Source organism: Asticcacaulis sp. DW145 (genome assembly GCF_037101385.1).
GTDB lineage: Bacteria > Pseudomonadota > Alphaproteobacteria > Caulobacterales > Caulobacteraceae > Asticcacaulis > Asticcacaulis currens.
The window spans coordinates 1-90180 of record NZ_AP029027.1; the positions used below are offsets into that span (position 1 = coordinate 1).

Genomic DNA, 90180 nt, shown 5'->3' on the forward strand with positions numbered 1-90180 from the left:
ATGTCCGAATTGCCGTTTCCAAGCCGTTCGCCCCTTTTGCCGGAGCGCCATCAGCCGGATTTTTTCGTGGCGGACATCTTCGATGCGACGCCCAAGGGCGACCAGGCTTCCATGGAGCACCCGCTTTTCACCCTATCGACTAAGCCTGACATGCAAATTCAGGATTACCGGCATGGCGATATTTTCGTGAAGGTGGGCCCCTCCCCTATTGGCCGCGCCACGGTACATGACCGCGACATTTTGATTTACTGCATCTCTCAGTGCATGGCGCGGCTGAACGAGGGCCGCGAGGTCAAAAAGACGATGCGCTTCAACCCGCATGATCTGATGGTGGTAACCAACCGCGATTCTTCGGGGCGTGGCTATCTCAATTTCCGTCAAGCCCTCAAGCGGCTGCAAGGAACCCAGATCGAAACCAATATCCAGATGGGTGGCAAGGAGCAGTGGAACGTTTTCTCGTTCATCGACAAGGCCGAAATCATCCGTGAGACCCGGGATGGTCGGATGCAGGAGGTTGAAATTACCCTGTCGGACTGGCTGTTCGACGCGATCGAGGCCAAGGGACGCGATTTGCTGACGTTGCATCGCGACTATTTCCGACTGCGAAAACCGCTTGAGCGCAGGCTTTACGAGATTGCTCGCAAGCACTGCGGGCAGCAGAAGTCCTTCAGGATCGGGCTTGAGCGTCTTCAGGAGAAGACCGGGAGCCAGAGCCAGGCGTGGGAGTTCAAGCGGCTGATTTCAAAGATCATTGAAGACAACGCCACGCACGGACATATCCCGCAGTACGACTTCGTCCTCGATGGCGAGTTTGTAGATATTTTCAAGCGGCCAGATGCTGTGCTCGACGCCCCTTCCCGCCCCTACGTAGTGAGTGACGACGCGCGCTTGAAGGCGAAGAAGTTTGCCAAGGGTTGGGACATCTATGCGCTGGAAGCGGAATGGCGCGATTGGGTGTCGTCCAAGGGAATAGATGTACATAGCGCGGATGCCCACTTCATCAACTTCGCTAAACAGAAGGGGCCGATTAAACGCTAGTGAAAAATGCGGATAATAGCGGAAATAATAAAAACTGTTTTAGGTGTTAAAAATGCAGGTGAAATAAAAACATTAATTGCATGTTAGCGAATTTAGGGCATTAAGTGCGTTACCAAGCCGCTTTTAATGTTTCTGCTGGTTTCCGAAGTTTTCACAGGTTTTCGCATTTCTTGCTTCGGAAACATTATCCGCAGAAGGTGCTGGTTAAGGCAGCATTAACCAGCGCAATCGGAAACTGGCGACAGTTCCTATAACCACAAGGAGTTCAGTATGACTGGCGCACCCGTAATCAGCTTTGCCACCTCTAAGGGTGGGTCGGGCAAGAGCACCGCCCTGATCATCCTTGCCTCGGTCTTCGCCAAAGAAGGCGGCAAGGTCGCGGTTATCGACACCGACCCCAACGAGACCGTTTGGCGCTGGGCGAACAAGGATGGCCGGCCGGCAAACATCACGCCCTATCAGGCGCGCAATGAAGACCTGCTGATGGATGCCATTGATGCGGCGCGTGCCAGTGGCCACCACCTGATCCTCATCGATGTTGAAGGCCGGGCATCCGCACTTGGAAATCTGGCGATGTCGTCGGCCACGCTGACGGTCATTCCGGTTCGACCTTCCGAGCCCGACGGCGTAGAAGCGTCAAAGACGGTCAAGGCGATCCGGGCCATTGAGCGGGCTATCGGTCAGGAGAGGCGGTATTGCATCGTTATTAATGGGCTGAACGGGGCCATCCGGTCGCGTACCTTCCACGATGTGGTGGCAACCTTCCAAGAATCGAACATTCCGATGGCGGCGCATCTTGTTGATCGCGAAATCTATCGCCGGGTGTTGATGGAGGGAGGAACGATCTACGGACTTGAGGGGGTCACGGAAAAGCAGATCAAGATGGCCGACGAGGAGGCCTACCTGTTTGCGGATAACATTGCGTCATTCGTAGGTTTACGCCGGCCGGAGGCGGGCAGGGCGACGCGCGAAGCGGAGAGCGCTATTGAGGACGTCATGGCGAAGGTTGCGCGTGCGGTTTCAGACACGACTGAAGAGAGCGCTGAGACGATTGATGGTGAAGCGAGCCGCGTCATCGAGAAATTGAAGGCCGAGGTTAAGGGGGAAGTCGCGTGAGTGTAGACAAGTCAAATGCGTATAAACCTAAAACCCGCGGCTGGTTCGATGAACCTGATGCTGCGCCCGTAGCGCCCACACTTGATCGGGAGACCCTGAAGCGTAAGACTCAGGAAGCCGCCGCGTCTGTCGGCTATCAGGCGCCGTCCGAAGTTGCTTTAGCCCCGGTCACAGCTGTAGCACCAGCCGTCATGGTCGAGAAGGCGGTGCGTGTCGCAAAAGCCAAGGTCGCCAAGGTCGAGCCAGAGCCGAAAGGGAAGGGGCGTCCCAGGGGTGACCGGACCGTCCAAATGTCGGTGCGCATCCGTGAGGACCATGATCTTCTGATCAAGTCGATTGCGGGCGATGACTTCACAGTGGCGAGCATTGTGGAGACTGCACTCGTGGCATTTGCCAAGACCCTGGTCGTGGAAAAGAAGTACAAGCGTATGCCCCTCGACGAAAAGACACTCGAAATTGCCAGGCAGGCCGCACAGTAAACGCATTATCCGCATGCGGAAAAAGCGGATAATGCGTTTGCTTTAAGTACAGGTTGGAAACCGACCAAAGGTAAAGGGCGGCCGCACCCGCGCGGTACGCCCTTATTGGCCTTGTCTCGCGGTAAACGTGTGGCAATTTTGCAAATAAACCAATTTTTACGAGAATTTCAACGCTACGGGAAATCGCGAATCAACCCACCGGTGCAACCGTTTGCTGACTCGCATGAATTGCGGCGCACTTCCTTTATACCGTAAGTAATCATGCGGTCACGACGACAGATTGATCGAAGTGTGTGTCGACAATCTGACTGGGGGTCCAGATGCCGTTATCTTTCTTAGCTTTGGCGCAGGCTTGCGCTCCTGGAGTACACCCGGCGACACTTGAGCGGGTTGTTCGGGTAGAGTCCAGCTACAATCCATACGCGATCGGGGTGGTAAACGGAAAACTCACCCGACAGCCGAATTCATTACCTGAAGCTGTGGCGACGGTCGCGCGGCTCGAAAAAGCCGGATACAACTATAGCTTGGGACTCGCCCAGGTGAATAAGAAGAATCTCAAGGCCCACGGCCTGACGATCGAGACCGCGTTTGATCCTTGCGAAAACCTCCGTGCGGGATCGCAAATCCTCATCGATTGCTATGAGACAGCGGGGAGCGTGAATCCGGACCCGCAAGGGGCCCTGCGCGACGCGCTCAGCTGCTATTACTCGGGCGACCTGAAACGCGGACATCGGCTGGGTTACGTCGCCAAAATCGAGCGCGCCATGGATGCGCCGCGACCCTCTAGTGGGAGGCGGCGACGAGATACGCCTCAGGTCATCCCAAGCGCCGATCCCAAATCACCGTTGCCTACTGGCAGCGAGCCGAACGCACCGAACAACAGCAGCTCGCTGTTGTTCTGATCCCCCCAATCCAGTTCCGGTCGTCCGACGGCTGTGAGGGCCTGTGCTTTCACCAGAGGATGGCGTGCGCCCGGACGGATACTTCCCAACCTTTAGCTCCCAACTGAAAGCGAGTGACACCATGCGTATGACTGCCTTTTCCAAAACGGCCTTAGCGAACCCGTATGTTCGTACCGGTCTGATCGTCGCGCTCACGGCGCTGTCGATGGCTGACCCGGCATTTGCCCAGATCGCCAAGCTCACCACGGTGATGGATAATGTTAAAGCCGCGCTTGTGGCCATTGGCGTGGTTGCCTTCACCATCGCTATCCTCTGGGCCGGGTACAAGATGGCCTTTCAACACGCCAAATGGTCGGAAGTGGCCAATATCGTCATCGGCGGGGTCTTCGTCGGCGGCGCCGCTGAAATCGCCGGCTGGATCATCAACTGATGGATAATTTTCGGGACCCCATCTTCAAGGGCTGTACGCGTCCGGCGATGTTCCTCGGCGTGCCTATGGTTCCGTTCCTGGTGGTCTCAGGAGGGTTCCTGCTGGCCGGGGTGTGGTTGATGTACCTGATCACACCTCTGGTCAGCGTCTTCCTCATCCTCACCTACGTGCCGCTGTTCCTGACCCTTCGACAAATCACCAAGAAGGACGACCAGCGGCTCGCCCAGCTTCTGATGAGAGCCCGAATGCGCCATCGTCACGGCGCCGGGCGCAAGTTCTGGAAGGCTGTGTCCTACGGCCCGATGACTTACACCAAACGGAAACCCTGATGCGCTCGAAAGCCATGCTCAAAGCCGCAGCCGCGGCACAGATTTCGTCGAGTGACTTTGTACCCATGGGTGCGCATGTCGCCGACAATGTGGTCAAGCTGCGTGGCTGTGGCGACTACGTGGCGACGTGGCGTCTTGAAGGCATCGCCTTCGAGACCGCCGACCCCGATGAGATCCATGTGCGCAAAGAGGGCCTGAACAATTTCCTGCGCTCACTGGGCGGGGGTCATTTCGCGCTGTGGACCCATAAGGTGCGGCGGGTCGTCACCGAGCGGCTCGATGGCGTCTTCGGCATTCCCTTCTGCGCTGAGTTGAACGCGGCCTATAATGCGAGCTTCGACACGCATCGTCAGATCCGTACGGAGCTTTATCTCACTCTGATCTACCGGCCGACCCCGTCCAAAGCGCTAAGGTTCTTCAAAGGCACGTCGCGGTCTTCGATTGAGGAGAAGAGGGCGCAGGAGGCGGATGCGCTGGCAGCGCTCGATGATGCTGCTCGCCAGTTTGAGGCCAGTATGGGCCGGTACGGTCCCAAGCGCCTGGCAACCCGGGTCAGAAACGACATCGTCTATTCGGAGATGCTGAGCTTCTATGGCTATCTTCTGAACGGTGTCTGGGAAGAGACTCCGCTGCGTCGGGGGTCGATCGACCAGTACCTGCCAAGCTCGCGCCTGCATTTCTCCGACCGCAACGGTATGTTGGAAATCTGGCATCCTTCGGTGCGCAAGTTCGCGGGGTTCCTCGATTTTCAGGACTATCCGAAGTGGTCGGAGCCGGGCATGGCCAACGGCATCCTTTATGGCGATTACGAGTATATCGAGACCCAGTCCTTCAGCATCCTCAACCGAAGAGATGCCCTGGCAGCGCTGGAGCGTCAAAAGGGCCAGCTCGTGGCCTCGGAGGATGTGGCCGAGCGCGAAATCGAAGAAATGGACCGCGCGATGGACGACCTGCAAAGCGGGGTCATCGATCTGGGCGACTATCACTATAGCCTGGCGGTGTTCGGACCCACGCTTGAAGCCGTGGCGACCTCGATGTCAGAGGCGAGGGCGGTGCTGCAGGACGGACCCGGCTTTAAGATGTCGGTGATCGATGCTGTACCGGAGTGTGCATGGTTTGCGCAACTTCCGGGCAACTGGTCGATGCGACCACGCGCGGCACGGCTCACCTCGCGCAATTTCGCGGCTTTGAGTCCGTTTCATAATTTCGCGCAAGGCAAGCGGTCAGGCAACCCGTGGGGAGAGGCGTTGGCGCTCCTGAAGACCCCTTCGGGACAGCCTTATTATTTCAACTTCCATGCTTCGCCGGAAGGGCGGGACTCTTCGGATGAAAAATACGCCGGTAACACCTTCATTTGCGGGTCGACCGGCGTGGGCAAGACCGCACTTGAGATGGCGCTGCTGGCGTTCGCCACCAAGTATCAGGGCCTGCGCTGCGTATTCTTCGATAAAGACCGGGGTGCCGAGATTGCGATCCGGGCCATGGGCGGACAGTACCATGTCTTAAAACGCGGGGAGCGCACGGGCTTTAACCCGTTTCAGATGGCGCCGACCGAGGCCAATATTCAGTTCTGCGAACGCCTGGTCAAACTACTCGTCCGGCCTGATGGCGATCGGACCAGTTTGACGGCCAGGGAAGACGGCGACATCAGCCATGCTGTTCGCACGGTGATGGGGGAGGGGGTAAGCCGCGAACTGCGATCGCTATCGGCGGTCGTACAGAACCTCCCCAAGACCGGCGACAACGGCCTTGGCTTGCGCCTCAAAAAATGGATGCGCCGGGAATCCCTTGGCTGGGCCTTCGATAACCCTGAGGACACGCAAGACTTCGGCAAGGCGCAGATATTCGCCTACGACTACACGGAGTTTCTCGACGATCCTGAGATCCGCACGCCGATAATGGCCTATCTGCTGCACGTCACCGAACAGCTGATCGACGGACGGCCCTTTGTTTACGTGATGGAGGAATTCTGGAAGCCGCTGATGGACGAGCACTTCGCGGACTTCGCCCTCAACAAGCAAAAGACGATCCGCAAGCAGGGCGGCATGGGCATTTTCACCACCCAGAGCCCATCGGATGTGCTGACGCACAAAATCGGCAAAACCATGGTCGAGCAGACCGTGACGCAAATCTTCATGCCGAACCCGAAGGCCGACCACGATGACTATGTGAACGGCTTCAAAGTGACCGAGGCTGAGTACCGCATAATCAAGAACCTCGGTGAAGCCAGCCGGATGTTCCTGGTCAAACAGGGCCACAGTTCGGCGGTCGTGAAGTTCGATCTGGGCGGGATGGCGGATATCCTGAACGTACTGTCAGGCACCACGGAAAATGTTGAGATGCTCGATGGCATCCGGGCAGAGGTCGGCGACGATCCGGCCGTGTGGCTGCCGATCTTCCGTGCTCGCGCCGCGCAGCGGCGGCAATCTATCAGCCGGGGGGAGCGCGTTCATGCCGTGGTCTAAACTTGTTCGAACGGCCTTCGCGGTTCTGGTCTCGGTGTCGGGTATCAGTGACCAGGCCTATGCTGAACCCAGGCCGAAACCTACAGCCCGGGCCACGGCGGAAACCTTCGTCTTCGTGCCGTCGGATGCGGTGCTGAAGCAATCAGGGCAGACTCGGGCGCAGTATAACGCGGCCCATCCGGAGGCCGAGCGCCGGTGGCGGGAAGCCTGGGCAGCGAAGGGAACCAAGACCGACACAGGCCTGTTTGCCAGCATTCGCTCGCAGTGTGCCGCGCCGAAAGACGCGAGCGGGGGGACGAACTGATGCCCGGCATTGCTTCTGAAATAGAAACCTCGGTAGACGCACTCCTCAACACGTATGTGACCGCAAAAAGTGCTGCCGTTTGCGGCATCCTGACGCCTGTGGCGCTGACGGGGGTCACGCTCTACATCGTCATCATCGGCTACGCGATCATGCGCGGTGAAGCCCACGACCCCTTGCACACGGCACTGTGGAAGTTTGTGAAAATGGCCTTCGTCGCCACGGCGGCCTTAAGTGCCGGGGTCTACCAGGGCGACATCCTCAATGCCTTCTACGGGATTCAGGAGGGATTGATCTCGGCTTTGAGCACCTCCACCACGGTAGGCGGGGTCATCGACCAGTTCATGGTGCCTTACGACGACCTGTCAGCGGCGATAGGGCAGGAAGCATCGACAAGCATGGTGCCGAACCTGACGCTCTATCTTGCCATGGGCATCGTCGTCATTGCTCAGGTCTGGTTGTTCGCGATCGGGATCGGTCTCTATCTGATGGCCAAGGTCGCCCTTGCGCTCGTTCTGGCGCTCGGTCCGGCGTTTATCCTTTGCGCCATGTTCCCGGCGACGCAGCGCTACTGCGAGAACTGGATCGGCCAGGTGATCAACTACGTGCTCTTGAGCGTGCTGGTGGTTGCGGCCTTCACCATGCTCACGGCCTTCGCGCAGCAATTCGCGCAGGCGGTCCTCGATAACTTCGGCAACGACAGCGCCATCATCAAGGACTGCGTGGCTTTGCTCATCGTCTCCATCGCGCTTGGCGTTGTGATGCTCAATCTCAACTTCATTGCCAGCTCGCTGGCTGGCGGCGCGGCGATTTCGACCCAGGGCATGGGTATGGCAGCCGCCATCGCGGGCGGTGCCATGCTGATGCGCATGATGGGGGGCGGAGGAAGCCAGAAGAAGGACTCTGCCGGCTCGCAGACCAACGCGATTTCGCAAGGGTCAGGCCGGACTGCGAGCGCTGGCGCCGCCCGGCAACCCGCTTCCTTGCCGCTGTATCAGCGTCATACCGACGACAACCTGAAATGAGGATGAGAAGGAGATGAGCATGCGTAATTGGACCGGATTAGTCTGTGGGGCGGCTTTTCTGACGATGGCCGGGAACGTTCACGCCCAGAGCATCGTCTATGACCCCTTGAACACCGCACAGGCGATCAAGCAGGTGGCGGCGTGGAAGCAGCAGTACGACCAGATGGTCGCACAGTACCAGAAGCTCCAGAGCCAGCTCGATCAGGCAAAGACGCACTACAATGCGCTCACCGGCAGCCGCAATCTCGGTGACATAGCGAGTAACCCGCTCCTGAAGGACATTGTGCCTGCGGGCACGGCCGACATCTTCAAAGCGATCAACACCGGCGGGTTCGAAGGCTTGACGGCGACGGCCAAGGCCCTTCGCAGTGCGGGCATGATCTATAACTGCGAGGACCAGGAGGGCACGCAGAAGACGGCTTGCGAGGCGGCGCTGAACACGATCTTTCAGGCGCAAGCCAATCAGCAGAGCACGCTTGCCCTGCTTGATCAGCGCCAGACCCAGATCAGCGCCCTGCAATCTCAGATCAACCAGACCCAGGACCCGAAAGCGATTGCCGAGCTTCAGGCGCGTATCGGTGTCGCCCAGGCCGAAATCAGCAATGACGCCAACCGCATCCTCGTCATGAACGCCATGGCGGAGTCACAGGAGGCGCAAGCCCAGCAGGCGTTGCGCGAACGCACCCTTAAGCGGCTGTCGCCGGACGCGCCGGCGACGGCCGAGACCTTTGTTTTCACCATGCCCCCAACGAACTAACCCACAGGACAAACCGATGTTGAAAAAGCCAGCGACGGTCTCCGCGACCGGCGAACAGGATTTCTATGACCAGTCGCAGGACTGGGAAGCCGACCGGCAGGACCGCCTTGAGCGTTCGGAGCGACGCGCCTGGCTTGTCGCGGGCGTGGCCTCGGTGATTGCGGCGATCTCCGTGATCAGCATGGCGACCCTTGTGCCGTTGAAGCGGACTGTTCCGTACGTCTTTGAGGTCGATCAGGCGACGGGCAATGCCGAACTGATCAGCGCTGCGGATGGCGGGCGAAAGGTTGGGTACCAGGACCTGCTCGATAAGCACTGGGCGAAAGCCTACGTGACCGCGCGGGAAACCTACATGTATCGGCTGTTGCAGGCCGATTACGACAAGACCCTGTCCTTAAGCGCCAATGATGTCGGTCAGGCCTATGCAAAGCAGTTCGATGGCCCCGAAGCGCTCGATAAGAAGCTCGGGACGGCCAATGAGGTGCGGGTGAAGATCCGCAGCATCACCCTATCGCCGGATGCGTCCGGAACGAAGGCGGTCGTGCGGTTCCAGAAGACACTGAACCATATCGAGTCTGGCGTGGTCGAAGCGCCGCAGTTTTATGTGGCGACCTTCGCCTACGAGTACCTGCCGTCCCAGCATGGTCGCGAGAAGGACCTGATCGAGAACCCATTGGGTTATCGGGTGACGAGTTATCGCGTCGATTCCGAACTGTCGTCGGAGGCCACGCCTCCGGCCGGTCAGTAGGGGAGGGGGATGATGAAACGGATATATCTTCTGGCGGTCACCGCCGCATCGCTGGCCAGCGGCGCATTTGCGGCCGATACGCCGGCTCCGAGCACCGGCGATAGCCGGGTGCGTTATGTGACCTATGATCGCGATCAGGTGACGCGTGTACAGGTGCGGGTCGGCACGGTCTCGCGGGTCATCCTGGGCGATGATGAGCGGATACTCGTCTCGGCGTCGGGCATGTCGGCGGATTGCCAGAACCCGGACAGTCTGTGGTGCATTCGCGCTGATGTCGACACCCATGAAATCTGGGTCAAGCCAAAGCCCGGCGCCCGGTGCAACAATCTCGAACTGCGCACTGACCGGCGTGACTATTCGATCGAGTTTGTGGTGGACCTGCCAGCCAAGGGCAAACAGGCCCCCGCAGCGATGTATCGGGTGATCTATCGCTATCCGGTCGAACTTCCGCCGATGTCGGCCTTGATGGCCCAGGCGGCGGCCGTGCCCCAGATCAATGAGGCGGCTGTGCTGAAGGGGCGGCTCGATAGCAAGCCTATTCCCAGGAACTGGAAATATACCCAGAAGGCCAAAAAGGGCTCAGACGACATCAAGCCGTCGCTCGTGTTCGACGATGGCCGCTTCACCTATTTCCGCTTCGCTGCCAATCGCGAGGTGCCGACGATCTTCTATATCGATCCGTCGGGGGCTGAAGCACGCGTCAATTACCACATGGAAGGCGATCTGGCGGTCGTCGAGCGCACGGGCAAACGCTTCGTTCTGCGGCTGGGTTCGTCCGTTGTCGGCATTTGGAACGACGGCTTCAGCGCCGATGGGGTCGCAAGTCCGGATGGCACGACGGTCTCCGGCGTTCAAAGAGAGGTGTTACCCTGATGGATACGCACGGCAATCCTGTAGGCGGGGCGGCGCCCCAGCCGGAGGCCAGCCCCCCGGAGCTTAACCGCATTGTGTCGGTCAATAATCGCGGCGGGGCCTCCTCTAACATCGTGGGCAAGGTCGTTTTCGCCATCGCGGTGATCGCGGTTCTGACCATTGGTGGACTTGTCACCTTCAAACGGTTCAACGCGGATGCGGCCACACGCAAGGCCGAAGCCGAGGCGGCGGCGAAATCGGAGAATAAGCCCGCAACCGTTGCCGGTCGACGGCAGTTCGGGGCCGATGGCGTACCAACCGTACCTGCGAGCGCGTCTGCAAACGGTCAGGACGTCGTCATTGGCGTGGCGCCGTCATGTGCCGATGGCACACCCGGCACAATTGCGCGTACGCCAGACGGTCAGCCCATGCTGAATGGTCAGGGCCAACCCATGCGGTTCTGCGGGGATGGGAAGATGATCGTTCCGGCGCTTGATACGACAGCGAACGCGCCACCTATACCGGTGTCGGGCACGCAAGGCCATGCGACGGCGGGCCAGACCCAAACCTCCCCAAAGCCCTATGTCGATCGCTACGGCGGTGACGTCATCCTGTCCGGTAATAGCCGTCCTGAGCGGGGTGCGGGCCAGACCGATGCGGGCGATCCTATGAACAACCCTTTTATCCGGGCAGCGCTTGAAGGCGGTCAGGCGCCGCAGCGGTCGCAAACCGCTGCGACCACGGGGCCTGCGGGTTCGGTTGGCAGCTTGCTTCAGCCTTCGGTGGCCCAGGCCGTGAGGGCGGCGAAGATCGGTGACCGCAATATGATCCTGCCAATGGGCCGGTCGATCGAATGCGGTCTGTCGGTGAAGATCATCAGCGACCTTGCCGGGCTCACCAGCTGTGTACTGACTCAGAACGTCTATAGTGACAATGGCCGGGTGGTGCTGCTTGAGCGCGGTTCGGAGGCGACGGGCGAATATCGCTCGGTGTCGGAGCGAGGGCAGCGGCGGCTGTTTGTGATCTGGACGCGGATCAAGACCCCGAACGGCGTTGTCATCAATCTCGATTCACCGGGGTCTGACAGTCTCGGCACCACGGGCTTGCCGGGCCTGGTCGATAACCACTGGTGGGAGAGGGTCGGCGGCGCGTTCCTGTTATCGACGATCAAGGATGCCATCGCCTACAAGACGGCGGAAGCGTCGTCCGGCACCGCGGGGGGTGTTGTCTATCAGAACACGGCCGCTGCCGGGGATCGCATGGCGGAGAAGGTGCTCGACTCGACCATCAATATCCGCCCGACCATCTACAAGAACCAGGGTGATCGCGGCTCGATCTATGTGGCGCGCGATCTGGATTTCGGGAGGGTTTATGGCTTACGAGCCCAATGACGCCCTGCCGCGCGACACTATGGTGCGTGAGTTGATGAAGCCTCTGGTGGATGTCCTTGCCATCAAGGGAGCGACGGAGGTGGTAATCAATGCCCCCGGCGACGTCTTCGTTGAGGTGGGGCCAGACTGGCAGAGGCACACGCTGCCGTCGCTGACCTATGAGCGGCTCCACGCGATCGCCCAGGCCATCGCAACCTTCACCGATCAGATCCTCTCGCCCGAGCGACCGATCCTTTCCGCAAAACTGCCTGGTGGCGAACGGATACAGATCGTCGTGCCACCGGTTGTCGAGCCTGACATGCTCTCTATGTCTATCCGCCTGCCGTCAGCGACGATCCGTACACTTGGCGAATATGAGGCCGAGGGTGCGTTTTCGGACTTCGTCTGGGCGCGGCCGGTCGACTATGCGCGCCGCTCAGGTGATCTCAATCCGATCGATACCTCGCTCATGGCCCGGCTTGAAGCCAACCAACTGGCGGCGTTTCTTGATGAGGCGGTGCAGGCCAAAAAGAACATCGCGATCGTGGGGGAGACCGGGTCCGGCAAGACCACCCTGATGAAATCAATCTGCCAGTCGATCCCGACCGAGGAACGAATCATCACCATTGAGGACGTTCGCGAACTGTTCCTGCCGAACCATCCGAACAAGGTCCATCTGCTTTACAGCAAAGGTGAGCAGGGCGTGGCCAGGGTGACGCCGGCCGAGCTGATCGCCGCCAATATGCGTATGAAGCCCGACCGTGTGCTGCTGGCCGAGTTGCGCGGCTCTGAGGCCTTCGATTTCCTGAAGCTCCTGACGACGGGACACAGTGGCTCGATCACGAGCTTTCATGCGGAATCCTGTGCGCTGGCTGCGGAGCGCTATGTGTTCATGAGCAAGGAACACGAGGACGCCGAAAGCTATGACGCGGCGTCGCTGAAGGCGCTGGTGACCCTGACCATCGACATCATCATCCATGTGGCAGCGAACAATTGCGGGGAAGGGGATCAGCGGCGAAAGGCCAGATCGGTCACGGAGGTGCATTTTGATCCTGTGGCCAAACTCAATGCGCGGTTTGGCGAGGCCCCTTTGCATCGGGCGGGTCAATGAAAAAGGGTTGGCTGATCCTGATCGGACTTCTGGTTTGGGCCGTTGCGGGCTACTTCGCGGTGAAAATGGCTGCCGGCGCGCTGTATTTCGTCTTCAACAAGGCCGAGCCGGTCAACATTACGCTCACGACCTGGGACACCTACTGGCACTTTTATCAGAGTGTTCCAGGCCAGAAGAAGCGGTTGCAGATGGCGATACTGGCGCCGGTCCTGATCGTCTTCGTCCTGCCCGGTATTCTGGTTATGAAGGCGTTGGGCGGGAAGGCACGGCCACTGCACGGCAAGGCACGGTTCGCTAATGCCGGAGAAGTCAGGAAGGCCGGATTATGCAATGAAGATGGAATAATCGTTGGCAAGGACCGCGGGAGTTATCTTATTTTCGGCGGGCAGCAGTTCGTCATGCTGTCGGCGCCGACGCGTTCGGGCAAAGGGGTATCGGTCGTCATCCCGAACCTGCTCAATTTCTCGGGCTCGGTCGTCGTGCTCGATATCAAGCTCGAAAACTTCCGTCTGACCTCCAAGTTTCGCAGCCGCCACGGGCAGCAGGTCTTCCTGTTCAATCCGTTCGCCGAAGATTTCCGGACCCATCGTTGGAACCCGCTCGACGGGATTAGCCGCGACCGCAATTACCGCGTCGGTGACATTCTTGCGGTAGGGCAGGGGCTTTATCCGGCCATCGACGGAAAAGACAACTTCTGGAACGATCAGGCCCGCAACCTGTTTTTGGGGCTTGTGCTCTATCTGATGGAGACGCCGTCCCTGCCAACGACCCTCGGCGAAGTGCTGCGCCAGTCTTCGGGCAAAGGGCGGGCGCTGAAGGACTACCTTCAGTCCATCGTCTCAGCGCGCAACGCGGGGCCGGAGCCTCTGTCTGAGGACTGCCTCGATGCCCTTGGCCGTTTCTGTGCGGCCAGTGAAAACACCCTGTCGAGCATCCTCGCTACCTTCAACGCGCCACTGACCATCTTCGCCAACCCCATCGTCGATGCGGCCACGTCAGCGTCCGATTTCGATATCGCGCGGGTGCGCAAGGATCTGATGTCGATCTATATCGGTATCCAGCCCAACCGGCTGGCGGATGCGTCGCTTCTGGTCAATGTCTTCTTCAGCCAGCTACTGAACCTCAATACGCTGGAGCTGCCTCAGGATAACCCTGAGCTAAAACATCCGTGCCTGCTGATCCTCGACGAGTTCACCGCACTCGGTCGCGTTGGCATCATCGCCAAGGCCAATGCCTTTATCTCGGGGTACAATCTGCGACTTCTGACCGTTATCCAGAGCATCAGCCAGCTGGAGTCGGTTTACGGCGAGAAAGATACCCGCACGCTTGTGACCAACCATGCGCTTCAGGTGATCTTCGCACCGAGGGAGCAGCGCGACGCAAATGCCTACAGCGAAATGCTCGGGACCTATACCGAGCGTGGGGTCTCCAAAGGTACCAGCAGTCCACGCGGCGGTGGGCATGGGTCCAGTTCAGAGACCGTGTCGGATCAGCGCCGGCCTTTGATGCTGCCGCAGGAATTGAAGGAGATGGGCGCGGGCCGACAGATCATCCTCCTTGAGGGCACCAAGCCGATCCAATGCGACCGCATCCGATATTTCGATGATCCGACCTTTATGAACCGGCTGAAGCCCCTGAGTGCCCGGTTGGCCGCTTTGAAGAACCGCCTTCCCACCCGTGCGCAACTCGATGCGGCGGCCTTTATTGCCGGGGAGCTTTCGGCGGCTGTGCCGACCGTCGATATGGATTTGCACCGCGCCAGAACCGAGGGGCGCAGCCGCCCGATCAGGCCGGGCGAGGCCATTGAGGTTGCCAGACTCGACATCGACGCGTCGAAACTGCCGCGGCTTGACGATCAGGTAAACCCGTCGCCGGCCTCGGTGGAAAAGTTCGTCGATGCGGCGCTGACGCAATTCGATGCGCTGGCCGGTGGCGTTCCGGCCCGGGTCCGCAAATCGTCATCGGCACAGACCCCGCGCTCACGACCGAGAACCACAGCCGTCATCGATATGACGGCCACATAGCCCCTTACGGCCCCATCCCAGAACAGGAGACTTGAAAGATGAAACTGATGAACCTTACGGGCCTGGCTACCGTCCTCGCCCTTTCGGCCTGCGCATCGCACAATGCCAGCGCGCCGCCTTCGGCCATGGGCCGGGCACCGGTCAATTCACCGGACCAGATCGCAGCCTTTCAGGCATCGACGCCTGCGGCTCCCTCACTCGCCGCCGATACCCGGCTTGAGCGGCAGGTCAATGACCTCTCGCGGCAGGTCGGCGAGCTTAAGGCGTATCTCGTGATGTTGCAGACCGCTCAGGAGCAGAAGCTGCTTCCGGCCCAGGCCGAGGTCACCCCAAAGACGGCCGCGCGAACAGTGGCGGCTGCGTCGTCTCCGGCGCTGACCATGACGATCGGCCATGGGGCCGGTGACAGCCGCTTCAGCCTCGGTGCGGAGGAGGCGCAGAGCTTCGTGGCGGCAGCCAAGGCCAGTGCGCACGTCACTATCCGGGGCCGGTCAGACGGCAATCAGTTTTCCCCTCAGGCCAAGGCGCTGGCTATCGACCGGGCTGTCCGGATCAAGGCCTTCCTTGTGGGGCAGGGGGTGGCGCCTGAGAAGATCAGGATCATGTACTGCACGCACGGCTGCCAGGTGGCGGATGGCTCCACGTCCGAGGGACAGGACCTCAATCGTCAGAGCCGCATCGAGTTTCGTGCGCCCACAGCGCTTGCCGGTTTTGCCATGGCCGCGAAGGGGTAGGTCATGAACGAAATCGAAGACGGGCGAGAACGGTCTCTGGCGGATGAAGTTAAGGCTACGAAGGCCGATCTGGAAAAGCGCATCAAGGCCGCTGACTGGCATTACGACTATTCCGACGATAGCCAGGTCCGTCAGCGCGGTGGGAAGGAGGTCAGCCAGATCTACGCTGACATGGAAACCCTTGCCGCGAAAGACCGGAAGGCCGCGATTGAGGTCTGGGAAGCGAACGCCCCTAAGGATGTCAATCGTCCGGCGGGGCTTGATCAGCGAAGTTCCGAGGCGGAGCGCACACCCGGCGAGCCAGCGGCCAAGCCGAAAACCGGTCCCGGCAGTGACCGCTTCGCCAATGCGCTTGACCGGGCAATGGCCAAGGCGCAATTGGGAGAGCGGGGTTGGCGCGACCGCTCCGATATAGCCAAGGTGATGGCCGATCTGGAAGCGCTGGCGAGGACCGATGCGCCGAAAGCCATCGCCCTATGGGACAAGCACCGTCCCGGTGATCCGGATAAGCCCCTGTTCATCGATAATGACGATAAACCGCCTGTTCGCCAGCCAGAGGCAAGGCGGGGCACGTCGCCCACACCTGAAGCTGAGAAGAAGCCGGATGACAGGCCTCCGCCGGTCGAAGATCCGCTCCTTGAAAGTCTTCGGCGGCGCTATCTGGTGGCTGACGACAAATATTACAAGCGCGATTCCGTGCGCACGCTGGCGTTCGAAGACCATGGCCGTCGTCTGACCACGAAGCACGACGATGCCGAGATCGCGGTTTCAATGGTCGAACTGGCTCAGATCAAAGGGTGGGAGACGATCAAGATAAAGGGCAGCGAGTCCTTTCGCCGCGAAGTGTGGCTGCAGGCGCAGCTACAGGGCCTTGAGGTACAGGGGTTCAAGCCGCAGGCCGTGGATCTTGCGCGTCTCAACGAGCGGCAGGCGGACAAGGACAAACCCTTGATTGGGTCGGTCAATACGATCGAGAAAAGCGAGCGGGTTCAAGCGAGACATGAGCCTGATCTTCGGGGGGTGCGCGACGAACCAAATGTGAGGCTGACCGACAGCCAGGTTGTGGCGCTCGATGCCTTGAAGGCGGTGATGAAGGACCGAGGTGACGGCGACAAGGCCATTGCCATGGCCGAAGCTGTAGCGCGTGAGCGGTTTCAGTCGTCGCGAGTCTATGTCGGCAAGGTCGTTGAACAGGGCTCATCGCCCTATGGCAATGACCAGAAGAACGAGGCCTCGCCCTATCTCAAGCTTAAGACCAAGCTGGGCGAGGAAGTGATCTGGGGCGCGGATCTGCCGCGGGCTCTTGAGGAAGCCAAGATCAGCGTAGGGGATGACATCACCCTGACTTCACCGGGCAAGCGTGCCGTCACTATCAAGGTCAAGGACTGGGACGAGGCGGGCCGTGTAACCGGCGAAAGGGAGGTGGTCGTGAACCGCAATACGTGGGAAGCCCGTAAACTCGAAACCCTTCGCGAAGAGGTTAAGGCCCGCGTTCTTCAGGCAGCGGAAGCACAGGTCACCCCTCTGCGGACGTTCGATGCCCAAGCGCCAAGGGTGCAGCCGCGTCGTGAGATCAGCAAGCCGCAGGTCAAGATCAACAAGGATCGGTCGCGCGGATAATTGGAATTCAATCTCGTAGTTTTTGGGCATCAAGGACCCAAATAGGTCGTCAAGGGGGGGGAACTGCAGAATATTTCGAAAGAGGTGACGGCAGGAGCGCGCGATCGGTTTTAGGCATCAAGCGGACAGTATGGAAACGTAACGCCTTCCACCAGGGTCTTATTAGGCAGCGCCATCGCAACGGACCGTTACCATCAAGGTCGATACGGATTGGATATCGATAAATTAGGCGCTCAGATCATATTCCTGAACCAGTCGATCGGCCGGAATATGCCAGGCCTTGTTGAGCTTACGGATCATAGCGAGTGTCAGGGGGCGTTTGCGGCGTAGTATTTCTGTCGCACGGCTCTTGCCGATCAGATTGGCCAGATCGGACTGGGTCCTGCCTTCCGCTTCCATGGCGGCCTCAATGGCTTGAACCGGATCGAGGTTCTTTGCGATGGGCCAGCGTCGCTCCTCGTAGTCATGAACGAGGGTGATCATGATGGCGAGTTGGTCATGTTCCGGCGTGCCTTCGGCTGCGTTCCAAAGGCCTTTCATTTCTTCCAGTGCGGAAGCGTGATCGTCATCGTTCTTGATAGGGCGAATGTCCATGATCAATACCTTCAGAATTGGTCGACGGTCGTTGCGTCGATCCGATCATATTCGGCATGAGTGCCGATAAACTTGATCCACCCGGCTTCCAACCCGTAGTGGAAGGAAACGATCAGGCGGTAGTTGCCACCCTGGATCTCGAAACGAACGCGCTCTGCGTTCAAAACCTTGGCCTTCGGAAAGGAGGCCATGACATCATTGCCACTCTTCCAAACCGCTACTGCGGCGATGGAATACCAGTGCTCCAGAGAGGCCTGGCTCGACGGATGCTTGGTCCAGTAGGCTACCAGTTTGTTCCGTGCGATGATCCTCATGGAGTTACTATGCCAGTTCCCGCGGCGGGAATCAAGGAAAAGTTCCCACCATGGGAATTGAACGGTTGGGTCAGGGGCCAAGTTACCAGGAACAGCACGGCATTCAAATGCCAGACGCTAAACCATCGGCCAATGAATTCCGAAATACAACTCTGAGAGCTTCCCACTCACGGAGTAGATTTATGACCTTCCTGCCGGGTAGTTTGTTTCAAGTCCATTTCGACCTCAGCCAGGGCAATCATTCGCTCAAGGACTAGGCAACCGCGTTTTGCGTTTAGTTGGCGGCATAGCAGAGGAGCAATGTCAGCCAAGTCATAGTCTCGCGGGAGTTGTCGGGCAGCGAAGCAGTCTGCCGGTTACGATGGTTGGAAAAGCAACGCGTCGAGCCCGTCCAATCAAAAATCATTTACCGTAGGAGATACGGTGTTATCTCTACTCATCCGAGCGAAATCGGTGGCAGGAGTATTGGGGTGTCTGAGCACGGGAAACGACTTGATGAATTGTCAGAGCGCCAGAAGGAGATACTGCGGCTTGTTGGACAGCACTGGCAGGCGAAAGAGGTTGCCCGGAAGCTGAACATCGGTGTGACGACAGTTCGCACACACATGACGGAAGCCAGGCGAAAGCTTGGCGTTGCTACAAGTCGCGAAGCTGCGCGCGCGCTTCTGGAATTTGAACGCGGTCCTGCCCTCATCAACGATGAACGACCCCAAGCGATGAGGATACCGGACACCCTCCACGATCAGCCACGGTCAGGGCATGAACAAGCCTTTCGAACCGAACCATCAATACTTCATGATCCGGTGGGACGAACTGGAGATGGCCTGGCGGATGTTAGCGACACCCGACAAGCTTCACCGGGTCGAAGACACACTGGAAACCGTGATGACGTTGGAGCGGATGTACGGCCCGGAAAAAGCGGTCTTCAATATGGTCGCCGCCACCGCCTGGCTGACAGACGATGGGCCTTGTTCGAGAGACGGTTGGAAGCCTTGAGCCTCTGGCAGTGGTTTGGACTGGCGTTGCTGGCATCGGCACTATTGGCGATGGCGGGAGGGGTCTTGGTCCAGGCTGCGCTGGTGATCTTCGAGGGTCTTAATAGATTTCAGCGCCAATCCGGGTAACCGCCCCCGGCCTGGCGACGCTGGGCCCGCGTAGCGGTCGCTTAGGAGACCTCAAAATGAAACGAGTTGATATGGTCCGCGAAGGCGCGGAGCAGCTGATTGTCGCCGAAAATGCCGTCGAGCAGGCCCTGATTGAAGTCACCGATCTCGCCAATCGCCTGAGCCGGATGCGCCTGAAATCGAACCTGGCCATGGGCGTCGGCCGTGACGCCATGACGTCAGTGCTGGCCTCGATCGAGGGACTATCGAAGGTCCGCAATGAGATGATCGACGCGCATGCCCATCTCAACGCGGTCAAGACGCAGATCGGGTGCCGAACAGTCGCCGTGGGCCACCTTGAAAAGCCGGAAGGCGATGGCAAATCATCTACAACCGGTCTACACGTTGTCGGGGAAAAGCGTTCCGCATAGGGATCGGATTCAGTCGCATCATGGGCACCATAGACATCTGGGTCCTTATCTGGGTTGTGGAGCTTGCCATCTGTTGCGGTCTGGTCTTGTGGCGCGGCGGCCCGGTTGAGCGAACCGGTGCCGCCATCATCTTCATTGCATGGCTCCTTTCCGTTGTGCTTCAGGTCCGCGGCAATGCTAGCCCCGGTATCGGGGTGGTCCTTGTCGATATTGGCACCCTGATAGCGCTTTCCATTCTGTCAGCCCGATCAAGGCGGCTCTGGACTATGTTCGCCGTTGCTTGTCAGCTGGATGGCGTGGCCGCGCACTTCGCCGATTTCTTCTCCACACTGGGGCCGTTCGGATATTTCACAGCCTTGGGAATCTGGAGCGGCGACGCCCTGATCGTTTGCGTGATTTCGGGTGTGATCGGGTACAATTTGCGCTTGCGTCGGGATGCCAGAATGGAGGCGGCCGGGGTGAGGTTGCCGACGAGGCTGCGCGTTTGGCGGTAAGGCATTTTCGCAATTAAACCACTGCGAGTTGAAGTTGAATATCAGCATCGCGAAATGTAGATTTCGATAGTTTCCTTAATACCCACTGATTTCTCATACGAATCCGTGATTTGGTTTTCCGCCAGTTTGAAACTACTCTCGGTTTAGGTCCGGGACAAAATATATCCTTGATTGAATATACCGGCCGATCGCAGTGCATTGGCGGCTGGCCTTTGGACGAGGTTTGCTAGAACGGAGACACACATACCGACGCGCTATTGGCGCCGAATTGAGGACATAGTGGAAATATCCAAAGTGGAGTTAAAGCGTCAAATTAGGGAAAGCCTTCTTGATAACAGCTATGTCCCCGGAGTGCATTTGATGATGGCCGATCTTGCGAGTCGATATGGCGTAAGTGAAGGTCCGATACGAGATATACTGGGAGACCTCGCCGCAGAATCGCTCGTCGAGCACAGGCCTAACCAGGGCTATTACACGCTGCGGATGGACGAGAGCCATTATCGTGACATCTATCGCGTTGTCAGGGTGCTATTGGAGACCGTGAGCGCCAACACCCATTCCGGCAACTATCGCATGCTGATGCCGGCCATTCAGGCGTTGGAAGAGGAGAACATTGTCGCTGCGAGCGAGCTTCTCTTTCTAGCCATAGGCGATCAGTTCGGAAGCCCGTGGCTCACCCAGATCCTTGAGCATGCCAATGATAAGCTCAGGGCGGCCCGCATGATCAAAGGCGAACTGATCCCGAACCGCGATGCTGAACTTCAGGTCATTTTCGACCTGTGGGCATCGGGGGGTGGGCAGCCTTTTCGGCGGGCCATGCAGAAATATCTGCACCGGCGCGAGCGCCTAATTCCCGAAATTGTCGGCATTTTGAACCGGCCACGCCGCGCACTGCCTCTATAGCGGTATCCGGCCGGATTATTCCACCAAACACGCGAATGCTTGCAGGCCCGCTGCCAAAAGCGGATGAATCCGCCACGCCAATTTCGCAGATTTAAACGAAATCAATCACTTATATCATCAGCGCGAGCCAAATCCAATTGGCGTTCGATAGGCCGTTGATCGATCGTCGCTATTTTGCCGATTTAACGAAAATAGATTCAAAATAGTCAACCAATTCAGCTTCTTGTGTGCAAATCTGCGGCCGCCACGAATGGTCGTGGCATTTAACTCTGACCTAAGGAGAAACACCTATGGAAAAGAAAATCGAAACTGAAGAACTGGTCGACCTGGGTGCCGTAACCGCCCAAACCAAGGGTGGCGGGCCCCAAAACCAGCCCGACGAGTCGAACCCCGACTTCAAGACCCCGGTTGCTTTGTCTGCGGACTAACCGACCTTTTGGCGGTGCGCTAGCGCAATGCGGCGCACCGCTTCTATCGGTATATGGCGGAGGTATCCAATGACCTTGATGTTAAGAGATGACCTTTCTTTCTGCAATTCGGGAAACAGGTTGGTGTTTCTTGATCTGGCTGCAGACAGATATTTTATGCTGCCTAACGATTTGGAGAGTGCGTTTCGTCGGCTATTGGTGAGCGCGAAGAACGCGGAGCGGGATATCGAGTTTGAATGCCGGCTGAAATCCGCAGGAATCCTGGTGGATGACGAAAGCGCTGGAAGCTCATTAAAAGCAATGACAGAGAGGGTTGCGCCAACTTCGGAGTTCAGTCTCCGCGGCAAGCCTACCAAATTGGTTCTTATATTGAGCTCGATTTGTATTCAGATTGAAACGGAGCTCATGATCAGATTTCGCGGATTGAAACCCACGATTCAGATGATGCGTGCGGAACGAGTGCGTTACGGCAAAAAGGAGCCGAAAGAGCTGCTGGATCGAGATGCCGTAGTGAGTAGTTTTCTTTCAACCAGGAGAATTGTGCCGACCCAAGATAGATGTCTGTCATGGGCGATCTCAATGGCAAGGTATTTGGCCAAAAACGGACAGCATTCCCAATTGATAATAGGCGTCAATACGAGCCCATTTTCAGCTCACGCTTGGACCCAGCAAAACGACGTGGTCATCAGTGACTATATCGACAGGGTCCGAGACTATAATCCTATTCTGGTTTCGTGAGCATGGCGTTGCAATTTGTGGCCGTTATCGGTCCGAACCAAACCTCTCGTTCCGAGACATCGACAAAAGTCTCATCAAAGTCAAAACTGCTAGAGGTATTTAGCGGGAATAATCTTACAGTCTATGCGAGTAATCGGGAAACTTTGATTGAGCTGCCAGATGGAAACGGGATAATTCTCGGGCACCTTTTCAAAGCGTCGTCTCCGTACGCGCGGGTTGATGACCTCGGGCAAAATGAAGCCAAAGAGATATGGCAATCGGATGGACAGCATCTGATATCGGAGTACTGGGGCGGATACGTAGCATTCGTTCGTGGGGGATATACCCCCCAGATTACGGTCTTGCGAGACCCATCTGGAGCGCTCCCCTGCTACTACTTTCGATCAAGCAATGAGGAAATTATACTGGCGTCAGACATTGAGGCGTTATCGGAGTGCGGCCTCTTCATTCCCCAAGTTTCGTGGTCTGGCATCGGTCAGCACCTATTTTCCGGGGGCTTACGTACCAGCGAGACTTGCTTTGACGGGTTGCGAGAGTTGTTGGCAGGATACTCGCTATGTTCATGTGGCGGGGCATTGACTATTAGGCAGCGTTGGGACCCGTGGGACTTCGTGCAAACGGGGCAAGTGTTGGAAGGCGATCAAGCCGCGGACGAGCTGAAACGTATCGTTACGCAATCTACAGGCGCATGGGCCGGCTGTTTCAAAAACATCCTGTTAGGGGTCTCCGGCGGTCTAGACTCCTCGATAGTCGCCTCGGTCCTGTCCGAGCGAGGCGCACAGATGACCTGCTTCACAATGATCACTGATGACCCGACCGGCGACGAGCGGCTTTACGCAAGAATGCTGACGAGGCATTTGCGACAGCCGCTTGTTGAGAAATTTCATAATGCCGGCGAAGTAAATTTGGCAGAATCTAACTCGCTCCATGTCCCAAGGCCAAATTTCTATGCCCTTGGGCAGAGCACAAAAGCAGCCAAGTTCGACCTCGCTAAGGCCATCCCTTATGACGGTTTCTTTAGCGGCGTCGGAGGCGACAATGTTTTCTGCTTTTTGTCGTCGGCGACACCTCTAGTGGACCGTGTTCGAAAAGAGGGGCTGGGTGCTGGCGCTTGGGCCACGGCCATAGATATCTGTGATATGACTGACTGTAGCTTGTTCGATGTCGTCATGATGGCGGCGAAGCGGATGATGGATGGTGACGTATCTTATAAGTGGCGGACAAACTCCGATTTCCTTCTTCCAGATGCGCCGGGCACTGCAGTTTTAGATCTTCATCCTTGGTTAGATGCGCCTACCGACGCCCTTCCGGGGAAAGCAGTTCATATCGCCATGTTGGCACGCATTCAGGGTACAATTGATGGCTATTCCCGGAGGCGAAGAGAGACCCAAATAACGCCACTCATTTGCCAACCCGTGATGGAGTTCTGCCTCGGTATTCCAACATGGTTATGGTGTGCAGGCGGGCAAAACCGGTCAGTAGCGAGACGGGCGTTTGCCGGTCAACTCCCGCCGGAGATCATTTCCCGCCGATCAAAAGGTGGGCCCAGCGGATTTGCGTTCGATCTAATAATGGAAAACCGGGCGGTTTTGAGAGAGCTCATCCTAGACGGTGAGTTGGTGCGCCACGGAATTATTGACAAAGTTGCAATGGATGCGGTCCTGGTGGAGGAAACCCTAAGGCATAGTGATAAGCATCTCCGAATAATGTCGATCGCGGATGCTGAAGCATGGGCGCGGCATTGGTCGTGACGCCTATCTACGATGCTCATTTTTTAATTTGTTGGTCCTTCATTTTTTGCCAGCGAGCGTACTGATCAATTTTTTTGGCATCGGGATCGACAACGCCTCTCAGCCAGAAATCGAACCAATCAATGTTCCGCTCATAGATCGAGAGCCGATGGATGGGTTGCCATTTCAAGTGATACTCGTCCTTGAAAATATACATCTCGACAGGTTTTGAGCTTTCTTCGAGTGCTGTATAGCCCTCAAGAGCGCCTAAGTACTCCCGGTCTGAGGCGTGGATAAGGAGTGGCGTGTGGATCTTGTCCGCGTTCAGGCTCAGTGCGACCTCTTGCCAAAAGCCATTATTGCTTTCCAGATAGCTCGGATAACCCATGTCATGGAACCACTTGGCGATCGTGGGCCCGAAGAGATAGGTCACTTTGTTTGGTGTCTGGCAGCAGGTACTTATGGCTGCTGCCTTAAACAGGTCGCTGTGTATTAAAGCGAACTGAGCGACTGCGGCACCTTCGCTCAGGCCTGTGATACCCATCCTATTTTCATCGACTACGCCCTTAGAAACCGCGAGCGCTACGCCTAGCTCAAGGGCTGATTGAGCGCTGAACCGGTCGGCCCAGTTTTTCAGGTTTGACCGATTGACTTCTTCCCAAGTTTTCGCGCCACGAGAGACGCCTACGCTCTCAGGAATGTCAAAACTTAGAACAGCAAATCCGCGTGCGGCGAACGCCTGGATCGGGTATTCGTCGCCAACACCTCCGCGAAGAAAGCCGCGGGTCCGATATTGGACTATGACGAGTGGGTGACGTTGGCCGGGAACGTGGTGCGGAGGCAAGACAAGATCTCCAAAGACCTCAATGCCGTCCCTAGTCTTCCAATTCAGCCTCTCGACTTTCCCTAATTCTAGCTGTTTAAAAATGGGGTTGGGATCGAAGATCTCGGTTACACGCCCGGAAGGCAAATCGAGCCTGATGATTTTGCGTGGTGTTGTCGAAGTTTCGTGAGCGCAGATTAGGCCTCTCGCTACGGGCTGGCAACCGACCAACACTTCAGTTGTTTGAAGGACCCTGCGCGGGGCCGCCTGGCCTACGCGCCAGACATAGATACCGGTTAAACTGTTTGCCCACCCTTCGCGGCGGCTATAGTAGAGTGTGGCTTTCCCACCGACCCACCACATGTCGGTAATCGCGCCGCAGACATCGCTTTTGCATGAGTGCTGTTGTCCATCCGCTAACTTAACTGTCAGCCAAGAGGGAGATGAAAGGGCGGCCCCTTCCTCTTTGGTCGTCCATGCCAATTGCCCGGCGGGTCCTCTTGCGGTGAGGGTGGACTCTCCAGAAAGCGGTTGCGTAGCTCGAATTGCTTCGTCGTTCTCAAGGTTTAATTCCGTTGCCGCGCCATCCGCCACCAAGATGCGGTAGTGTTTCGTCTCAATTGGTTCGCGGACCAGAGGAGCACTTGTTGTCAGCGGCTTAAATCTAGCGTTGTAGAGAAACCCCTGTCGAGATTCCGCCTCAATAGCGCGCTCGGCGGCAAGAAGCCCTGGGCGACCGGACGCGATTAGACTCGACCCGTCGGACGACCAGTCGAAAGACTCCACGTCGAAGCCTAACCTTGAGATTTGCGTTGAGCCGCTGCCATCGGCTGCCGCCTGCCAAATTTGGACACTACCCTCAGTCTTTTTCAGGAACGCTATGGATGTTCCGTCCGGAGACCATTTCGGAGAAATCACCTTAGGGGCGCCGGACGGAGTATGAGCCGCGAAGCCTAATGCGGAGTTGGAGGTTTGAATATACTCACCACCTGAATCGACAATCAGGGCATGACCCGGCGTCTTAAGATTGACTATGGCGATGCGAAAACAATAGCTGTTGGTGGACGCGTCCGCCTGGCGGAGCTGAAAAGCTATACTGCCGCCATCTGGCGAGACGGCTAGGATAGCCTCCTTCGGATCACCGCTCTGGACTTGGCCGATGTCGTTCAGGGACAACAGGTCTGCCGGTTCCAGCAGTCGGTGACTCTCCACAGCAGCCTTGTCCATTTGGACCGAGTTTGAGCATTCATCCGCCAGAGTTCCGCTCGCTGCAGTCAGGAGCACCCCGACTGCAGCGAACTTGAGTGCCAATAACGATACCATCGTGTTACCAGGCTTTTGTGATCGTTAAGCTTACGAATCGTCCCATCGCCGAGGCGTTCGTGCTGTCGAAATAGATGCCGGGATATGACTTAGCCGGACTCAACGCGCGCGGTGGCGCCCGGTTAAACAAATTGGACGCTGACAGAGTGACGCGCGTTCCCTTGAAGAAAAAATTCTGGCTATCCAACGAGTAGGAAATGCTCGTGTCAACAGTGGTAAAAGATGCGACTCGAACATTCGGAAGTACGCCAGTGTCCGTCTCGGAGGCTACATAGTTCACTATTGCTGTCGCAGAAAGACTGCGGGAATCCCAATTCAAACCGCCACGCGCCTTAAACTTCGGGACATAAAAAATTGTACCTGACAGTTCCTTAATTGGTGTGACAATCGTTGTTTGTTGTTTTAGGTCTATGGACGTCGCGTTTGCGAACGCACTTAGATCCCCGCCATCGATTTCGAACCTTTGTCGATAAGACAGGTCCAATCCTTTGGCCCTTTGTGATGCTGCGTTTGTGAATTCCTGGCGGACTATTGCGGCTACGTTGGTGGGATCGTAAAGGCCGCCGGAGAAGTTGGTGAATAGATAGCCCTTGGCTAACAGAGCTGCCTGCGATGCTGAGTCCGGCGCGAGTTGAACGAACGGCGAGAGCGGCACGGCGTTGATAGCCGTCGTTGTCGGACTAATTGGCCTGACGATGCGATCGATGTAGTCAATGTCAAAATAGGTCGCCGATACGCGTAGGTCTCTTATTGCCTCGGGCGTATAATCCAGGCCCATCGTCCACGAGGTCGACTTCTCAGGCTTTAAGTTTACATTGCCGCCCGCGGTATACAGCGCTGTTTTTCCAGTTGGGCCGCCGAACGTTGTGGCTCTATAAAGATAGAGCTTTGTTTCCGTGTACATTTGCTCGAAGGTGGGCGCCTTGAAGGACTTACCCCATGTCGCTCTCAGTATTACACCCTTGAAGGGGCTGTATCGCAATCCGATCTTTGGGGTCGATGTTTGACCGAAGCTGCTATAGTCCTCCATTCGTCCAGAGAGGCTGAGCTGAAATTCGCGAAGGCCGGTCCGTGTTGCGGAAGGAGTGACCAACGGTGCAAGGACTTCGAAATACGCGGACCAGACCTTTTGTGAGGCGTCTATGTAACTGGACATGCCCGGGTAGTTCTGGACCCACTGCTCGTTCCTGTATCCAAAGCCGAACGCAGCCTTCACGTCTCCAGACGGTAAGGTTAGCAGCTTGCCGTCGGCGGAGGTTTCGAAATACTCGGTCTCGTTTCGGTATCTTATTGAGCTAGATCCCGTGGGCCACTTGGATGCCTGTAAATTCTGACTTGCCGAGGCGCCCGCGACCGACCGAATTTTCCAGTCCCTGAAAAGCTCGGTCGAGGCGGTAAACGCGAAGCTGTAGCTGGGCGTTTCAGTTGTGTATGTGTAGGGGGTGCCAGAAAATACCTGAGTGTAAGCAGCGGTTCGGGTCTTAACGATCCCATCGAATTCGAGAGTGGTCGCGTTTGCGATATTCCCACCTATGTCGACGTAAAGCGACTGCCGGTCCTGTTTTGGTATCAGTGTGGTCGCGGGCGCGGCGAGATTAGTAAAATCCCGGTCGGAGGCTGTCACTTCCGCCTGTTGAGAACCTTCGACGCTTACGAGGCCATGCCAGTCGGGTGTCGCAAACCCGGTCAGGAAATTATAGGTTTGCTCTGCCCCACCTCCGTCCGCAGCTTGGCCCCATCGACCAGATAGCTGCGACCCTGAAAAGTCTTTCCTAAGAATGAAATTTACGACTCCTGCAATCGCATCAGATCCGTACTGCGCGGATGCGCCGTCAGATACAATTTCAATGCGCTGTATCGCTGCCATGGGCACGCCGGTAATGTCCGAGCCCTGGTGGTAACCGTCACCAGACAGGCGGTGGCCGTTCACCAATACGAGAGTGGCATTGGTCCCCAGCCCCCTCAGGTTGATTGTTGCCGCATTTGAGACGTTCGTATTTTCGGAGTTGGTCGAGTTGGCGGCAATCACGCCCGGATTCTGTCCCCCAGAGAAGTTTTCGGGCAGGCTCTTAATTAAGTCCGAAACTTGCGAATACCCTGACTGCTGAATCTCCTTTTGAGTCACCGCGCGAACGGGCGAGGTCGGGTTCCCGCCACGGATATGTGTGCCGGTGACTACGACTTCGACGGTATCATCCGTGGCAACTGGCTGAGTGGCGGAGATTTCTCGCTCGCCCGTCTTTGTAATCACGTACACTCCGGCTCCGTTCCGGGAGATTGAGACTGGTGAGCCTGAGGTTAGTAACTGAAGCGCCTGTTCCGCGCTGTAGCTTCCCTTGACAGCATTAGAGCGAAGCCCCTTCACTGATTTGGAGTCGAAAACGATCTGTTCGCGTGTCGAGCGGCTGAACGTCCGTAAGGCCGCGCTCATTTCCTGAGCTGGAATGTCGAGAGAGTAAGTTTTTACCTCTGCGTAAGCGGATACAGGCGTAGAAATTAAGAGAAGTGCCGCAGAGCTGACCGAGCAGGCAAAGTAACGCGAGAGGTGGTGCATTGAACTGTCCCCAGATGAAAAATGCCGAAATCTAAAGCTTTTTTTTGCTTCTAGGGTTAGACGCAGGCCGACGCTAAACCTGCACACGTCATTATGTAAAAATTTACATTATTTTCGCAGAAGTTTTATTTTGTTGTCACCTTCCTCGATTTTGACAGGGAAAGCTGACGCGACGCCCTGGGCAAAGGCATCGACTTCGCCTGCGTTAAAGACGCCGCTGATCGGGATTTCGGCGGCATCGTCGGCCACTATAATGCGTCGACTGGAGGTGTAGCGGTTGACGCGCTCAACGGCCACAGCCAACGGCTCATCAACGAATTCGAGTTGACCGGTCTCCCAGGCACGGGGCGTTAGTTCAACAGCATCTCTAATGAGCGCGAGATTCGTTTCAGTCCGCAGTACCATCTGTTTACCGGGCGTCAGGAGCGTTTCAGCTGCACGGGGCGTCGTACGGGTTTCAGCCATTTGAGGGGCTGACCCTATTGCGTTCGCTGTCAGAACGCGCACATGCCCTTCGTAAAGGATTACACGGATTTCGTCCTTCAGTCGTTCGACACTGAACGCGGTGCCTGTTGCGACGATCGTCTTCTGACCACTGCTTACTGAAAAGGGGCGGGAGGCATCTTTGGCAACGGTGAAACTTGCGCGCCCCTTCACAAGGGTCAGGTTGCGGTGATAGGCATCGTAGCTTACTCTGACTTCGGTGTCGGCATCGAGCGCCACGCGTGACCCATCCTCCAGATTCACGATACGACGCTCGCCGGTTTGGGTCAGGTACGGCTTTCCAACGACCGAGGGTCTTGCGGCCATAATGGCCAGAGCGAACACGGCAGCGAGCACCAAAGGCAGAAGCCATCTTCCTATCGAGGCGGTCTTCCAGCGTCTGGCCTGCGCGCGTCGATAGTGGCCGAGGGACTTTTCCCGATGACGAATGAACTCCGGTTCTGCGGCAGCGGCACCCAGCCCATCCCAAACGGCTAGCGCCTTCTCGAACTCGGCCAGATGAAGAGGGTCGCTGGTGAGCCATTGGCTGAATTCAGCACCCTCGTCGGCGCCAAGCGGACCTTCCGAGAGACGGACACACCAACGGATGGCCATTTGGCGATGGCCGGGTTCAAGATCGAGGGTCTCTGGCAAATTATTATCTGTCATCGGACCTCCCATAGACTGACATGAGGATTTCCATCGCGCGGCCAAGGTGTTTGTCGACGGCGCTGATCGAGATCCCGAAGGCATCAGCAATGTTTTTACGGGGCATGGACTCTAGTCTAAACAGGATGAGTATGGTTCGGGTTCGCTCGGGCAGGCTGTCTAATATGACGCTTAGTTGGGCGATGCTCTCACGGGCGAGGACGATCCGCTCAGCATCAAGCCATTCGATGTCTCTGGCTTCGTCCGTCCTTATGGCATTTGAAACCGCTGTGCGGACCTTTTCCCGTCGGCTTGAGTCTCGGATGAGGTTGGCCGCCATCTGGAAGATATAGCCTTCAAGGTGAGGGATATCCTTCTCGGGCATTGCGGCGAGGCGTGCAAACAGCTCCTGGGTCAGATCCTCAGCGCGGCTGTGGTCACCGAGTCTTCTGACGAAGAAGGCAATGAGAGGCGGCCGATAACGACGGCTAAGAGCGGCCAGTTCGCTGGGGGATAGATGTCCCGACATGGTGCGCGCGCTTGTCTCCATGTATAGGAGACGCACAAACTCCGAAGAGTTGCACATGAAATTTCGGCAGTTGTCGAAATAATTGCCAGCCGTGCTCTCCCGGACTCGAAAAGGGCGACTTTAAGCGCCACTTAGCTCCGGCGCTGACCAAAGACGGCGATAGTCTTCGTTAGCCAAGGAGAGATCTTCGTGGCGACCCGATGCGACTAGGCGGCCAGCTTGCATGAACAGCACCTGATCGGCCTTGGCAGCGACTGCGGGACGATGTGTAATCAGAATTAGTGTGGTCCGCTCGCCATAGCGCTGTCGAAGGGTCGCTATGATGCGAGCCTCACTACGGGGGTCGAGCGACGACGTGCTTTCGTCCAGTATTATCGCCGGAACCTGAACGCCTGCCAGACGAGCCAGTTCGAGCTTCTGTATTTGTCCACCCGACAGGCGTTCCCCTTGTTCTCCGACGACGATCGAGAAGTCGATCTCCCGGCCCACCTCGTAAAATCGCCATTCTGCGAGAAGGCTTGCGAGATCCTGTTCAGTTTGGGTGGTCGGTGGATATAGGGCGTTGTCGGCAAGGCTGCGGTTGAACAGACCGATGAACTGCGGAACGTACATGACATGGTGGTGCCGGTCTTCGCGTGGGATTGACTGAAGATCGACGCCATCCAAACGCACCGATCCTTGGGACGGAGGCATGACCCCCGCAATCAGTTGCGCCAGGGTGGATTTACCCGACCCATTTGGACCGACGATGACGTTGAAACTTCCGGCAGCAAGCTGCGCTGACACTCGCTCAATCCCCGGAAGGTCTGGACCGTATTCGAAGGATACGGCGTCGAGCTGTACCTTCGCCGCGAGGCGCTCAATCGTCTTTTTGGGCAATAGCTGTTCATCGGTGCCGGCGATCTCCAGGGCCTCTTTGATGTTGGCAATGGAGACCGCGGTTTGGCTCAGGATGAACCCGAAGCCGGAGAGGGGAAGGGCAAGCCGGAAAGCGTAGGCCTGCAAGAGAACGAAATCACCGACCGTCATCCGTCCTCGGCTGACATCAAGGCCTCCGAGCACCAGAAGCGCCAGCAAGCCCAGGCCCACGACGCCATATTGCAGAGTGGCCATGCCCACGAGCGACCAGGTCATTCTCTCCGTGGCGGTACGTTTGTCGCGTATCCGGTCTCCAATGTTGTCGAGTTCGGCTGCTAGTGCGCCATTCAGCACCACCCGGCGGGCATTGCGTAGGACGTCGCCGAAGATTTGTGACACGGCGGCCGAGGCCTTATTCGTCTCCACGGCATGGACCCGGTGGCGCGCAGCACCGAGCCAGGTCGCGAAGACGTAACCGATGAGGAGGGCGGCCATTATAGCGGAATAGAAGGCGGGGATGAGTGTCGCGATCACGAAGAGACAGACGGCAACCTGAATGACGAGAGGAACGGCCCGCCAAACCAAGCCTTCGACCACTACCTGAACGCTGAAGGCCAACCGCTCCATCAACCCGAGGAGTTTTCCGCTGTCCCCGTCGCGGTTCGATGCGGCCGTCGGCAAATGGTTCCGAAGTACGCGCTGTGAAATATTCCGGCTCAGAGCGTCGACGATACGAGTGGTATAAACCATTCGCATCGTGCCCGTAATGCTGCCCCCAGACCAGGTCACAACGAAGAGGCCTACAAAGAGAAGCAGCCAACCGACGGTTACGGGCCCTCCGGTTAAGCCATCGACCAGCGTCTTCAGAACATAAGGACCAGCAACTCCAAAACCAATGCCGACTACTTCGAGGACAGCGCCCAGCAGCACATCTTTCCGGCTTCTGAGGGCTGGATTGAACATGAGCCTGACTAGGTAAGAAACGACCTCAAATGATGACATTGGGAAATGGGCAGGGCTAAGCGAATTGCGTATGGAAACATGCGCAAGCAAGGACGGAGCGATTATTCAGAAATGGTAGAATTTAATAGCACGGATATACGCCCCACACAATCATAAGGCGAATTATCGCTAATATTTGTTCCGGTCTGCAAATGGCCGAAGTACCGGACATGACCTATCAGCGGTTCACTACTCTGCTGCCGGGGCACAGCTGATTTTTTCAGCGAGCGAAAGGCAAATTCAAAGAGCTTGACAATAAAAATAACTTCTCAAAGACAGATGCTTGGCTGTATTTCATGTCAGTTGCTAAAAAAAACTGATATTCTCGACTAAGTTGGTATAGTTTTGCGATTTTCAACCGTCTAACGGGTATGGACGCTCAACAACCATCAATGGCCTCTCGGGATCAGGCAGAACTGGACGCGCTAAGTCGGCGCTTTCGTCCGGCATTGGTGGCCTTTTTTATGCGTCGGTTGCGTGACCATGCCCGTGCGGAGGATTTGACACAGGAACTCTTTGCTAAGCTGTTGGCGATGCCGAACCGGGACATCGTCAACACCGAGGGCTACCTGTTCCAAATGGCGATGAACCTTATCCGAGACCATGGGCGCCACGACAAAATAAGGGCCGACTATGCGGCCGATCTTCTGGCTGACGAGGCATCGAGCTTTGAATGGCGAAATGCCGAAAGGATTCTGCTCGCCCGCGAGAGCATAGGGCGTACCGCAACTTTACTGAATACCCTGCCGGAACGAACCCGTGCGGTCCTGATCCTCTACCGGATCGAGAACATGCCACGGAAACGCATAGCTGAAGCCTTGGGAGTGTCGATAAGCAGCGTGGACAAACATTTAGCGAAGGCTATGGCGATGTTGGTTCGAGCCAACGGGGCAGCCCATGACACTTGAAGCCCAAAACGGAATGTACCCCAACGACGATGACCGGGAGGTCATCGCGGGGCAATGGTGCCTCCGGATGGCCGAGGGTGCGCTGTCAGACGCGCAGATGGCCGAGTTTCTGGCCTGGATAGGCGAGGACCCGGAGAACCAGCGGTGCTTCGACAGTGTCTCGGCCATGTGGTCAGCCTTGGGGGAGGAGTCCACTTCTCCCGAAATGATCATACATCGGCAGAAGGCGCTCAGATATGTTCGCCAGGCCGAAGCCAAGCAAACGCACCTTGGCAGATGGCGAACCCTTTCGGCCGCCGCCGCTCTGATCCTAGTGCTTGCCGGCGGCACCTGGCTCGCTCAGAGGCCGACGCTTTACGAGACCCATGTCGGCGAGCGCCGGGTGATCCTTCTTGAGGACGGCTCGCGGTTATCGCTGGATGCCGACACGCGAGTGAGGGTGCGGTACGCCTTCAACCGACGGGACCTGACGCTTGAACGTGGTCGAGCCAACTTCACTGTTGCTCATGATACGAAGCGACCCTTCGCCGTAACGAGCGGTGAGAAGATTGTGGTAGCGACTGGGACGGCCTTTAGCGTCGAGCGGCTTAAGGACGAGGTGCGGGTCATTCTCTATGAGGGGCATGTCAACGTATTCACCCGAGCACCCGGTGGCGACCGCGCCCCCCAAATGGTGGCGGCGCCAACCGGCGTGCGTGCGGCCGAAAAGCTCTTGAAGCCCGGTACCCAACTCATCCTTCCTGAGAATGCTTCCATCGGCCAACTCGCCACAGTTGAGGAAACGACGCCGAGATCATGGGAGGGCGGTCAATTGGAGTTCTCGAACGATCGGCTTGAGAGCGCTGCGGAACGGATGAACCGGTATGCGTCTGGACGGCGCATTGTGGTGACGCCCGATGTGGCTGCCTTGCGAGTCAGTGGTACCTTCAATGCCGGTGATACCGAGGCTTTCGCCCGCACGACCGCGGGTGTGTTTCCGGTAAAAGTGTTTGAAGATGATAAGAATATTACCATAATGAGAAAGTAATGTAAATTTTTTGTGTCAGTTGGTTATAGGTTTTCGATTCTCATCCGTCTCAATTTGGAAGGCCTTGTTAAATCGCCTTTTAGTTTTGTGAATTGAGATTATGGGGATGCACTATGAATAGATCATATCTGAGGGGCTTATGTTCTGCGAGCGTTGCGATTATTGCTTTTGCAACGGCTGCGCCAACCTTTGTATACGCCCAGACTAAAACTTACGAATTCAATATACAAGCGCAGGACTTACCCAGCGCACTTTTAAGCTTTGGCCGCGTTACGCACGAGCAGATGATGTACGACGGCGCCGCTGTGCAATCGTTCAAATCGAACGGTGTGAAAGGCGTCATGTCATCCGAGGAGGCCCTAACGCGCATTCTTGCCGGGACAAGCTTCAACGCCCGCCGAAATTCCAGCGGCGTATGGGAAATTAAGGCGGGCGCACCAGAGGTAGCCGCTGCAGCGAGTTCGGCTGGCGAGGTTGTCGTCACCGGGACCCATATCCGAAACGCTCAATCTGCATCCCCGATCACCACGATTGGTCGAAAGGAGATCGAAGACAGCGGCTACACGAGCATCGGCGACGTCATGTCAAAGCTCCCGCAATCCTTTGGCGGCGGACAGAATCCTGGGATGATTGGGACGACGGCTAAGAACGGCAACTACTCGAACGCGGCTTCAATAAACCTCCGGGGACTCGGCAACGACGCCACTCTAACGCTGGTCAACGGCCATCGGTTATCTTCGGACAATACGTTTCAGGCACCTGATATTTCCGGCATTCCGCTTTCAGCTATTCAGCGAATTGAAGTTGTCACTGATGGCGCATCCGCCCTCTACGGGTCTGACGCCATCGCCGGTGTCGCGAATATAATCCTCAGGAAGGACTATTCCGGGATCGAGACGAGTGCTCGGATTGGGGCGGCAACGCAAGGCGGGCGCAAGGACGAAACTTATGGTGTCCTCTGGGGAAAGAGTGACGCGGATTGGCATCTCCTTGGAAACCTCGAATACTCCAAACAGGAGCCGGTCACCGCTAAGCAGCGCGGATTCACTTCAGGCGTTGCACCAGACACAACGCTCTTTTGGCCGCAGAAACGACATTCGTTGTTCCTGAGCGGTGGCAAGCGCTTGACCGAGACGCTACGTGCCGATGTCGACGCGATTGTGAGCGACCGCGAAGCCACGTCAGAGACAAAGCCCTTCGCGACCAGCACGCCCAATTCAAGCTATCGATACACGCCGAGTTACAGCGTGTCGGCGTCAGTTGAAAGTGATCTGGGAGCGACCTGGAAAGCCGGTGTCAGTGCGGTTGCGTCCCAAACCAGAACGTCGGCGAGGTCACGGCAGGGTGCCACACGCAGCATTCTCGGTTTTTCGAACTGGCTGCGGTCCCTTGAGGTCAATGCGGATGGCCGTCTGATGAGCCTGCCCACCGGTGACCTAAAGCTTGCTGTAGGTGCAGGAATTCGAGAGGAGGGGTTCCGTCAAGCTCAACCGGGCGCTTCGAACTATATTAGGGTCGAACGTGATGTGAAATATGCCTTTGGGGAGCTTCTAGCCCCGTTGGTGCAACCGTCAGAAACTCGCAGGGGATTGCACGCCTTCGATGTAAGCTTGGCGACTCGAACCGAAGAATATTCGGATTGGGGACGCACCACCAATCCGAGGTTCGGGTTCCGGTACTTGCCACTTAACGATCTGACTGTTCGCGGAACATGGGGGAAGTCCTTCAAATCGCCCTCATTCTACCAAATGTATCAGTCGTCGGAGGCTATTATCTTCAACGCCTCAAGTTTTGGCCTAAGCGGCGGCGGCACGGTTATGGTGTCGTCAGGTGGCAACCGTTTCCTCAAGCCGGAGAAAGCCAAGACGTGGACAATCGGAACCGACTATCGACCCGCGTCGGTAAAGTCGCTCAGCCTTTCGGCGACGTATTTTAATATCGACTATACCGACCGCGTGGTGACACCCGTATCGCCCTTGAGTGCAGCCTTCTCTAACCCGCTTTTCGCGCCCTTTATCAATCGAGCACCGACACTTTCCGATATTGCCGTTCGCGAGGCCTATGCTTCAGCACTCGTCAATTTTTCCGGCGGTGCCTACAGCCCATCGAACGTCAAAGCCTTGGTTGACACGCGGCTTGCCAATGCGACGTCTCAGAAAGCAGAGGGCGTTGACCTGAGCTACCGCCAGTCCTTCGACGTGCTCTCCGGTAAAATCGCGCCATTCGTTAGTGGCTCGTGGCTCAAGATCAAACAGAAGACCATAGTCACCTATCCGGAAGTCGAGTTGACAGGGACTGTCGCCAATCCGTCGGAGTTTAAAGGGCGGGCGGGCTTCACGTTTGATCGTGCCGGGCTCTCAGCGACCACGATCATCAATTATGTGGCTGGCGGCATCGATACGGGTATGACTCCGAATACCAAGATTGCGTCATGGACAACGGTCGACGGCAATATCGCCTATCGGTTCCAGAGGCAGGAGGGGGTCCTTTCCGGGCTGGCCATTTCCTTGGCCGCCTCGAACCTGTTCGACAAGGACCCGCCAATCGCGCTCAGCCCTTCCAAGCTCTACACCGGCATCTACTACGACAGTACGAATGCTAACGTGCTGGGGCGCGTTGTGACCGTGAGCCTGTCGAAGGCGTGGTAGGTCATGAGATCCATCATTCTTGCCGGTCTTGTCGGGTGTGCGCTTGTCGCACCCGGCATAGCCTCTGCTGCATCTAAGTATTGCTCCGATTTACTGCCAGGCTTGCCGGAACTGAATCAAAAACGGCGTATCGAAGCCGAAGACTTGGTTCGGTTGAGGGACATTGGTCCCAATTGGTCTTCGGCACGCGAGCCGATGTTGAGCTTGTCGCCTGACGGCACGAAGCTGGCATTCGCGATGTATCGGGCGGATATTGCGAGCAACAGCTATTGTAGCGGGGTGTTTGTCCTCGATACCGAGAGCGGTGCTCCACCTAAACTCGTTAGCGAGGGCGGTGTGTACTTCTTCCTACAACGGTCGAGTTACGGCATCGCCAGTTTCAAGGATGCGTCAGTTGCGACCGTAGTGCCGCAATGGACACCGGACGGACGGTCACTCGCTTTTCTTCGTGAGGAGAACGGCCGTGTTCAAGTCTGGAGCGTTTTGGCCGACGGCGGTCAACGGCGCCAGCTTACGAATGAGCCGTACAACATCGAAAATTTTGCATGGACGGCCAATGGGAAGGCTATTGTGTTTTCCGGCAGGCCTGAGCTTGAGTCAAAGAAAGAAGAGTTAAAAGAGGAAGCTAAGGTAGGATACCTTTACGATGAGCGGTTCGCGCCCCGCCTCGGAAATACGCCGCAGATTCTGGAACCTGTAGTCGTCCAATACCAAACTATGGACGTTGAAACCCGAACGTTGCGCGCCGCGACCGGCCCGGAAATCGCTCTGCTGACGGAAGGTTCGAGGGCAATCTTCGACAAGGACGCCATGGTCACCAGCCTTGGTGCCCACGGCGCAAAGGCGTGGACCATGGGAGACAAGGGTGACCCTACCTACAGCCCCACAACCTTATTTGCTCAGACAGCTTCTGGACGGAGCGGCAAATGTTCAGATGCCGCCTGTGACTCAGTGCGCGCCCTCTGGTGGCTCTCAGACGGAGAAACGCTGATTTTCCTTCAGCGGAAACCGTACGGCAACCAGAAAACCTACTATCGCTGGCGTGTCGGAGCGGCCTCACCGACGCTTCTTCTCCGAACGACGGATGTAATCGGGGAATGCACACCGCATAAGCGCGGGCTTATTTGTCTTCACGAAGCTTCACGGCAACCCCGCCGCATTGTCACGTTCGACGCTTCAAATGGTAAGATTTTCCCGGTTTTCGATCCAAATCCGGAATTTAAATCCATTCATCTGGGGTCGGTCGAACGCCTTACGTGGCGGAATGAGCAGGGCGTCGAGACGTTCGGAGATCTTGTGCTACCACCAGATCATAAACCGGGACAAATCCACCCATTAGTCGTCACTTCGTATTCGTCAAATGGCTTTTTGCGCGGCGCGACGACCGATGAATATCCGATTCAACTATTTGCCAGTCGGGGGTATGCGGTCTTATCGTTCAGTCGGCCGCTGCAAGCGGGAAAAGTGCTCGGCGGGAAGTCCTCACTTGAGATCAGCCATTTGGATCGCAAGGACTGGGCTGATCGGAAACTTGTCCATTCCTTGCTGTTAAGTGGCGTAGAGGCGGTCCTGTCGAAGGGCGTAGCTGATCCCAAACGGGTCGCCATCACGGGAAGCAGTGAGGGGGCGGCGCTCACACAATGGGCGATCCTGCACAGCAATGTTTTTAGCGCAGCAATAATGACCAATTGCTGCTTAGATCCAATACTACGAAAAACCCTAAACGGGCCTCAGATTATTGCAAAACTTAAGGCGGAGATCGGCGAGCCTGATCTCACAGACACTGACCAATTAGCCTACTGGAAGCCGATGTCCATGAGGCTGAATGCTGATAAGATGAATGTTCCTCTGTTGCTCGAGCTTTCCGAAAACGAATACATGATGGCAACTGAAGGTCTCACAGCCTTGTCAGAAAAAAACAAAACAGTGGAAGCTTACGTGTTCCCTGACGAGTACCACGTGAAATGGCAACCCCTTCACCGCTTAGCCATCTACAACCGAAATCTTGAATGGCTCGATTTCTGGTTTAAGGGCGTGGAAAATCCTGACCCCGCCAAAATCAAGCAAAATGAGAGGTGGCGGAAATTGCGAGACGCCAGGCCACACTAAGGACCCAAAACCGCTTCCCAACCCCGAGCCGCCGTCAGGCAGACTTCCGAACGGGGACCTTCCGAGTCCAATGCCGCGCCCAGGATTCAGCCTCTGCCAGCTGGAGTAAGCGTGGTGCGTCGTTGGTCTTGGAGTGGAAGAATTCGCCAAGGCTCAGTTCCAGGGCTGTTCGATCTACAAGACCTTCATAACAGAGGCACCCATCGAGAAGGTGTTCCCTGACGGCCGTCATGTTGGCCGCGAGCAGGTCTGTTGCGAATGTGTCCGGGCCAGCCTTGCCTTTTCTGTAAAGTATCTCCCGGGGGAGGTCGTCCGAATAAGCGTCGCGAACAGGCGAGCGATTTCGCCCCCCTCGGAGCCACTCCCAAGTCGGGATGGCTAAAGCAGCCTCAACGATCGGCTGAGACACAAGTGGGGTGATCTCGTCGACCGTGAGGTTTCGTGCCGAAGGTTCAAGATTATCAATAATTCGAAGAAGCATGGCGATATGGACGGCTTTACCGGGGAGGCCGCTATCGGGAAGGTCCAGCCATGGATGATCGAAGAGGGGTGTAGTCGCTGTTGCTTCAGTCAGGAACCGGTTATTCCGCCTCCAGGAATAGGCATTGGACCGTGCTCTGTGCCGTCTGAGCGCCATCGCTACGACGTCCCAGACACTTGCACCCGAAAGATCGCAGATATCGCGGATGGTCGTGAGGACCGCAGGTGTCAATCCTTCAGTATAGATCCGGTCCAGAAGCGGCGTAGCCGACTGTGAGTAGCAAAACACATTGTCGCCGCCGCGACCGGTGAAATAGGCGCTGTCCCGCCCATCCGGCAAAACGCCTTTCACAACTTGGGTGCTTACCTGAGACATGGCCCCGCCCATTGGCCGGGGCAGATGGAGGCTCACCCCACGGAGAAAATCAACCTCCGATGGTTCGTAGATTTTCTCGATAAGGGGAATGCCGAGGGAATGCGCCAACACCCTCGCATAGACGCGTTCGTCGCCGTCGGGGGTCCGCGTGGCCATGGTCATGAAGGTTACCGAGGAATGCCTGGCAGCAAGCGCTGCAGCCACGACAGAGGAATCCAGGCCTCCAGAGATACCCAGTAAAATATTGGCGTACTGTCCTGCCCAAGCTCCGATAGCGCCTGAAATAGTGTCCTTTAGCTCCGCCCGAATTTCCCCGGCTTTTCGGTTCATTCGCTTCCCAACATGATCCCAAGGAGACCAGTAGGGATGACTTTCGGACTTGTCAGACTGGAGGGATAGAGCAAATCCGGGTAGTAGCTCGAATAGCCCGGTTAAAGCTGTGCGCGTAGACTTGATACCGGCGGACCTAAGCTGATGGGCCAATGCACGCCAATCAACGATAGGCTCGAAAAAGCCACTGCTGATCAGGGCTTCGACGTCCGAAGCAAAGACCCAGAATGGGTGCTTGAAGAGGTAGTAGCAGGCGGCCTGAGCGGACGGGTCCCTGATTATCGATATGTTACCGTCTTCGGAGGGGACAAAGGCCACATAGCCCCCCCAATATTCTTTCATGAGGGCGCGGCCCGAGGATCGGACAAGCCTCGCTGTCTGCGCTGCACCGAATTTTGAGATTCGTTTGGGTCGATCTTCACGTGAGAACACGGTGCCTATCGCAAGGCCGTCAGTGCCCTCCATTTTGATTATGTCGCGGTCATATTCCACGAACACCGTGAGACTACTCGACACATGTGAGGCAGTCAGGCCTGTAAGCGCTTCGAGCGCCTTGGGCACAAGCGCCCATTCATCAGCAGTGGCACTCACTATCGCCAGATAACGGGTCGCCATTCTATATCACCATGATTGGGGTATAGGGGAGGACGCCCTCCACCGTGTCATTCAACACCGTTTCGTCCATTTGCAGCCATGCATGAGCGCCGAAGTTGTGTGCTCGGACGCCAATCACGAACGAGGGAAGGCAACTGCGCCTTGCTAAGAACCGAAACATGGCGATTGACCGGCGCAGGCATTGATCGCCGGTAGGTACAATATGCTGAGACAACTGAAAGGCCCGGGCCCATGAGCCCATGCTACGCTGAGTAAGGCTACGGGCGGCGGGTTGCCGTCGAGCCGCTTCCCTCCGAATGCCTCTCAGAATTTTAGCTATTGGTACCGTCTTCAGATCGAGGCCGGCGAGGGCTTGATCGATAGTCGCCTCTGCGACTGCTGCCCAAGTACTTGCTTCCTGTGGAGCCTCCAACAGGCTGGTGACTGGCCGAGAAAGGGTGGGAGCCGGGGATACCCCACGTTCGGTCAGGTCATTGTTCAGGACCCGTCTGGCGACGAGCGCGTCAATGGAAGGTGTGTCCTCAGCATTTTGTGCGCCACCAATAAAGTTCACGAACGCGGTATTCATTGGTGCCGGTAACGCGAAAAACCGATCGAGGTCTGTGTCGAACAGGATGGTCTGGCCATCGCAGATACAGAAGTGAATGTGGTCGGACACGGAAAAGGTCATCGAGATATCCGCTAGAATGACGAAGGAGCGACGTGGCAGCACTCCATCGGATTGCTTTTGGCAATTGGGGTCAGTCGGCCCTCAGCTCTGGCTGCGGTCGAAACTCACCTAAGTCAAACTCGAGGAGGTTCACGGGACCGCCCCGAGCAATTTGCAGCGTTCCACTCCCAAGGTTGATTAGGTCGAATTCCACCGCCTATAGGTTTTCGTGTTCAACCATGGTCACTTCCAGAAAATGAGTGCGAGAACCGATATCCTCGCACTCCAGTTGGTCACTCGATGGACAAGCCGGGGGCTTGGCGCCACTCGGCCATGTCGAAATCGGTCTGATGCTCTTGGGAGCCACCCTTGATTTCGACAGTGGCGCGACCCAGATCAACCAGGTCTGGTGCCCGCGAAGTGTGGTCTTCAATCTTAGACATGTTCAGTCTCCATTATTCGAGGCCATGCTAGGCATGACCAGATCCTCGGGGCATGATCGTCAAAAGACAAACGTCATGCGCCCTCCTGTAATGACCAAGTTCACGCTGAGGCGAGTGACCTATCTTCGAGCTAGGCCTTCGGCCTGGCACGCCATATCTCAGGTCAGGTCACCCGCAGCTGAAGTTTGGCCCATTCGTGCCGGGTTAGTTCTCGCGACTGTGGAGCTTAGTCGCCGAGCAGCCCCGGTTCCTGACGATAGTCTTGCAGATCGAAGTCAATCTTGTTGACGGGGCCGCCACCCTTGGTTTCGACGCTGGCGCGGCCCAGATCGATCAGGCCTTGGGTTTCGGAATCACGAGCGGTATTTTCGAGCTTACGCATAGACTTACCCTCCATTTCTGAAAGTCATGGTCATTCATGACGATTTGAGGATAAGCCACAACCTCTGATATCGGGACCTAATAATGCCCGGACCGCGCATTGGTTTGGTCGCGGTAGCAACTAAATTTTTGCAAGGTTTTCACGACATAGGGCAGGCGATCAGGCCTGCCAGAACTTCGGTCGCCCGACGCGGCTGGAATTAAATCTATCGACGATACTGGTAGTTCTCGCGAGCTTCATCGGAAGCCCCTTCAACCCCGCCCCGGTCGGCGTAGAGGACAGTGACAAGCCTTGGCACCAGTTGGAGGCGGAGGAGGTGGTAGTCCTTCAGTCTCTCTCTGAGGATCTGCCAGTCTTTTGCAGCGCAGGCCTTAATGAGCCCTTCCAACTCAACCTGCAAATCGTCGATCAGGAGTGGCTCTGCCAACCGTATAGCGTGAAGCTCGTCATTGACGTGCTCCATCGTCCGCCGGGCCCGTTCCCCTCCGGATTTGGCGATCTCGCGGAAAAGCGCCTCAGTGGTCACGAGCACATTGCCATGTGCGAGGTTGCTGGGAAGAGGCGCAATCGTCCTGCCGACCACTTCGGCTTCCTCGGTTCCCAGGATCAGTTCGCGGAGGCTGAACCCGATCAGATCGCGGACGTGATCCTCGGTGACATGCGGCAAATAGTAGCCGCCATGAGAGGTGTTCTTGAGCAGTCCTTCGCCGACGAGGCGGTTGACGGCATTGCGCACGGGCGTATCACTGGCTTTGTGGCGCACTCGTATTTCGGAAAGGTCGAGCTGGTGTCCAGGCACATAGTCGCCGCGAAGTACTTCTTTGCGCAATTCTCGATACACTCGATTGAGAGTGGGAGCCTTATCTTTCATACGCGTGCCAACCCTCCGAAATCGATTGAGTAATAGCGCCTCACGCCCGCCAAACCCCCCAATGTGCGATTATTTCAGATTGATCTATCTGCCAATTCCCCTGAAAATAGCATGGGACACTGTGCGAAACAATCATAAGATTCGCGCTATCGTTGATCTAGTCTCTTCAGGCGTGTGTTCATTGCGCCAGATGGAAGAATAGGCTGCGGCACAGCCCAGGATAGCGGTGAATAAATGTGAGCCTATTTATTATAAAAAGTGGCCAAATATCCTATTTATATTTCCCATGATGCGGACTAATCAAATGTAATCTTTGGTTCGGGGAAATTTCCTGAGAAATATTGATCGTTAAAATTTACTGATTTATTTGCCTGTGCAAAAAACGTATTGAAAAAGTACCGATGCATCCGAATTATAGGTGCACTTATACATAAAATATCGTGGCTGCGCGCTTTCGATCCAGATACTGCATCCGGTATTGGGTTGCGTTTTGTTTTCAAAATTGTAGTTTCGTAACCCATTAAATTCTTTCCGAAAGAGGCGAAACCTAATGGCTGCCGAAGACAACACGCCAAACCCTGTTGATATTCATGTCGGCTCTCGGATTCGCATGCGGCGTAAGTTTCTGAGCCTGTCGCAAGAGCAGCTGGCTGCCGGAATCTTGCTGACGTTTCAGCAAGTGCAGAAATACGAACGCGGCACCAACCGGGTAAGCGCCTCCAAGCTCTACGATATAGCCACGACACTCAAGGTGCCCGTCGCCTACTTCTTTGAGGGCTATAGCGATGCCCAAGCAGCAGATAATTTCTCAGAATCGCATTCTGAGCAGGTCGTTCACGGATTCCTCAAAACAAGCGAGGGTATCGAGCTTGCTGAAGCCTTTCCGCGCATCCGGAACCCAAAGCACCGGCGCAAGGTCCTTGACCTTGTGCGAGCGCTATCAGACGAAGAGTGATGGCGTCGCTGACGAATAGATACGAACGAACCGGGACGAGAGCTAGTCGAAACTGGGATATGCATATCGTCCAGAACGGCCGAAATCGTCCGGAGAAAAGGCCTCGGGATATTTCTGACAGTTCGAAGGGTTGCGGCGTTACGCGAGCAAGGTTATCAGCCATGACAAATGACAATGAGGAATACTATGGCTGACGACTTCAATGCCATCGATCGGACCGTAGATATTGTCTCGGCATACGTCGGCAACAATTCGGTTTCACCCTCGGAAGTCCCGGCGCTCATAAAGTCAGTGCATATCGCACTTTCATCGACTTTGACCTCGGGCGGAGCTAAGAGCGAACCTGAAGCGAAGATTTTGCGCCCAGTGTCGGTCAAGAAGAGCATCACGCCTGACTACCTGATTTGTCTCGAAGATGGCCTGAAGTTCAAATCCCTCAAGCGCCATTTACAGACGAAATACGGCCTTAGCGCCGAAGCCTACCGCCAAAAGTGGAACCTCCCGTCTGACTACCCGATGGTGGCCCCCGCCTATTCCGCTTCACGTTCATCAATGGCGAAGGCGCTGGGGCTTGGCCGTAAGCCGGTCGAAAATCCGGTCGTGCCAGTGAAGCCAAAGCGCGGTCGGAAAGCGAAAGCGGTTGCCAAAGAATAGCGCAATCCCAAAGCGCCCCTGTCCGTCGTCAATGATTTTGAGCCGCCCTCGTCATACTCATGCCAAGCATTGCCATAGCATCCGCCCGCGTTTTTCCGGTTTGACCGTTGAGAGCAACATCAATCATAATTTCGGAGAGAGCAGCATTGATAAGAGCGTTCGGCTTTCCCTCAATAAGCGGAGCAATCTGCTCCTTGATTTGGCTATAAAGCTCGAAAGCAGTCGATTTATCATCCATGTCACCCTCCGTAACTCAACCATATGTAGGCACATATTCGTGCGTTTGAGTATCACCCGAACGGGTGATTAAGATACCGGCAGCTAAGGGGGCAGGGGGGCATGCGCGGGCCCATGGCGCTACGCCGGCGGGCCGGATTGACCTTTCTCACGAAGTGCTCAGCGATTCCCCTCCAAGGGCGAAGGGAAAACCAGCGTTCGCAAGCTGATGATTTCATACGACAACTACAGGGCTGAACTTGGCGCGATCGAATAGGTTCCGGAATTCGACGACATGATTACCTTTGGAAAGAAAGGGAAGGTCATACCGAGGGATTGATCAACAGAAGCCGGAGATATGGTATTATATTACCATATCGCATAATAAACATTATGAGAAATTATATTCTATATACAACACGTTAAAATGATTACACAACTTTGCAAATGAGATTTTATTGCTCATCAGCAGCCACTTGCGCGAGTGAGATAGTCTCAGAAATCCGCTCGAACTCTCGCAGATTTCCGGTTGGTTGGCTGCAAGATAATTAACTACTCTGACGTTTCCCAAAAGAGCGGCCACAAAGCCGCACATCAGAATGTCGACCTCCGCACAGCTCTCCAGGACGTTGCGGGTTTGGTAATATCTGGCCAAGCCATCTTTAAGGGACCCCGTAGCGATGGTTGGTATGAAAGGCTATGACATCGGTTTAAATTAGCCATCCTTCGCAGTCCCGACGAAGCATTAGTTTGATTTCGCCATTTCCTGACGCTAGAGTTATTCTGCAATCAATACGCGCAAGGAGCTACATTGGGCATTTGGAATTCAAGCCCTCACCCAATTTCGGACCTCAGAGATTGGCAAAAGGCAGGACGACTTGAGGTTAGGCCCGATTTTCAACGCCGCGAGGTGTGGAGTCCTGCTGCCAAGATAATGCTCATCGACACAATCTTGCGCTCAGTCCCTATGCCGAAAATGTTTCTGTGGAATGAAGTCGTAAAGGATAGCACGCATCGACGTGTTATCGACGGACAGCAGCGCATACTCGCTATTTTGGGTTACTTAGATGACCAGTTCGCACTAGATTTGCCGTACGTCGGTCCATACCAAGGCATGAAATTTAGCGAGCTTCCTGATTACGAGCGTACGAAAATTCTTCAATATCGGATCGACTACAACGAAGCCATTGGTTTCGAAGAAGCGGAAGTACGTGAGGTATACTCACGTGTTAATAAGTATTCCCTTCCTTTGAATAAACAAGAACTGAGAAAGGCGGACTTTCCTGGTCAATTTCTTGAATTGGCGTCGGAGCTTTCACTAAATGATTATTTGGATGAAGCCAAGGTATTTTCCGTTGCACAGCGTCGCCGGATGGGTGATGTAGAGTTCACGTCTGAACTATTAGCGGGCATGTTAGAGGGGCCTCAAGACAAGAAAGACGACCTCGACTATTTTTATTCGCGATACGCGGATTGGGATTCAGACGGTGTCTCTAAAGCAAAAAAGGAATTTCAAGCCGTAGTCTCGGATTTGGAGTTAATCTTTGATGAGAAAATTTTTCCCCTTCGGATGACAAGGTTTAAGCAAAAGGCGGATTTTTATACGCTATTCCTGTCGATACTTGAGTGTCATCGCGCCGGCTTTGGGCTTGGCCAGAAACCGCTCGATCCCCTCCGCGGGGACCTTAGACTTTTAGATGAGCAAATTGCGCCAGAATCTGATGTGGACGTACTGCGTGAATACGCAATTAAATGCGTCTCGCAAGCCAACAGTGTTTCTAGTCGCGCTTGGCGTCGCAATTTCCTCATGGAAATTATAAGTGGCACTTACCGGCCGTCATATCCTTCCCCAGCCGTGGTGGAGCGCCTAAAAGCTATTGTGTTGCAAAGCAATGTCGCCGGTCAGAGTCACTTATTTGACCTGTGCGGCGGCTGCGGTAAGCAATTCACGGATCAACATGGTGCTGAGCGAGAAATGTTCTGGCCCGAGGACTCGAGCACTTTCCAAATGTCGAATGCTCTTTGGTGTGCTGCCGAGTGTAAGGGCGATATGGGGGCCAAACTTTAATGGCGATATTGTTTGCCGGCCGGTCAGCAACGCCGTCAGAGTTTGTCGAAGTTCCTGACGTCGTCGTTGCTTCAAATGGCCGACATTATGAAATAGGAGATCGGATCGACGCAGGCGGCAACGGTGTTGTCCACCAATGTACCGACGTGGCTGATGGAGGTGCCTATGCGATCAAATTTCAACTGGATTTACGCAATAATAGAAGGCTTCGATTTGCGCGCGAGCAAGAATTGATCTCCAGTCTTCATCATGACCATTTGATCGTATACGATAATCATGGCCAAATAGACGGAATTAAAAAGCGTAGAGGTCATGCAGGAGGAAAAGGTGTAACTGCCCCGACCGATACGACCCTACCTTTCATTGTAATGGGATTGGCGAACAGCAACCTGACCGGTTTGGTAAAAAGTAACTCAGTCCAGCCCGAGGTCTTCACGGCGCAGTTCAGGGGTCTTGCACACGCTCTAGGAGAGCTACACAAGAAAGCGGTTCATAGAGATATTAAGCCCGACAACATTCTAGTGATCGGTGATAGATGGGTTTTGAGCGATTACGGGCTTTGCCACCCACACGATTTGGATGAGGCAGACCGATTTACTCCCGATTGGGAAGTTGTCGGCCCAAGGTACTGGATGTCTCCGGAAGCGAATAACCGGAGTATTGGACGATCAGACGTGATATCTCCAGCTTCCGACGTTTTTCAACTTGCTTCGGTATTTTGGTTTGTAGTCAATAGGAGTCATCCAACCGGAATTTTGACCCGGTCAGATTGGCAAGGTCCGGACGCGTTGTTTGATCCAATCTTCGAAGCCCTTCATCATGACATCACGCTTAGGCCATCAGACGGGACCGAATTCGCCGCAAAAATCGACGCCGCTATACACAGCTAGCTCGACCGCAGTTATTGAAAATGACCCAAGCGATGTAACGCTTCAAAAATGGCGAGGCGCTTTTCTTCAGAGCATCGTTTCGTCGCCGTACTAATGTCGGTTCGGTTATCAACGCTGCCATCAGGATTTCGCCTTGCCGCTTTAGCGTGAGCAATCCAACAGTCCTGTGGAACAAAACCGTGCCTGGTTTTCACATAGGTTTTAATCTCTTTATAGGTCGCCAAGGTTTCCATCCCTACGTTTAAAGTAACGACTCTACTTATGGCAGATTACGCAGCCGCCTGACGCTTCATCGATGCCATATATGTCATCGATGGACTCAGGCAAGCCGGCCGCCAAAGGATTGCGGTTGCGGCGGTCGCGCAGGCGCAAGACTCTGCGTTCATAGTCAGCCTTTATTTGTTCGACCCGTGCTGGTTCGATAAGTTCCGGCAAACTCTCGCCTTGGCTCCAAGTAAAGGGCGAACCGTCTTTTAACGCGGTTTTCTCGTACCCTACTGCCTCTTCGAAACGATCCGGATGGTGCTCCGCCAGGCGAACCCATTCAATTTTTTGCTGGAAGAAACAGAAAGTGCAGCCTGACCGAGAGCGCCATTTGTAATATTCTGGCTCGCCTACATCTGCCTGGTCCAGCATCTCAATCACGCCCTGCCGATCAATACCAGCTTCACGCAGTGGCAAATGTACCCGCATATTTGGGTGAGTGGCCTGATAGCCTTCGCGGGTCGGTTCGTCGGCTCGGATAGCCACGTACGAATGGATTATTGTCCCGCTTTCCAAATCGGGGCGAATCCATTGCTCAAGCGGTCGCAGCTTTAATTGTCGGGTGCACCACCTTGTTCTCGCCGAAGGCAAAAAGTGGCCGTATTCGTCCAACCAGAAATCGAAGTCGCGATCAGGGTTCAGGCGAAGAATTGGCTTGCCTAGAAAGCCCTCAAGGCGATCAAGGAAGGTGTAGACCTCTGGCAATTCCTTGCCGGTGTCAGTGAAGAAGTATTCCAGTGGAAGGTCAGGATAATGCTGGCGCATATAAACTGCCAAAGCCGCACTATCTCGCCCCCCAGATACACCTAATATATGCCGTTCAGGATGGGTCATGCGACCTCTGTTTCTTCATTTGCGGCGGCCAAGCTGGCCACTACCCTTGCCAGCGCCGCAAACTGTATGCGGCCATGCTGGTCGTCACTGCTAAGGGTCTTAAGCAATCGCTCCGCGAGATCAGTAGCTTCAGACCGTTCGGCCTCCGTGAGGATAAATCGTCGCAACAGGGGCGGCATCTTAGGATCAACGCCGACAACGAGCGCGAGCGCTTCGGTATTCGAATGGCGGTTCCGCACCGCGGCCAAAACTTCAAGCTCACGGAACTGACGGCCGTACCTTGCGAGTTCGAGGAAGGCTTGGTCGCGGTCTCGATCCGACCAGCTATGAGCTGGTTTATGGATCAAAAGGCTTGCGATACCTTCGACGTCCCCAGCCTCTCCATCGAATGCCGCTGCTCGCATCGCGAACGCATCGAACCGGAAATCATTCGTCAGGTTCTTGATCGGTTGCAGCCGATCTTTGAGGCCTGCAAAGCTCTGCGGGTCAACTGCCAAGGCGCGAGCCAATGCCGCCTTAAGTTGATCCAACAAGACGCCATACAAGCCTTCCAGCTCAACAAGTGATTGGTAGACCAAATCAGCCGACAGATCGTCTCCCAAGGCTCCTGGCAGGTCTTCAAACAACAACGCTTCTGGATCAGTCGCTTTCAACACGATCGACCGGACTCGAAGAGTCGATGCGCTTGCCGTCTCCGTTCGCTTGGAATACGTCGGGAGTGACGCGAACCGTCGAAAGATTGCTTGGGCAATAGGTAGAGATGACGTCTCATCACCGAGACCCAACCGCGTAGATAGCCCGTTCAAGAAAGCCATCTCGCGGATTGACCTATCGATACGGCGAAGACGTATCTCCGCAGGCTTCTGAAGCATCTTATCAACAAAAACTTCGTCTAAGCCGGTTTGGAAGATGCCTTCGACATACACGGCGAGGCGGTTGCGACTGGCCAACAGGTGCGCAAGAGCCAATGCCGGCATAATACCCGCCTTCATTCCATAAGGGGGCTTTGACCAAACACTATAGAGCGCTTCAAGGGAGATATCCTTGACCTTATCCAACTCCTCCCAAGCCGTGATTAAGCTATTACCCGCTTCACTATCGTCAGGGCCGCAAAAATCAAATTTTCCGGGTTTGACCTCTTGGTGGAGGCCGAACGGTTTAATCACTGTTAGGTAAAGGCCCATCTCGATCGGGTAGCCATCAATGCCAAGGTCCGGCGAGTCTGACTTCGTTACCATTGCGTGCAGCAGGGCGCGTAACCCAGCCATCGCACTGGTAGAAGGCTTGTCTCTTTGAAGAAGTTCGCTTTGTAGGATTGGCGCCTTTGCGTAGGTCCTATCCGCAAGTTCGGTAGCGACAATCGCTAATGGCTCACGAAGCGGCTTGGCGGGATCAGGTGTCAGATACCAGCGAGCAGCGTCTAAAGCGGTTTCAAGATCACGATGAACGCTATCAACGGCGGCCGACCGCCGGCCGGCGACTTCCCGGCGAGCGATGCGATCACCCTCCAGCTGAGGATATTCACGATGCACCCGCTCGACCGCGAACAATTCCAGTGCGCTTTCGCGGAGACCATAGCTTCTGCTCGCCCCACCTACGGCGGCAATGGCGCCCAACTTATGCAGCTCTTTAGCAATCGATTTGCAGACACGATCAATTTCACCCGCATCCTGAGAGCCGCTGCCGAGCATCAGCACGATTGTCCCAGCACCCGCACCCTGCTTTGCTGCAATGTCCGCTGCCATTTTGGCGGGCTTGTCTGACTCTGAAATTAGATGAATGGCAATTTCGAATGTGCGGAGTGCTCCGGTTCTGAAGTAATGCCGTTTCGCTGCAACAAACCCCATCCCTACGCGCTGCGGAATACCACGCACCTGATCTGGCGTAAGTGGCGCACGCGCTCTTGAAATCGCATCTTCCAGGTCAAAATCGCTGCCGGCGAACAGCGCGTAACCGTTCAAGCGCGGCTGTTTCGTTAAGACCGCCCAATCAAGGAGGTCTTGAATTGCACGCTTGCGCTCGTCGTCGGATACCCACGGAGTTGCCGCCGCTAAAAAATCGTCAGCCAAGGCCAGGCCTGAACCGTTACGGAAAAATTCGATCGCGGCAGCACATTTTGTAAGGGCGACGTGTAAAGAAGTGCCCTTGGCACCCGCTCGCTCTATGGCCTCGAACGCCAAGCTGAATCGGGAGCTATCAGACCCACCAGTTAAGACCATTCCAAAATTGAATGCCAGATAATCCCAAAGACGATCGGGGCCATACGTCTCGTCATCCGTGGCAGATTTGAGAAAGTCTTGGAATCCGGCCGGTTCAGCCGAACTTAGGAACCCGAATACGCTTCGTTCGTTCTGAGCGAACCTTTGGCGAGAAACTGGACCCAACAGCATGGCCGTCACGGGATTTAATGGCCAGGCCGAAGCTAAGGCATTTGTAAGCTGGTCAATATCGGTCGGCCGCCGTTTTGCTACGGCATCGGCAACCGAGGCCGCAAGAGACTTGGCGGCCGCCGGTCGTGCCGTGCAGGAAATCGCCTTAGATAACAACGAGACTGTTTCATCCGCCGCCGCAAGAAACGATATGTCCTGATATCGCCCTTGGACTTTGGCCCATTCTTGCCGGGCATCACGCGCGGCCCTGGCAGCGTATTGATCAAATGATTGGTGAAGAATACCAACAACGACCAGCCTGCCTTTGCTTCGGGAACTCCTCTCAGCAATGTCTTGCAAAAGGTGGATGTCACCACCAGAGGCCGCCTCGTGCTCCAGCATTTTGCCAAGTTCATCAAGTATAAGGAGAAGGCCGCTGCGACTTTTGGAGGACTCGGACGCCAGCATCTCAATAAGCGCATCGTCACTTGCGATCGCCTTTTGGAACGTCCGGTCCGTCCAACCCAATGCTATGCGCGCCGACTCTCCAATCGCGGCACGAAGGCCCGCTCTGCTCCCCGTCACAGGGACGACGGCCCAAGGACCATCATCTTCTGGAAAGGCCTTGGTGAAGTTGGCCGTTAAAGCCTTTCCAGCAATTGCCTTGGCAATTTTCCGGTTGTCGCTCGCCCCGGCGACTAGGTTAGCCATTAGCAGCGCCGCGCTTGACTTCCCGCCGCCGTAGGGTCCCGTCCAAGTAAACGCACCCTGCTTGCTATCGATTTGGGCATGAGCAAGCGTGCTCAATGCTTTTTCAACGCTCGCCTGCAACACATACCCGATCAGAGGTGGCGTACCGTTTAAATCAGCATCCAAACGTGCAGACCGAGCGAATCGACGGTTTATCTCAACGAAATCAGCTAAAGCCATTAGGCCACCGCCTTTAAGGCATTTGCAGGATATGACTTTTCGATAAGGGCCATACGATCCACCGCCCCTGTACGCTGTATTTGCCTAAGCCCCGCGGTATCCGTCCAAATCCAAGCACCGTCGGTTACTTTCTCCATCGCGATGAGGCGTGTCACCACGCTATCCTCATCTAGCTTAAAGACACGACCTGGAGAGCCTGGGGCATAGCAAATATGCTCTACAGTCAGCGTATTTCCGCCGCCAAACCGTTCCCAAAACTCCGCCAGAGCGTAGGCAAAAATGGAGTCCGATAGCGACGGCTTTGGTCCGCGAACGAACTCAAACCAGCCACCGAACCGCGCCTCTCTGATGAGGCCAAGTTCAGCTAATAATGGCTCCGCCGCATCCTCGGACGCCGCACCGTCGCGACGAACATAGCTGCGCAAAAACACTTCCACGTCACGCTTAATGGTACCGATAGTAGCCCTTCGGTCCCTCGCCTCTAAAATTCCAAAAATGTCATCGACCAACGTTGAGTGATCGAACTCATTCGCAGCCATACCATTGAAGGCATAGTAGGCAGTGGTAGTATATTGGGGCGTTGAAGCCATCGCCCAATGTGTCAGCCACACCGTCGCAGGCCTTTCAATATATGGGTCTGCCCCATCGTCCGAAAGGATCGCGGTGCCCAATGGCGTAGGGCGGAGCTCTTTCCCCGCCTCCTCTACAAAGCCCGACGCCAGCGCCCAATAACGCATGGCGACGGCCATATTCCGCCCCACCCCAAAGCGCGCGATTGCAGAACGTTCTTGAAATGTTCCTGAGGGCGCGCCATACTGCACGGCGTCATAAGCCTTCTTCAGCCACAGAATGCGCAGCGGGAAGGTTTCGTGACCGGCAAATTGCAACGAGTCGGCCGAATCAAATAGAGCGTGTTTCATGCTCCTGCTTGTACCGCCTACTGGCGGGCTTGTCCAGTGGGACGCCTCAAATGGTCGATCGCACGAGCCAAAATAAATGCAGATTCAATCGCGTCCTGTTTAGAATTGTATCTGCTGAAGTATAGTCTAAATATTGATTTGGCGATAACTTGACTAAAACCCATGCTCATGAGCACGTGGGAGGGAAAAACCTGTCCAGAATTGCAGGCCGATCCCGTGGAAATCGACACATCTCGCTGTATGATCTCGACCAAATCATCTGCGATTATTCCATCGACCTTTAAGCATACGGTTCCCGGCAGCGTTTCTGAATTTTGAGTGATGATCTCTACATCACTATTCAGTCTAGTTAGTTCGCCCAAGAATGTATTGCGCAAGAGCGTGCCGTGAGCCGCATCCAAGTCCATGCGCGACGCCGCTAGCCGAGCAGCCATTCCAAGTCCCGCAATAATGGGTACGGGCTCAGTTCCTGGCCGTATCCCGGTTTGCTGGCCGCCGCCAAATGCCAGCGCCTTGGGCATCAATGCAGAGGCAGAAATAAAAACGGCCCCAATCCCCATTGGGCCGTACATCTTGTGACCTGAGAGGCTCAAATAGTCGATACCGCAATCGAGTACATCTATTGGCAGCTTGCCGACCAATTGCGCGCAATCAGAATGAACATAGGCTCCGACTTTGCTGGCGATGGCAACAATTTCTTTTATCGGCTGCAGAGCTCCGGTCTCGTTGTTTGCCCCCATTACAGACACTAACAGAGTCTGATCATCGACTGCGGCAGCCAATGCGCGCATATCAATGACGCCTGTATCGTTGGCGGGGACCAAAATGACCTCAAACCCCCTGCCCTCAAGTGTAGCCGCTGGAGCCAGAACCGACTTGTGTTCGATAGAGGATAGAACAATCTTTCTTTTGTTAATCCCAGCTTCAACCGCCGCTTGGGCGACCCCCAAAAGGATCAAATTATTCGCTTCAGTGGCTCCGGATGTGAAGACTATCTCGTTTGGTGCCGCCCCAATAAGGTCTGCGACGTCTCGCCTGGCCTCAGCAACAATCGCCTCAGCTCGCGCGCCCATAGTGTGCGGCGAACTTGCGTTGCCAGGCAGTGACCAAGCATCAACGATCGCCTTTGCCACTTCAGGCGCGATGGGAGTCGTTGAAAAGTTATCCAAGTAAATCGGTTCGTTGCGCGGCGCCGTTGGACGCAACGATTTATCCATCATTACTTCGCCCATTCGACCCTCCCTTACCCTTCCGCCCGAAAATGATCACTCGGCGCTGCTAACGCCTTCGTCGACGGCATCTTCAGCAGATTCCCAAACTTCATCCTCTTCAGCGACCGCCGCTGGACCGATTTCGGCCGGTTCCGTGCTGAGACCTTCAAAGGTCTTTTTCGACGGAATCTCAGCAGTCTTCCATCCCAAATTATTAAGCAGCGTCCGGACAGCCTCATAGGCCTGCGTGACAAATGTTGCGCGTTCGGCCGGCGTCAGGTCTTCTTCGCGCTTAACTTCGTTGCGCGTGAATTCGTCCTTCCGCCGGCCCACCAACGACTTAAAGACTTGGGCGCGACAGATGTCGCGTGACGCGGTAACAACCGCTTGAAGGTGTTCATTCTGCGGCCGCCACAGCTCCAGCATCATATAGCGATACTTAGGCCATTGATCAGGCTGCATTTCTCCCGGATAGACCACTTCCCGGAATGTGTGCGGCGTCCGAACCAGCTTCCATTCCGTGATCTCCCCTTCGACTTTACCGACGAAGACTTCAACTAGGCTCCTGAATTGGGAAACAGACCTTGGAACGAACAAAGCATGGAGCGAAGTGAGATAGGCGTCGAATTCTGCGGAAACGTCTATTGCAGCGGCCCCAACCTTTTTTGCTTCAGCCTGAGCGCGTTCAACCTCCCCGAAGAAGGTTGCGACGGCAGCTGTTTGGAACGCAACACTGGAAAATACGTTGTCATAAAGGTCGGAAATGAAGCCGACGATCTTAGGATGAACGTCAGGACCGTCTTTGAGCTTATTTTTATCGCTTATGGAATCTACGAAATTGGCGGCGCGCTGTCCTTTGAACCGGTCGATAGCGTTCTTGATTTGGCCAGCGGTAATATCGAGATTTTTGATAATTTCTTCGATCTTCGTAGCTTCGCTTCCGAACTCTTTGCTTTTCAGCTTTTCTCGCAGATTGTCGCGATGGTCATTGAAAACGCGGCTCATCCCCTGCCCTTCAAACAGGATCGGACGTAGCTTGCGATTTTCTTGGCTTTTGAGGTTCTCTTCCAAAGAGAGGCTGGCTCGACAGTGAGCCTCGATTGGTGCGAAACGCACATAAAAGTCTAACAGGTACGTGCCATAATTTGTGTCATACTGCTCTGCGAGCTTGTCCCCGGCGTTGCGGGAGAAGATGTCTCTATACGTAGTGTCCGCCAACGCGGCGCCCAAAATGTTACGGGCATCCAGCCGACGCGAGGCACCAAACGCTTCGAGATCTGTCCGCTTGTAATACTTGCCGGCACGCGCACTGATACCGCTGACATCATCAGGCTTATTGAGCAACAGGTGCTCAATTATGTAGTAGATATGATTCACACCGGTGACGGCGATCGCACTTTCGATTTTGATACGGTCTCCCGATTGGTCGAGTTCTACATTGAAAATGCGGATCGAGTTCTGACTTAGCGCGTCTCGATTTTTGATTGCCGACAACGTTTTGCGCAAAAACAAAGCGATGAGGTCATTATCGTCTAGCAAGCGATTTCGGGACTCTGAAACCTTACGTGCCGTCTTATTAAGGGTGAGGAAAATGGAACGTGCGGCCTTTTTGAGGTCGAAGTCGCCTTTGTAGTGTTCGTCCAGTTCTGGGAATGTGCAGAACATGACGGGAAGGCTGATGTGCGAAAGCTGGAACTGCCGAATGTAATTTGGCGTCCACTCCTCGTAAAAATCCTTGTACGGTGCACGACGCTCATCGGTCCATTTGTCTTGAAGATTGCGATAAAGGGCCAGAAGCGCCATCGCACGGTGCTGCCCATCAACAATTACAAGCCTTGTTCTTTCTGTATTCAGCTTCAAACGATTGAGGTCATGTTTGACAACTTCACCGTCTAAAATAGGTTGAGAGAACTCGAACACTTCCTGACCGACCACGCCGGACCGCGTCCGTCTTTCTTCTTGGCCATCCGCACTGGTTCCGACTTCGGTAACAACAGGAGGATATTTGTCTGCCGGACGATTGGCATTCGGAACAGTCGGCAGGATGACGACGACGATCGGCGGGAACAACTTCACCATGTCCCGTGAGTTTTTGTCGAGGAGATAAGGCACGAGTTCTGCCGACACACGCGCGTCGTCGATATCCCGCTGCATGATCTCGTCGAACTCTAGTTTTTCAGTCTCGAAAAGTTCCCGCACCGGCGCCAAATGGCTTAACACCTGCGCACTGGCACCGCTCTCATAGTCGAGGCTAAGGTCAGTGAGGAAATACTTTACCTCAAGAGTATTGTTAGTGTCAGCGATGCTGCCCACTCGGAACGACCCCGTCGATCCTTCCAGCTCCAGGTTCAAGGCTGAAGATTTACGAAGTGACAAAGCCATGTCAGTTCCTTCCTAAGATCGGATAATATATGCGGTTCAGTAGATTTTCGAGATCGACATGTAAGCCATTTACACTCGAAGTCTCCAGAACCATTACGAATAAGTTGTCTGGTGGTATTCGACGTGTAACTACCCGTCGAGCAAAGCCGGCATCTTCATTTACGGTTGCATCGTCGGTTAAACCCCGACGAAGCTCTTGGTCTCTGTATTTTTCAATAAGCGATCTATGTGTACCAAGCCGTGTACGCAAAGCCTCTGACATACCAATATAGATAGGACTTGCGAAATAAGGAGCCGAACCGATCAAAAAATCGCGCAGTCCACTTAACCGCGCCGGTTCGTCTAAAATACGTTGTACCAGCCCAGAGGAGATTCTTTGGTCGTGTTCCACGGTTCCTGTGTGTTTTGGCTTTAACGGGCCTGATAGGGTCACATCATACGGGTCTTGATGGAAATATTTGAGAACATTGTCGTTGAAGAGGCGATTGACAACGGCCTCGGCTCCCGCCCGATCGCCGGCCGCCAAGCGCTCACGGACCGCAAATATCGCTTGGTTTAGGTCATATTGCGTGATTTCGGGTTCATAATACCACGCATAAACACCAGGCCCTAAAGGGGCCTGGCCTAATTCACTCCAAGACAATTTGCGAATATTATTCACGGTCGTCCATCACAAGGTTAACAAATCTTATTAGGCGACTACCAGTTAACAGACAACTACGAAGCCACTATTGCTAACAGTTTGGTAGGAAAGGCAAAAACACGAGTGCGAGGCGGATTTGTCGGTACGGATTCTTTCACCACCCAATCTTTCGCTCCACAAAGGTCTCTCCCCGCCGCACTGAAGGTGCAGTTTCGGTGTATGGTGTTATAATGAATTCATGGCATCCCAGCTATGAAGCCTTCCTCTAGGTCGTCGTACATAATCGATACGGTGACCGGGCCGTTGCAGCGACGGTCGTAGCAGCATAGGACGTTTTACAATTCGCCCAAGAACAGCTGACCAAGCCGGGCCTCGCATCACCAATTCGCGCGGCCGTTCGTACCGGTGCTTTCAGCATACCCGGCACCGGGCCTCTATTTCGTCGTAGTCCTCCAGATCGGCGATCCGCGTTTCTTGTCTCCAGCACATCAGAAATTGTCATCCCGCTGTGGAATTCTCGAATAGGAAATTTTGGCGACGGTGAAGTCGCTTGGTTGCGGTTTCCATTCACCCAAGCTGACGACAGGCTGACCGTCGCGGCGGTTCAGGTTGTCCATGGCCGCATGCTATCTCATTCACCTCTGAAACGCTTTTTCGGATCACGACTTCGCAAATGTGAAGCGGAGCCAGAAAAGCACCAGAAACCTTGGCATTCCAAGCGTAGAGGTCGAGCGCTTCAGGCTCATCCGCAGAGAGTGCCACGACAGCGGCTTGGTAGGTGGCCATCCGGGCTTGTGACAAGGAGTGCGGGAGCGCCCTAACGGTTAATTTGCTTCACATTTGATGCGAAAAAGCCTATTTGGGTCCCGCTAGCCTTTGGTTTTGTTGGCTCACGCCTCCCCCAGAGGACAAACGATAGTTCAGGAAAATCCGCCTTCATGGCGGGTTTTTCTGTTTTCGGTTGTTAGCATTAACAGGTGAACGGGAAACCTGAATTCGTACATAAACTGAAAGGCCCACCTTGCGGCGAGCCTTCCGATTTATCCGTAGACGATGAGGGGGGCGAAGCCCGCATGTCTCAAAGCCGTAATCCGCTGAATATTGTGGTGTCCGCCAAAGAGCCTAGAAGCGCCCGCACTCAACTTTACTCTGTTTGATGAGCCAAAACAGTGGCTGTAACATGCTTCATCGGCACCATATCGGGCTTCTCTATTCAGACGGCACCGATTGGCCGGACTCCAGTCGCAGTAACTCCGACAGGGTCAACCCTTCACGGCCACTCCTTCTTTGTAGTGTGAGGCTGGAAGGAGGCATTCCCACGGCTTGAACCTGAGCATTGTCAGTCGCGAGCCTGAGTTTTTGAAGCCCTTTTCGTAAAGTCGACATTTCCCCTTCATCGAAGTCCTTGAAAAGTAGCTCCTCCAGTAGCGACAGCTTATCCAGCGCGTCGTAGACCATGGTTTCGCCGGGTGCGGTTAAGGCGACCAATTGGTGCCGATTATCGCGACCGCCGAGGGTTCGCACGAGTAGTCCTCGTTTCTGGAGCGCTATCACCATGCGTGAGATGGCGACCTTGTCCGTCCGTTGCAGGCGTGAAATTTCCGCTTGAGTGATGGGGCCGGCCTCATGCAGCGTCGCCATCAAATGCCATTCGGCCACCTTGAGATTGAACGAGCGATCAAAGACGATCGACATCAGTTGGTGCATTCGATTCGCCACGACGTGGACGACGAATGGAAGGTTCTCATGGAGGTAAAAGTCTCTCTGCATCAGTCCGCCCCTCGATTATGCCAAAGATGACCTTCGGCTTGGCCTTTTATCTAAGACGCACGAAACCGGAAAAACTGTACGAGATTTGAGATTAGGTCTCACTTGAAATCGCGACTATGGACCCCCAAGCTTTTGAAACTTGTCGCTTCCAGATCAGATTTCCCAGGCCAAGAACCGGAATCAGGCCTCTCCACCGGTGCTTGTTCTCCGGAATTTCTAAGGCCGATCTTGGCAAGTTCAGCCGTGGCGTCGGTGACCGTTCTGGCAATCAGGTGCACAACGTCACCTTCTTTCTGGATGGTGCCACTGACGATTACCAATCCTCCATACAAGACCGCGTCCCTATGCAACTGCCCCACCTTCTCCCAAATGATCAGGTTCAAGTCGCTGCTTTCATCATCAATCGACATGAAGATGACGCCATTGGCTGCCGGCGGCATTTGGCGTGTCTGAACCTTGCCCGCGACAATGACGTGGCGGCCGTTCGCCTGGCGCATAGCCTCCTTGCAAGTGACGATGCCGCGGGACTGGAAGTCCGACCGGAGAAAAGCTAGCGGGTGCTGACCGAGTGAAAGTCCGAAACTCTGGTAATCCTGAACAACCTTCGCCCCTTCAGTCATTTTCTTCAGCTCGATTTCCGGTTCGGAAATCACCGTATCATCGAACAGAGGCAAAGGCTTATCGGACAAGGCTTTGATATGGTACTTCGCGCCGCGACTGTCTCTGCCGAAGGCATGGACAAAGGCATCTGCCTTGGCCAGCAATTCCAATGTGGCCACCGGCGTGCCCGCTCGGCGCCAGACATCGGATATGGAGACGAACGGCGCGTCTTGTCGTGCGCCGATCAACTCGGCCATAACCTGAGTTCGCACGCCCTTGATCAGGCGGAAGCCTAGCCGGATCGCGAATTTGCCCGGACGGTTGGTCGGCTCAAGCGTACAGTCCCAATGCGACTTGGCGATACAGATGGGACGGATCTCAACGCCGTGCTCTTTCGCATCACGCACAATCTGCTCGACCGAATAGAAGCCCATCGGCTGGCTGTTTATCAAGGCGGCAGTGAAGACATCCGGGTGGTGGCACTTTAACCAGCACGAGGCATAGGCGATCAAAGCGAAGGAAGCGGAATGGCTCTCCGGGAAACCATAGCTACCAAAGCCGCGGAGCTGCTCGTAGATGCGCTCGGCAAGCTCACGGCTGTACCCCTTCGCCATCATGCCGTCGATGATATCGTCCTTAAAATCCTTGACCCCGTCAGTATGTTTGAACGTGGCCATCGCCCGCCTGACGAGGTCAGCCTTGGATCTTGAAAACCCGGCGCAAACCTCGACCATGCGCAGCACCTGCTCCTGGAACAGCGGCACGCCGAGCGTCTTCTCCAGAATGTCGCGCATATCCTGGGATTCGTAGACCGGCCGCTCCAGCCCCTTGCGCCTGAGAATGTAAGGGTGGACCATCTGGCCCTGAATAGGTCCCGGGCGGATAATTGCGATTTGCACGACAAGGTCCCAGAAGGTTTCAGGCCGCGTCTCCGGCAGAAAGCTGCGTTGCGCACGAGACTCGATCTGGAAAACACCCAAGGTATCTGCTCGCCGGATCATCGCGTAGGTGCGCGGGTCCTCGGCGGGAATGCTGGCCATACTCAGATCAATGTCTTTGTAGATCTTCAGTAGCTCGAAGCTGCGCCGCAGGCACGACAGCATCCCAAGCGCCAGACAGTCGACCTTCATCCATTCCAGGTCATCGATGTCGGTCTTATCAAACTGTATAACCTGCCGGTCATCCATCGCGGCCGGTTCGATCGGCGCCAACTCATCCAGCCTGTTCGAGGTGAGGATAAAGCCGCCGGGGTGTTGGCTCAGATGACGGGGAGTACCTATCAGCTGCCGGGCCAGCTCGATCAGGAGCATAATGCGGCGGTCATCGAGGTTGATGCCCAGCCCAGCGGCTTCTTCCTCTCGAAAGCCACTACGGGACCATCCCACAACCGACCGCGACAGCACTTTTATAAAATCTTCCGGGTATCCCAAAGCCCGTGCTGTTTCGCGGATAGCGCCGCGGGCACGAAAGCGCACGACATTGCAACACAAAGCCGCCTTTTCCCGCCCGTAGTGCTCGAAGACATGCTGCATGACGATTTCGCGTCGCTGATGTTCGAAGTCTACGTCTATGTCGGGCGGCTCCCGCCGCTCCTCGTTCACGAACCGCTCAAACAGCATATCGTTGCGATCAGGATCAATAGAAGTGATCCCAAGCACGAAGCAGACACACGAGTTGGCTGCACTTCCCCTCCCTTGACAGAGAATATCCTGAGACCTTGCATAACGGACGATATAATCGACCGTCAGGAAGTAGGGGGCGTAATCAAGCCGACCGATGATATCGAGTTCATGATGCAGCAGGTCGACGACCTTTTGCGGGACACCTTCAGGATAGCGCCAGGCGGCACCTTCCCAGACCCGTTTACGAAGGGCATCCATTGCCGAAAGGCCATCAAGCCTTTCATCGGGGTACTGATACGACAACTCATCGAGGCTGAAGCGGCAACGGTCGGCGATTTGACGGGTACGCAGGAGTGCCTGGCCGTAGTCGGCAAAAAGGCGTGTCATCTCCTCGCCGGACTTTAAGTATCGTTCGGCATAGGGCTCGCGATAATCCCCGATTGAATCGATTTTACAACGATTGCGAATGCAGGTGACCACATCCTGCAACATCTCGCCGTCATGACTATGATAGAGGACATCATTGGTCGCGACGGTCGGTACACGATGTTGAGTGGCGAGATTGGAGAGCGCGTGCAGGCGTAAATAGTCTCCCTGACGGCGACGCAAGCAAAGGGCGACGTAGGCCCGATCCGCAAAAACGGCTTTCAACCGCCGCATCTGTTGAGCGCAGACGGCATCCGCATCGTCAGGTACAAGGACAGCTACCAATCCCTCCGCAAAGTCCTCAACATCCTGCCAGTGGAGTTCACACTTACCCTTACCCGCACGGTGATTTCCCATGGTCAGCAACCGGCAAAGATGGCCGTAGCCAGCGCGATCAGTCGGATAGACCAGCAGCGACATCCCATCAGCGAGGTCAAGTCGGCAGCCGACAATAAAACGTACACCCGTTGCCTTGGCCGCAACATGAGCACGAACGATGCCCGCAAGTGTGTTGCGATCGGCAATCGCCAGAGCATCCATACCGAGCTCTGATGCTCTGCGGAAAAGGTCCTCCGCCGAACTTACCCCCCGAAGGAACGAAAAGTGCGACGCACACTGAAGCTCGACATAACCGCTCATGACAGCACGCCATGCACGTACCAGGTCAGGGAACCGGTGGACGCATGGATGCCGTCCCCGCCCCGAAATACCCAAAAACGCTGACCGCTTTCGACCTCAACGACGAAATACGTTCGAACCTTTCCCTTTTCTCTGTCGCTAATCCACCACTCACCACGGATTACTTCGGGGCTTTCCGCGCTAACCACACGGTATCGCCGGTCGCGCCAGGTAAACTCTCGTGGTGGCTTGTCAGGTAATAGCGCCGTTGCGCGAATAGGCTCCGGTGTCAGTAAACGTTCTGGCCTGCGATAACGGGCATTGCGCCGCGATCCCATGTCGGTGGACAACGGCGGGAGCCGTCGGGCGGCGCGCTCAGGAATATCAGTCGCTGCGGAAACGACGCGAAACAGCCTTTCGGGGCCGAACCGGTTGGAGATGACATCACACAGGTCCGAGATTTCGGGCCGCTCGTCCGGCCCAAACGAGGTGGCGATCTGGATGCTACCTAAAGGCTCCACCAGAACCGCGACGAGTGACATATCATCTATGCCGGGCCTAATCTGCTCGATCTTACTTCGAAGAAGCCGGAACAGGGTCTTGTAGGTCCGAACAGGCTTTGCGGTCGACACAGTCACAACCTGAACCGTGTGGTCTGTATTGGTGAGGCGAAGGTCCAACCGCCGGGCACCCAATGCGCGTTGCTCCAGCTGGTCGCAAAGAGCCACGGTGAGCCGAGCGAGGTATTTTTCTATTGTCTCCGGTAGCCCTATCGGCTCGTGGAAGACTTTCTTGATGGCGATCAGTTCGGGGCAATCGATCGGAACGATCAGCTCCGGAAGCCTCCCGAACATCATGTCCACACAGCGCCATAGCTGTTGCCCGAAACGACGCGCCATCGGCGCGCGAGGCTGTGCGGCCAGTTCGCCGACCTTATCGAAACCGAGGTCGCGCAGGCCCTCGATTGTCTCCCGAGGCAAGCGTAAGGCCGAGATCGGCAAATTGAGGACCGCATCAATCGTCTTGCCCGCTTCGATCAGCGAAACCGATTTACCGGAGAGACGGACGAGGGCATAGGCTGCGGCCCAGGTGTCGGCCACAGCGGCATAGGCGGTGATACCCATGTCCGACAGAGCGCCGATGATATGGGAGACCATTCGGTCTTCACCACCAAAGAGGTGTGAAGCCCCGGCAATATCGAGCACCAGCCCATAAGGCGGATCACTCGCGACGATAGGGGAATAGTTTTGAAGGGCCCAGCGCGCCAGTTCGTCAAGGGCAGCTTGATCCGCCACAGCGTCAAAATCCATGACTGTCAGACCGTCGATAAGCGCCTGAGCTTTCGCAAGTGCCATGCCTCGCCTCAGTCCCATCTGCCACGCGCGGTGATCAAGGGCGACGACAACCTGCCGGCGGCCCTCTATGCCCTTGAGGATCAGCGGTGCCTCAAGAGGCGGCCCGCCCACCCCAAGCGTCCGCCGCATCCTGTCCGTCGGCCAGGTCGGCAGGAATAGAGAGACCACCCGTCTCATCGCACGCCTCAACTATAAAATCGGAACTTTCGCCACCCCTGCAACGCATCAGCTCTAACAGCCATCTTGATCGGCCAACCCCTTGTACCGGGAGGATCTCCGAATTGATCTCGGTCACACGCCAGCGCGTTGCCGCAGCCGTAGGGTTACCAAAGTCCTGAGCGTCTCGCTGCGTCATCCAGCGCCGCAGAGCTATCGCCATCGTCCCACTGCGCTCGGCCGCCATTTGCAGGCGCTGCGAGGGAACGCGTTTAAGTGAGGCAACCTCTGCGACAACGGCGCTGACGGAACCATGGCTTACCGCCAGTTCGAAACACTCCACCAGCGAAGCTTCATCGACCGCCTCGAAGAAAAGAACCTTGTCCTCACTAAGACCTGAGCGAGCCAGCGCGGGGGCGAACAGATCCGGTCGTCGGTAGCACCACAATACGAGGCCACCTGTTCTGGCAGCGATACCAGCGGCAAAGGCCGCCGATGCTGCCCCGTCTACCGCGCCATCGGCGCCACCGGCAACTTCGTGCAATGCGCCAACAGCGATCCCGCCGTGAGGTAAGCGCCTGTCGATTTCGGGTACACCAAAGGGTAAGAAGCCGCCGCGGCGCGCTCCGCTGCTGGTGATCCCCTCAAGTTGCTGTCTAAGGTCTGCAATGGTTGCCGTACTGGCACCGGACATGACATCAAGTATCCTTTCTGGATGGTCAGGAGGCTGTGAATATGTTCTCTTTTTGTTCTTTTTAAAAAGGAGAGTCAAGCTATATGCACCCCACTTCCGGCCGAGCGCGCTTAAAGAGCTACCTCTGACAAAGGCGGAGTCCCGCTTCCAATAAGGCGGCGAGGCCTATGGCCGTGGTCGGAATATTTTTTTGTAGACGGCCCGGCATGTAGCTGAACCGGCTACAAATAGAATTGATAAATGGAGCCTGGGAGCATATAGAGGGCTTGCATCAAGAGTTGGGCCGGGCCCAACGCCAACCTGCCCTCCCAGGCAAGGTGGCAGCCTTCGGGCGATGCGGCCGATTGTCGGCAACGAAATGGGACCTTCCCCTGCTTCCCTTTCGCGACCCTGATAGCTTTAGGCTTGAAGCATGAATGCGATTGCCCCTTTTGTCTCAACGGACGGTGATTTCGACTTTGAATTTCCTGACTGCATATTGACCCACGTTTTTTCCATGGCCACGGCAGATGAAGTCGATGTTGCCATCGAGACGTTGTTGGCGGTCCGGAATGCTGGCGCCAAGCTGGCAGGCATGAGGGTGTTTCGAATAGGGGCTCAACTCCACCACAAGGTCAGGGTCCGAGGCATAAGAACGCGCGATGCGCACCAGCTTGCGGATAGGTTGGCGGCGATTCCGGGTGTGTCGAACACTACGGTCGAGCACGTTGTTTCGCATCAAAGCCAGATAAGCTCAGCCTAATCCGTCAAAGTTTAAATCAGCGGCAACTCTTTTTTGTTACAAATCCTCGGATCGAATGATATATATTCCGAGGATTTGCAACACATGGATCGGTCATGTCCCAACATTCAAGCCTGATCGAACAAATGAGCGCCCGCCCTCTCATGCGCGCTTTCGAGCTTCGGGAAGCGGGTATTCAGGCGACAACAATATCGAGAGCCGTTCAAAACGGCGAAATTACGCGTGTGTCTCGCGGCCTGTATCAACTCGTCGACGACCAGGCGACGACCCATCAATCACTGGCGGAGGTATCGCGAAAAATACCGAAGGGTACAATCTGCATGGTCTCGGCGCTAAGCTATCATGAGCTTACCGATCAGATGCCGAGAGCCGTATGGATTGCAATTGGTAACAAGGACTGGGCGCCCGAACTGGATTACCCGCGCACCAGAATCATGCGCTTTAGCCGCCCCTATCTCGATCAGGGAATTGAACGGCATATTATTTCCGGCATCGAAGTGCCTGTGTATAGCATACCGAAAACACTCGCGGACCTGTTCCGAAATCTGAACCTGATTGACCGATCCGTTGCTATCGAGGCGCTTAAAGCGGCGATCCGAACACGCAAGGCGTCACCTGCCGAGATTGCGGCGGCCGCAAAGCTCGGCGGTGCGTGGAAGACGATACAGCCCTATCTGGAAGCGGTCTCGACCGGTCTTCCAATCTGAGTGGAAAGACTGCAGAAGGCTAAAATACCATTGGATCAGCGCTCACGACCCTTAGGCTTTTGCGTTATATTTGGCCCATCCCGTAACCGGTTAGCCAATTCTGCAGCTAATGCCTGATCAGAAGGATCGGGAGACGCCATGAGGGTTGTAGATAGGATATTGTACTTTCGCCGGATGTTCGTCTCGGTCGCCCTAGCCTTTTCAACGCGTTCCGCGCTCGCCGGGAACTTGCCCACGCTATGCAAGGCCTCGCCGCGCCGTCTCATTTCCTGGACCGATTTCTTCTCGCCCCGTTCAGTTTTCAACCGGGCCTGACGGGGCGTTGCCACCGCCTCAACGCCATGCGCCCGTAGCGCTTCAGCAAACCCTTCGCGCCAGCGCTGTAAGTCGGCCTTGCGAGGATTGAGTCGGGTGCCATCCAACCCACGCGCCTTGACTGTCAAATGAACATGTGGGTGTTTTGCGGGCTCTGAATCAGGATCGGTATCGTAGGTGTGCAGCGCCATTGCATACTGATGGCCCTCAAACTCTCTTGCGGCAAAATCCCGAGCCGCGTTTTTGACGGCTTCCGCCGGTGTGCCCTCCGGCATGGACAGGACGATATTGAAGGCTTCCTTCACATCGCTTTCTTCGGCGACCTGGAAGCCTCCGTACTTCCATTCATCGCGTAGCAGCTCAAGATCGCGGCGGCCTTTAACCGCCTCCCCGTCCTGTGTCTCAAGTTCGATCTGACCATTCCGGGAAATGTAGTCCAGATGGTTTTTGATCTGGACCATCCCCTTCCCTCCACCGGAAATTTTCACCATTACTTCCGGCGCCCGCTTGACCACTGCACGCAGCTTGGCACGAACCCCGTCCGCGTTCGTAATTGTGCCGCCTTTTGATGGCTTGCCCTTCCGGACCGACGGCAGCTTACCCGTCAGGACATTCCGCGTCGGACTTTTGGTGTGCAGGGTGGGCGGTTGGTTGAAGAGACTGGCCCCCCAGTCAATCAACATGCCGTCGATCTTTCCTCTATTCGCCATGTAACCTCCAACGCGCCGCATTGCCCGTCATCAGATTGGAGACCTTGGCGACATGGGCCCGTATGTCCCCTTCAAGTTTCCGGAGCGTCTCGGGGTCGAGATCCGTAAAGTCGCCACCTTTGTTCACCGCTTTCGCCAGAGTATTAAGCGACCGGCCTATCGCGAGCATCTGCAGATTAGACTGTGCCAGCTCCTCAAGTTCTTGCTGACCGAACTGAGCCGTTCCTGTCAGGCGGGCACGGATTAGTGCCACGATCCACTTCGTCACCGAGAGGCCATCGGCGTCAGCCATGGCGATGACGCGATCCTGCTCGGAGGCCGTCAGGGCGATTTCGTGACGCATGGTTGGCCGTTCAGGCACGGGAACCATCAGACTTGAGCGGGGCGGTGTCGGTCCACCCACCAGCTTCGCGATCGCACGCCTCATGGCGTCGCTGGGCCGTAAGCCTTGAGATTTGCACCAGGCAAGCCACGGCTCATGAAGCCCTTGCAGATCAACGGTCACCTGCCTCGGGCGTTGCCACTTTGCTTTCCGGCCATCTTCCATCAGACACCTCCCCCAATTACCAACTGACCGACAATCAACCAGAAATCGCAATGCAATTTCCGGCGTCAGCCTATCCTGCATCTAGCCAAAATAACAGAGTCCGACCCCAATAAACCTTGGTCATGACCAAGACTTTGGCGACGGCAGAAGATGTGATTACTGAGAGGCGGAGGAGGAATTCAATTGTCAACGATCCGGGTCGATGTCATCTTCGGCTCTAAGCGGCAATAAATTTCGCGGTCTGGTTAGTCAAATACTGCCGACGGTTAAAACGCCCCGGCAGTACTGACCAGAACTTCATCGACTATGCACCACGTTTCGAAAACTGGGGCAGATAGATTGCCAAAAGGCGATCCATACGCGTCCGGCCACGATTGAGCTTGCGCCAGACCGCATGTCGGACCGGCTTCAGATGAAAATCCGGAGTGAAGTCCCCAGCAACATCAGCAATCAAATCCAGACCGCGCGACGGATCTGCGTGGAGCTTCCTCAGTTCAGTCATTGTCAGCGCCTGCACGGCTTCAGCTATGAACTGCCGACCGACATCGTCTGTGTCGGGACACCCCGAAACCTGTCCGACGATTTTGAATGCAAAGCCCCGGGATTGAAAAACACAGTTCAGAATTTCATTGCGTGAAGTGAACATCTAAGGTCTCCAAGGTGAGTGTGAATGACCTTCCCCACCATCCAGTCGGGGCCTCAATCCGTCACCGAGGGCTTGCGGCGGCATAGTCCGGCGCGGCCCGAGGGAAACGGCAAGGCCGTTGATGGATTGGGGTGACTGGTAAGGTGGGAAGTCATGACGCTCCCCAAGCCATGCGCCCGCATCTAGCGTAGCGGGCGGGCGGCCATCCTAAGCCAAAGGGCGTGGATGCACGACGCCGACAGCCGATGCCGTAGGCATCTGGCTAAGGCGGCGATAAACTCAAGCTAAGACGCGGTGATGCAACGCCACCAGGCCACACGCTCGTCACGCGTTGCACTGGCCAGTCGGAGTAGCAGGTTCCCATGGCAGAGCGCTGGCGCACAGAAGCAGACCAGGTCCCGGCCCTTCAGCTCGTCGAGTTCCCGCAAGAGATGATGCTGGTCGGCAAACCAACGCTCGTGTTTCGCTATGACACTGGCCCGGTCTCCGTCACGACCGATGATGAACGGATTGCCCCACTTGGCCCCACGCCCGATGTAAACCGCATCGCTTGGTATGCCCGAATGGCGCTTGTTCAGAACTGTGCACATCGCCTAGTCTCCGTTCGAAGAGAAAAAGCCCCCCGGCGATCACCGGAGGGCTCAGCTTGCAGATCAGAATGGGATTTCGTCATCCAGGTCGTAACCCGGCTCTGTGGGCTTGCGAGTGCTCTTCGATTGCGCCTTCGCTGTCGGCTTTTCCTCGCGGGAAGCCGAAGCCAGAAGCGATGTGCTGCCGACCAGTTCGGCATTGTTGTACTTGACGCCATCACGCTCGGACTGACTGTAGCTTAGGCGGCCCGTGAACTGGATGAGATCGCCCTTGTGGTAGTGGTCTTCGATATAGGCTACGCGCTTGTCACCCCAGATGGTGAGGCGATGCCAGGTCGTCCGGTTTACCCAGGCGCCGTCGCGCCCCTTGTAGCCGTCGTCTGTCGCAATAGAGAGATTGGCGACGCGAGCACCGTCATTGAGCGTGCGGCAGTTTGGATTATCACCGAGGCGACCGATCAGATTTACGACGTTGTTCATTTTAGTCTCCATGATGTTCACCCTCGGGGCCCATCCCCATCGGGCCGCGGCTTAACCGCGATCATGCAACGTTCTTGGCCGGCCAAAGCGGCACGCCACACCCGAAGGGTCGTAATGGAATGGAGAAGGGCAAAGCCCTTGTGGCGAGCCGACAGCCGGGCCACGTTTGCATGAGTGATCGGGGTAGCTTCCGCGCCCGTGGTGATTGGAACCGTCGTAAACAGCGTAAGGCAAATGCCTGTCGTGTGGCTTGATCCGTTGACCGGAATTAGACAAGCAACGGTTCCTACGTTTATGCGGTTATCGAATTTCAGATCTTGCTACCTGACGAACTGGATAGCGAAAGCCACTGGTAGAATTGGTGCCCATGGCTATGATAGCTTGTGACAATGAGTCCTCCTACGACGCCAAAGATAACGATCGACACCAACCGCATGGTTGGCCTGTTCGACAGGACGAGCACGACGGCAACCTCCGTCAATGAACTGCGCGAACTGATGAGATACGCCCTTTCAGGAAAGGCGAGCCTTGCGATCACCACCAGAGTGGAAGTCGATTTCGGACGTGACACGGATGACCGTCGCCGTCAGGACATGATGGAGAACCTCAGCATGTTTCCTGTGATCGGGTCCGTGCTGAGGCGCGATCAGGCAACACAAAGCGGTCCAGAGGCCATAGTTGATACTGAGGAGCGGGAACTATGGCAGGAAGTCCAACGGATCGTGTTTCCGGGGTTGACGGTCTCTACTGGAAAGTACGCGAACAAGGTCGCCGACATTGATCACCTCGTCGGCCATAAACTGGGTGGTCGAGATATTTTCGTGACGGATGACAACGGGATATTACGGAGAAAGGGCCAGCTGCACAGTTCGGTCGGATTACGGATAATGTCGCCCGCTGAATGTTTAGCGTTTATCGACGCCTACTATTCCCGGCACGAGGCAAAGGAACTGGAGCCGACCAATAAAGACGCATCGTACTGGGACAACCGCCTCTGCGGGACGGTATCTTTCGACTATTCAAACAACAACCATAGTTTCACCATAGGGGAAGCGCTAAGCCTCTTTGAAACGCGTTGGTCTAAAGCGAGCGATGTCAGCATCCACGCCTATAATTATTCCCCGTCCATAGATGCTCTTGCATTGGCAAAAGGCGCAACCGAAATTGCCGACGTGACAGACGCGTCCGCCTACGATTTTTCTTCCGGGTCGCGGAGACCTCAAAAAGGGCAGGTACTGATTTGGCGGAATATCAACGGCATCTACGCGGCAACAAAGATAGTCGCCATCAAAGATGATAGCCGGGGCGACGATTGTGACGAGCTTACCTTCGAGTTCCGCATACTGGCAGATGGCGCCACCGACTTTTCCACAAGCTGAGAACCGCGCCGATTGGCAATCATGGCTGCCCACCTCCGATCCGATGGACACGGATGCCCTTCGCACGGGCCTTCTCTGCCAGGTTTTCCTGTATGCCACTGCCACCGTTCATAACGATGACGCCGATCGGCAGGACATCAAGCATCTGATCGTTACGCTTGAAGGGTGCTGACTTGCCGTGCTTCGTCCAGTCTGGCTTGAAGGCAACCTGCGGCACTTTGCGGTGATCGGCCCATTTGGCAGCGATCAGCTCGGCACCCTTGGGCGAACCGCCATGCACGAGAACCATATCCAGGTGCTGTTGAAGGACACGGTCGAGCTTCGCCCAGATCAGGCGATGATCCTCGCACTCCAGACCACCCGTGAAGACCACCTTAGGGCCAGCCGGTACCAGCACTTCGGTTGAGGCCTTGCGCTTGGCTGCCAGGTAATCACGGCTGTCGACCATGGCCGAGGTCTGGGTCTTATGGTTGACCTGAGAGCCATATTTCGGGCGCCATGGGGTGCGCATATAGGATTGGTAGAGATCGGCGGCTTGATCGCGCATGGCCTCCAGACTGTCCCGGCGGGCAATCAGTCCCCTGCCCACAACGATGAGCCGCTCCAGTTCAACGGAGCGAACCTCCGACCCATCCTGTTCGGTCTGGCTGCGCCGTTGCGCCACTTCGTTGCCGTCAAGGTCGCGGTTCAGACGATCCGCTGAGCGATGGAAGAGATTGACCGCACCCCACAGAAGGTCCTCCAGGTCAGGCTCAAGGGCCGTGTCATCGAGCGTGCCTATGAGCGCGTCCATGATCTCTAAGACAGCACCCTGTACCTGAACATCGTCCGGCAATGGCCGGGGATCGGGATCTTCGAGCGACGGGCGATAGCCATAGAGTTCAAGCTCGGTCAGATAATGGTCGGTTGCGCTGCCTTGATGTACGGGTTCGAAGTCTGCGTCTTGATAGCTCATAACCTTGCTCCTCGTCATTTGACCGCGCCATCGCGGCCTTCATGCGACGAACCACCCAAAGGCGTTGCTGACAGCACCGGCGCTTTCGCCGGCCGTAGCAAAGCGGAGGAGGCCTTCAGGCCTTGCGGGCAGCAAGGACCTTGGGTTTCGGTCGCCTCTGAAGAAGGCCGCTGCACGGTCCCCTTCCAACGAGGGCAGATTATGGGCGAGAGGCTGACTTGAGCCCGGCCTTAAGCGCCGGCCACCATGAACCGCTCGACGAGGGCCTGCGGCAGTTGCTCGCGGACACGATGGATCAGCCGTGGCCGACCGAGTTTCATCAGGTCGCTGTTGAGGTCATCTAGCTCGGGCTCGATCAGGTGTACCTCCAAGCCTGCGGCCTGGCCGCGGGCAAACAGGGCGTCAGTAGCGATATCGCCTGCGCTGTCGTTGTCGCGGATAACGAGCAAGGTCTTCAGCCCCGGCGGAAAGAGAAGGACCGCTAAATGGTTGGCACTTGTTGCCGAAACCAGAGGCATGGTGGGCAGGGCCGCACGCAGCGACAGTGTGGTCTCAAGCCCTTCGCCTACCGCCTGAACATCCTCTGCCACTCCGATGCGGATACCATTGCCATAAAGGTCACCCTTGGACCGACGCTGGGGCTCGACCGGTGCCTTGCCGCGCCCGTCGCGCCGGAGATACGTGCGCGTTACGCCCGTAAGCTCTTGGTCGAGGTCCGTGACGGCGGCGATTAGACCGGGGCAGTAGATGGGACGTCTGCGATCCTCGGCGCTATGGAAGCAACGCGGATGGAAGCGCAACGCATCGAAATCCGGCTGTAGCTCAATGCCACGTTCATTCAGGTATGCCTCGCCAAGCGAGCCCTTGAGCGACCGGCTTGAGGTGAACAGTCTGGAGGCAAACACGCGCGCACTGGGGGGCGGACGGTTCGACCGGCGCGGATTGTCGGAAGCTGCCGGCGTCGGGTCTGGCAGATTGAGGAAGCGGGCGGCTGCGACGAGAACAGAGCGGAAGTCCCCGATGCCCTGGCTAAGCCGGATAATGTCCAGAAGACCGCCGAACTCGCCGGTTGCCTCATCAACCCACCTGCCTGCTGCTCCTTTCCCGGACGCAGGCCCTCGCAGGCGCACATGCAGGGACTGTCCGGGGACGCCTGTGGCGTCCCCTATTCTCCAGTAATTGCCCTCTTTGCGCCCTTTGGGCAGATAGGTCCGGCAGACCGATTCCGCGCGAGCGGCCAGCTTCTCGGATATGTCGTTGACGTCAAAGCTTGCCATCACGCCGCCTCCTTTTCGCTGACCCGGTCGATGGGGTGGGCGTCAAGAACCTTGGTGAGGATTTCGACACCATCTGTTGAGACGGGGACGAACATGCGAAGCTTCCAGCTGATTATTTCGTGGAAGAGGCCAAAGGCCTTCAGCCGGTCAACCATGCTGTCGGTAAAGCCCGAAAGCTCAATGCGGTTCGATCCCATCACCCTCACGCGTCGCAACTGGAGACCATCGGCAAGCGAAAGGATCGTCTTGCCGTCGAGCAGGGCCGCGTGGGCATCAGCAGGGGCCAGATTGACCCCGCCCACAGCGCTTGCGGTCGCCACCCATGCTGGAGACACCCAGCGACCGACAATGCGCTCACCTTCATCGGTCTGAAGACGGTAGACGCGCCCGCCTTCACCCGGCAGCCGGTTCCAGATCGGCAGCAGAAGGCCAGACACAACATGGATGGTGTCGTCGACGAATTCAGGAATGCTTGCCACCTCGGTATCCCAGGCCTCAATGAATGTGGAGCGGTCAGTTTCTACCCACACACTATCAGACAAAGATGCCAAAGACGTAAATCGTTCCTGTTTTGGTCCAATTAAAGCGACGCGGTCTTCGACGCTGCCATCATCGAGCATCAGGCCCCGGACACGGTGCTGCAGGCAGGCCTGGCCTGTCTTTTCGTTGATGAGGAACTTACCCGATCGCGCCTCGGCTTTCTCCAAAACATCCGCCACGCACATGATCTCGTTCTTCTGCCTGCGGCGGATAGAGACTAGGGTTGTCTTAGCCCCCGTGGTGGGATGCTCGTTGATCACCCGGCGGTCGGTCACCTCGAAGCTTACGGCCAGAAGCGTTTCTAAGCCCACCTCATAGGTGCCCGAGGCGATGGCGCCCTCGATCCTGGCCGATAACAATTCCTCAAAAGCCGTGAACAGAAGCTCCTGCATGGCAATGGTCAAAGCCAACAGGCGATTGAGGAAGGTGTTGATGGGTGGCAGATCGTCTCGCAAGCCTGTCTCATCGCCAAGCTTCAATCCCGTGATCTGCTCGAACTTGATCAGGGAGCAGCCCTCAAGCTTGCCAGAATAGATCATCTTGTAGAGCTGGCGCAGGGCGTCGCGACCGTAGACGCTCTCCAGATTGTCCTCAGGGCGAAACAGCCCCTGCCCCCCCGTCTGGCGCTGACCGCGTGTCAAAGCCCCTAGCGTGTCGAGGCGTCGTGCGATGGTGGCTAAGAACCGCCGCTCGGCCTTAACATTGGTGGCGATAGGCCGGAACAGGGGCGGCTGTGCCTGATTGGTGCGGTTAGTGCGCCCCAGACCTTGCACGGCGGCATCGGCTTTCCAGCCAAACTCCAGCAGATAGTGAACCCGCAGACGTCTGTTCTGCGCCGACAGCTCGGCATGATAGCTGCGCCCCGTACCCCCAGCCTCGGAGAATATCAGGATGGGCTTGCGATCATCCATGAAGGCATGGGTTTCAACGAGGTTGGCCGCCCCCGGACGGCTTTCCACCACGTATTTCTCACCCTTGCGCACGATACGCCGTGACCGCCCCGTCACTTCAGCCACCTTATCGGTGCCGAAATGCTGAATGATCTGATCAAGCGCACCCGGAACGGCGGGCAGGCTCGCCAGTTTTTCAATCAGGCTATCGCGCGCCCCGACCGCAGCGCGGCATTCCACCGGCTGACCATCGCGGTAGACCGCGCGCGACATCAGCTTGCCGTCGTCGTTCGAATAGGGCTCGAACAACTGGACCGGGAAGGAATGGCGCAGATAGTCGAGCACATATTCGCGCGGCGTGATGTCGATCTGGATGTCGTTCCATTCCTCGGTCGGCACTTCGGCCAACCGGCGTTCGGTCAAGGCCTCGCCGGTTGAGACGATCTGAATGACGCTGGCGTGCCCGGCATCGAGGTCTTGCTGGATGGCGCGTAGCAGGGTCGGCGTCTTCATGCTGGTGAGAAGATGGCCGAAGAAGCGCTGCTTCGTGCTTTCAAACGCGCTCTTGGCAGCCGACTTCGCCTGCCGGTTCATGGTGCCAGTATCGCCCGTGACATTGGCGGCCTTCATCGCGGCATCAAGGTTATTATGGATGACGGCGAAGGCTTCGGCATAGGCATCATAGATGCGCACCTGCTCGGGCGTCAGTTCATGGACCAACATGTCGTATTCGACGCCCTCGTAGGACAGCGAGCGGGCCGTATAGAGGCCCATGGCCCGCAGATCGCGGGCGAGCACCTCCATGGCGGCCACACCGCCATTCTCAATGGCCGAGATGAAATCGCCGCGCGTCGCGAACGGGAAGTCATCGCCGCCCCAGAGGCCGAGGCGTTGCGCGTAGGCGAGATTATGGACGTTGGTGGCTCCGGTGGCCGAGACATAGACCACACGGGCATTGGGCAGGGCGTGTTGCAGGCGAAGGCCTGCCCTCCCCTGCTGTGAAGCCTCCGAGTCACCCCACTCAGACGAGCCGCCTGCGGCATTTTGCATGCTGTGGGCCTCATCGAAGATGATCACGCCATCGAAGTCGCGGCCAAGCCAGTCGACGATCTGCTGAATGCGCGATTTCTTGGTGCCGCGCTCCTCGGAGCGCAAAGTGGCGTAGGTGGTGAACAAAACCGCTTCATCAAGCGTGACCTCAGCGCCGGGCTTGAAGCGCGATAGCGGGGTGACCTCCAGACGTTCCCGGCCCAAGGCCGACCAGTCGCGCTGCGCATCTTCGAGGAGCTTATCGGATTTTGAAATCCACAGCGCCCGGCGCTTGCCCTTCAGCCAGTTGTCAAGAATGATAGCCGCTGATTGCCGGCCCTTGCCGGCACCGGTGCCATCGCCCAAAAACCAGCCCCGGCGAAATTGAAAGGCACCCTCCCCGCCTTCAGAAGCGGCGGACACCACATCAAAGGTCTCATCGACACTCCACCAGCCAGACAGGTGGGCGCTGTGGGCTTCACCGGCATAGATGACGGATTCGAGCTGGGCGTCTGACAATAGCCCGTTTTCCACGGCGCCTGCCGGTAAGTGTGGGCGGTAGCTGGGTTTCGGCGGTGCCACCGATGACATGGCCGCCGATTGAACGAGCGTGGTCGGGTGCGGTTTCGCTCCAGGGATAGAGATGCTTTGTAGGGTATAGGGCTCATAGACAGCCTCGGTCAGGCGGACGCCTGCATCAGCGGACCAATCCTTGACCTCGTAGGCGATCTCCACACCGGCGATTTCCGCTTGAGCCGCGGCGCGTTTTGGCGGTGCCATGTTTCTGACCAAGGCCTTGGCAAAGGCTGATTGCAGGGTCTCACCCTTGGGCGGGCTGGCCGATGTCACGGGTGGACGAGGTGGAGTATGCGTGGAAACCCAAGCCATCAGGGTCTCGACATCAGGGGCCAAGCCTTGCGAGGAGACGAGGATTGACGGATCGTCAGCCGGCACCTTGTCGATGACGGTCAGGCGGGTTTCCACCGTGGTGCCATGCTTGGCATAGACTCGCCCGTCGATTGCGGCGGAGAACACCACCTTGGCCGTAGCCTGAAGCTCGATGAAGGCCTCGCGCCATTCGGCGGCATCCGGCGACAGGCCAGCACCGGTGATGGCCACGAGCCTGCCGCCATCGGCCAGACGCGCCAAGCTTGAGCGGATATGCTTCATGGCAGCGCCCCGGACGGAGCCCGTGACGCCCTTCAGCACCGAAAACGGCGGGTTCATAAGGATGACCGAAGGTTTCAGTACGGGGTCGAGGTAGTCGTCGATCTGAGCCGCGTCAAAGCGCGAGCGTTCGGCCTTGGGGAACAGAAGATCGAGCACATCGGCCCGGCCCGGCTCCAACTCGTTTAAGACGAGCCCTGCCCCCATCATTTCGGCAAGGACCGCCAGCATGCCTGTGCCGGCCGAGGGTTCGAGCACCGTATCCGTGGCCTCGATCATGGCGGCAGCGGCGCCCACCCAGCCCAAAGGCAAGGGGGTCGAGAACTGCTGATAGGTTTCGCTGTCGATCGACCGGCGGGTATGGGTGGGGAGAAGCCCTGCGACCTTGTGTAAGGTAGGCAGCAATGCCGAGGCCGGCGGCACCTTACGCCGCAAAGCCTGGCCGTACTTGCGGATGAAAAGGACACTTGCGACCTCACAGGCGTCGTAGGCGGTCTTCCAGTCCCACGCCCCTTCGGCATCTGTGCCTCTGAAGGCTTCAGTCATGACTGACCGGATAGCGGCGGCGTCAACGCGTGCGCCGGTTTCCATGATGGGGAGAAGGGCAATGGCAGCGTCGATCGTGGCCATGGCCGCACTGGTGGCGAGCCGTGATCGGGAGGAAGGTTGGGGTTCAGTGAAGCCAATGGCTGAAGGCAGAGCGTTCATCGGGGATATCCTGGCAAATGAGGTTGAAGAACGAGCCGTGGCCTCTCTCTCAGGTCCCCGAACTCACAAAACCCCCTCGCCCCCTCTGCCTCTGATCACGCCGGAAAAGAAAAAGGCGCCCAACCCGAAGGTCAGACGCCGTAAAGAGGAGATGATATTCAAAACTCAGTCGATAGCGCCCAAGATGGCCGAGGCGTCCGGATGCTCGCACGCATAGTCGAACAGACGTTGGTAGCCGTCGGCCAGATGGTCCGACTGCGCCTTGAACGACATATGTGAGAAAGTGAACAGGGTGGCGATGATGCCAGCGGCATCGGCAGACACTTCGCCTTCAAAGCCGTTGGTATCGCAGGCGATGCGGTAGCGGTCTTTCTCAGGCGGTACGAGGTAGAGCGGCTGGCCGTCCAACTCGTAAAAGTCCCAGAAGCCGCCATTGTAATCTTCGGGGCTGAGCCACCCCATCAGGCTGTAGAGAGTGTGCTCGGCGATGAGAAATTGACGCTCGCCGAACAGGTTCGGCAAGAAAGGACAACGGCGCTCCTCGGGTACGATGGTAGCGACAGGTCGGGACTGGGCGGGGGATGTCAGAGCGGTCATCGGGTATCTCCATTGGCAAGGGTGAGGGACCCAAAACTTTCTTTAGAACGCCTTGGGCCCGATTCCGCCCCGGCCCTCTCTGCCTCTATCGCCGGCCTGACAGCGCATGCGGCGTACGATCTCCCGCGGCGCAGGCCTCAACCGTAGAAGCTGCCCCCTTCCCTGAACCTGTAGCCGTTGGCCTCGATTACCTCGTCAATGCAGGCGTCGCTGTTTAGGTAGTCGTATTGACGCTCCAGTTGGCGATAAAGCCATCGCGCCAGATCGCGCAGGGCCTCCTTCACCACCTCTTCGGCATCCGATGACAGATCCATGCAGTTTGGGCTGTCGCGCTCGACGTCGATGGACATGCAGTACTCGTGGTAATAGTGACCACGATGCGTGGCATTTGCGGTGAGCTGGTAGAAATTCCGGCGCTGAACACCGGTGAGGTCGTCAACGATGCGATGGAGGTCACGATCGGTCGGGGCATGTTCGCGGATCGCCCGTCCGGCCCCCTTGCGATAAGTGTACTGACCTTCAAAGCAGGCGCCATCACCCTGAGACCAGAAGCCACGGAAATAGATGTTCGGCTTAGGCCGTGTACCGCCGCCCATCAGTCGGACGGCGGAGGATTTAAGGCGGATGCCGATCAGGTCGCAGATGCGTTCGAAGTCATCGTAGACGAACTCGTACCAGGGATAATCAAACGCGCCCTCCCGGTACCAGTCGCGGGCTTTGGCCTTTGCTTCATCGTCCAGTTCATCAAAACGGAAGACGGAAACCTCGACAATCTCAGGCATGTCCGGCTCTCCTTGCAAGCTTGGAGGTCAGCCAGGCGTTGGTGGAGATGGTCGAAGACACCTTCGCTGTAGTCAAGTTGACGACGCATGCCCCGCCGCCAAAGGCATCACGGCGTTGCGCGCTACAGGTATTTGCCCATTCGATGCCCCACCAGCCTGAAAGCTTGAGCGCCTTCGCGCAGCGGCAAACGAAATCAATGGCGTGGTCCGGGTCGCCTGAAGTGTCGTCCCTTATCCAGATAAGCGTCGGCGAGTCCTGGCCGATGGACGCGGCGAAGAGGACGTCGAACCCGTCCGCTTCGTACTCGACCTCTAACGAGCGGTAGATTTCCATTGCCTGGTCGGCGTTCTCCGCCGTGTGTAATTCGAGAATGCAAGAAAAGTGGGTAAAGTAGTCGGCCATGGCAGGCTCCTAAACAGGAATTTGAGGGGGGAGCCCGGCCTGAACCGGGCTCCGGAGCGTTCATCACTCGGCGGCAACCGGGGTGTCGGTATCAGCGCCATCGCCAAGGTCGCTGAGGAAGGACGGCAAGGCCTCGTCCTGCGCTTGCGGGCTTTCAATCTTGTCCGCATTTAGCGCTCGCAGGGGTTCAGGCAGCCAGCCGGTATCGGCAAGCAGACGCTCTGCCTCGGTGACCATGTCGCCCTTCTTCAGATGGTCCATCATTTGCGCGGTGCGCTCGCCGCAGGCTTCGCGTACAGCTTCCAGAATCCTGACGCGCGGGACGCGGTTGAGGTAGGTTTCGGCGGTTGGCCGCCAACCGAGGGCCACGAGATCGAGATCCGTGGCCTGCGCGATCCGCACGGCCTGTCTCTGCCGGCAATCGAGCGCGTATTGGCTCGCACCTGCGCCATAGGCATCAGCCCGTTCCGTCAGCGCGTTGATGCCGAAGCTGACGCAGAAGGCCAGAAGGTCGGCACGGACCTCTTCGCTCTCGCCCTGCAACCAGTCCCACAGAGCCTGATCGTCGTGGGGCAGAACCTCGGCCCATAACTCCTTTCGACGGGCCATGGATGCCGCGGGAACGGTTTCATCCAGGTCTTTCTGAGCCTTCCCCACGAGTTGCGGCGGCAGAACCGCGACCTGAAAGCATGCGCCGGAGTGACGTTGCTGGAAGGTGTCGCCCACCAGCTTGTGCAGCAACGCGGTCATCGCCACACGCGGGTTACGGGCGATGGCGTCGCGAAGCGCGACCGTACCGAAGGTCGTCAACTCCAAAACAAGCCGTTCAGGCAGGGGTCGAATAGCATCGCCTTCGGCCTCCTCGGGCGCTGGTTCGGGCTTGGAGGTCGGCGTGCCGAGGATGATCACTGGGGTCTCACCCGACGATGTGGGCACTTCGCCATCGCCTTGGGTCGCTTCGCCCTCAGGGCTGATCTCATCTTCAGGGCGAACATAGCCTTTGAGGATCATGGCCTCACCGTTACGGTCGAGGGAGACGATGACACCTGCGCGGCCAATTTCGGCAGGATCAAAACTCGGCTCATAGCTGCCTTCGAGCGCTTCGATGGCCGTTTCCAGTTCGCCAAGACGCAGATCGGCTTCTTCCGGATAGTCTTCGTACTCTTCAAACGCCTGCTCGATCGCGCTGACTTCAGCCTTCAACGCATCCAGGGCGAACTGATCTTCCTCGCTGAGGGCCGGTCCAGCCAGCGTAAGGCGTCTCAGGCCGTCCATGTGGTTGAACGGCAAAGAAGCCAGAACTTCGATCCACTTCCAGCCATCGCCCTGAAGCCCTTGCGCAATGGCGCCGAGCTTTTCGGCAACAAGGCGGTCGAGGAGGCCGGAATCCTGGAACCGGCCACCGTCATCGGCGGAAAACAGGTCCGTAAGCACCTCTCCGCCTGCGGCCTGATAAGCTTCAATGCCGACAAAACGTGCCCGTCGGTCGGTTGCGGGAACTGAAGCTTCCGTCAAATGACGGCGTAGATGATAGGGGTCGCGCTGCCATGTCGGGCCGTCTTTGATCTGGTTCCAGACGTCTTCCTGGCGTTGATGGTCGCCAGTCACTGAAAACGCCATCAGTTGTTCAAGGGTCAATTCGTCTGCGGCATACAGATCCAGCAGCAGTGGGGATACGGCTGCCAGCCGAAGTCGTTGTTTGACCACGGTGACGCTTACAAAATAGCGCGCGGCAATGTCTTCCTCGCTCATATTCTGGCGCCTGAGCGTCAGAAATGCCCGGTATTGGTCGAGCGGATGCAGGGGTTGGCGGTGGGTATTCTCAGCCAGGCTGTCGTCTTCGCTGGAAGTCGTGACCGACCTATCCTTTATGACGCAAGGCACCAAAGCGTCTTTGCGCATCCGCTTGGCCTTGACGAGCAGTTCGAGGGCCCGAAAGCGTCGGCCGCCGGCAGGCACTTCGTATTTGCCGGTCTCATTACCGTCGCCGTCGAGGATCGGACGGATATTCAGGCTTTGCACCAGCCCGCGCAAGCCAATGTCTTCGCTAAGCTCATCTACTGAGAGGCCTGCCTTGATCTGGCGGACGTTCGACTGGGAAAGAACAAGCTTGTTGAAAGGGATATCGGCCGAACGGCTGAGCGGAACGGCGTTGTTGGAAATCGTCATGGTATGGCTCCTGACGGACTGCTGAAAGCCTCTCTCTCAGCTCATTTCCGTCAAAATCCTCGAAGCCCCCTCTTCCTCTAATGGCGGGTTTGGCGCAGGTTGAGTGCCATCTCCCGCGACCACCCGGAACAATTGCATACAGATGAGCTGGCAATCTGGCAGATGAGAAAAGGACCCTGACGATGTGCGGACGTTTCAAAGGCCCCAATGAGAAGTGGAGCGAACTTGCCGAACTGCTCGGCGGCTTTGTTCCGTCTGAACCAACGGGTAAGCCCGCCCGTGAGGTATTCCCTACCAATGACTACCCCATCTTGCGGGCCACGTCGGCTCGGCAAGGTTATGAAGAGATCGACGCGCGCTGGAGCCTGATTCCTGGCTGGTACAAGGGCAGCATCAAGGAATGGAAAGCCACGACGTTCAATGCGCGGGTCGAGGAAGCCGCTTCGAAGCCTACGTTTCGCCAACCTTGGCGGACCAAACACGCCTTGGTGCCGGTAGCTGCATTTTACGAATGGAGCGGTGCCCATCCAACCGATTCCAAGAAGAAGCAACGATGGCAGATTACGCGTGCGGATAACCATCCGATGGTTTTCGCAGGCCTCTGGGACCAGTGCGAAACAACCGATGGACCCGTGACCTCGTTTACGATCCTGACGCGGGCGTCCGGCGCGGACATGGTCAGCATTCACAATCGAGAGCCTGTGATGCTGGAGCCGGACGACTGGGCCTCCTGGCTCGACCAGAACGAGACCGTTGAACTGGAGGCGCCCGCGCCCGCCGGGCGCTTCCGGCTGACAATGGCGGAATAGGTTTGCGCCTCAGGCACGAAGACCCACCTATCGAGCCCCGCAAGATTAGGGTTGCAATCTAACAACAAAACTCGCCATGATTGTGCGGCGCAAAAAACTGTGTTACGCCCTTCATTCAGCGGAAGGGGAGGCTCAGATGCCATTGATTGCGAGGGGAGTCGCCCGCGTGCCCGGGACATCGACGCTCGTTTCGGCGCCCAGTGGATACGCGGTCGATACGACAAGTGAAGAGGCTCTTTGGGAGCTTGAAACTATGCCGGGGGCCCCACGCCAATAGAGCGGCCTCGCTTATCTAAATCGATATTGTTCATCACCATCCGAGTGGCGGGAGACCTGATGCCGACCAAGTACTGTGACCTCGTTATGAAAGGTGGAATTACGAGCGGCCTGGTATATCCGACGGCTGCTCTGGCCCTGTCGAAAAGCTACCGGTTCAAGCAGATTGGCGGAACCTCGGCAGGCGCCATTGCAGCGGCGGTCGTCGCCGCGGCCGCCGTAGGTGACCGCGTTCAACATGCAAATCCGAGCCTGAAATCTGAGGCATTGGGCTTCAAAGGGCTTGAAAAAGTTGCCGCCGAACTGGCGACAAAAGGGTTCATCTACAGCCTGTTTCAGCCTGTAAACGGTGCTGGCAATGCCTATCGATGTCTCGTGGTGATGGCGGCAGGAACCAAGACGGTCTGGGGCAAACTGCGCAAGGCTATTGCCCCTGTCATCGCCATCGTCACCATAGCCCCCACACGCACCTTATTTGTGTTGTTAGGCCTTCTGGCCGTGGGATACGGCTGTGCCGGGGTGCCCGGCATAGCTGGGGCCTTTCTGCCTTCGCTTCTTTGCGCTGGCGCGGCGGGCGTTTGGTTCTCCATTACCAAGACCGCAGGGCTCGTTCGCAAAAACAGGATGGGCCTATGCTCAGGACGGTCAGTAAAGCGGCTTTTCCAGAACCCGAAACCCGGCCTGACGGACTGGCTTCATGCCCGGTTGCAGTCCTTGTCGGGGAAACTCGATGATGCGCCGCTGACTTTCAAGGACCTTTGGGACGCCCCACGTTACGATCAGGAGCCTGTGACGGCCAAAGCCTTGTCGCTACAGATGATCACGAGCGGGCTATCGCACAACGAACCGCGGACCCTGCCGTTTGAAACGGGCGGCTTCTGGTTTCGCCGTGAGGATTTCGACCTGTTGTTTCCAAAAGCGGTCGTCGATTACATGGTGAGGAAGGCCCAGAAGGCGGAGATCAGCGGGGTGACCTATTTTACGCTGCCGCCCGACGGTGAACTACCGGTTCTTGTTGGTATGCGCATGAGCCTGAGCTTTCCGCTGCTGATCAGCGCGGTTCCGCTTTACGAGCCGGATCAATGGGCTTCTGGCGGGGACATGAAGGCTGCGGCAACGCCCAATCTGGCCGACGCGCCCATGGAAAAATCAGTTGAAGACAGTGCCAGCGGGCTTGCCTTGGGGGGCCGACGAGGTTCGGGCGACATCACGCGATTTCGGGTCTGCTGGTTCTCGGACGGCGGGATCAGCAGCAACTTCCCTGTCCATCTGTTCGACGCCCCCCTACCCAGTTGGCCGACCTTTGCGATCGATCTTGTCGACAGTGCGAACGATGAAGGGATGGAAAAGGGGAGCGATGTCTATTTGCCGAAGGGCAATAATGAGGGCTGGCAGCGCCGCTACAATCCGATTGCCGCCAAGTCGGCCACGACCGAGATCGGCAATTTCCTGCTCAGCATCATTTCCACCATGCAGAACTGGCGCGATCTTCTGCAATCGCGCGCACCCGGCTATCGGGATCGAATTGTTCAGGTCCGGCTAAACGCGGATGAAGGTGGCCTGAACCTCAACATGCCGCAACCGGTCCTGACCAGTATTGCCGGCAAGGGCACGCTCGCCGGTGAGGCTTTTGACGGCTTTTCGTTCGAGAACCACTACTGGATTCGCTGGCGCAGTCTGGCCGCGGCCTATCAGGGGTATGCCAAGCGGGTCGCTGGCAGCCCGAGCCCCCCCATTCCCGACTACGCCAGTGCATACGCACTGCGAACGAACATCAAAACGAGAGCACCGGCCTACCCTTTCGGGTCAATACCGAAGAGGCAGGAGGCCATGGACATTGTCAGTGCTCTGGAACTGAAGGGTGCCGAATGGAAGGACGACAAGAAGATCGATGTCACCGCGTCGGCGCCGCGCCCACTCCCGCAAATGACAATCATACCGACCTACTGAACGATGGGGAGCGATAGTGGCCTGGGATAGGAAAGAAAAAACGATCGGCGTCAGTAGACGGAGGCCTCACCTCCATCTCAGTCCATGGGCCATCTCCCGGCGTCCCAGTTTATCGGCGCTCAGATTTAATGCCTTCGATTTGTTCGCTGCGACGGCACGTTGCAGCCACCTGCACCATATCGACACCTCACTGGTCACGCCCGAATCCGAAATGACTCGGGCTCTAATTCGGCAATATGTCGACGACGTCAGCGACAATTTCGCAATCGACACTGGTGGCAAGCGGTTTAAGGACTTCGTCGATAACTATTTCACCGGGACAGTCGCGGCGGGGCTCGCCTATCTCGCTATGGTGCAGGAAAACTACGTCTGGTTTTCGCACTTTGAGCGCCTAAAGGGTGGACGACCGAGGTATCGTAAGTCGCCTGACTTCGTGTTTCTTGACAAGGACTTTAGCTGTGCACTTGTTGAGTCCAAAGGATCACGACTGGCAACCTCAACCGCCTTCAATGCTCGGGTGGAAGCGGGATACCTAGACCAAGTGCATCCTCATATCGGTTATCCGATTGGCGGCATCATTGCCACTCATGGATATTGCGTCGGCAGCTACCTCTCGTCGTCAACCCAAGCGGACCTGCGTATTCACTTTACTCACGTACCTTTTCGACGTCGCTTCAAACCGCAAACAAAGCAAGGAAAAGATGAAATTCAGAGAAATAACTACGTCACGGCATTTGCATTGGTTCACAGCGAAACCTTGGGGGAGCAAATCCGTACTGGCGACGGGCCCGATAGCATAGGTTTCATGCGGTTTGAGTGGCGCGGTCAATATTGGCTTACCGCGCTTGAGGATCAACGCCAGCGTCAAACGGACTTGGGGTCAGGATTTGTCTACGCTATGGAGCAGGGGATCGCCTTGAGGGTCCTCACCAAATTCCTCTCCCACGATTTAAATGGCGAACAGATCGAGATTGAACCTCTGCCCCCTGAACGGTTCCAGCGCCTGAAAGAAGAAATAGGCCGGCCCGAAGGTGCCGTCTTTCCTGATGGATTGGCCGTGATTGCCAAGCCGGAATTCAGAGATCCTGTTAGGTTGACCCGCGGCCCTACGCCCGATGGACATTTTGGATATCGGGTGACGAGTAACCGAGACGGCCTGCCTACACTTCGTCCGACCGCATAAGGCCACCAGATATCATGCTTGATCGGCGGAGAGATCAGGATTGGAGCGGGTCTGTTCCGCCTTACGCTTTCGAACTTGCCCGTCATTGGAAGGGTCTGAAATGGAGAAAAAGCACGTTACGATCATAGGTGCAGGCTTATCGGGCCTGTCTGCGGCCCTTGCGCTTAAGGCGCGAGGAATGAGCTATTCGATCCTTGAGGCGACCAACACCATAGGCGGGCGAGCACAAACCCATGTATTTCCAAGCGGCGTAGCGGCCGATCTGGGACCGCACTGGCTGCATGCTGAGGATAGCGAGCTTGGCGAGTTCGTGCGGTCGCAGAATCTCAGCGGTAAGGAAGACAAAAGCGAGGCTATGCGGATCTATGAAGGCGGGCAGGTCCGCTCCCTGAGTGACGACTTCATGCATCACGCAATCAACCAGACGAAGGCCAATGCCATCCTGTCGGGCAAGATCAACGATCTGCCCCTTTCGCAAATCGGGCGCAACGAGCCGTCACGCAAGGTGTTGCAGCGTTTTGGTCAGGGGTGGAACGGCCTTCAAGCGCCTGTTGAGCCATCGGCTTACGAATTTCTGACCGATGAAAGCACGCCCGGCGGCTTTCAGCTGACGGGCGGCATGGCTAGTCTCGTGGCGGCGATGGCCGACGCAGTGGGACGGGAGCATATTCACCTCAATCGACCGGTGAGGTCCGTGACAGTTTCAGCTTGGAGCGCCGTCGTGGATGGAGAACGATCGGACCGCGCCATCGTGACGGCGAGCCTCGGCGTTCTTAGGACTGGACAGCTGTTGCTGGACCCCGATCTGGAGATGAGGATTGCGAGTGCCACGCAAGGTCTGCTGGTCAGCCGGATGAATAAGATCATTCTGGAGCTTCAGCCGGATTTTTTCAGATCTCGCAAGATTCCCACCGATTTGAGCGTTCAGGTGCTCGAAAACGTGCCGCACTTTGCGCACATCCGGGGCGCGGGTAGCCCGCTGATTACCTTGTTTACAACCGGCGACAGGGCTGATTATTCGGAAACCCTATCACCCGCCGAGGCTCTTGAATATGCCAAGGCCGTCCTTGCGCCGGTTGCTGAGCTGAAAGATTTCGAGTCACATTTGGCGTCGGAACCGGTCGTCACGAAATGGCTATCGAACCCGTACGCGCGTGGGGCCTATTCCGCCCTCTTTCCCGGTTACCGGCGTCCCGAGCCGTTCTGGCAAGGGCCGATTGGCGTTTGTGGCGACAGCTTCGATGCCCGGTTTCCGGGGTCATTGGCGGGTGCCTTCCGGTCAGGGAAGCTTCTGGTCGATAAATTGCGCGGCTGATAAATACCAGCAAGTTGTTCTGACATGAAAATGGGCACCCATAGGGGCTAGGGTGCCCATTTTGGCGTCCCGGATTTAAGGGGGGGGGATGATCCGGCTCGCACTGACAGGCTACCCCAAACTATCGCCTCGCGGGAATCACAAAATCGTCACTACCTTTAGGGATGATAGTTGCGACTCCACGAACCGTAGATGGCGCTGGGACGGGTTGTAGGATAGGATTTGCGAACCCTCCTGAACCGAAAGGCCCCGTCGCAATGGACGCTCAAACAACTGAGTTCGCCAAGACTCTCGCCAAATTAATGGTTGCCGCCTGTGTTCGGCGTGGAGAACTCGAAGGCCTGCATGCCGGCATCACACCGATATCGCGGATCGGAGATTTCTCCGATGTATACGTCGTTGATGCCGACGGAAATAGCATCCCATGGACTGAGATATCTCGGATAAGCCAGGACGAAATGAAAGCGCTGATGATCGGCTCGGTAGACCGCGCCTATACGTTTATGATGCGCACCTTGTTCGCCGACGGCCCGGATGAGGTGTTTGAAGCGGCGCTTAATCGTGCAGTATTGCCCTGGACCAAGGGCTGGGATGACCCGAAATACCGTCCCTATTTCCTCATGGTCGAGGAGCCAAAGGAGGTTTGAGGGCGAAGCCTCAGCTCGTGCCGGATTTCACCGCGATCAAACGGCACGCCCCAGCACTCACCGCTTCATCGCCCACAGCCCCCTCGATCCTCACGTAAACCTGATCGGGATTGGGTGGGCGGCGCTCAAGAATGAGTTGCGCCGGGCGTCCGCCACAATCGACCCAGACCTGCGGGTCGGTCACCAAAGCACCCACCGCTTTCGCCTGACCATCCGGAGCATCTGGACGCCGACGAAACCGGGCAGGAGATGCCCCTGCCTTATCAGGTTCGCCAATCACCGCCGAACCCGCGGATTTCAAGGCATCACCGAGCTTGGCAACGCTTCTGCGTGTTACCTCCCCGGCTTTCGAACACCAGACTATGATCTGATCGGGATAGGCCTCATAGAGCATGCGCAGGTCGTAGAGGGTTTTGGGCGATTGGCAGCGGCCTGACGCGTAGACTTCCCGAATGCAGGCTGGCGGATCAACGAGGGCCAGATGCTGGGTTATGATGGAGGCATCGACACCGAGTTGGCGCGCGATAAAGGCCTTCTTGTCGCCGGCGGCGATCTTACGCCCTATGAACTCGGCCAGCTCCATCGGCTTGAGATTATCCCGCTGCAGATTCTCGACCACCTGATCATAGTCGGTGTGTGTTTCGTCGATTATAGCCGGAATGGTCGCGTTCCCTGCCATCGCTGATCCGCGGTATCGGCGGGCCCCATGGTTGAGCATGTAGCGTCCGGGCTCAGTAGGATGAGGTCTGACAGAGACGGGGGATCGCACACCGCGCCGCCTTATGCTTTCCGCGATGCGCGTCAGGTCTTCAGGCGTGAAAATCTTCCGTGGCTGGTCCGGATCTTCGTCGATCTGAGAGAGAGGCAGGTGCAGGGGCGTGCCAACCGGATGGAAGGGTTGGTCAAGGGCGGACAGATCGATAGGCATCCGGGCTATCCTAAAGAAGTTGTTTCTCAATTATGTCGAAGACGGGTTTGATTTCCTTCCAGGCGTCGCGCGCGGCGGTTTTGCGCAAATCGGCGACGAATTGCCCACCCGCCTGGGCCTCGGCTATGGCGGAGCGCTTCTGGACGAAGGCGAACTGCAAAGGGGCGTCCTGGAGCTTGAGAAGATATTGGGGATAGCTTCGAACTAGCGTCTCGAAATTGGTCCGCTGGAAAGGCGTGGGCTCGACCAGATTGGGAAGAATACCCATGAAGGTCAGGTTTGGATTTAACGTGGCCTTGATCTTGACCAGCCCATACCGTGGGTGACCGAACATCCCTCCGATCCCATCGATGGCTTCTTGATTGAGCTGGATGGGCGCCAGAACCTTATCGGCGGAGATCATGGCGGCGGCGTATCGTATATCGGGATTTGGATTGGTATCGATCAGGCACACATCATAAGCGTTCTGACATACCGCCAGAAACGCCCGTAGGGAGGTTACGAAAGCATTATGGTGGTCAGGTATGCGTTCGAGGGAACTTAAGCCTGTGTCGGCCGGAATCAGGCCCAACCGACCGTTTGGAGGTGCAATCGCCCTCCCCTCCAGCACATCGGTTGCCGAAAATGGCGAAATCGTCGTATCTGGATGCTGTGATAGGGCTTTTGTCGAATTGGCCTGGTGGTCAAGGTCTATCACGAAGACGCGTCGGCCCTGCTCTTTGAGATGGTGGGCGAATTGGCACAGGAGCGCACTCTTGCCGACGCCGCCCTTCTGGTTCGCAAATACCAAGGCCTGCACGGTTTTCACCCTCTCAATGTCGATCTGTATCGGAAGCAGCGAAACACATTCTCGGTAAACGCGTAGCGAGTTCATCTACGGGTTGTTTTTTGTGTCAGACATCTGCCTTGGGGGGGCGTGGTGCGCGGGTCGTGTCGACAGCTGGTGTCGGCAGGGGCTATGGATTTTATGGTTACAGTGTGAAAACACGAATCTGGTGCCGGTTTCAGACGGTGCTAGATTTCGAGTATCAGTTGGTATCACGAACAGAAATAGTTGAATTTGTTGGTTTTGTCTCGATTGGAACAGGGGCTCCCGCCCCACAGTGTGAAAACACGAAGTTTTCTATGTTCCCGCCTACTGATGTCGTTTTCGAAAGCGCTCAGACCCCACAGCGTTCTCGGATGCCCCGGAGAGCCCTTCTTTGCTGGCTTCAGGGATTGTGTCTGCCTCTTTGGCTTGGATTGCGAGGTTATAGTCGGGAGCGTTGGAGTTTTTTGGCTAAAGCTGGGCGTCTTATCCACAGAACGGGCGTGATGGCGTGGTGTTAAATAATGTTAGAGTCAGGGTTACGGTGAATCTCTGGGCTGACAAGTGTTTGATGTTTCTAAGACAAATGGCGGTTTAGCGAGGTGTTCACAGTGTGAAAACACGAAGAGCGCCGTGTGAAAACACGTATGCCCCCGTGTGAAAGCACGAATCGCTTGAAATTTTGTCCACAGCATGCGAGCAGTGTGAAAACACGAAAGGTTCAATCGCCGGTCTTGGCTGTTTCGACAGTGTGAAAACACGAAGTTCTGTGTGAAAACACGAATCGGAGTAGCGGATGTGATCGGTGTCGTTGAATTCAGCTGACATGCAGAGGCGTGAGCTTTTCGTTGGCCGTGTGAAAACACGAAGTTCTGTGTGAAAGCACGAAGACGACCGTATCCATTGGCGGACCTACAGTGTGAAAACACGAAGGTCCGTGTGAAAACACGAATGAGTGCC

General features: G+C 56.5%; 78 protein-coding genes and 1 riboswitch. Of the genes, 40 read left to right on the forward strand and 38 right to left on the reverse strand.

What is annotated here, in order from left to right; all coding sequences use genetic code 11:
• From AACH73_RS18535 to AACH73_RS18615, 17 genes are all read left to right on the forward strand, one after another.
• Entirely contained in the window at positions 1-1038 is a 1038-nt protein-coding gene (locus AACH73_RS18535) for a replication initiator protein A (RefSeq protein WP_338736615.1), read from the forward strand.
• Between the two features lie 270 nt (positions 1039-1308).
• Complete coding sequence (locus AACH73_RS18540) at positions 1309-2154, forward strand: AAA family ATPase (protein ID WP_338736616.1); 846 nt, start codon at positions 1309-1311, stop codon at positions 2152-2154.
• Positions 2151-2633, forward strand: a complete 483-nt coding sequence (locus AACH73_RS18545; RefSeq protein WP_338736617.1) for a hypothetical protein — start codon at positions 2151-2153, stop codon at positions 2631-2633. Before AACH73_RS18540 ends, AACH73_RS18545 begins: the two co-directional genes overlap by 4 nt.
• Before the next feature lie 320 nt (positions 2634-2953).
• Positions 2954-3535 carry a lytic transglycosylase domain-containing protein gene (locus AACH73_RS18550; RefSeq protein ID WP_338736618.1) on the forward strand — a complete coding sequence of 194 codons (582 nt, stop codon included), beginning with the start codon at positions 2954-2956 and terminating at the stop codon, positions 3533-3535.
• Between the two features lie 121 nt (positions 3536-3656).
• The gene (locus AACH73_RS18555) at positions 3657-3965 is read left to right on the forward strand and encodes a TrbC/VirB2 family protein (RefSeq protein WP_338736619.1); all 309 of its coding nucleotides are present in this window, start codon (positions 3657-3659) and stop codon (positions 3963-3965) included.
• Complete coding sequence (locus AACH73_RS18560) at positions 3965-4294, forward strand: VirB3 family type IV secretion system protein (RefSeq protein ID WP_338736620.1); 330 nt, start codon at positions 3965-3967, stop codon at positions 4292-4294. Before AACH73_RS18555 ends, AACH73_RS18560 begins: the two co-directional genes overlap by 1 nt.
• Complete coding sequence (locus AACH73_RS18565) at positions 4294-6759, forward strand: VirB4 family type IV secretion/conjugal transfer ATPase (RefSeq protein WP_338736621.1); 2466 nt, start codon at positions 4294-4296, stop codon at positions 6757-6759. The genes AACH73_RS18560 and AACH73_RS18565 overlap by 1 nt, the downstream gene beginning before the upstream one ends.
• Positions 6746-7063, forward strand: coding sequence for a hypothetical protein (locus AACH73_RS18570; protein WP_338736622.1), 318 nt, complete (start codon positions 6746-6748; stop codon positions 7061-7063). The genes AACH73_RS18565 and AACH73_RS18570 overlap by 14 nt, the downstream gene beginning before the upstream one ends.
• Positions 7063-8085 (forward strand): type IV secretion system protein, encoded by a 1023-nt coding sequence (locus tag AACH73_RS18575; protein ID WP_338736623.1) that lies wholly within the window; start codon positions 7063-7065, stop codon positions 8083-8085. The genes AACH73_RS18570 and AACH73_RS18575 overlap by 1 nt, the downstream gene beginning before the upstream one ends.
• Positions 8086-8104: 19 nt before the next feature.
• A complete protein-coding gene (locus AACH73_RS18580) occupies positions 8105-8842 on the forward strand; it encodes a type IV secretion system protein (RefSeq protein ID WP_338736624.1) in 738 nt (245 codons plus the stop codon).
• Between the two features lie 16 nt (positions 8843-8858).
• A complete protein-coding gene (locus AACH73_RS18585) occupies positions 8859-9590 on the forward strand; it encodes a type IV secretion system protein (protein WP_338736625.1) in 732 nt (243 codons plus the stop codon).
• A gap of 9 nt (positions 9591-9599) precedes the next feature.
• A complete protein-coding gene (locus AACH73_RS18590) occupies positions 9600-10463 on the forward strand; it encodes a TrbG/VirB9 family P-type conjugative transfer protein (RefSeq protein WP_338736626.1) in 864 nt (287 codons plus the stop codon).
• Positions 10463-11833 carry a type IV secretion system protein VirB10 gene (gene virB10, locus AACH73_RS18595; RefSeq protein ID WP_338736627.1) on the forward strand — a complete coding sequence of 457 codons (1371 nt, stop codon included), beginning with the start codon at positions 10463-10465 and terminating at the stop codon, positions 11831-11833. Before AACH73_RS18590 ends, virB10 begins: the two co-directional genes overlap by 1 nt.
• Positions 11814-12923: a P-type DNA transfer ATPase VirB11 gene (gene virB11, locus AACH73_RS18600; protein WP_338736628.1), complete on the forward strand. Its 1110-nt coding sequence runs from the start codon at positions 11814-11816 to the stop codon at positions 12921-12923. Before virB10 ends, virB11 begins: the two co-directional genes overlap by 20 nt.
• Positions 12920-14947: a type IV secretory system conjugative DNA transfer family protein gene (locus AACH73_RS18605; protein WP_338736629.1), complete on the forward strand. Its 2028-nt coding sequence runs from the start codon at positions 12920-12922 to the stop codon at positions 14945-14947. The genes virB11 and AACH73_RS18605 overlap by 4 nt, the downstream gene beginning before the upstream one ends.
• Before the next feature lie 38 nt (positions 14948-14985).
• The gene (locus tag AACH73_RS18610; RefSeq protein ID WP_338736630.1) at positions 14986-15681 is read left to right on the forward strand and encodes an OmpA family protein; all 696 of its coding nucleotides are present in this window, start codon (positions 14986-14988) and stop codon (positions 15679-15681) included.
• Positions 15682-15684: 3 nt separating this feature from the next.
• Positions 15685-17301 (forward strand): LPD7 domain-containing protein, encoded by a 1617-nt coding sequence (locus AACH73_RS18615; RefSeq protein WP_338736631.1) that lies wholly within the window; start codon positions 15685-15687, stop codon positions 17299-17301.
• A 225-nt stretch (positions 17302-17526) separates the two neighbouring features.
• Here AACH73_RS18615 and AACH73_RS18620 read toward each other — a convergent pair whose 3' ends face one another.
• On the reverse strand, positions 17527-17895 hold the full coding sequence (locus AACH73_RS18620) for a transcriptional regulator (protein ID WP_338736632.1): 369 nt from the start codon (positions 17893-17895) through the stop codon (positions 17527-17529).
• A gap of 11 nt (positions 17896-17906) precedes the next feature.
• Positions 17907-18209 (reverse strand): type II toxin-antitoxin system HigB family toxin, encoded by a 303-nt coding sequence (locus AACH73_RS18625; protein WP_338736633.1) that lies wholly within the window; start codon positions 18207-18209, stop codon positions 17907-17909.
• 759 nt (positions 18210-18968) lie between these two features.
• Between AACH73_RS18625 and AACH73_RS18630 the strand changes: the two genes are divergently transcribed.
• The 7 genes from AACH73_RS18630 to AACH73_RS18660 all read left to right on the forward strand — a co-directional run bounded on the left by AACH73_RS18630 (position 18969) and on the right by AACH73_RS18660 (position 24057).
• Complete coding sequence (locus tag AACH73_RS18630) at positions 18969-19205, forward strand: hypothetical protein (RefSeq protein WP_338736634.1); 237 nt, start codon at positions 18969-18971, stop codon at positions 19203-19205.
• A gap of 184 nt (positions 19206-19389) precedes the next feature.
• A complete protein-coding gene (locus AACH73_RS18635; RefSeq protein WP_338736635.1) occupies positions 19390-19743 on the forward strand; it encodes a hypothetical protein in 354 nt (117 codons plus the stop codon).
• A 20-nt stretch (positions 19744-19763) separates the two neighbouring features.
• On the forward strand, positions 19764-20237 hold the full coding sequence (locus AACH73_RS18640) for a hypothetical protein (RefSeq protein WP_338736636.1): 474 nt from the start codon (positions 19764-19766) through the stop codon (positions 20235-20237).
• Between the two features lie 294 nt (positions 20238-20531).
• Positions 20532-21140 (forward strand): GntR family transcriptional regulator, encoded by a 609-nt coding sequence (locus AACH73_RS18645; protein WP_338736658.1) that lies wholly within the window; start codon positions 20532-20534, stop codon positions 21138-21140.
• A gap of 290 nt (positions 21141-21430) precedes the next feature.
• The gene (locus tag AACH73_RS18650) at positions 21431-21568 is read left to right on the forward strand and encodes a hypothetical protein (protein ID WP_338736637.1); all 138 of its coding nucleotides are present in this window, start codon (positions 21431-21433) and stop codon (positions 21566-21568) included.
• Positions 21569-21637: 69 nt separating this feature from the next.
• Positions 21638-22306 carry a lasso peptide biosynthesis B2 protein gene (locus AACH73_RS18655; protein ID WP_338736638.1) on the forward strand — a complete coding sequence of 223 codons (669 nt, stop codon included), beginning with the start codon at positions 21638-21640 and terminating at the stop codon, positions 22304-22306.
• A gap of 629 nt (positions 22307-22935) precedes the next feature.
• On the forward strand, positions 22936-24057 hold the full coding sequence (locus AACH73_RS18660; RefSeq protein ID WP_338736639.1) for an asparagine synthase C-terminal domain-containing protein: 1122 nt from the start codon (positions 22936-22938) through the stop codon (positions 24055-24057).
• 16 nt (positions 24058-24073) lie between these two features.
• Here AACH73_RS18660 and AACH73_RS18665 read toward each other — a convergent pair whose 3' ends face one another.
• The 5 genes from AACH73_RS18665 to AACH73_RS18685 all read right to left on the reverse strand — a co-directional run bounded on the left by AACH73_RS18665 (position 24074) and on the right by AACH73_RS18685 (position 32217).
• Entirely contained in the window at positions 24074-26170 is a 2097-nt protein-coding gene (locus AACH73_RS18665) for an Atxe2 family lasso peptide isopeptidase (RefSeq protein WP_338736640.1), read from the reverse strand.
• A gap of 16 nt (positions 26171-26186) precedes the next feature.
• The gene (locus tag AACH73_RS18670) at positions 26187-28736 is read right to left on the reverse strand and encodes a TonB-dependent receptor (protein ID WP_338736641.1); all 2550 of its coding nucleotides are present in this window, start codon (positions 28734-28736) and stop codon (positions 26187-26189) included.
• A 108-nt stretch (positions 28737-28844) separates the two neighbouring features.
• Positions 28845-29888 (reverse strand): FecR domain-containing protein, encoded by a 1044-nt coding sequence (locus AACH73_RS18675; RefSeq protein WP_338736642.1) that lies wholly within the window; start codon positions 29886-29888, stop codon positions 28845-28847.
• Positions 29878-30396: a sigma-70 family RNA polymerase sigma factor gene (locus tag AACH73_RS18680; protein WP_338736643.1), complete on the reverse strand. Its 519-nt coding sequence runs from the start codon at positions 30394-30396 to the stop codon at positions 29878-29880. Before AACH73_RS18680 ends, AACH73_RS18675 begins: the two co-directional genes overlap by 11 nt.
• Before the next feature lie 120 nt (positions 30397-30516).
• Positions 30517-32217 carry an ABC transporter ATP-binding protein gene (locus tag AACH73_RS18685; protein WP_338736644.1) on the reverse strand — a complete coding sequence of 567 codons (1701 nt, stop codon included), beginning with the start codon at positions 32215-32217 and terminating at the stop codon, positions 30517-30519.
• A 410-nt stretch (positions 32218-32627) separates the two neighbouring features.
• Between AACH73_RS18685 and AACH73_RS18690 the strand changes: the two genes are divergently transcribed.
• From AACH73_RS18690 to AACH73_RS18705, 4 genes are all read left to right on the forward strand, one after another.
• Positions 32628-33164: a sigma-70 family RNA polymerase sigma factor gene (locus AACH73_RS18690; protein WP_338736645.1), complete on the forward strand. Its 537-nt coding sequence runs from the start codon at positions 32628-32630 to the stop codon at positions 33162-33164.
• Positions 33154-34191 carry a FecR domain-containing protein gene (locus AACH73_RS18695; protein ID WP_338736646.1) on the forward strand — a complete coding sequence of 346 codons (1038 nt, stop codon included), beginning with the start codon at positions 33154-33156 and terminating at the stop codon, positions 34189-34191. The genes AACH73_RS18690 and AACH73_RS18695 overlap by 11 nt, the downstream gene beginning before the upstream one ends.
• A 113-nt stretch (positions 34192-34304) precedes the next feature.
• A complete protein-coding gene (locus AACH73_RS18700) occupies positions 34305-36839 on the forward strand; it encodes a TonB-dependent receptor (protein WP_338736647.1) in 2535 nt (844 codons plus the stop codon).
• Positions 36840-36842: 3 nt separating this feature from the next.
• Positions 36843-38948, forward strand: coding sequence for an Atxe2 family lasso peptide isopeptidase (locus tag AACH73_RS18705; protein ID WP_338736648.1), 2106 nt, complete (start codon positions 36843-36845; stop codon positions 38946-38948).
• A gap of 34 nt (positions 38949-38982) precedes the next feature.
• Here AACH73_RS18705 and AACH73_RS18710 read toward each other — a convergent pair whose 3' ends face one another.
• The 5 genes from AACH73_RS18710 to AACH73_RS18730 form a co-directional block, all read right to left on the reverse strand.
• Entirely contained in the window at positions 38983-40749 is a 1767-nt protein-coding gene (locus AACH73_RS18710; RefSeq protein WP_338736649.1) for an asparagine synthase-related protein, read from the reverse strand.
• A 1-nt stretch (position 40750) separates the two neighbouring features.
• Positions 40751-41419 carry a lasso peptide biosynthesis B2 protein gene (locus AACH73_RS18715; RefSeq protein WP_338736650.1) on the reverse strand — a complete coding sequence of 223 codons (669 nt, stop codon included), beginning with the start codon at positions 41417-41419 and terminating at the stop codon, positions 40751-40753.
• Between the two features lie 272 nt (positions 41420-41691).
• The gene (locus AACH73_RS18720; RefSeq protein WP_338736651.1) at positions 41692-41841 is read right to left on the reverse strand and encodes a hypothetical protein; all 150 of its coding nucleotides are present in this window, start codon (positions 41839-41841) and stop codon (positions 41692-41694) included.
• 226 nt (positions 41842-42067) lie between these two features.
• Positions 42068-42223, reverse strand: a complete 156-nt coding sequence (locus tag AACH73_RS18725) for a hypothetical protein (protein ID WP_338736652.1) — start codon at positions 42221-42223, stop codon at positions 42068-42070.
• A gap of 205 nt (positions 42224-42428) precedes the next feature.
• Positions 42429-43094, reverse strand: coding sequence for a GntR family transcriptional regulator (locus tag AACH73_RS18730; RefSeq protein WP_338736653.1), 666 nt, complete (start codon positions 43092-43094; stop codon positions 42429-42431).
• Positions 43095-43644: 550 nt separating this feature from the next.
• Between AACH73_RS18730 and AACH73_RS18735 the strand changes: the two genes are divergently transcribed.
• Positions 43645-44049, forward strand: a complete 405-nt coding sequence (locus AACH73_RS18735) for a helix-turn-helix domain-containing protein (protein WP_338736654.1) — start codon at positions 43645-43647, stop codon at positions 44047-44049.
• Positions 44050-44235: 186 nt separating this feature from the next.
• Positions 44236-44703, forward strand: coding sequence for a MucR family transcriptional regulator (locus AACH73_RS18740; RefSeq protein WP_338736655.1), 468 nt, complete (start codon positions 44236-44238; stop codon positions 44701-44703).
• A gap of 28 nt (positions 44704-44731) precedes the next feature.
• Here the strand turns inward: AACH73_RS18740 and AACH73_RS18745 are convergent, their stop codons facing one another.
• Entirely contained in the window at positions 44732-44941 is a 210-nt protein-coding gene (locus AACH73_RS18745; protein ID WP_338736656.1) for a hypothetical protein, read from the reverse strand.
• A 789-nt stretch (positions 44942-45730) separates the two neighbouring features.
• Here AACH73_RS18745 and AACH73_RS18750 point away from each other — a divergent pair.
• Both AACH73_RS18750 and AACH73_RS18755 read left to right on the forward strand, forming a co-directional pair.
• Positions 45731-46987 (forward strand): DUF262 domain-containing protein, encoded by a 1257-nt coding sequence (locus AACH73_RS18750; protein ID WP_338736582.1) that lies wholly within the window; start codon positions 45731-45733, stop codon positions 46985-46987.
• Complete coding sequence (locus AACH73_RS18755; protein ID WP_338736583.1) at positions 46987-47877, forward strand: protein kinase; 891 nt, start codon at positions 46987-46989, stop codon at positions 47875-47877. The genes AACH73_RS18750 and AACH73_RS18755 overlap by 1 nt, the downstream gene beginning before the upstream one ends.
• 11 nt (positions 47878-47888) lie before the next feature.
• Here the strand turns inward: AACH73_RS18755 and AACH73_RS18760 are convergent, their stop codons facing one another.
• From AACH73_RS18760 to AACH73_RS18810, 11 genes are all read right to left on the reverse strand, one after another.
• Entirely contained in the window at positions 47889-48101 is a 213-nt protein-coding gene (locus AACH73_RS18760) for a hypothetical protein (RefSeq protein ID WP_338736584.1), read from the reverse strand.
• 31 nt (positions 48102-48132) lie between these two features.
• A complete protein-coding gene (locus tag AACH73_RS18765; RefSeq protein WP_338736585.1) occupies positions 48133-48975 on the reverse strand; it encodes a phosphoadenosine phosphosulfate reductase family protein in 843 nt (280 codons plus the stop codon).
• Positions 48972-52274, reverse strand: a complete 3303-nt coding sequence (locus AACH73_RS18770) for an ATP-binding protein (protein ID WP_338736586.1) — start codon at positions 52272-52274, stop codon at positions 48972-48974. Before AACH73_RS18770 ends, AACH73_RS18765 begins: the two co-directional genes overlap by 4 nt.
• The gene (locus tag AACH73_RS18775; protein WP_338736587.1) at positions 52274-53194 is read right to left on the reverse strand and encodes a DUF4007 family protein; all 921 of its coding nucleotides are present in this window, start codon (positions 53192-53194) and stop codon (positions 52274-52276) included. Before AACH73_RS18775 ends, AACH73_RS18770 begins: the two co-directional genes overlap by 1 nt.
• Positions 53195-53211: 17 nt before the next feature.
• Complete coding sequence (locus tag AACH73_RS18780; protein WP_338736588.1) at positions 53212-54426, reverse strand: cysteine desulfurase family protein; 1215 nt, start codon at positions 54424-54426, stop codon at positions 53212-53214.
• Between the two features lie 33 nt (positions 54427-54459).
• Positions 54460-56787: a DNA sulfur modification protein DndB gene (locus tag AACH73_RS18785; RefSeq protein WP_338736589.1), complete on the reverse strand. Its 2328-nt coding sequence runs from the start codon at positions 56785-56787 to the stop codon at positions 54460-54462.
• 1 nt (position 56788) lies between these two features.
• On the reverse strand, positions 56789-57448 hold the full coding sequence (locus AACH73_RS18790) for a hypothetical protein (protein WP_338736590.1): 660 nt from the start codon (positions 57446-57448) through the stop codon (positions 56789-56791).
• A gap of 1191 nt (positions 57449-58639) precedes the next feature.
• Complete coding sequence (locus AACH73_RS18795) at positions 58640-59200, reverse strand: MarR family winged helix-turn-helix transcriptional regulator (RefSeq protein ID WP_338736591.1); 561 nt, start codon at positions 59198-59200, stop codon at positions 58640-58642.
• Between the two features lie 98 nt (positions 59201-59298).
• Positions 59299-62487 carry an error-prone DNA polymerase gene (locus AACH73_RS18800; protein WP_338736592.1) on the reverse strand — a complete coding sequence of 1063 codons (3189 nt, stop codon included), beginning with the start codon at positions 62485-62487 and terminating at the stop codon, positions 59299-59301.
• The gene (locus AACH73_RS18805) at positions 62484-63998 is read right to left on the reverse strand and encodes a DNA polymerase Y family protein (RefSeq protein WP_338736593.1); all 1515 of its coding nucleotides are present in this window, start codon (positions 63996-63998) and stop codon (positions 62484-62486) included. The genes AACH73_RS18800 and AACH73_RS18805 overlap by 4 nt, the downstream gene beginning before the upstream one ends.
• Positions 63913-64671 carry a damage-inducible protein gene (locus tag AACH73_RS18810; RefSeq protein ID WP_338736659.1) on the reverse strand — a complete coding sequence of 253 codons (759 nt, stop codon included), beginning with the start codon at positions 64669-64671 and terminating at the stop codon, positions 63913-63915. Before AACH73_RS18810 ends, AACH73_RS18805 begins: the two co-directional genes overlap by 86 nt.
• Positions 64672-64934: 263 nt before the next feature.
• Positions 64935-65039: riboswitch (SAM-I-IV-variant riboswitch) on the forward strand.
• Positions 65040-65083: 44 nt separating this feature from the next.
• On the opposite strand from AACH73_RS18810, the gene AACH73_RS18815 reads away from it, so the two are divergent.
• Positions 65084-65413 carry a hypothetical protein gene (locus AACH73_RS18815; RefSeq protein WP_338736594.1) on the forward strand — a complete coding sequence of 110 codons (330 nt, stop codon included), beginning with the start codon at positions 65084-65086 and terminating at the stop codon, positions 65411-65413.
• 95 nt (positions 65414-65508) lie between these two features.
• Positions 65509-66120 carry a type IV toxin-antitoxin system AbiEi family antitoxin domain-containing protein gene (locus AACH73_RS18820; protein ID WP_338736595.1) on the forward strand — a complete coding sequence of 204 codons (612 nt, stop codon included), beginning with the start codon at positions 65509-65511 and terminating at the stop codon, positions 66118-66120.
• 35 nt (positions 66121-66155) lie between these two features.
• On the opposite strand, the gene AACH73_RS18825 is transcribed toward AACH73_RS18820, so the two are convergent.
• From AACH73_RS18825 to AACH73_RS18845, 5 genes are all read right to left on the reverse strand, one after another.
• Positions 66156-67145, reverse strand: coding sequence for a relaxase/mobilization nuclease domain-containing protein (locus AACH73_RS18825; protein WP_338736596.1), 990 nt, complete (start codon positions 67143-67145; stop codon positions 66156-66158).
• A complete protein-coding gene (locus AACH73_RS18830) occupies positions 67135-67488 on the reverse strand; it encodes a hypothetical protein (protein WP_338736597.1) in 354 nt (117 codons plus the stop codon). Before AACH73_RS18830 ends, AACH73_RS18825 begins: the two co-directional genes overlap by 11 nt.
• Positions 67489-67996: 508 nt before the next feature.
• Positions 67997-68338 carry a hypothetical protein gene (locus tag AACH73_RS18835; protein WP_338736598.1) on the reverse strand — a complete coding sequence of 114 codons (342 nt, stop codon included), beginning with the start codon at positions 68336-68338 and terminating at the stop codon, positions 67997-67999.
• 284 nt (positions 68339-68622) lie between these two features.
• Positions 68623-68928, reverse strand: coding sequence for a DUF4326 domain-containing protein (locus AACH73_RS18840; protein WP_338736599.1), 306 nt, complete (start codon positions 68926-68928; stop codon positions 68623-68625).
• 63 nt (positions 68929-68991) lie between these two features.
• Positions 68992-69408, reverse strand: a complete 417-nt coding sequence (locus tag AACH73_RS18845) for a single-stranded DNA-binding protein (RefSeq protein ID WP_338736600.1) — start codon at positions 69406-69408, stop codon at positions 68992-68994.
• 389 nt (positions 69409-69797) lie between these two features.
• On the opposite strand from AACH73_RS18845, the gene AACH73_RS18850 reads away from it, so the two are divergent.
• Positions 69798-70787: a hypothetical protein gene (locus tag AACH73_RS18850; protein WP_338736601.1), complete on the forward strand. Its 990-nt coding sequence runs from the start codon at positions 69798-69800 to the stop codon at positions 70785-70787.
• Between the two features lie 19 nt (positions 70788-70806).
• On the opposite strand, the gene AACH73_RS18855 is transcribed toward AACH73_RS18850, so the two are convergent.
• The 7 genes from AACH73_RS18855 to AACH73_RS18885 form a co-directional block, all read right to left on the reverse strand.
• A complete protein-coding gene (locus tag AACH73_RS18855) occupies positions 70807-71742 on the reverse strand; it encodes a DUF2493 domain-containing protein (RefSeq protein ID WP_338736602.1) in 936 nt (311 codons plus the stop codon).
• Positions 71743-71972: 230 nt separating this feature from the next.
• The gene (locus AACH73_RS18860; protein ID WP_338736603.1) at positions 71973-73019 is read right to left on the reverse strand and encodes a toprim domain-containing protein; all 1047 of its coding nucleotides are present in this window, start codon (positions 73017-73019) and stop codon (positions 71973-71975) included.
• A complete protein-coding gene (locus AACH73_RS18865; RefSeq protein WP_338736657.1) occupies positions 73019-77275 on the reverse strand; it encodes a strawberry notch family protein in 4257 nt (1418 codons plus the stop codon). The genes AACH73_RS18860 and AACH73_RS18865 overlap by 1 nt, the downstream gene beginning before the upstream one ends.
• A 243-nt stretch (positions 77276-77518) precedes the next feature.
• Positions 77519-77950 (reverse strand): antirestriction protein, encoded by a 432-nt coding sequence (locus AACH73_RS18870; RefSeq protein ID WP_338736604.1) that lies wholly within the window; start codon positions 77948-77950, stop codon positions 77519-77521.
• Between the two features lie 137 nt (positions 77951-78087).
• Complete coding sequence (locus AACH73_RS18875; RefSeq protein WP_338736605.1) at positions 78088-78732, reverse strand: antitoxin of toxin-antitoxin stability system; 645 nt, start codon at positions 78730-78732, stop codon at positions 78088-78090.
• Positions 78725-79135, reverse strand: coding sequence for a hypothetical protein (locus tag AACH73_RS18880; protein WP_338736606.1), 411 nt, complete (start codon positions 79133-79135; stop codon positions 78725-78727). Before AACH73_RS18880 ends, AACH73_RS18875 begins: the two co-directional genes overlap by 8 nt.
• Before the next feature lie 63 nt (positions 79136-79198).
• On the reverse strand, positions 79199-81304 hold the full coding sequence (locus AACH73_RS18885; RefSeq protein WP_338736607.1) for a ParB/RepB/Spo0J family partition protein: 2106 nt from the start codon (positions 81302-81304) through the stop codon (positions 79199-79201).
• A gap of 182 nt (positions 81305-81486) precedes the next feature.
• Between AACH73_RS18885 and AACH73_RS18890 the strand changes: the two genes are divergently transcribed.
• The 5 genes from AACH73_RS18890 to AACH73_RS18910 all read left to right on the forward strand — a co-directional run bounded on the left by AACH73_RS18890 (position 81487) and on the right by AACH73_RS18910 (position 87484).
• On the forward strand, positions 81487-82113 hold the full coding sequence (locus AACH73_RS18890) for an SOS response-associated peptidase (protein WP_338736608.1): 627 nt from the start codon (positions 81487-81489) through the stop codon (positions 82111-82113).
• Between the two features lie 336 nt (positions 82114-82449).
• Positions 82450-84339, forward strand: a complete 1890-nt coding sequence (locus tag AACH73_RS18895; RefSeq protein ID WP_338736609.1) for an RpoH suppressor — start codon at positions 82450-82452, stop codon at positions 84337-84339.
• A gap of 139 nt (positions 84340-84478) precedes the next feature.
• Positions 84479-85522, forward strand: a complete 1044-nt coding sequence (locus AACH73_RS18900) for a hypothetical protein (RefSeq protein ID WP_338736610.1) — start codon at positions 84479-84481, stop codon at positions 85520-85522.
• 100 nt (positions 85523-85622) lie between these two features.
• On the forward strand, positions 85623-86837 hold the full coding sequence (locus AACH73_RS18905; RefSeq protein WP_338736611.1) for an NAD(P)/FAD-dependent oxidoreductase: 1215 nt from the start codon (positions 85623-85625) through the stop codon (positions 86835-86837).
• A 257-nt stretch (positions 86838-87094) separates the two neighbouring features.
• Positions 87095-87484, forward strand: a complete 390-nt coding sequence (locus AACH73_RS18910; RefSeq protein ID WP_338736612.1) for a hypothetical protein — start codon at positions 87095-87097, stop codon at positions 87482-87484.
• A 10-nt stretch (positions 87485-87494) separates the two neighbouring features.
• On the opposite strand, the gene AACH73_RS18915 is transcribed toward AACH73_RS18910, so the two are convergent.
• Complete coding sequence (locus AACH73_RS18915; protein WP_338736613.1) at positions 87495-88412, reverse strand: ParB/RepB/Spo0J family partition protein; 918 nt, start codon at positions 88410-88412, stop codon at positions 87495-87497.
• Between the two features lie 10 nt (positions 88413-88422).
• Positions 88423-89286 (reverse strand): ParA family protein, encoded by an 864-nt coding sequence (locus AACH73_RS18920; RefSeq protein WP_338736614.1) that lies wholly within the window; start codon positions 89284-89286, stop codon positions 88423-88425.
• Between the last annotated feature and the right edge of the window lie 894 nt (positions 89287-90180).

What these genes read in the sequence shown, in the direction of transcription:
- AACH73_RS18535 (WP_338736615.1), top strand. Translation starts at nt 1, where the DNA reads ATGTCCGAATTGCCGTTTCCAAGCCGTTCGCCCCTTTTGCCGGAGCGC.
- AACH73_RS18540 (WP_338736616.1), top strand. Translation starts at nt 1,309, where the DNA reads ATGACTGGCGCACCCGTAATCAGCTTTGCCACCTCTAAGGGTGGGTCG.
- AACH73_RS18550 (WP_338736618.1), top strand. Translation starts at nt 2,954, where the DNA reads ATGCCGTTATCTTTCTTAGCTTTGGCGCAGGCTTGCGCTCCTGGAGTA.
- AACH73_RS18555 (WP_338736619.1), top strand. Translation starts at nt 3,657, where the DNA reads ATGCGTATGACTGCCTTTTCCAAAACGGCCTTAGCGAACCCGTATGTT.
- AACH73_RS18560 (WP_338736620.1), top strand. Translation starts at nt 3,965, where the DNA reads ATGGATAATTTTCGGGACCCCATCTTCAAGGGCTGTACGCGTCCGGCG.
- AACH73_RS18565 (WP_338736621.1), top strand. Translation starts at nt 4,294, where the DNA reads ATGCGCTCGAAAGCCATGCTCAAAGCCGCAGCCGCGGCACAGATTTCG.
- AACH73_RS18570 (WP_338736622.1), top strand. Translation starts at nt 6,746, where the DNA reads ATGCCGTGGTCTAAACTTGTTCGAACGGCCTTCGCGGTTCTGGTCTCG.
- AACH73_RS18575 (WP_338736623.1), top strand. Translation starts at nt 7,063, where the DNA reads ATGCCCGGCATTGCTTCTGAAATAGAAACCTCGGTAGACGCACTCCTC.
- AACH73_RS18580 (WP_338736624.1), top strand. Translation starts at nt 8,105, where the DNA reads ATGCGTAATTGGACCGGATTAGTCTGTGGGGCGGCTTTTCTGACGATG.
- AACH73_RS18585 (WP_338736625.1), top strand. Translation starts at nt 8,859, where the DNA reads ATGTTGAAAAAGCCAGCGACGGTCTCCGCGACCGGCGAACAGGATTTC.
- AACH73_RS18590 (WP_338736626.1), top strand. Translation starts at nt 9,600, where the DNA reads ATGATGAAACGGATATATCTTCTGGCGGTCACCGCCGCATCGCTGGCC.
- virB10 (WP_338736627.1), top strand. Translation starts at nt 10,463, where the DNA reads ATGGATACGCACGGCAATCCTGTAGGCGGGGCGGCGCCCCAGCCGGAG.
- virB11 (WP_338736628.1), top strand. Translation starts at nt 11,814, where the DNA reads ATGGCTTACGAGCCCAATGACGCCCTGCCGCGCGACACTATGGTGCGT.
- AACH73_RS18605 (WP_338736629.1), top strand. Translation starts at nt 12,920, where the DNA reads ATGAAAAAGGGTTGGCTGATCCTGATCGGACTTCTGGTTTGGGCCGTT.
- AACH73_RS18610 (WP_338736630.1), top strand. Translation starts at nt 14,986, where the DNA reads ATGAAACTGATGAACCTTACGGGCCTGGCTACCGTCCTCGCCCTTTCG.
- AACH73_RS18615 (WP_338736631.1), top strand. Translation starts at nt 15,685, where the DNA reads ATGAACGAAATCGAAGACGGGCGAGAACGGTCTCTGGCGGATGAAGTT.
- AACH73_RS18620 (WP_338736632.1), bottom strand. Translation starts at nt 17,895, where the DNA reads ATGGACATTCGCCCTATCAAGAACGATGACGATCACGCTTCCGCACTG.
- AACH73_RS18625 (WP_338736633.1), bottom strand. Translation starts at nt 18,209, where the DNA reads ATGAGGATCATCGCACGGAACAAACTGGTAGCCTACTGGACCAAGCAT.
- AACH73_RS18630 (WP_338736634.1), top strand. Translation starts at nt 18,969, where the DNA reads ATGAACAAGCCTTTCGAACCGAACCATCAATACTTCATGATCCGGTGG.
- AACH73_RS18635 (WP_338736635.1), top strand. Translation starts at nt 19,390, where the DNA reads ATGAAACGAGTTGATATGGTCCGCGAAGGCGCGGAGCAGCTGATTGTC.
- AACH73_RS18640 (WP_338736636.1), top strand. Translation starts at nt 19,764, where the DNA reads ATGGGCACCATAGACATCTGGGTCCTTATCTGGGTTGTGGAGCTTGCC.
- AACH73_RS18650 (WP_338736637.1), top strand. Translation starts at nt 21,431, where the DNA reads ATGGAAAAGAAAATCGAAACTGAAGAACTGGTCGACCTGGGTGCCGTA.
- AACH73_RS18655 (WP_338736638.1), top strand. Translation starts at nt 21,638, where the DNA reads ATGACCTTGATGTTAAGAGATGACCTTTCTTTCTGCAATTCGGGAAAC.
- AACH73_RS18670 (WP_338736641.1), bottom strand. Translation starts at nt 28,736, where the DNA reads ATGCACCACCTCTCGCGTTACTTTGCCTGCTCGGTCAGCTCTGCGGCA.
- AACH73_RS18675 (WP_338736642.1), bottom strand. Translation starts at nt 29,888, where the DNA reads ATGACAGATAATAATTTGCCAGAGACCCTCGATCTTGAACCCGGCCAT.
- AACH73_RS18680 (WP_338736643.1), bottom strand. Translation starts at nt 30,396, where the DNA reads ATGTCGGGACATCTATCCCCCAGCGAACTGGCCGCTCTTAGCCGTCGT.
- AACH73_RS18685 (WP_338736644.1), bottom strand. Translation starts at nt 32,217, where the DNA reads ATGTTCAATCCAGCCCTCAGAAGCCGGAAAGATGTGCTGCTGGGCGCT.
- AACH73_RS18690 (WP_338736645.1), top strand. Translation starts at nt 32,628, where the DNA reads ATGGACGCTCAACAACCATCAATGGCCTCTCGGGATCAGGCAGAACTG.
- AACH73_RS18695 (WP_338736646.1), top strand. Translation starts at nt 33,154, where the DNA reads ATGACACTTGAAGCCCAAAACGGAATGTACCCCAACGACGATGACCGG.
- AACH73_RS18700 (WP_338736647.1), top strand. Translation starts at nt 34,305, where the DNA reads ATGAATAGATCATATCTGAGGGGCTTATGTTCTGCGAGCGTTGCGATT.
- AACH73_RS18705 (WP_338736648.1), top strand. Translation starts at nt 36,843, where the DNA reads ATGAGATCCATCATTCTTGCCGGTCTTGTCGGGTGTGCGCTTGTCGCA.
- AACH73_RS18710 (WP_338736649.1), bottom strand. Translation starts at nt 40,749, where the DNA reads ATGGCGACCCGTTATCTGGCGATAGTGAGTGCCACTGCTGATGAATGG.
- AACH73_RS18715 (WP_338736650.1), bottom strand. Translation starts at nt 41,419, where the DNA reads ATGACCTTTTCCGTGTCCGACCACATTCACTTCTGTATCTGCGATGGC.
- AACH73_RS18720 (WP_338736651.1), bottom strand. Translation starts at nt 41,841, where the DNA reads ATGTCTAAGATTGAAGACCACACTTCGCGGGCACCAGACCTGGTTGAT.
- AACH73_RS18725 (WP_338736652.1), bottom strand. Translation starts at nt 42,223, where the DNA reads ATGCGTAAGCTCGAAAATACCGCTCGTGATTCCGAAACCCAAGGCCTG.
- AACH73_RS18730 (WP_338736653.1), bottom strand. Translation starts at nt 43,094, where the DNA reads ATGAAAGATAAGGCTCCCACTCTCAATCGAGTGTATCGAGAATTGCGC.
- AACH73_RS18735 (WP_338736654.1), top strand. Translation starts at nt 43,645, where the DNA reads ATGGCTGCCGAAGACAACACGCCAAACCCTGTTGATATTCATGTCGGC.
- AACH73_RS18740 (WP_338736655.1), top strand. Translation starts at nt 44,236, where the DNA reads ATGGCTGACGACTTCAATGCCATCGATCGGACCGTAGATATTGTCTCG.
- AACH73_RS18745 (WP_338736656.1), bottom strand. Translation starts at nt 44,941, where the DNA reads ATGGATGATAAATCGACTGCTTTCGAGCTTTATAGCCAAATCAAGGAG.
- AACH73_RS18755 (WP_338736583.1), top strand. Translation starts at nt 46,987, where the DNA reads ATGGCGATATTGTTTGCCGGCCGGTCAGCAACGCCGTCAGAGTTTGTC.
- AACH73_RS18765 (WP_338736585.1), bottom strand. Translation starts at nt 48,975, where the DNA reads ATGACCCATCCTGAACGGCATATATTAGGTGTATCTGGGGGGCGAGAT.
- AACH73_RS18770 (WP_338736586.1), bottom strand. Translation starts at nt 52,274, where the DNA reads ATGGCTTTAGCTGATTTCGTTGAGATAAACCGTCGATTCGCTCGGTCT.
- AACH73_RS18775 (WP_338736587.1), bottom strand. Translation starts at nt 53,194, where the DNA reads ATGAAACACGCTCTATTTGATTCGGCCGACTCGTTGCAATTTGCCGGT.
- AACH73_RS18780 (WP_338736588.1), bottom strand. Translation starts at nt 54,426, where the DNA reads ATGGGCGAAGTAATGATGGATAAATCGTTGCGTCCAACGGCGCCGCGC.
- AACH73_RS18785 (WP_338736589.1), bottom strand. Translation starts at nt 56,787, where the DNA reads ATGGCTTTGTCACTTCGTAAATCTTCAGCCTTGAACCTGGAGCTGGAA.
- AACH73_RS18795 (WP_338736591.1), bottom strand. Translation starts at nt 59,200, where the DNA reads ATGCAGAGAGACTTTTACCTCCATGAGAACCTTCCATTCGTCGTCCAC.
- AACH73_RS18800 (WP_338736592.1), bottom strand. Translation starts at nt 62,487, where the DNA reads ATGAGCGGTTATGTCGAGCTTCAGTGTGCGTCGCACTTTTCGTTCCTT.
- AACH73_RS18805 (WP_338736593.1), bottom strand. Translation starts at nt 63,998, where the DNA reads ATGAGACGGGTGGTCTCTCTATTCCTGCCGACCTGGCCGACGGACAGG.
- AACH73_RS18810 (WP_338736659.1), bottom strand. Translation starts at nt 64,671, where the DNA reads ATGTCCGGTGCCAGTACGGCAACCATTGCAGACCTTAGACAGCAACTT.
- AACH73_RS18815 (WP_338736594.1), top strand. Translation starts at nt 65,084, where the DNA reads ATGAATGCGATTGCCCCTTTTGTCTCAACGGACGGTGATTTCGACTTT.
- AACH73_RS18820 (WP_338736595.1), top strand. Translation starts at nt 65,509, where the DNA reads ATGTCCCAACATTCAAGCCTGATCGAACAAATGAGCGCCCGCCCTCTC.
- AACH73_RS18825 (WP_338736596.1), bottom strand. Translation starts at nt 67,145, where the DNA reads ATGGCGAATAGAGGAAAGATCGACGGCATGTTGATTGACTGGGGGGCC.
- AACH73_RS18830 (WP_338736597.1), bottom strand. Translation starts at nt 67,488, where the DNA reads ATGCGTCACGAAATCGCCCTGACGGCCTCCGAGCAGGATCGCGTCATC.
- AACH73_RS18835 (WP_338736598.1), bottom strand. Translation starts at nt 68,338, where the DNA reads ATGTTCACTTCACGCAATGAAATTCTGAACTGTGTTTTTCAATCCCGG.
- AACH73_RS18840 (WP_338736599.1), bottom strand. Translation starts at nt 68,928, where the DNA reads ATGTGCACAGTTCTGAACAAGCGCCATTCGGGCATACCAAGCGATGCG.
- AACH73_RS18845 (WP_338736600.1), bottom strand. Translation starts at nt 69,408, where the DNA reads ATGAACAACGTCGTAAATCTGATCGGTCGCCTCGGTGATAATCCAAAC.
- AACH73_RS18850 (WP_338736601.1), top strand. Translation starts at nt 69,798, where the DNA reads ATGAGTCCTCCTACGACGCCAAAGATAACGATCGACACCAACCGCATG.
- AACH73_RS18855 (WP_338736602.1), bottom strand. Translation starts at nt 71,742, where the DNA reads ATGAGCTATCAAGACGCAGACTTCGAACCCGTACATCAAGGCAGCGCA.
- AACH73_RS18860 (WP_338736603.1), bottom strand. Translation starts at nt 73,019, where the DNA reads ATGGCAAGCTTTGACGTCAACGACATATCCGAGAAGCTGGCCGCTCGC.
- AACH73_RS18865 (WP_338736657.1), bottom strand. Translation starts at nt 77,275, where the DNA reads ATGGCCACGATCGACGCTGCCATTGCCCTTCTCCCCATCATGGAAACC.
- AACH73_RS18870 (WP_338736604.1), bottom strand. Translation starts at nt 77,950, where the DNA reads ATGACCGCTCTGACATCCCCCGCCCAGTCCCGACCTGTCGCTACCATC.
- AACH73_RS18875 (WP_338736605.1), bottom strand. Translation starts at nt 78,732, where the DNA reads ATGCCTGAGATTGTCGAGGTTTCCGTCTTCCGTTTTGATGAACTGGAC.
- AACH73_RS18880 (WP_338736606.1), bottom strand. Translation starts at nt 79,135, where the DNA reads ATGGCCGACTACTTTACCCACTTTTCTTGCATTCTCGAATTACACACG.
- AACH73_RS18885 (WP_338736607.1), bottom strand. Translation starts at nt 81,304, where the DNA reads ATGACGATTTCCAACAACGCCGTTCCGCTCAGCCGTTCGGCCGATATC.
- AACH73_RS18890 (WP_338736608.1), top strand. Translation starts at nt 81,487, where the DNA reads ATGTGCGGACGTTTCAAAGGCCCCAATGAGAAGTGGAGCGAACTTGCC.
- AACH73_RS18895 (WP_338736609.1), top strand. Translation starts at nt 82,450, where the DNA reads ATGCCGACCAAGTACTGTGACCTCGTTATGAAAGGTGGAATTACGAGC.
- AACH73_RS18905 (WP_338736611.1), top strand. Translation starts at nt 85,623, where the DNA reads ATGGAGAAAAAGCACGTTACGATCATAGGTGCAGGCTTATCGGGCCTG.
- AACH73_RS18910 (WP_338736612.1), top strand. Translation starts at nt 87,095, where the DNA reads ATGGACGCTCAAACAACTGAGTTCGCCAAGACTCTCGCCAAATTAATG.
- AACH73_RS18915 (WP_338736613.1), bottom strand. Translation starts at nt 88,412, where the DNA reads ATGCCTATCGATCTGTCCGCCCTTGACCAACCCTTCCATCCGGTTGGC.
- AACH73_RS18920 (WP_338736614.1), bottom strand. Translation starts at nt 89,286, where the DNA reads ATGAACTCGCTACGCGTTTACCGAGAATGTGTTTCGCTGCTTCCGATA.